We start from the raw sequence: 115,343 nt of genomic DNA, 5'->3' as shown, positions 1-115,343 counted from the left end.
ACCTAACGTATCGAATGCACTTTTTACTGCACTGATATTCTCAATATTTCCTAGTAAGCTTTGTGCTCCTTGCAAGTTTGAAAGTCCAGGAATCAAAGACTGTAATTCACTACTATTTTCTTGCGAAAGCTGGCTTTGAGCCAAAGCGAGTAGCGCACCACTACCTCCGGCTGCTTGCTCAGTGGATACTGGTAATTGGCTAGTTAGCATGTCTGTTAATGGAGAAGACTCGGTGTTCAAGCTGCTGCCGACCATGTCCATCAGGCCAATTTCTTTACTTTTTTGAGTGACTGAATCTAAGAATGCGTGCGCACTACCAATGTTGATTGATAGGAGTGCTAGAGTTAGGAGTGTTTTACGCATAGTACCTCCAAAGGTTGAGCGTTTTTAACGTGATTTTATTGTTTTAAAGGTTATCAAAATGAAAGGTTTAGAGGTGAGAAAGTCTATTCAGTTTAGACAAAAAAACGGCGCTAATGCGCCGTTTTATTTAATCATAATTGAAAATGGTTTCAATTAAAGAATATCTAGTAGTTCTACTTCGAAAACTAGTGCTGCAAATGGAGGGATAGCTGCACCAGCGCCACGCTCACCGTACGCAAGGTCTTGTGGTACGTATAGTTTCCACTTAGAACCAACAGGCATTAGTTGTAGTGCTTCTACCCAGCCTTTGATTACGCCTGTAACAGGGAATTCAGCTGGTTGACCGCGAGATACAGAGCTATCGAATACAGTACCGTCAGTTAGCTCACCGTGGTAGTGAACGCGAACTGAGCTTTCTGCTGTTGGAACTGCACCAGTACCTTCAGAAATGATTTCGTACTGAAGGCCAGAGTCTAGAACGTTAACTTCAGGGCGTAGTGCGTTGTCTTTTAGGAACGCTTCGCCTTCTGCTGCTGCAATTTTCGCTGCTTCTTGGCGAGCGGTTTCTGCACGAGTGTGAAGTTCTTGGAGTGCTTTGTTGATTTCATCAATTTCGATTGATGGCATGTCACCAGTTAGTGCTGTTGCAATACCCGCTGCGATAGCATCAACGCTAAGACCTTCAAGACCAGAACCTGCAAGTTGCTGACCCATTTGCAGACCAATGCCGTAGCTTGCTTTTTGTTCTGCAGTTTCAAATTTAATTTCAGACATGAATGTCGCTCTTGTTAGGAGTGATAAAGGCAACAGGATATCAGTTTCGAGCTTAGGTTTAAATGATTGCGACTGAATGCTTAATTGAGGCGGCCAGGGTGTGACTTATCTCTTACTCCAAGTGAAATTTCTGCTAATTTAATCCAAATTCCATTTTAGTTTAGTGAAAAACATATACTCTCCGCGTCGGTATTTTTATACTGGCAGTAGAAGTATTAAGGGACTCATTAAAATGAATCGTCGCAGAAAGAAAAAGCAGCAAGTCGACTATGTCGAATTGGTTAAACAAAAATTCGCTGCTATCGACTGGAAGCAGCCGTTCAACAAAGAGCAATGGTTGGAGCGTATACAGCCTGTTAAGCAGTTTTGGCTGCGCCTACCGAAATTCCATCAACGAGCTTTGATGGTTTTAGTACCATTGATTCTGGTACTCCTTGTTATTCCTTTGCCGAATAAAACAGAACAATCAGTTGAGCAAGCTGAGGTCGATCATCAGCGCGTAGCGATTCAGCTGAATGCACAGAGTTTAAGCCAGCAAAGAACCTCTCTGAATTCTGGGCCGAAATCCGAAGACTGGAAAGAGTACACGGTTAAAAATGGCGACACGTTAGCGCAGGTTTTCAGAAGTAATCAGCTCTCGATGGCGGATCTTAGCGCTCTAGTAAAAATCGAAGGCAGTGATAAGCCGCTGAGCCAAATTAAACAAGGACAATTGATTCGCTTTAAGCTTAGCGATGAAGGCGAGTTGGATATGCTGCAACTAGAAAAAAGCGGGCGGTCCGTCATGTTTTTCCGCTTATCGGATGGGACCTTTGGGCGCAACAAGTAGATGCTTCAAATGAACTAAAGACGCGAAGGTATCGCGTCTTTTTAGTTTATCTATAAATTAGTAACCTAGCAATGAACGCGTTATATCGCTACGGCTTCTTTTCGCATATCCACATGAGGAATACCATCCTCTAGGTAGCGATCAGAAATAACTTTGAATCCATGACTCGCATAAAACTGGATGAGATGCTCTTGAGCTCCTATATCAATCGTCTGTCCTGGCCACAATATTTCACACTGTGTTAATGCCTCTTCCAGCAACTTATGTCCCAGACCATCACCACGCGCAGTTTGTTTGGTGACGACTCGACCAATGCTCACATTGTCATACGTCGTGCCAGCGGGTAGCAATCGTGCGCAAGCAACAAGTTCATCACCGTGGTAACCTATTAGATGATAAACACCTTCCAATGTGTCTTTGCCATCCAGTTCAGGATAAGGGCAGGTTTGTTCAACGACGAATACATCCACACGTAATTTCATCATTGTATACAATTGTGTGGTTGTCAGTTGAGCAAAGGGCAAAGTAATCCAAGTGAGCATGTTGTCATCCGTCATGAGAGTAGAGTGACTGACTTTACTTTGTTTTGTACTCATACTCATTAACAAAGGTTAATTATCACTGGTTTTCCCACCAAATCTGGTGATAATGTGCCCTCTTTTCATCTCACCTGAGGATATTCCCGTGAGCAAACAAACTTTTGATCAAGTCGGGCTAAACCCAGCGTTACTCGCCACACTTGATTCCCTGAACTACACCCACATGACGCCAATTCAAGCTTTGAGTTTGCCTGCAATCCTAAAACATCGTGATGTCATCGGGCAGGGTAAAACGGGCTCAGGTAAAACCGCTGCATTTGGTTTGGGTGTTTTATCGAACCTTAACGTCAAACGCTTTCGTGTCCAGTCATTAGTATTGTGTCCAACTCGTGAGCTTGCGGATCAAGTCGCGAAGGAAATTCGTACTTTAGGTCGTGGCATTCATAATATTAAAGTGCTAACTCTCTGCGGTGGGATGCCAATGGGGCCACAAATTGGTTCTCTGGAGCATGGCGCGCACATCCTAGTCGGCACACCTGGCCGTATTTTGGATCACCTTGAGAAAGGCCGAATTAACCTTAGCGAGCTGAATACCTTGGTGTTGGATGAAGCTGATCGCATGTTGGACATGGGTTTCCAAGACGCATTAGATGCGATTATTGATGCAGCGCCAAAGCAGCGTCAAACTCTACTTTTCAGTGCTACTTTCCCAGAGAAAATTGAGCAAATTGCGCAGCGTATTATGCAGACGCCTGAAGTCATTAAGGTGGAATCGACGCACGATACCTCAAGTATTGCGCAGTACTTCTATAAAGTTGAAGGCTCGGAAGCACGTGATGAAGCATTGGCGAATTTGCTGCTGACTCACCAACCAGAGTCCGCTGTGGTTTTTTGTAATACCAAAAAAGAAGTGCAAAGTGTCGCAGATGAGTTGCATCGCAAAGGGTTCAGCGTTATCGATATCCATGGGGACTTAGAACAGCGTGAACGCGATCAAGCATTGGTGCAGTTTGCTAACAAGAGTGTTTCTATCCTTGTCGCAACAGACGTCGCGGCGCGTGGTTTGGACGTAGATAACCTTGATGCAGTCTTTAACTTTGAGCTATCGCGCGATCCTGAGGTTCATGTACACCGTATCGGTCGTACAGGCCGTGCGGGTAGTAAGGGCTTGGCGTTCAGCTTCTTTGGAGAGAAAGACGGTTTGCGTGTAGCTCGTATTGAAGAATACTTGGATATGGACGTGGTACCAGCAACATTGCCTGCCAAATCAAATCAGCAGCCATACCAAGCGAAGATGGTGACGATTAACATTGATGGCGGTAAGAAACAGAAAGTACGACCGGGTGATATCTTAGGGTGTCTGACGGGGAAAAATGGTATCCCAGGCTCTCAAGTTGGCAAGATTCACCTATTCCCTGTGCGCGCTTATGTTGCCGTCGAAAAGTCTGTGGCTAAAAAGGCTCTACAGACCATTAGTAACGGCAAGATGAAAGGGCGCCAGTTCCGGGCGCGGCTTCTTAAATAGCATAGAAAGGCTCTTCGTTTGAAGGGCCTTTTCTTTTTCGAGTTTACTTGGATGTGTGATCTTTAGTTAAGCGCGCTTTAATTCGACTCAAACTGATAGGCGTGATCCCAAGATAAGCAGCTATTTGGCTATCGGTAATACGTAGCTTTAAGTCTGGGTAATGGGCGCAAAACAATTGGTATCGTTCCTCTGGCGAGTAGAGCAGCATAAAGCGTTCTTTGTTCTCTTTATTAACCAGTTGGTTTTCGAGTAGCTTTAAGTAAATGGCGTGTTTTTCTGCTCGCCATTGATGCAACGTTTCAATTGGTAAGCAAAATAGCTGACAAGCGCTCAGCGTTTCCAATAAGTAAGGCGAAGGTTGGTTCTTAATTATGCTCTCAAAGCCGATAACCCAGTCTTTCTCCCAATAAAATTCTTTACTGAACTCTTTGCCCTGCTCAGTGAGATAGCTTGCATGGCATAACCCTTCAATAATGAAGTAAAGGTGCGAGCTAAACTCTCCTTGGTGGTTAAGAATGTGGCGCGTAGGCAGTTCGAGTAACTCACCATTTTTGATAAGTTGGTTTGCTTCTGTGTCTAAGAAGCCATGATTGACTAAGTCTGAAAAAAGATCGCTGTGCATGTGATAACTCAGAAACGGTTTTCTTTATCAAATACGTTTGCGTTGATGTAAGGGAAGTTAGCGCCCGCCAACGTCTTTTGTAGAAAATCTAAGCCATAGTTGAACTCATGATTGCCAATGTTGCCCACATCGTAGTCTAGTTGGTTCATAGCCTTGTAGACTGGGTGCACATCGCCAGCGTTAATCCCTTTCGCCGCCATGTAATCACCCATTGGGCTGCCCTGAATTAAATCGCCATTATCTACTAATACCGTGTTTTCTGCCTCGGACTTTGCCTGCTTCACTATGGTCGCTGCGCGACTTAAACCGATTTGCTGTGATGGTTGGTCTTTGTAGTAATCGTAATCCATCACGTTGGTGTGAATGTCGGTGGTTTCGATAATACGAAGCTTGATGGTATCGGCCATTACTGGGCCAGCAAGCGTTAGCATGCCACTTAATACTGCGAGGGAAATAGGATGAACTGCCACTTTCATTTGGTGCTCCAATTCAATGGGAAGGGGGGAATTGTATCGCGTAATGTATCAAACGCTGGTGCAACTTAATGATAAAGATACAGAAAACTGTGAACAGAAATCAGTTTACTGAACCTTATTCATATTAACCGCCGACTTTTTCACTCTTTTGAATGAGACCAAACAAAAACTTCTTAGCAGATTTTTGAATAAAAAATGAAATTTTAGAATTTCAGGTAATATAAACGCCCCGCCATAATGCTTGCATAATGATATCAATGGACGATGAGCAAGCACATGGCAACGAACGATTCAGTCACTTCTTTTCCTAAACCAAAGCCCCGGTTAGTTTCTGATAACCCAGTAGCTGGTGTTACTCGTTTTGCAAAGCAATCGCTACAGCCTGGTGAGGTCGCCTTAGTGGGGGCGGGGCCGGGTGATCCTGAACTTTTGACAGTGAAAGCACTGAACTGTTTGCAGCAAGCCGATGTGGTTTTGTACGACTACTTGGTGTCTGAAGAAATCATGGCCTTGATCCCTAGCGATACGATTTTAGTGTGCGTTGGGAAACGAGCTGGGCATCACAGTGTGCCGCAGGAGAAGACGAATCAGCTTTTGGTGGATTTTGCCAAGCAGGGCTACAAAGTAGTGCGCATTAAAGGTGGTGATCCGTTTGTATTTGGTCGTGGTGGTGAAGAGTTAGAAGTGCTTGCTGATGCTGGCGTTCGTTTTCAAGTTGTCCCTGGCATTACCGCAGCAGCTGGCGCAACCGCTTATGCTGGTATTCCACTGACTCATCGTGATTATGCGCAATCGGCCATCTTTGTGACTGGCCACTTGAAAGAAGAAAGTGATGAGATGGATTGGTCCACGTTGGCGCGTGGGAATCAGACTTTAGTGATCTACATGGGGCTGATGAAATCACACTATATTCAGAATCAACTCATTAAGCATGGTCGTTCAGCGTCGACTCCGATTGCCATTATTGAGCGTGGCACGCAGATTCAACAAAAAGTATTTACGGGAGAGCTCTCCCAACTCTCTGATTTATCGAAGGAAGCTCAATCGCCATCTTTGATTGTTGTCGGAGAGGTAGTGCGATTGTCTCAAAAGTTAGACTGGTTTTTGTCTAGTACTGAATTCAACAAAAGTGCTATTGCCAACTCCATATAATTTCAGACCAAAGATTAGAGACGTAATGCGCCTTCAAGCTTAAAAAGGAAATACAAAACATGGACCAACAACGTTTAACTCACCTTAAACAACTCGAAGCGGAGAGTATCCATATTATCCGCGAAGTTGCGGCTGAGTTTGATAACCCAGTCATGATGTACTCGATTGGTAAAGACTCATCAGTGATGCTGCACCTAGCGCGTAAAGCGTTTTACCCGGGCAAAATTCCATTCCCACTTTTGCATGTCGATACCGACTGGAAATTCCGCGAGATGATTGAGTTTCGCGATCGCACCGCTGCCAAATACGGCTTTGAGCTTTTGGTACATAAGAACCCAGAAGGTCTAGCAATGGGCTGCAGTCCGTTTGTTCATGGCTCGTCAAAGCATACGGACATCATGAAAACGCAAGGTCTTAAGCAGGCGCTAAACAAATATGGCTTCGATGCTGCTTTTGGTGGCGCTCGTCGTGATGAAGAAAAATCACGCGCAAAAGAACGAGTGTATTCGTTCCGTGACAAGAACCATACCTGGGACCCTAAAAATCAACGTCCAGAGCTGTGGAAGACGTACAACGGTCAGGTCAATAAAGGGGAGAGCATTCGTGTATTCCCACTTTCGAACTGGACGGAGCTTGATATCTGGCAATACATCTATTTAGAAAACATCGAGATCGTACCGCTTTATCTCGCTGACAAACGTCCAGTTGTTGAACGCGACGGCATGCTAATCATGGTTGATGATGATCGTATGGAGCTTCAACCGGGTGAAGTGATCGAAGAGAAGAGTGTGCGTTTCCGTACTCTTGGTTGTTATCCATTAACTGGGGCTATCGAGTCTGAAGCGAACACTTTGACCGGCATTATCGAAGAGATGCTGGTGGCAACGTCGAGTGAGCGCCAAGGTCGAGCGATCGACCACGATCAGTCAGGATCGATGGAGCTTAAGAAACGTCAAGGTTACTTCTAAAGGATCTAAGGAAAGATAATGAACAGTGCAGTTGAAGCTCAATTAGCCGAGCTTGGTATCGAAGGCTATTTAACACAACACCAGTACAAGTCGTTACTTAGATTCTTGACTTGTGGCTCGGTAGATGACGGTAAAAGTACACTAATCGGTCGCTTACTCCATGACTCAAAACAAATTTATGAAGATCAGCTAGCGGCAGTGCACTCAGACAGCCAACGTGTGGGCACCACGGGTGAAAAGCCTGACCTTGCGTTGTTGGTAGATGGCTTACAAGCTGAGCGCGAGCAGGGGATCACGATTGATGTGGCTTACCGCTATTTCTCGACGCAGAAACGTAAATTCATCATCGCCGATACTCCTGGGCACGAGCAGTACACGCGTAATATGGCAACAGGCGCATCGACGTGTGACTTAGCGGTGATCTTAGTCGACGCACGTAAAGGCATTCTTGATCAAACTCGTCGTCACTCTTTTATTTCCAACCTACTGGGTTTGAAGCACTTTGTTGTGGCGATCAACAAGATGGACTTAGTGGATTACTCCCAAGAGCGCTTTGAAGAGATCCGCGACGAGTATTTGAAGTTCTCTGAGAATCTGACAGGGGATATTGATATTCAAATCATCCCGATTTCGGCGCTTGAAGGTGACAATGTGGTGGATAAAGGGCAAAACCTAAGCTGGTTTAAAGGCCCATCATTGCTTGAGCTTCTTGAAACGGTCGATGTGGATCAAGAAAAAGGCGCGGGTGAATTCCGCTTCCCTGTGCAATACGTTAATCGTCCTAACCTCGATTTCCGTGGTTTTGCGGGGACCATTTCTTCTGGTTCGATCAAAGTCGGTGATGCCATTAAAGCATTGCCATCGGGTAAAACGTCAACAGTGGCACGTATTGTGACCTTTGATGGTGATATCGAAGAAGCTCGTGCCGGATTAGCTGTCACTCTGACGCTAAGCGATGAGATCGATATTAGCCGTGGCGATTTGATTGTTCTAGATAATGCTCAAGTGGAAACCACAAACCATTTGCTTGCCGATGTGGTGTGGATGACAGAGCAACCCCTGCAACCGGGTCGTGACTATGACATCAAAATCGCAGGTAAGAAAACCGTAGGTCATGTTGAAGCGATTCGTCATCAATATGACATTAATAATCTCTCGACTCATAGCTCGGCAGAGCTGCCATTGAATGGTATTGGTTTGTGTGAATGGTCTCTTAATGAGTCAGTCGCGCTGGACAATTATCAAGACTGTGCAGATACCGGTGGCTTTATCATTATCGATCGTCTGACAAACGTGACGGTTGGTGCCGGCATGGTTAAAGAGAGCCTCGCCGTGGTTGAGCGCGATTTGACGGACATCTCTGCGTTTGAAGTTGAGCTTAATGCGCTTGTCCGTAAACACTTCCCACACTGGGAAGCAAAAGACGTCAGCCAGTTTCTGAAAAAGTAACTGGCTTACCCAAGTACGATAATTTCAGACACTGTCTGCTGTTGTACTTGGGGCGTCGCTACCTAACTGAATTGCGAAATGTCGTTAGGTATTCTCCTAATACCAGAATGCTTCGGTGGAGCCCAAGAAAACCGAGCATTCTGATGTTCTTTTCGCTTGCGCTGATTTTTGTCTGTTTACTCGTTTGTCGGTGTTTCATGGATAAATGAGTCGTTGTTGTGCCCGTTGGGGCTATTTGGTAAGGAAAGGCTATGTGGGAACAAGGGTTTGTGTTAGCGATTTTGCTTGGCATTATCACTTGCTTGCTTGTCACGAAAATTAAGCCTAGTTACGTCTTTGCGGGTGCCGCTTTTATTGCATTCATGGCTGGGATGATGGATTCAGCCACTATCGCATCCAATTTTACCAACTCTTCATTGTTAACCCTGGTTCTATTGATTCTTGCATCCTGTGCTCTAGAAAAAACGTTACTAATCAGTTGGGTGAGCCGTAGTATTTCTGAAGGCCAGTTAGGCAGCGTGATTGCTAAGCTCGGTGTATCAACGGCCTTGCTCTCTTCATTCACGAATAATACTGCAGTGGTTGTCTCATTGATTGGAGCGATTAAGCGTAATCAGCAGCATGCGCCTTCGAAATTACTCATCCCGCTGTCTTACGCGGCCATTTTTGGTGGCACGTTAACTTTGATAGGTACGTCGACCAACTTAATCATCAACAGCTTTGTAGAAGATGCCGGTTTGCCGAGCCTGAGCTTTTTTACACCCACGATGATTGGCTTGGCGGTGTTGGTGGGAGGAATGCTGATTCTTATCCCGCTCAGTTACTTACTGCCGAACTACGATGATCAAAGCCAAGAAGATTTACCGTACTTTCTCGAGTCTCGCGTAGAGCCTGGTTCACCGTTAGTTGGGCGCACGGTCAGCGAGAATAATTTACGTGCGCTGCGCAAACTGTTTCTTGCGGAGGTTGTACGAGATGGCGTGACGGTTTCCTCTGTAGGACCGGATTTTGTACTCAATGCGAAAGACCGTTTGTTGTTTTGTGGTGATGTTGAGAGCGTCGCGACCCTGCAAGAAATTCCGGGCCTCAAGCTTTTTGGTCAGCAGCACTTGAATGGGCAAAATTTTATTGAAGTTGTGGTGAGCTCATCCGCGACGTTTTGCTATAAAACACTTAAAGAGAGTCGATTCCGTGACCGCTTTGATGCCGTTGTTGTCGCTATTCGTCGTGGCCATGAGCGCCTAGAGGGCGGTTTGGGTAGCATTACCTTAGCGCCAGGTGACACGTTAGTTCTGGTTCCGGGCAAGCGTTTTGAATCGGAGCGCCGAGCTCATCGTAAAGAGTTTGTTTTAGTGCATGATTTGGACTCTAGCGCTCGGCTTGATACGAATAAATCCTCCATCGTGCTACTGGGTTTTGCTGCCGTAATTGGGTGTGCGCTATTAGAGCTAGTACCGATTATTAAAGGCCTTGCCGCGTATCTTATCGCACTTATCGCGTTTGGCATTGTACAGATTTCAGAACTGCGCCGCCGTTTCCCAATTGATATCGTTGTGATTGTCGGCTCTGCTTTGTCCATCGCTCAATTGATGATCTCTTCCGGCTTGTCAGAGAGAATGGGAGCGATGTTTATTGAAGCGTTCAATGGCTGGGGCGTGTTTGGAGCCTTGGTCGCAACTTACATCATGACATTAGTTCTTACTGAACTGGTGACGAATAATGCCGCGGCTGCGCTTTCTTTTCCTATTGGCTATAGCATGGCGGTCGGTTATGGCGTTGATCCGATGCCATTCATTATGGCGGTCTTGTTTGGCGCCAGTGCGAGCTTTATTTCTCCCTACGGTTATCAAACCAACTTACTGGTGTACAGCGTAGGAAATTATAAATTGACCGACTATGTGAGAATTGGTGTGCCGATTTCGATTGTGTACTCTGTATTAGTACTTACTTTGATTCCGGTCTTCTTCCCGTTTTAATTCCGATATTTACAAGGATACGTTATGACTGCCGAAACGACGGTAAAAGATGAAAACATTGTTTGGCACCAGCATTCGGTCGATAAACAGTTTCGTGCTGAATTAAAGAAGCAAAAACCTGCCGTATTGTGGTTTACTGGCTTATCTGGAGCGGGTAAATCAACCGTAGCGGGGGCGTTGGAAAATCGCCTTGCAGCATTGGGTTACCACACTTATTTATTGGATGGTGACAATGTGCGACATGGCCTGTGTAGTGATTTGGGCTTTTCTGAACAGGATCGTCGCGAGAATATTCGTCGTATTGGTGAACTGGCTAAACTGATGGCGGATGCCGGCTTAATTGTGTTGTCGGCGTTCATTTCACCGCATCGCGCAGAGCGACAGCTAGTGCGCGACTTATTGCCAGAAGGTGAGTTTATCGAAGTGTTCGTCAATGCATCTCTAGAAGTCTGCGAAGGTCGCGATCCTAAAGGTTTGTACCGCAAAGCACGTGCGGGAGAAATTCCTAACTTCACTGGTATTGATTCTGAATATCAAGCACCGAAGAATCCGGAAGTCGATTTACCAGCGGGCGAAAAAAGCGTCGATGAGCTGGTGGACTTGTGCTTGGAAGCGCTTAAGTCGCGTGCAGTGATCCGATAAATAAGCATTTGGATCATTGGTGACCTCAAGCTCTTTGAACGGCTTAAGAAGCATTTAGATCATGGGTAGTCAAATGCTTCTCGAACTGCCTACACGGTATGATGAACCGTACTTTTAGCGTCACTATGGACACTAAATCTATGATTTAAAAGCGCAAGCATTTGGTCGTAGTAGTCGGCATGTGGTTTGTTACCGAGCAAGGTACAGAGCTCATTGCCTGTTGGCGTGAAGCGGTAATATAAAAGGCGGACGCCTTTGCTGTTCACGTTCAGCGACAAGTTTTTACCTTGGTAGGTGAGGATCAATGGCGTCTCGATACCAATTTCGCCAGATTCAAGCTCGGTACTATGCAGTAACCCTAGTTCAATCAACAGCAACAAACTTGAATAGGGCAGCTGAAAACTTCCCATGTTTAAGCTGTTGGCGATGTCTCGTTTGCCGAAGCTAAATATTCCTCCTTGCGCTTTATAACCAATTAACAGCTTGCGACTGTGATCCCCTCCAAAACTGCACGCCAGAGAGGCGGCTCTTTGCAGAGTTTGTGCTTCTTTTGGTGACATATCTTTGAGGACTTTGAGCGCTTTCATAGACGTCGAGCCTGGGTTTGTCACTTCACGCTTCATCACTTGAGCCCATAACTTTTGCATCACGCTGTTATGGATGTCTTGAGCCATTTCAAAAAAACGATACAACCAGTCTTGGTCGGGCTCTCCGGCAGTTTCATCTCGGCATGAACTGTGTGCTAGCTTTAAAATCTGCTCTAGGTTTTTTTGTCGCTGCTCTTGGCGTCTCTGTTCACGCAGTTGGGCTCTTTCAAGCGCGGATTTGGCTGGTGGATCGGTTTGCAGTAAGGCATCAAGACCGTGTATTTGGGCAATGGTTTTTACCTTGCTGGCACTGTCTTTGATGTAACCCTGCTTCTTTTCTTGTTGCGTATTTTTTTGTGCGTTTGACTGATGTTCGATGACAACAGGTTGCTTTGTCGGTTCTGCCATTAATTTTCCTACCAAGAACTGCGCTGTTCGCTTGTTTAAATTTACACCTTATCTAACCAGGCGACCAGATAGGAGTTCTCAGTTTTTGAACGAATAGGGCTATCCAAAATGATAATGAGTTGTTAAAATTGTTATCGTTATTTTGGAGGGGCAATGAAGTTCTCAGAAGCAGGTAAATTAAAAAAGCACCTGTCGATAGCGTTTATTTTGGTTATTTATGTTGGCGTATTAGCGTATTTGTCTCGTTATATCGTGTAACACAGAACTAAAAAAGGCGCCGATGTGACGCCTTAGGTGTACCGATGCATGTCAACGACTTAAACTACATATCGTCGTAGGCTTCTATTTTCGATCCCTCAATAACGTAAGCCGTTTCAGCCAGCTCGTGGCTTATCGTCTCGGTTTTCAACTCCCCAACCACATATATGACATCCCACAGTTCTTGAACGGATGCGCCTTTGGGAAACTTCACGTAAATGATTTGGTTTGGTGGAGGTGGTGGAACGTGGATACAAGCTCCAAAGTATGGCACCAACAAAAACTCGGTGACGGTATTCGCGTCACCTTCAAGCGGGATAACAAAGCCCGGGATTTTAACTTGGCTTCCATTTAGCTCTGGTCGAACGTTACCAATTTTAGACTGTTGCGCTGCGCCGCCACTGTGATCAGAAGCTGGCATGCCCACGCTGTCGAACAGTTTGCGTTCTTTCTCAGGTACTAGATCAATCCAGTCGAGCGTTAATGGCTCCTCGCTTGCGAGTACTGGTGCTATAAATGAGACGATCAGCAAGCAACTTGCGAGTATTTTTCTCCACATTTTATTAAATCCTTATTGTCATTCCGTCACTTAGTGACTGTCGGTAGGCGCGAAAAGCCGGGATGAAACCAATTACAATTCCAGCGCATTGTACGAAACCTAATAGCATCCATTCATAGGGCGATAAGAGGCTTAAAGTCAGATGTATTCCATAATGCTGTTGAATGATAGGTTGCACGATGGTGAGAATGGCATATAGCCCTGCCACTCCGGTCACAATTCCGGCGGCAGTAAGTAGACTGGCTTCGCTGATCAACAATGAGAAAACATGACGAGGTCTTGCTCCCATAGCGCGCAAAATCGCCATTTCACGGCGGCGCTCCTGCAAGCTGGTTAATAAGCTGCTTAGCATGCCGAGTAATCCTGCAATCACCACAAAACCAGACACTGCCATTAAGGCTTGCTCGGCAACAGACATCATTCCCCACAATTCATGCAACGCAACCCCGGGCATAATCGCGCTAAGCGGTTCTTTGGGATAAGTGTTGATTTGCCTTTGTAGGGCGAAAGTCTGAATACGAGATTTCAAACCGACCAGCATCGCGGTAATTTGCTTGGGCTGAAAGTCTCTGCTTTTGAGGTCTTGTGCCTTGGGTGTTGGGCCTAAACGTGCACCGCTTTCCCATCCGACGTGAATCGCTTCGATGGCTTCTAGCGAGACATGAACGGTTTTGTCGACTGGCGTGCCAGTGGGCGCAAGAATCCCGACAACTTTGAATGACAGGTTGTCATGTCGGCTAAAGCCTACATCACTAATGCCGTGGGCAATGATGATTTCACTACCGACGTGATACCCCAGCTGTTTTGCGACATCAGAACCGAGCACGGTTTCAAATAAACCATTGAATTCTAGGCCTTCTGAAAAGGTTAGTGATTGCTTACTTCCGAATTTATAGTGTTCAAAATAGCTGTGGTTGGTTCCCATGACTCGGAACCCTTTGTGCGAGTCGCCAAGTGAGATTGGAATCGCCCAATCTACTGCTCGATGATTGGCAAACTCTTGGTAGCTCTTCCAGTCAATGTTGTTGGTGGCATTGCCAATGCGAAACACAGAGTAGAGCAGCAAGTTCACTTGTCCAGAACGACCACCAATGATGAGGTCGGTGCCTGAAATTGTATTGGCGAAGCTGTCTTTTGCCTGAGTACGAATGCGTTCTACTCCTAAAAGGAGTATGACAGAAATCGCGACTGTCATGATGGTTAATATTGCCGTCGCCTTACGATTGATTAAGCTCTTCCACGCGAGCTTTGCAACAGCGCTCATGATGCGGCTCCTAGGTTAGATGCTTGGTTAATATCTGGTAGGTTAAGTGTGCGGTCAAATAAGGGCTCAAGCGTTGGATCGTGACTGACGAAGATCAGCGTAGCGTTGGCTTGATTCGTTTGCTCCATCAGGAGTTCAATAAACGCTTTACGGTTATCATGGTCTAAAGCGGAGGTTGGCTCGTCAGCAATCACTAACCCCGGATACCCAATGAGTGCTCGTGCAGCCGCAACACGTTGTTGTTGGCCAATGCTCAGTTCCGATACAGGACGCGCATGAAGCTCGCTGGGTAGGTGGAGTCTTTCAAGCAGAGCTTGAGCTTGCTCTTCTAACGTTTGAGATGGCGCTCTTGAATGAGCGCGGCCACGTCGTGTTTGACTGAATTGGCAAGGCAGTAGTACGTTTTCAAGTACGTTTAAATAAGGCAATAAATTGAACTGCTGAAAGATATAGCCAATGTGATCGGCGCGAAATTTGTCTCTTTGACTTGCACTTAAACTAACAAGGTCAGTATTCAGTACGGATAGAGAGCCTGATGTTAACGTGTTGATGCCAGTTAGTAGGGCAAGCAGCGTAGATTTACCGCAGCCACTGGGACCTTTGATAAATACGTGCTCACCTTGGGCAATATGTAACTGTGGAATATGAATGGTTGCGTGTGTTGAACCGGGCCAGACAAACTGGGCATTATTTAGCTCAACAACGTTTGACATGATTTCAGTCATACTAAATCACCAAAGCATTGGCGTGTAAGTGTGTACTTACACGCCACTCGTGTTATTTGATTACGATTTGGGAGTTATCTTTGCTCAGTTTGATGGCTGATTGCATGGTGTCAGTGAATATATTGACGTTGATTGACTCAGTCGTTGGAAATTGATTAAACCAGTCGGTTTGAATGTGACTGAGTTGGTTAACTTGGTCACAGCTGAAGCGATATTGCACCGAAAACTCACCATGTCCGCCATTTTCATGCTCCTCATGGTGAGCATCGTGACCGTCATGGTGCTCATGTTCATCATGATGTTCATTGTGGTGATCATGGTGTTCGTGCCCTTCATGATCTTGATTTGCATGGTCATCATGGTCGTGCTCGCTATGATCATGGTCTTCATGAGGGTTGCTGAGGTTATGGTTTACGTAAGCTTCTTCAATATCACAATTGGCTTGCGCGTTAATAGCAAACAGTGTGTTGCTGTCTTCTAGGGTGGCAATGGCTTGTTTAAGTGCTTGCTCTTGCTGTTCATTTTCTGGAGCATGCTCGAAACCGACCACATCGGCTCCGGGAGCAGTAATCTCCACTAACAGATCCTTTCCATCTTGGGCGATATTAAATTCGACGTGACCATGCACATGAGCACCGTGCTGACGGTATTCGTCCGCATTTGCTGCTGTCGATAAAGAGAGACCAATGACAAGCGCTAAAACATGTTTCGATGACATTTTGTGTTTCCTAATTTTGCTGGCACTAACCCGAGCAATACCGGATCAGATTTGTATTTACTAAGGTGCGACTCGCTGACACGTTAGGTGCAGGAATACGCACAAATTATGTTGAGTGTGGAATAGTTTGGAAATTAAGCAAAATAAGGCGGGGCACGAGCTGCACCACGAATGTCTTCACTATTAACAAGGCGCTGAAAGACATCATGGTATTGGATGCGCGTAAATGTTGGCGTCGATAGGGTCGGTTGAGCTTTGGCTATGCCGTGCTGAACCCCAGAAAATAGCTGGCAATGATGGTGTGTGTGGTGTTCGGGAGTCAGATCAACTTGATGAAGGATTACCGCAAAGTTCCAAGCGATCAGCAACGCGACACTGAAAAATAAAACAGTGCGATGCCAATGCTTCCGTATCTTTTGCTGGTGGTGGTACATCTGAGCTCCTCTTACTGACTGTTATAATATAACACCCATAATGAGTAAAAGTTCACTCTTTTGTTGGCTAGTGGGAAAATTTACGTCAACACATGCGATGTCGCCGAATCTGAGACAGTCTCCTTGGTGGAATCACTGAGCGTTAAACTAGGGGCAACAGAAATCTCAAGCTTTAAGTTTGGTCGCATGGCTCCTTATACTGCGTACTACGGATATTAAGGAGCCAAGCAACGAGACTAGATGTTCTGTTTAATTAGCTCGATCACCTTTGCAATTTCATCTTGCTCAAGTGCGCCTTCTTTTACAAACAGCACTTTGCCTGTTTTGTCTTGAACAATAATGGCAGAGCTTTCTTCTTTAAGATCCCAAGTGTTGGCGACTACGCCATTTTCATCCAGAACCATAGATGACCAAGGAAACTCTTTTTTGCTGTCTTGGGCTGAAGATTTCACGAACGAACCTGTCCCCCAGATTGCATCATCTTGGTTAATGATCGTAGTTGTTTGGTAGCTTTCTTGCGGGAATTGCGCGGCGGTTATTGCTGACATCAAAGGAGCGTTCATTTCTTTTGAACTGCTACGACCTGCGATTGCTTGAATAACACGAACCTTACCCTGCATATGCTGGGTTGCCCATGGTTGGTATGCCACGCCCTCACCTTGCAAAACAATCTCGCCATAAGCCGCGACCTTGGCAGAAGGAACGGTCTCACCGACAGATAGGTTGTGTGCAAACGCAAAGCTTGGCGTTATAGCCAATAGTAGAGGTAGGAGAGTCTTAGTTTTCATATTGTTATATTCCGTACGAGTTGGAAGTTTTCCAGTATATATCCAGATCTAGGAAATTTGTAGAACTGTTGATAACATTTATTTAACGTATGGGGTGGTGTAATATTGCGTTATATTTAGAATTTGCTAAAATGAACCTCGTCGCAGATTGCGCATCAAGATTGCAGAGGATAAATAAGCAATCCGTGTTTTCTCAAAGGAATTGAGGTGAGTTATGCTACGTGAGTTTGCTGTATACCGACCATTACAAGTGGCACGTTTCGTTAAAACGTTGTTCAAAGGTCAATTCTTTATTGCTGGGGTTGGATGTTTTCAGTTCGACAATGGCAAAGTTTTGCTCCCTGACGTCAACGATCAGAAAAGACTCTCCATCTTTAAAGAAGTCAACCAAGTGATTGCTTCGTTGTCTGTTTAAGAGCCCGTTGGCTTGAATTTAGTTTTCGATTTCAAAAAAGAGCGACCTATTCGGTCGCTCTTTTTGGTTTCAGTTAGTCCTAGGAACTAACTTTGTAAGCTGGGTGGAAAGCAAACACCTGTGCCACCGATACCGCAGTAACCATCAGGGTTTTTAGCCAGGTATTGCTGGTGGTAAGTTTCGGCAAAATAATACGGGCCCGCTGGCTGTATCTCAGTGGTGATATTCGCGCGTAGTTCCTCTTGCAGTGCTTGTTGATACAAGAGCTTCGATTTTTCTGCGCTTTCTTGCTGCTTCGCGGAATAAGTATAAATAGCCGAACGGTATTGTGTGCCCAAATCGTTACCTTGACGCATCCCCTGGGTTGGGTCATGTTTCTCCCAAAAAACGGCCAGTAGTTTTTCTAAGGAAATCACGCGTTCATCGAAGACGACTCGTACTACCTCTGTATGGCCTGTTTTACCCGTACACACCTCTTCATAAGTAGGATTGGGCGTATATCCACCGGCGTAGCCAACCGAAGTGGAGATAACCCCATCCAGTTGCCAAAATACGCGCTCAGCGCCCCAAAAGCAGCCCATTCCCAGCAGAATTTGTTGTTGATGCGGCTCCAATGGTGCCTTTAAGTTAGATTTATTTACAAAATGATGATCTTCAACCTGCATCGGTTGATCTCTACCTGGCAAGGCATCTTCTATACTGATCAATGTTTGTTTGTTGAGCATGGTATTTGTCCTTCAATACGTGTCTTAAATTTGCGAACTTTTTCATTTCGTCTGTATCTGATGCTGTGATGACATAGACCGCGTTAAACCTATTAATATTACAGACTTAGACTTTAATTGGCGTTATCATTATTTACGTTTACTTAACCTCATTCAGCCAAAAAAGCATGATAAAAAAAGCTCTCCTCACCATTGTTGGCCTGTTTGCCTTTTCTCATGGTGCCTATGCCGATGTTTCTTTGACTTTAAAAGGCATCGATGGCGCTTTAGAAGAGAATGTCAGTGCGTACCTGTCGTCCATTCCAGCGAAGGACTACTCCACTTCTCTGCGCTTTCAAGCGAGATTAGATCAAAGTATCACTGAAGCTCTTAATGCGCTTGGGTATTATCATGCTAAAATTTCATACTCTATTCCGGAAGGGAATGATGAGTTGATCGTCAGCATCAAGCCGGGTTTACCTGTGAAAGTGAAAGTCATGGATGTGGCCATCACCGGAGAGGCTAAAGACGATGAAGAGTTTGCAAAACTTATTGAGCGCTCTCCGCTCAAAGTTGGTCAAGTTTTGAATCAAGGCCAATACGACAGCCTTAAGTCAGGCATTCGTAACTTGGCGCTTCAGCGTGGTTACTTCAATGGTGAGTTTACGCTAAGTCGATTAGAGGTTATCCCTGATCTGAACGAAGCTAATGTCCGTTTGCACTACAGCAGTGGAATACGTTTCAATTTTGGCGACGTTTCTTTTATTGGCAACCACATCTGGGAAGACCGTGTCGCATCACTACAACCTTTTAAAGAAGGGGACCCATACAACGTTTCGAAGCTGGGCGAGTTTAACCAGAAGCTATCAAATACGGAGTGGTTTTCCTCAGTTTTTGTTGAGCCTGAATTGGATAGGCTTGATGATGGCCGAGACTTGCCAATTAAAGTGTCTTTATCTCCTGCTTCTAAGAATCAGATCGAGACGGGTATTGGTTACTCAACGGATGTCGGCGTTCGAGGAACGTTGAAGTGGAAGAAACCTTGGGTGAGCTCCCGAGGACACAGTTTCAACACCGCTTTATCCCTATCTAAGCCAGAGCAAACCGTGACTGCTTCTTACAAAATTCCTTTAGAAGATGTCGCTAACGATTATTATCAAGTTCAATATGGGCTTAAAAACCTAGACAACCGTGACACACAGAGTATCGAGTCTAACCTTGCAGTGGAACGTCATTGGTTAGCAGACGGTGGTTGGCATAATACCGTTTATGTTCGTCATTTGTACGAGAGCTTTACGCAAGGTTTACAAGATGATGAATTCAACTTCGTACTTCCAGGTGCGACATTTTCTCGGACTAGGGTTCGAGGGGGCAATATGCCAATGTGGGGAGACAAGCAAAGCATCACTATTGAGTATGGTGATACCGCTATGCTTTCTGAAACTAGAGTGCTCCGCTTAATTGGCTCGACTTCTTGGATTCGTGGTATTGGAGAGAATCATCGTGGTTTGTTCCGCTTAGAGGGTGGTGCGAATATTACCGATGAACTTGAAAAGCTATCACCGTCGCTGCGTTTCTTCGCTGGTGGTGACAATAATATTCGTGGTTACGGCTATGAATCTATTTCACCTGTGGATGAGAGTGGTGCTTTGACGGGTGGTAAATACATTGTTAGCAGTACATTAGAATACCAATATCGTGTTTATGGAAACTGGTGGGCTGCAACGTTTTACGATATTGGTGATGCGTTTAATGAAACACCAGATTGGAAATCAGGTGCTGGTGTTGGTATCCGCTGGGCGTCTCCGGTGGGCCCTGTTAGTTTTGATTTTGCATGGGGGTTGGATGCAAAACCAGAACGAGAGTTTCGTATCCACTTCTCATTGGGGCCTGAGCTATGATCAAAATGATGTTTAAGTGGACCAAATGGCTGTCGCTCAGTTTGATTGGCCTATTGCTGTTGCTCATCATTATTGTCGCGACAGTTTTGTTTACCCACCCAGGCCTCAAATTTGCCTTGTGGGGAGCTGAAAAAGCATTACCACAATTGCAGATTGAAAAAGTGCAGGGTTCATTGTTTCCTCGCTTCGAACTGCATAACGTCAGTTTTGTCGATGAGTCTTTGAATATCGACGCCAAAGTCGAGCGTTTAGCTTTGGCAGTGAACTTCCGCTGTTTCTTTGACCCTAAGGTCTGTGTCGATGAGTTAAGACTGCAGGGGCTTGACTTTAAGATGCCAGAGCTACCGCCAGCAAGCGAGGAGCAAGAGGAAACACCACCACTGCGTTCTATCAGTACGCCAGTGCCAATTTTTGTTAATAAAGTCAGCTTTAATGACATCAATGTCAATGTGCTGGGCAATCAAATTGATTGGCAAACATTCTCGACCGCTTTGTCGATGCAGGGTGATCGTTTGGTGATCGCACCTACCGCGTTGAAAGACATTAATGTGGCTTTAGCACCAAGTGAGGCTGAACCTGAAGCGGCTGCCGAGGAGCCGAAAGAAACTGACGTTACGCCGCAAGATATTGTGTTACCCGAAGTATGGATTCCACTGACGGTTGAAGCGCGTCGTCTTGATATTCACAATTTCAAACTGGCGGGTGAAACGCCAGTGATCGTCAATCATCTTGGTTTGGTTGCAAGAGCAGGCGGTGAACGTGTTGATGTCAAAACGTTAGAGCTCGACATGCCAGAAGTGGAAGGCAAGTTGAGCACACAAGTGACGCTTTCTTCTGATTACCCTATCAAAGCGCAATTGGACGCGTTAGTGAAGCAAGCGGATGCGAAGGGACAAAAACTGTCGCTTTCGGTCTCGGGTTCGGTTGGTGATTTGTCACTAAATGCTACGCTTTCTGAGCTTGTACAAGCGGAGATCAAAGGTGATATTCAACCGCTTAAAACACAGTTGCCGTTTGATGTCGCGATTAAAAATGTACAGGCGCAATGGCCGCTATTTGGACAAAGCGATTACCAGGTTTCTGTACCAAGCTTGGCGGCAAAAGGCTCACTTGATGGCTACGAAGTCGCATTAGAAACCAAAGCTTCGGGCAAAGATATTCCCGCCGTTGATGTCGCACTAAACGGCAAAGGTACGCTAGAGCAAATTGACCTCGAAAGCCTTGTAGTGAAAACCTTAGGGGGCGAACTCTCTGGGAAAGTCATGGCCAATTGGGCCGCGCCAATCAACTGGCAAGCTGACTTGAACCTGAAAAACATTCAACCAGGTTTACAATGGAAAGAAGCTGAAGGGGATATCAGCGGTAACCTTTCGACTTCGGGGTCGTTAACAGAACAAGGCGGTTGGCAAGTCAGTTTGCCTAAGTTAGACATTGACGGCATTTTGCGAGGGTATCCGCTGAATGTTGAAGGGCAACTTGAAGCGTCTGATAAAAACGGCAAAGGCGAAGACATCCAACTTACCACTCAGGGTTTAGCGCTTTCTCATGGTCCAAACCAACTCAGTGCAAAGGGTAAGATCGATAAGCAAATTCTGATGGATGTTGAGGTTAACTTCCCTGATTTTGCGAAAAGTGTTCCGGATCTTGCAGGTAAGATGCAAGGTAAAGTCGCACTACGTGGTAGCTTGAAAGAACCAGACATCAATCTTGATCTCGCTTTAAATCAGATAAACTGGCAGCAACAGGCGAACGTAGAAACGATCACCTTAAAGGGTGATGTGAAGCCTCTGCCAGCACCAAAAGCGAACATAAGCCTAATTGCGAACAACATTACCTATGACGACATAAAAGTTGATAGTGCTGACCTTGAAGTCTCTGGGGATGAAAAACTGCATCAACTGACGCTCGATGTAGTGTCTGACCTGGTGTCGACCAGTTTAGAAATTGAAGGGACATTCCAGCAGAAACCAAAAATGATTTGGGATGGGGCGCTGCGCCGCTTGACGCTGAGCTCGCAACAAGGCCCGTGGGCGTTGCAAAAATCGACCGCGGTGAAGGTCAATATCGACAAACAGATCGCGAACGTTCAAGCGCATTGTTGGTTGCAAGCGGAGTCGAGCGTATGTCTAACCGAAGACATTAGTGTCGGTAAGAGTGGCCAGGCGAAGTTAGCCATCAATGATTTTGATTTTGACCAAATCAAGCAATTCCTGCCGCCAGAAACCAAGCTGCAAGGCTCGGTTAATGCACAGGCTTTTGCTAAATGGGCACCAGAGAAAAAGCCTGAAGTAACCTTAAGTGTCAATATGCCAAAAGGCCAAGTTGAACAAGCGCTTGAGCAGCCAATTAAAGTCGGTTGGGAAAGCTTCAACTTTAAAGCGGCATTAGCGAAAGACAAGCTTGATGCCGAGTGGCTATTTGATGTGAAAGATAACGGTGACTTGTCTGGTAAGGTTTCTTTACTGAATGTCTCGTCTGAAAAGCCCACTATTGATGGTAAGGTTTCACTCTCTACGTTCCACTTGGATTTCTTGGCACCGTTGATAGGTGAGTACAGCTTGTTTAAAGCAAACATGAATACTGACCTAGCGATATCAGGTGACGTCATGCATCCGAAGGTGAATGGTCAGTTCTTGATTGACCAAATGAAGCTACAGGGTGAAGTCACACCGATAGATATAAACTCAGGGCAGGTCGTCATCAACTTTAAAGGTCATCAAGCGGACTTGGATGCCGGAATTTTAACCCCGGATGGTGAGTTGAACGTTACCGGTGATGCCGACTGGCAGGACTTACAGAACTGGCGCACTAAAGCGCGTGTATTTGCTAAAGAGCTCAATGTTGATTTGCCTCCAATGGTAAAAATCAAGGTTGAGCCTGACATGACAATAGATGTGACCCCTCAGCTTGCGAAAATTGAGGGTGATATTAATTTGCCATGGGGAAGAATTGTCGTCGAAGAGCTTCCACCAAGTGCGGTAGGTGTATCGAGTGATACCGTTATTCTCGATAAAAACTTGCAACCAGTGGACGATGTGGCTGCGATGCCGTTTGATGTGGAAACGAACATCAACATTAAAATTGGTGATGACTTCCAACTTGCCGCTTTTGGCTTAAAAGGTGGGTTGAAAGGGAACCTAAACGTGACACAAAAAGACAAAGGTCCTTTCATCGTTGGTGAAGTGAATGTTGTTGACGGTTCTTATCGTTCGTTTGGTCAGGACTTATTGATTGAAGAAGGTAAGATCCTGATGAATGGTCCACCAGATCAACCTTACTTGTCTATCAAAGCGATTCGTAATCCAGACAATACCCAAGATGATGTCATTGCGGGGGTACAAGTGTCGGGCCCAGCATCTGATCCGAGTATAGAAATTTTCTCAGAGCCCGCGATGAACCAAGCCAATGCACTTTCTTATCTACTTCGTGGTCAAGATATTGATGGTGAAGCCGGTGGTAATGCAATGACGACTACCTTAATTGGTTTAAGCTTGGCGAAGAGTGGTCGTGTGGTTGGTGAAATCGGTGAAGCCTTTGGCGTACAGGATTTACAGCTGGACACTGCTGGGTCGGGCGATGATTCGCAAGTGACGGTGAGTGGTTATATTCTGCCAGGTTTGCAGGTGAAATATGGTGTCGGCATCTTTAACTCCCTAGGTGAGTTCACTGTGCGTTACCGATTGATGCAAGACTTGTATTTAGAAGCAGTATCTGGTGTAGATAGCGCCGTTGACCTACTCTATCAGTTTGAGTTCGATTAAAGTGCTTTAACCTAAGCATATACAGTCATGACTAAGGAGTGGTTATGCAGCATTTGATTTTTGTCTACGGCACGTTACGCAAGGGAGATTACAACCATCAGTATTTGCGCTCGGCGCAGTTTCTTGGTTTACATGAAACGGATGCTCAATTTGCAATGTATGACTTAGGCCCTTATCCAGCGTTGTCTGATGGGCAACGCTCGATTCAAGGTGAAGTGTATCTGATTGATGATGAAACCTTATCCGAGCTAGATCAGTTGGAAGATGTGCCAGTGGAATATCGTCGAGAGAGTATCGTCACGCCGTTTGGCCAAGCTTGGATCTACTTGTATCAAGATACTGAACAACTGACCGAAGAAATCGCTTCCGGAGATTGGTGTCAAAAGGTGTGAGCTATACTGACATTATCAATAGCGACGAGCTGGTCACTAAGGAGTCATGATGAAGGTATTCGTAATTGGATTAATGGCGTTGATTCTTGCCGCATGTGCGCAAACAACCCTGCCGACCTCGAGTAATGTTACCGACTGGCAAGCGTTTGGTAAGCAGTCTGCCTTAGATGGATTAAGAGTTTTATCTGAAGATCGCATCGCTGCACTGGATGGTACTAATCATGCTACGCCTGAACTGATCATGGCCTATCAAACGGGTTATCAGCAAGGGAAGCAAGAGTATTGTGAACAAAGCGCGTATATGCTTGGTGTTATCGGGCGTCCGTATTTTGGTATTTGTGATGACCTAGACCCTTTCTTTCAGCATGACTATGACGCCGGCCGAATGTCTTCTGCAGGCGCGCCTATCTAGTTGACTTACACAAGATGAAAAGCAAAAGAGCTGCCCTAAAGCAGCTCTTTTTAATTTTGTATCAGCCGTGATGCTTATTTTTTCTGAGCGCGCTCGTAAGATTCTAGGATCTCAGCTTTAGCGGCAGCAACATCTGCCCAACCATCCACTTTCACCCATTTGCCCGCTTCAAGCTCTTTGTAACGCTCAAAGAATTGCGTGATCTGCGCTTTCAGTAGTTCTGGGATATCGTCCACATTTTGGATGTGATCGTACTCTTTCGAGATTTTGGTGTGGGGAACCGCAAACACTTTTGCGTCTTCACCTGACTCATCCGTCATCTTCAAAACGCCAACAGGACGGCAGCGAATCACTGAACCTGGCATGAGTGGGTATGGTGTTGGTACCAGTACGTCGACTGGGTCGCCATCAAGAGACAGCGTATTGTTCACGTAGCCATAGTTACATGGGTAGAACATTGGTGCAGACATGAAACGGTCGACAAATACCGCACCAGAATCTTTATCTACTTCGTACTTGATTGGATCTGCATTTGCAGGAATTTCGATCACGACATAGATATCTTCAGGCAGCGACTTGCCTGCTGGCACATGGTTTAAGCTCATTAGAATATTCCTTTTCATTAACGATGAGTCACACAAAAGCGGCTTCATCTGATGATAAATTCGCGTTTCACTTTAGCGACAAAAACGCGGCAGGTAAACACCTGCCGCGTTGGACAAAGGTCTGAAATTATTCTTCGTCGCGGTGCAGTTCAAGGAACTCTTCAACTTTGCGAACCATGTTCTTAGAACCCACAAAGAAAGGCACACGTTGGTGCAATTCGGTTGGTTTGATATCCATGATGCGATTGACGCCGTCTGATGCAATACCGCCCGCTTGCTCAATTAAGAACGCCATTGGGTTACATTCATAAAGTAGACGCAGTTTGCCCTGAGGATGGCTTTGCGTACTAGGGTAAAGGTAGATACCACCTTTCAGTAAGTTGCGGTGGAAATCAGCAACCAATGAGCCAATGTAGCGAGAAGTGTATGGACGACCGTCTTCTGGCACATTCTCTTGGCAGTACTTGATGTACTTCTTCACCCCTTGAGGGAAGCGAATGTAGTTACCTTCGTTGATCGAATAAATCTTGCCTTCTTCTGGGATCATCATGTTTTCATGAGAAAGGCAGAAGCTGCCGATAGATGGATCGTAAGTAAAGCCGTTTACGCCGTTACCCGTGGTGTAAACCAACATGGTTGATGAACCGTAAATCACGTAACCAGCGGCAACTTGCTTATGACCAGGCTGAAGGAAATCTTCTTCTGTCGCTGGTGTGCCAATAGGTGAAACACGGCGATAAATAGAGAAGATAGTACCGACAGAGACGTTCACATCGATGTTAGAAGAACCATCAAGTGGGTCCATCAGTACCACATATTTGGCGTTTTGGTTGAGCTCTTTGTTAAAAGCAACCGCTTCGTCTTCTTCCTCACTGGCAACGCCACACACTTGGTCACGAGCTTCAAGCGCGGCTTTGAACTTATCGTTCGCGTAAACATCGAGCTTTTGCTGGTCTTCACCTTGGACATTTTCCGTGCCTACAGCACCAGTGATATCACCGAGACCCGCTGCGTTGATTTCGCGGTTAACGATTTTTGCAGCTAAACGAATGGAGGCTAAAAGGGATGATAGATCACCGCTAGCGTGGGGGAAATCCGCTTGTTTTTCGACAATGAACTCGCCTAGGGTGCGCAGTCCTGACATGGTTAATCCTTACATTTTCATTTCATTGGGGGTAGTGCGCAAGTGAGCATCTCTTTATGGATGTTAAACGATTGCGCTGGATGTAAGTTTAAGTCGCAGATCTTTTTAATGGTAATGAAGTAACTGTTTGAGATCTCAATTTATTTGTAGACTTGCTTGAGGTATTCATCAGTAAGCAAGAGGTTGTACAGTCTGTGTTCAACCTTGTCATATTTGTGAAAGGGACTGCAAGAAGAAGGCTAAAGTCTCTCGCTTTTCTGGTTGTGATCGCGATAATGAAAGCATTAAAGAACGCATTACAAGGTTTAGTTTATGCACATTCATATCTTGGGTATCTGTGGCACATTTATGGGCGGCGCTGCGATTTTAGCGCGCCAATTAGGGCATAAAGTCACTGGTTCTGATGCCAACGTTTACCCACCGATGAGCACGTTGCTTGAGTCTCAAGGTATTGAAATTATTGAAGGCTTCGACCCGTCTCAACTCGACCCTCAACCAGACCTTGTGGTGATCGGTAATGCCATGAGCCGTGGTAACCCATGTGTTGAACATGTGCTCAATACCAACATGCGCTACACCTCTGGTCCGCAGTGGCTCAACGAGTTTTTGCTGCACGATCGCTGGGTATTGGCGGTATCGGGTACACACGGTAAAACGACCACGTCGAGCATGCTGGCTTGGATACTCGAAGACTGCGGTTATCAACCTGGTTTCCTAGTTGGTGGAGTACTTGGTAACTTTGGAGTCTCTGCTCGTTTGGGTGAAAGCATGTTTTTTGTCGTTGAAGCGGACGAATATGACAGTGCTTTTTTCGATAAGCGTTCTAAGTTTGTGCACTACCATCCTCGAACCTTAATCATGAACAACCTTGAGTTTGATCATGCTGACATCTTCGATGATCTAGAGGCGATCAAGCGCCAATTCCATCATTTAGTGCGAACGGTTCCCGGAAATGGCTTAATCTTAGCTCCGAAGCAAGACCAAGCTTTGGCGGATGTATTAGAGCGTGGTTGCTGGACAGAAAAGCAGTTTTCAGGTGTTGGTGGCGACTGGCAAGCGCACAAATTAGTGCTTGATGGCTCAAAATTTGACGTTGCGTTGCAAGGCGAGAAGGTTGGTACCGTCGAATGGAATTTGGTGGGTGACCATAACGTTGATAATGCGTTAATGGCGATTGCCGCCGCACGACACGTTGGTGTAACGCCGGAACTTGCTTGTCAGGCTCTGGGCCGTTTCATCAACACTAAGCGTCGTTTAGAGCTCAAAGGTGAAGAACAAGGCATCACGGTTTACGATGATTTTGCGCATCACCCAACGGCAATTGAACTCACCGTCGGTGGTTTGCGTAACAAGGTAGGCGAAAAACGCATTCTTGCCGTGTTGGAACCTCGTTCTGCCACTATGAAGCGCGGCGTGCACAAAAACACACTCGCGGATTCGCTACACAGCGCAGATGAAGTGTTCTTATTCCAACCAGACAACATCGAATGGTCGGTGCAAGATATCGCGGAACAATGTCAGCAACCTGCTTTTGTTGACGCTGACATCGATAACTTTGTAGCGAAAATCGTTGAACGTGCGCAGCCAGGTGACCAAATCCTCGTGATGAGTAATGGTGGCTTTGGCGGTATTCACGGCAAGCTCCTCGAGCAACTTAAACAAAAAGTCTGATTTTATGCAAAACAAACAGCAGCAAGCAGAAAAAGCCATCACTTTAGCGTTAACTGGAGCATCTGGTGCGCCTTATGGTCTGCGCCTTTTAGAATGTTTAGTCGCGGCGGATTATCATGTCTACGTTCTGATTTCTTCGGCGGCTCGCGTTGTGATGGCAACCGAACACAACCTTAAGCTGCCAAGTGGGCCAGACGCCGCAAAGCAAGCGCTGGTGGAACATCTCAACTGTGATCCAAATAACATCACTGTTTGTGGTAAAGATGACTGGTTCTCACCAGTAGCGTCTGGCTCAGCGGCACCAAAGCAAATGGTGGTTTGCCCATGTTCAGCAGGAAGTGTTGCGGCGATCGCGCATGGTATGTCGGACAACTTGATCGAACGGGCGGCTGATGTGGTAATGAAAGAACGCGGGCAGTTGTTGCTCGTGGTTCGTGAAACGCCATTTTCAACGCTGCATCTGGAGAACATGCACAAGCTATCGCAAATGGGCGTCACCATCATGCCAGCGGCTCCGGGCTTCTACCATCAGCCAAAGAGCATTGAAGACTTAGTGGATTTTATGGTGGCGAGAATTCTCGACCACTTAGGTATTGAGCAAGGTTTAGTGCCTCGTTGGGGCTATGACCAGCGCTCGTGAGCTGATTGTGTAACCACTCAAATACCTTTACAATCCATCCAACTCATCGGGGAGCAAACCCATTTTGCATTGAGTCAATCAATGCATTTGGGCGCTGAGACCTAAGTGCTTTACTAGGGACCCGTATTACCTGAACCAGATAATGCTGGCGTAGGAATTGAGTCTGGATATTGGAAATCCTTAATAGCCGCCTCAAACCCTGTGCCGCTCAACTTATTTCTCTGAAATACTCATGGAGAGCGAGCAGTGAAACCCACTCTAAATCTGATTGCCTTAGCTGCAATCACCTCTACTTCAGCGTTTGCTGCTGAAAACACATTAACTATCTATACCTACGACTCTTTTGCTGCAGATTGGGGGCCGGGTCCTAAAATCGAGCAAGCTTTTGAAGCAAAATGTGGCTGTGACGTTAACTTCGTTGCGTTGGACGATGGTGTGTCGATCCTGAATCGTCTTCGTCTTGAAGGCGGTAATAGCAAAGCCGACATCGTGTTAGGTTTGGATAACAACCTGATGGCTGAAGCGAAGAAAACCGGTTTGCTTACTGAGCACAATGTGGATACGGCCAACACAGTGTTACCAAACGGTTGGAGCGATACGACGTTTGTACCGTACGATTACGGTTACTTCGCGTTTGTGTACAACAAAGAGAAACTGGCTAATCCGCCGAAAAGCATGAAAGAGCTGGTGGAAGCGCGCGACGATTTGAAAGTGATTTATCAAGATCCGCGTACGTCAACGCCGGGCCAAGGCTTGATGCTGTGGATGAAATCCATTTATGGCGACGATGTGACGCAAGCGTGGCAGAAGCTAGCGAGCAAAACCGTAACGGTCACGAAAGGTTGGTCAGAAGCGTATTCCATGTTCCTTAACGGCGAGTCGGACTTAGTGCTTTCTTACACTACGTCACCTGCGTACCACTTAATTGCGGAAAACGATTCAAAGTTTGCGACGGCGAATTTTGCTGAAGGTCACTACATGCAAGTTGAAGTCGCCGCTAAAGTGAAAGGGGCAAAAAATTCAGAACTTGCTGATCAATTTATGAATTTCATTTTAAGTGATGAGTTCCAGTCAGCGATGCCAACGGGTAACTGGATGTACCCTGTTACTGACGTTGAGTTACCTAAAGGTTTTGAAACCTTGAGCGTTCCAAACAAGTCGTTGAGCTTTAGTGCTGATGAAGTGGCAAAAATGCGTAAGTCTTGGATTCGCGAATGGCAAAGCGCACTGATGTTTTAGCTGACGTTCCACCCCTCATCTGAATGAGATAGGTTTTACCTTTGAATTCTGTTCCAAAAATAGGTTTAGGGGTCGCGATGATCATCGCGACCTTTGTTGTTTCTGCCCTAGGTGCTTTGATTGTTCAAGCCCCTTCACTTGATGTGTCTGTGGTATGGGACGACCCGTATTATCAACATGTCACCAAGTTCAGCTTCTACCAAGCTTTTCTTTCCACATTGCTCAGTGTTGGCTTTGCCATTCCAGTTGCGCATGCGCTTTCACGTCGCCAATTTTGGGGTAAGTCATTACTGCTTAAGCTGTTTGCATCGACGCTAGTTTTGCCTGTTTTGGTTGGTGTTTTCGGGCTACTAGCGATTTATGGCAACAGCGGTTTGTTAGCGCAGTGGCTACAGAGTTTCGATAGCAAACTGCCATTTTCTATTTACGGTTTGAACGGCATTTTACTCGCCCATGTGTTCTTTAATTTACCTTACGCGGCGCGCTTGCTGTTGCAAGCATTAGAATCTATTCCTGCCGAGCAACATAAGCTGTGTGCGCATTTAGGTATGAACCATTGGAATAAGTTTCGTTGGGTGGAATGGCCGCGTTTAAGACAGCAACTTCCCCACGTTTGTGGTTTGGTATTTATGTTGTGCTTCACCAGTTTCGCCACTGTAATGGCATTGGGGGGCGGGCCAAAATCCACCACCATTGAATTGGCAATTTACCAAGCGATTAAGTTTGATTTTGATTTACAAGCTGGGGCGTTATTGGCGCTGTGGCAGATGCTGTTATGTGGACTGCTTGCGATTGGAGTGCAGAAGTTAACAAAGCCTGTTTCTATCAGTGCTGGCAGCACATCGGTACAGCAATATTTAACGAAGGATCATGGGTGGTCAAAAGCTTGGGATAGCTTTTGGGTCATAGGTGCCTTTTTACTGGTGATACCACCGTTATTGATGGTGTTACTGAGTGGCATCAACCAACAAGTTTGGACGGTGTTAACCGATGAACGTTTTTGGTCTGCGTTATTTAACTCACTCAAAGTGGCAGGGTTAGCCAGTGCGCTTGCGGTCGCTGCGGGCGTGTCCATATTGTTGACCAGTCGCCGTTGGCGGTTGCAGTACAAAAACACGCGAGCCGATCAGATTGAGCTAATCGGCACCATTATTTTGGTGACGCCAGGTTTGGTGATTAGCACCGGATTATTCTTGCTGTTGCGATCATTTACCGATGTTTTTAGCTTGGCGTTTTTTGTTGTGATTCTGGTGAACGGTTTGATGGCTTTGCCTTACGTGATCAAAACGCTGGCACAGCCAATGCTGCACATCGAGCAGCAATACCAGTATGTGTGCGCCAGTTTAGGCATGCGTGGCTGGCAACGCTTTAAAGTGGTGGAGTGGCAGGCGCTGCGCAAGCCATTCGCACATGCGTTTGCGATCAGCTTTATGTTTGCGATTGGAGATTTAAGTGCTATCGCGTTGTTTGGCGGACAAGAGTTCCGCACTTTACCTCTGTATTTATTCCAGCTGCTTGGCAGCTATCAGATGGACGCGGCTGCGGTGGTATCGGTGACCTTGTTGTTGTTGAGTGTGGGCTGCTTTGCCTTGATTGAGAAAGTATTGAAAACGAAGGAGAGAGCGTAATGTTAGTGTTGGATGATGTGCAGTACACCTACCAACGTGAGCTGTTTCGTTTTGACTTAACGATTGAGCAAGGTCAGATAGTGTCGCTGATGGGACCAAGTGGGGCTGGAAAATCGACGTTGCTAGCGTTGGTGGCTGGGTTTATCCATCCTGACCAAGGTGACATTCGGGTTGATGGTGAGTCGATTGTGCACAAAGAGCCTTATCAGCGTCCTTTCTCCATGCTGTTCCAAGAGCATAACTTGTTTTCTCACTTGTCGGTGCGTGACAACATTGGCTTAGGTTTACACCCAGGGCTAAAGCTTACGGTAGACCAAAAACGTCAGGTTGAACAAGCGGCGCAGCAAGTTGGCGTTGCAGAGTACCTCGACCGTTTGCCTGAGCACCTTTCTGGAGGGCAGCGTCAACGTGTTGCCTTGGCGCGTTGTTTTGTTCAGCCTCATCCCATGTGGCTGTTAGATGAGCCTTTCTCGGCGCTTGATCCGGTTTTACGTGAAGAGATGCTGAGCTTGGTAAAAAAACTCGCAGCAGAGCGGGGAATAACCGTATTGATGGTCACGCACCATTTAAGCGATGCCAAAGCGATTGCCAGCCACTTTGTGTTTGTGGCAGATGGTAAAGTGGAAGCCGCGGGTGATATGTCTGCATTGAGTGAACAGCATGCTAGTGAGAAGCTTGCGGCATTTATCCGAGCAGCATGCTAGTGCCTGATAGTTGCTAGGTTATGCTTCTCCGCAACACAAACCATGTCGAGGACCAAATTCAAACTGAGATCTTAGGCTCATGATATGGTCAATCATCGCTTGTACTCGTCGCGTTCGGTTTGCGCCAGGACGATAGACTAAATAAATAGGCATTGGTACCGTGTGCCATTGAGGTAAAACTCTGACTAAGGAGCCATTTTCCAGCTCTTGCGTCATGTTTTGCATAGGTAAGTTAGCGATTCCTAATCCTTTGAGTGCGCCTTTTAATACCGCTTCTACGGTGGTGCTAGAGAAGTTACTGCTTACCGAGACGTTGACGGTGCTGTCCTGCGAAATCAACGTCCAAGGGCCTATCTCTGAAACATACTGGTATCTCAAACAGTTGTGTGTTGTCAGATCTTCTGGAGTCTCAGGTACACCGCACTCAGCTAAATACTCAGGACTGGCGGCCAATACTCGGGTGGTGTAGCCCAATTTTTTAGCAATCAGTCGATCATCGACGATCTGGCCGACTCGAATTGCCATATCAAAACCGTGTGAAAACAGATCAACAAAATCGTTCGATGCTTCTAACGCAATTTGTACTTTTGGCCATTGTTTTAAAAATGGTAAAAAGATGTGCTCAGCCATATACGCATCCAAGGCTGGCGGCGCAGCAATGCGAAGCCGACCTTGGATCTGCTGTTCCATTTCCTGAACGTCTTGACCAATCGAGTGAAATTCCTCAACTAAGCTTGCAGCACGCTCTAAAACCATTTGACCAGCTTCGGTAATCACCAACTTTCGGGTCGTGCGCTCTAGGAGCTTGGCTTCAAAGTGTTGTTCGAGTTTGGTTATGGCTTTACTAACAGTAGATTTTGGTAGGTTTAACTCCGCCGCGCACTTGGTTAAGCTCAGTAGTCGACAGCTTGTGACAAAGATAGAGAGCGTCCTAAAGTCAATTGTTTCTAAATTTCGAACAATCACTTTCAATTATCCATATTGTTTCAATATTGATCTGATTATAGTCTGGCTCTTCATCCTTAGCCATCAAGTTATTGTCATTTGAGGTAAACAACATGTCCAACTCTGTAGACTTATTTTCTCCTATCGAACTCGGTCAATTAGCATTAGATAACCGTGCCATTATGGCCCCTTTAACGCGCGCTCGTGCCAGCGCAGATCATATCCCGAATGACCTTATGGTTGAGTACTATGCTCAACGCGCGAGTGCTGGACTTATCATTGCTGAATGCACCATGGTGATGGAAGGAACGTCTGCTTTTATGGCAGAACCGGGCATTTATAACGAAGAACAAATTGCAGCTTGGAAAAAGGTAACGGATGCGGTTCATGAAAGAGGCGGTAAGATCGTATTGCAAATTTGGCATGCGGGACGCGCTTGTCATCCTGAACTGAATGACGGGAAAACGCCTGTTGCAGCGAGCGCACTAGCCATTCGTGATGAGTTAGTTCATACCCCTTCAGGTAAGCAAGCATATACGGTACCACGAGCACTCGAAGTGGATGAGATAGCTTCCATTGTGGCAGCGTTTAAGCAAGGTGCGGAAAACGCCAAGAGAGCAGGCTTTGATGGTGTGGAGATACATGGCGCCAATGGTTATCTTATCGATAACTTTCTTCGTGATGGTTCGAATTTACGTACTGATGAATACGGTGGCTCAGTCGAAAATCGTGCCCGTTTTTTACTTGAGATAGTTAAAGAAGTGGTCGAGGTATGGGGACCTGGAAGAGTAGGGCTGCGCACATCACCATTAAATGGATTTAATGACATGAAAGACAGCGATCCGGTTGGCTTGGTTCGTTACTTAGCTAAGCAACTTAATGCTTTCGATCTTGCTTATTGGCACGTGATGCGTGCGGATCTAAAGGGCGTACAAAAAGCAGATGTTCTCAAGCCAGCACGCGAAAACTATCAAGGTTACCTAATGGCCAACGTGGGCTACAGTGCACAAGAAGCGACAACGGCAATTGCAGAAAATCAAGTTGATGTGGTCGCATTTGGCGTTCCATTTATCGCCAACCCAGATTTAGTTGAGCGATTTAAGAAAAATGCACCTCTTAATGAGGCAAAACCTGAGCACTTTTATTTAGGTGGAGCAGAAGGTTATACCGATTACCCAGTAATGGCATAATCCTTACTTGTTCAATATAAAAAGGACGCTAATGTTAGCGTCCTTTTTCGTTTCTTTAGTTGTTTAACCTTGCGGTTTCACGACCATCACATTGATTGGAGAATATTCCACGACCTTACTTGCGACAGAGCCAAGCATTACTTTATTGATTTTAGAACGCTTGTGACTTGGCATAATGATGAGATCAGCGCCCAAGCGCTCTGCATAATCAAGAATCGTCGCGTAGGCTTTGCCCTCAGCAACATGTACTTGGTACACCACATCTTCAGCAATATGCTTATTGGCAAAAGCTTTTAATTGCTGCTTCACGTCTTGCTTCATTTTGGCTGCTGCATCTTTTGGGAAGTATGTAGCAACCATCGACATGTGAATACCAGGTAGTACTGTTAGAAGGTGGATTTGCGCATTCGCTTGCTTTGCCTGCCAAACCGCTAGTTCAACCGCTCGGTCTGAAAAGCCTTGGTCATTTAGATCAACCGGAACAAGAATTTGTTTGTACATTCAATGTCTCTCACTAAGGCCCCTTGTCCTCGGGGCCAAATCGGTTATGCGCTCAATTGTTCCTTACGAGCACGACGTTTTTGGTTCATGGCAAGCACCAGCAAAATCATTAAGCATGGCACAAATACCCATTCTTTCATCGGACGTTCTGCATCTTGGATAACCCACTTGATCTCCCAATCAAAGTCGATACCTGCAGACTCTGCCGGGCTACCAAACTCGACCATATCGACAATCATTTTGTTGTCGCTTTCGGTCAGCATCAGACCCATAGACGAAATACGTGCTTCCGCTGTTGTCGCACTGTCTTCGAATGGAAGACGAACCGTTTTCTCGATGTAGTCGCCCTCAAGGTTTTCGCCGGCAACACGTAGCTCCAATGATTCTCCTACATTTAGCGTTTCCGTGATTTGAGCTACCTCAACGCCAGGAGAAAGAACTTTCGCTGGATACAGCATGTCCCACCAAAAACCAGGACGGAAAAACGAAAATGTCAGTACTAATAATAGAACGGTTTCCCACCACTTGTTACGCGTGAACCACCATCCTTGTGTTGCGGCGGAGAAGATCAGCATCGCAATGATCGATGAGATGACAGTGAGTGCTAAATGCCACCAAGAGTCTATCCCCATCAACAGTAGTTGGGTATTGAACACAAACATGAATGGCAAAATGGCGGTTCGAATATCGTAAGTAAAGCCTTGGATACCTGTACGAATTGGGTCTGATTTAGCAATCGCAGCCGCCGCAAATGCCGCAAGACCTACGGGTGGGGTGTCGTCGGCCAAAATACCAAAGTAGAAAACGAACAAGTGCACCGCAATGAGTGGGATGATCAAGCCATGTGCTGCACCTAGCGTGACAATAACCGGTGCCATCAACGTAGATACTACGATGTAGTTCGCCGTTGTCGGGAGACCCATCCCAAGAACCAAGCTGATTATTGCAGTAAACAGCAGCATAAGAATGATGCTACCGCCAGAGATAAACTCAACGAAGTCCGTCATGACCAGGCCGATACCCGTTAGGGTGACGACCCCAACTACGGTACCTGCCGCTGCCGTTGCAACGCCGATACCAATCATATTGCGAGCGCCAGCAACCAAGCTCTCTGCCAGATCGACGAAGCCATCTTTGGTTTGCTGAAGCATGTCACCTTGCTTTGATAACAGAGCAATCAATGGACGCTGAGTCAGCAAAATGAAAATCATGAACACCGTTGCCCAGAATGCTGAAAGACCTGGCGAGAAGCGCTCTACAGTCAGACACCAAACCAATACAACGATAGGCAGTAGATAGTGCAAACCAGATTTAACCGTTGGGCCAGGATCTGGTACTTCTGTTAACTCTGCATCAATCTCAATTGCGCCATCTTGCACATGATTTGCTGAGATCTTTACCAAGCCAACGTACGCAATTAACAGGGCAACCGTAACAATTGGCGTCGCGGCATCACCAAAGACATCTTTCGTCCAACCCACTCCGTAGTAAACCAATGCGCTGATCACACACAGTCCTAAGATTGTGCCAGTAAAGGAAAGCAAACTTTGCACTAACGTTGGGTTGTGGCGACGAGGAAGACCTGTCATACCCGCTTTACACGCCTCAAGGTGAACGATGTAAATCAAAGCGATGTAAGAGATAAGTGCCGGAAGTAGGGCAGCCTTAATCACCTCAACGTATGAGATACCGACATATTCCACCATCAAGAATGCCGCTGCGCCCATGATTGGTGGTGTTAACTGACCATTAGTTGAGGCGGCAACTTCAACGGCTCCCGCTTTAGTGCCCGGAAAACCGACACGTTTCATCAATGGGATGGTAAAGGTACCAGTGGTTACCACGTTTGCGATTGAAGAGCCAGAAACAAGCCCGGATAAACCAGATGCAACAACGGCTGCTTTTGCAGGACCACCTTTCATATGACCCAGTAAAGAAAAGGCGACTTTAATGAAGTAAGCACCTGCGCCAGCACGTTCCAGCATGGCGCCAAACAATACAAACAAGAACACAAAAGAGGTTGAAACGCCTAATGCGACACCGAATACACCTTCCGTTGTTAGCCATAAGTGAGACATGGCCTTGTTTAAGCTCGCTCCTTTATGCGCGATGACATCGGGCATGTAAGGGCCTGCAAAGGTGTAAGTAAGGAAGACAGCAGCAACCACCATCAGTGGTGGACCGAGCGCTCGGCGTGTTGCCTCTAAAAGGAGAACCATACCGATGACAGCAACGACGATATCTGCCGTTGTTGGTGCACCGGAACGTCCAGCTAGCTCGGTATAAAAAAGGTAAATATATGCCGCAGAAAAACTACCTGCTAGCGCCAATATCCAATCGACAAGAGGGATATGATCGCGAGGGGAATTTTTCATCGCTGGATAAGCAGTGAAAGCCAAGAAGATCGCGAAAGTGAGGTGGATTGATCGCGCTTCCGTGTCGTTCAGTACGCCGAAATTAAAAATAAATGGTAGCGGAGATGCGTACCATAATTGAAATAGTGACCAACACAGAGGAACAAACCAAAGGATTCGTCCTTGCATTCCCGAGGGGCTACGTGCACCTGTGTCTGCCTGAGCCACCATTTCTTGCACATCTTGTGACGGAGCTTGATTCGTCGCCATGTACTTTTTCCTTATTATTGATGGTCCTGTCGGATTTTTATCGAGAACCACACTTCGCCTTTATCAGTGTAGCGAATGGAGCGAAGTTTGCTTTCGAGTATTTTGCTGCCTGAACTCAAAGTGTTGAATTTTGGAGACTCTGCTAGGCGGCGTTTAAGTTTTTCTTGGGTATGAACTCGCAATTTTCGGAAGAAAACTGGCGAATGAAGCATGCAGTTAGCACGTGCTACAACCTGCATGCTCAAACAGGCAGAAAACCATCTTTTCCTGCCTGTGAGCTTGGAGTCTGAGGAAGTTACTTAAGTAGACCCACTTCTTTGTAGTATTTTTCTGCACCTGGGTGAAGAGGGATAGATAGACCCGCTTTCACCATGTCTTCTTTTTTCAGGTTTGCAAACGCAGGGTGTAGACGTTTGAACGTATCGAAGTTTTCAAACACGGCTTTTGCAACGTTGTAAGCGACATCGTCTGAAACGTCTGCTGTTGTAACCATCGTTGCTGCAACACCAAAGCTGTTTACGTCTTTGTCTGTGCCACGATACATGCCAGCTGGCACTGAGCTAAAGGCGTAGTATGGGTTATCAGCAACAATCTTATCGATTTTCGGGCCTGTTGCAGAAACTAGCTTAGCATCACATGATGTTGTTGCTTCTTTGATTGAACCGTTCGGGTGACCCACCATGTAAATGAATGCGTCAATTTTGTTGTCACAAAGTGCTTGAGAACGCTCAGAGCCCTTTAGCTCAGAAGCCAATTTGAAGCTGTCGTTTGTCCAGCCCATCGCTTCCATAACAACGCCCATGGTTGCACGGTCACCAGAGCCAGGGTTACCGATGTTTACGCGCTTACCTTTTAGGTCTTCAACGTTTTCGATACCTGAATCTGCACGAGCAATGATGTTGAAAGGTTCTGTATGAAGAGAGAACATTGCACGTAGCTTTTTGTACGGGCCTTGTTCCGCAAACTTACTCGTACCGTTGTAGCCGTGGTACTGCCAATCCGATTGCACGATACCAAAATCTAACTCGCCAGCACGGATAGTGTTAACGTTGTAAATAGAGCCGCCAGTCGATTCTACTGAACAACGAATGTTGTGTTCTTTACGACCTTTATTGACCAATTTACAGATAGCACCACCAGTAGGGTAGTAAACACCTGTAACAGAGCCAGTACCGATAGTAATAAACTCTTGAGCGTTAACTGCGCCTGCACCCATTACTGCTGCAGCGATAGCGCCTACTTTGAGAAGTTTGTTAAATGCCATGAATTTCCCTTCCTTATATTCATTATTTACCCGGAAATAACCATAAATCACTTCTGGAGTTTCCTATTTGGAAACGGCATCTTTTCCAATCCAATCGTTTGAAAAAGCGAGCGAATCATAACAAAAAATTGGCAGAAAATTATCCAATTGTTAAATGTTATAGTTGATAAGTCTGAATCTTGTGCAGGAGGATAGTGTTAGATTTGTGATTTAATTCTTTTTATAACAAACACTTAATAAGTATTAAGTGAACGAAGTGAAAAAGATCAATTGCGTGATGTTAATCACAAAATAGGTGGTTAAATAATGGTCTGGATAAGCAAAAAATTTACATAAATCATGGGCTACAAAATGAGATTTCTTTTATAGCCCACAAAGAGTTAGCTGATCTAAATGTGAAAGAACTTAGCCAGTGTATTCGAACAGTTCACACACTGATTTGAACAACTGTTCAGTCGTAATCGCCATCGTTGGAGTGATAAAGATAGTGTCATCACCTGCAACAACACCAAGAATACCTTCGGATTTACCCAGTGAGTCAAGCAAGCGAGCAATCAACTGCGCAGCACCAGGGCCAGTATGGATAACAACTAATGCCGCGTTATGGTCAATGTCTAGCACCAGTTCACGCAAAGAGCTGCTTACAGTCGGTACGCCTAGCTCAGCAGGAAGGCAGTAAACCATTTCCATTTTTGCATTGCGTGTGCGGACGGCGCCAAATTTAGTCAGCATGCGTGATACTTTCGATTGGTTAATGCTTTCAAATCCTTGTTGTTTGAGTGCATCAACAATCTCACCCTGTGAGCCAAAGCTCTCTTCTTTTAATAGGGCTTTAAAGGCGCGGACTAAGTTGTCTTGTTTTTCTGAATTGCGCATAGTCATTACGAATCTCTTATTACGGGTCAGCAATTTTGCATATTCTCGCATATATATTCATGCGGTGCCAAAGAGTCCCAGTATTATGTTAGTTACGTCACTGTAAACTATATACCACATGGAATTCTTTAACTATATGAAGTAGGGCTGTTTTTGTTTTCTTGAATTCCTTGTCATTTCAACAGAATAAAAGAATAATCCAAGCCCCATTTGTAGCACGGTAACAGCGAGTTGCGCGAGGTCGCAAAGCTAGCGTTAATTGATTGTAATCAAGTTGTGATTCCGATAGCTTTATTTAAGTTGGTTACAAACTACCCTACGAATACGTTTATAAGAGAAATACTCTCAAGGAGAACTACATGAAAGTAGCCGTTATTGGTGCCGCTGGTGGCATCGGTCAAGCCCTGGCCCTTCTACTTAAGAACCGTCTTCCTGCTGGTTCTGATTTAGCCCTATACGATATTGCTCCAGTAACTCCTGGTGTGGCTGCTGACCTTAGCCACATCCCGACGCCAGTTTCTATCAAAGGTTACGCGGGTGAAGATCCTACTCCAGCACTAGAAGGTGCGGATGTTGTGCTGATTTCTGCAGGTGTTGCTCGCAAGCCTGGTATGGATCGCGCGGATCTATTCAATGTAAATGCTGGTATCGTTAAGTCGCTAGCGGAGAAGATTGCGGTTGTTTGTCCGAAAGCTTGTGTTGGTATCATCACAAACCCGGTAAATACAACAGTGCCAATTGCCGCTGAAGTACTTAAGAAAGCGGGTGTTTACGATAAGCGTCGCTTGTTCGGTGTAACAACACTTGACGTTATCCGTTCAGAAACATTCGTTGCAGAGCTAAAAGACAAAGATCCAGGTGACATTCGCGTACCTGTTATAGGTGGTCACTCTGGCGTAACGATCTTACCTCTACTGTCTCAAGTGGAAGGCGTTGACTTTACAGCTGAAGAAGTAGAAGCATTAACGAAACGTATTCAAAACGCAGGTACCGAAGTTGTAGAAGCGAAAGCGGGTGGTGGTAGTGCAACACTATCAATGGGCCAAGCTGCATGTCGCTTTGGTCTGTCTCTAGTTCGTGCCCTTCAAGGTGAAGAAGGCGTAGTTGAATGTGCATACGTTGAAGGCGACGGTGAGCATGCGACTTACTTTGCACAGCCTGTGAAACTAGGTAAAGAAGGCGTAGAAGAAGTACTAAGCTACGGCAAACTCAGCGACTACGAAAAGTCTGCACTAGACGGTATGCTAGAAACACTAAATGGCGACATCAATATTGGTGTTGAATTCGCAAAGTAATCTAGAAAGCTCGAATAAGAAGAAAGCCGATCAAAATGATCGGCTTTTTTGATCTTTGGCTTCTCTGCTTCGTAAAATTACTTGATCAAAACAACGTGGTGAAGGAGAAGATGATGGAAGCAAGTCGAATCCGTAAAGGCATGGTTGTTGAATGCCAGCAGGGCGTAGGTACGATATTGGTGGTCGACCGTGAAGCAGAGACGGTACTGTTGTCGAAACAAGGTTCTGATCAGCAGATTGCGGTTAGCTTTGATGAAATAGAAGATGACCCACAACTGCATGGCGGTAGTGACAGATATTACTAGCGCTTATCACGGCATTAGGTATCAGATACAAAAAAGGAAGAGCTTGCTCTTCCTTTTTGTTTTAAGTCTTGCGTTATGGGTTGCTATGATTACTTCGTGCGTTGTACCGCGACATGAGCCAGAGTAATAAGCGCTTGCTTGTATTCAGATTCCGGCAATACTGATAGTTCTTCGATTGCTTTGTCTGCTTCTTCTAGTGCTTTTTGCGTCGTGTATTCCAGAGATCCGGCCTCTTTCATCACCGCGAGAATTTCTTCTAAGCGATCCATGCCATTGGCCTTCTCAATTGCTTCGCGAATCATGAGGGCATTGTCTGGCGTGGTATTACGCATAGTGTGAAGTAGAGGCAAAGTTGGCTTGCCTTCAGCCAAATCATCCCCCACATTTTTACCCATGTCTTCGCCATCAGAGGTGTAATCCATGACGTCATCAATAAGCTGAAACGCAGTACCCAAATACTTACCGTAATTTTGCATTGCGATTTCAACATGCTCAGGAGCATCGTTTAAGATTGCGCCAATTTGAGTTGCAGACTCAAATAAGCGTGCCGTCTTAGAGTAGATGACTTGCATGTAGCTTTCTTCTGTCGTGTCAGGATCGTTACAGTTCATCAACTGCTGAACTTCACCTTCGGCGATCACGTTTACGGCGTTGCTCATTAGCTTAAGGATCTTCATGGATCCTAGCTCCGTCATCATTTGGAATGAGCGAGTATAGATAAAGTCCCCAACTAACACGCTAGCAGCATTGCCAAATGCTGCATTCGCAGTTGCTTTACCGCGGCGCATGTCTGATTCGTCGACCACGTCATCATGCAGCAAAGTCGCTGTATGGATGAACTCAATAAACGCAGCTGCCATGGTATGACCGTTGCCTTGGTAACCAAGTGCGCGGGCTGACAGTATCGCTAAAAGCGGTCTCAGACGTTTGCCTCCACCACTCACGATATAAAAACCGAGCTGGTTGATTAAAGAGACATCAGAATTAAGTTGGGCTTGAATTGTTTCATTCACTTTTGCCATGTCATCGGCAGTAAGCGCTTGGATAGTTTTAAAATCCATCGTATATCCGGCTGAAGTTAGACCCTGCAAGGCTTATTCGATTTATATAATTGTCGAATAATACACTAAAAAACGTTGATTAATACATTACTAAAGGGCATGATTGCCGCACTTTTCTTTGGCGATTAGCTTTTCGCCAATTTTTTCAAAATATGGCTTGTCATAGGAGCATCTATTCTGTAGAATCTGCGCCCTATTGATGATTAGTTTAGCGCACACCCTCAAGAAAGGCTGTGCGGAAAAAGCGGAGTAAAATATGTACGCTGTTTTCCAATCTGGTGGTAAACAACACCGTGTAAGCGAAGGTCAAACTCTTCGTTTAGAGAAATTAGACGTTGAAACTGGTGCAACTGTAGAATTTGATAAAGTTCTTCTTGTTGCTAACGGCGAAGACATCAAAGTTGGTGCTCCTCTTGTAGAGGGCGGCAAAATTGTTGCTGAAGTTGTACAACACGGTCGTGGCGATAAAGTTAAAATCGTTAAGTTCCGTCGTCGTAAGCACTCTCGTAAGCAACAGGGTCACCGTCAGTGGTTCACTGAAGTGAAGATCACTGGTATCAACGCTTAATCTATTAGGAGAGTTTAACAATGGCACACAAAAAAGCTGGTGGTTCTACTCGTAACGGCCGCGATTCAGAAAGCAAACGTCTAGGTGTTAAGCGTTTCGGTGGTGAATCTGTACTTGCAGGTAACATCATCGTTCGTCAACGTGGTACTAAGTTCCACGCTGGTAACAACGTAGGTATCGGTAAAGACCACACTCTATTCGCTCTTACTGAAGGTAAAGTGAAGTTCGAAGTGAAAGGTCCTAAGAACCGTAAGTTTGTAAGCATCGAAGCTGAGTAATTAGGTTTTTACCAAGTTACTTAATAGCTTTAAGCTGAATTCAAAAGCCCTGCCGAATCGGCGGGGTTTTTTATTTATGGCAGTCGACATATCGAAGTTTCTCGTTTCCACCTTATTTGTGGGCTGGGAGCTTAGATCTGTCATCTGCTAAAATTGTCAGATGACAAAGTAGATTTAATCCACGCACGAAGTAGTCGGAGTAAAAGATGAAGTTCGTAGATGAAGCGGTAGTAAAAGTTCAGGCTGGCGACGGCGGTAGCGGCGTTGTGAGTTTCTGGCGTGAAAAGTTCATCACTAAAGGTGGCCCTGATGGCGGTGATGGTGGCGACGGTGGTGATGTTTATATCCAAGCCGATGAAAACCTTAACACTCTGATTGATTATCGTTTCCAGCGCTTCTACGAAGCGGAGCGTGGTGAGAATGGCCGCGGTGGTAACTGTACTGGTAAACGTGGTAAAGACATCGTTCTTCGTGTGCCTGTAGGTACGCGCGCAGTGGATATCCACACAAATGAAATCGTGGCAGAAGTTGCTGAACACGGTAAGAAAGTGATGATCGCAAAAGGCGGTTGGCACGGTCTAGGTAACACGCGTTTCAAATCTTCAGTAAACCGCGCGCCTCGTCAAAGAACATTAGGCACAAAAGGTGAAGTACGTGAAATTCGCCTTGAGCTATTGCTTCTTGCTGACGTTGGTATGCTTGGTCTACCTAATGCAGGTAAATCAACCTTTATCCGCGCAGTCTCAGCAGCAAAACCAAAAGTCGCTGATTACCCATTCACGACGTTGATCCCAAGCTTGGGCGTAGTGAGTGTCGTACCAGAGAAAAGCTTTGTTGTTGCAGACATTCCAGGTCTTATCGAAGGTGCAGCAGATGGCGCTGGTCTTGGTATTCGATTCTTGAAGCACTTAGAGCGTTGCCGAGTGTTGCTGCACATGATCGATATTATGCCAATTGATCAGTCTGATCCGGTGCAAAATGCACTGACGATCATTGATGAGCTAGAGCAATACAGTGAAAAACTGGCAAGCAAGCCACGCTGGTTAGTATTCAACAAAGTTGATTTAATGCCTGAAGAAGAAGCGAATGAGAAGATCCAAGAAATCTTAGACGCACTAGGCTGGGAAGACGAGTACTTTAAGATCTCGGCGATCAATCGTAACGGTACTAAAGAGCTTTGTTACAAATTGGCTGACTTTATGGATAACCTACCTCGCGAAGAGGAAGAAGTGGCTGAAGAAGATAAAGTTAACTTCATGTGGGATGACTACCATAAAGATGCGATGGCGGGTAAAGACGTTATCACTGAAGATGATGACGACGATTGGGATGATTGGGACGATGAAGAAGATGACGGTCACGTTGTCTACGTTCGTGACTAATCAGAACCGTCAAACAATGCCTGTTTGTCTATAATTCATTAAGCCGCAATTTATTTATTGCGGCTTTTTTTGTATCTAAATCATATTTAGATGGTGTGATTTACGGCACAATAGCCGATACGTCGTGATTTTTGAGGGCTAGTTTGGACCTCTCGCGTATGAATGAGCAACACCCTAAAAGGAATTAGACTGATTTATGACTCTAGAAACCATACCGTCTGGAGAGTTGGCGGTATCCACTCAACGATCTATTTCTCGCCTTGTTGCCCAAGCCGGGCAAATGCTACTCGCTCATGGTGCTGAAAGTACTCTGGTGAGCGATATTATGCGCCGTATTGGCCTTGCTTGTGGGGTTAATGAAGTTGCGGTTGCGCTATCAGCCAATGCACTGGTTGTAACGACGGTAATGGATGAACACTGCATCACCACCACCCGAAGTTGTGCCGATCGTGGCATTAATATGCGCGTTATTACGCAAATTCAACGTATCTGCATCATGATGGAGCGTGGGCTGCTCGATGCAACCATGGCGCAGAAAAAGCTGAACGCCATCAGTCCAGAGCGTTACAACCGCTGGTTGGTGGTGTTTATGATTGGCTTGTCATGCGCGGCATTCAGTCATCTGGCAGGTGGTGATTTGGGGGTATTTGTTATGACCTTTTTAGCATCAGCTGGTGGCATGATCGTTCGCCAAGAAATTGGTCATCGTCACTTTAATCCTTTACTGAACTTTGCAGCGACCGCCTTTGTCACGACCTTAATTTCTGCGCAAGCGGAAATCTACCAAATCGGCAATCTGCCCACAGTTGCAATGGCATCGTCGGTATTAATGCTCGTACCGGGTTTCCCATTGATTAACTCGGTGGCAGACATGCTGAAAGGGCACATTAACATGGGTATTGCCCGGTTTGTGATGGCCAGCTTACTGACGTTGGCGACGTGTTTGGGCATTGTTGCTGCGATGAGCGTTACTGGAATTTGGGGGTGGGCAATCTAATGAGTTTGTTTGAGTTGATGCTTGGCCTGCTGAATGACATGTTTTTCGCTGCGATTCCCGCTGTTGGATTTGCACTGGTTTTTAACGTACCACAAAGAGCTTTAGTGTATTGCGCTGTTGGCGGCGCGATTGGACACGGCAGCCGTTATTTGATGATGCAGTTTGGTATTCCCATTGAATGGGCGACCTTTTTTGCCGCGACGCTAGTTGGGATGATTGGTGTGTACTGGTCTCGCCGCTTTCTCGCGCACCCAAAAGTGTTCACTGTGGCAGCTTTGATCCCGATGGTACCTGGCGTGTTTGCTTACAAAGCAATGATAGCCATGGTTGAGATCAACCATATTGGTTATTCACCTGAGCTCGTTGCAACTTGTATGGAGAACTTTCTTAAGGCCATGTTTATTATTGCAGGCTTAGCGGTTGGCTTGGCAGTTCCAGGGTTACTTTTTTATCGAAGAAGACCAATTGTTTAGGCGATCGTTTGTTCTAAAGTGTTATTTAGGTATAATTTGCGCTCAAATTTCTTCAAGGTAAAGTATTTCTATGATTAGCATGATTGCGGCAATGGCACATAACGGTGCTATTGATAAAGAAAAGCCAATGATCATCGGTAACAATAACTCAATGCCTTGGCACCTTCCTGCAGACTTTGCTTGGTTCAAAGAACATACACTAGGTAAGCCTGTGGTCATGGGGCGTAAGACTTTTGAGTCAATTGGTAAAGCTCTACCAAATAGGCTCAATATAGTCATTACCAGAGACCCATCTTATGCAGCAGAAGACGTAATAGTAGTGAGCTCTACTTTAGAGGCGCTAGAAGCTGCCAAAGGTCATGATGAGGTTATGATTATCGGCGGTGGTAGTATCTATGAAGCATTTCTTGATAAAGCTGATAAGTTGTATCTAACTTTTATTGATGCTGATGTTGAGGGAGATACTCAATTTCCTCAATGGGATGATGAATTCCAAGAAACGTACACTAGAGAATATCAAGCTGATGAGAAAAACGCTTATAACATGCGTTTTACGATTTTAGAAAAATAATCAAATTGAGCCGAACAAGAAAAGCACCGCAAATGCGGTGCTTTTTGTTTTCTAGTCCGGCAATCAGAGCCGTTAACTGAGTGCTTCTTGAGTGAAGACTTGCTTATCTTCCCAACGGATCATGGTCAGGCTTCCGCCCCAAACACAGCCAGTATCTAGCCCGATGACTTCGTTGTTCATATAACCTTGCAGTGCAGCCCAGTGCCCAAAGAGCACCGCTTTGTTTAAGTGGATACGTTTAGGCACCTCAAACCATGGAATAAGTTCGTTACCGGAAACTTGTTGCGGTGGCAATTTACAATCCATATCCAAACGACCATCAGGGAAACAAAAGCGCATCCGCGTAAAAGCATTGATAATATAACGGTATCGGTCCAAACCCTGTAGAGAGTCATCCCAGGAATCAGGTTGATTGCTGTACATGTTTTTTAATAGCCAAGGCAGCTCTTCACTTTGGATGATGCGCTCAACTTCACGGGCACACTTTCTCGCTGTTTTTAGATTCCACTGCGGTGATATGCCAGCGTGACACATCACGAACTCGTCATGCTCGGCCATTAGAGGTTGCTGAGCTAGCCATGTCAGTAGTTCCTCTTTGTCAGGGGCCGTGAAAATAGGTGCGGTTCTATCTTTGTCTTTGACCTTTTTTATCCCGTGAGCCACTGCGAGAAGGTGAAGGTCGTGATTACCAAGCACCACGATTGCGCTTGCGCCAAGTGACTTCACAAAGCGTAACGTTTCTAGTGATTTAGGCCCTCTGGCGACCAAATCACCAGCAAGCCAAAGTTGGTCTTTTTTCGCAGAGAAAGATACTTTTTCTAGTAATCGCTGCAATTCATCAAAACAGCCTTGGATGTCACCAACAATATAGGTAGCCACTGAATCTCCAATTTACTAATTTAAAACATTTGGAACAGCCAAGCGAAATGGTTCGATTTCGGTGATGAACTCTTGCCCTTTCTCATCCAGCATTTTGTAGTGTCCTTGCATAACGCCGACAGGGGCTTCTAACGCGGTTCCGCTACTGTACGTGTATTCATCATTGCTTGGAATAAAGGGCTGCTGGCCTACCACTCCGTCACCTTCAACCGTCATTTGCTTGCCATTCGAGTCTGTGATTAGCCAGCGGCGGCTCACTAACTGTACGGTTTGTTGGCTAAGGTTTTTGATGGTGATGATATAAGCGAAAACGTAGCGTTGTAGCTCTGGGTTGGACTGTTCTTCGATGTATTTGGTGTGAACTTGAATTTTGATGCAAGGTTGAATGACGTCCATGTGCACTCCTCAGAAACGTAATATCCCAATAATAATAAGCCAAACCTACAAGGGTTTGGCTCATTGTTTGAGTTCTTAGTGCTGCGGGTTATCCGCAAGCCAGTTCGCCATTGCGACGAATTGTTCTAGCGTCAGGTTCTCTGGACGCATGCTTGGATTAACACCTAGCTCTTCTAGTACTTCTGTGCTTAACAACGATTTGTAGCAGTTACGAACTGTTTTACGACGTTGGTTAAAGCCTTCACGACAAACGCGATCGAGCAAACGCAGATCTTTCGCCGGGCATGGCAGCTCTTCGTAAGGCACTAAACGAACAACGGCAGAGTCCACTTTCGGTGGTGGAACGAATGCCGTTGGCGGTACTTCCAGTACTGGTACCACTTTACAGTAGTACTGAGCCATTACCGTTAAACGGCCGTAAGCTTTGCTGCCAGGGCCGGCGGCTAAGCGGTTTACCACTTCTTTTTGCAGCATAAAGTGCATGTCTTGAATGTCTTTATGGAACTCAAAAAGGTGGAACATCAATGGTGTAGAGATGTTGTATGGCAAGTTACCAAAAATGCGCAGCTTGTTGTTTGGCTTCACTAGTTGAGTGAAGTCAAAACGCATAGCGTCACCCTCATGGATGGTCAACTTATCTGCCAGTTCAGGGTGAGTACGTAGGCGTTCCGCCAGATCGCGGTCTAATTCGATAACTGTGAACTTATCTACTTCACGACCTACTGGCTCAGTGATTGCACCAAGACCAGGACCGATTTCAACCAGGTTTTGACCTGGTTTTGGGTTAATCGCTGATACGATTCCATCAATAATGTATGGATCGTTCAGGAAGTTTTGACCAAAACGTTTACGCGCTTTGTGTCCTAAATGGACATCATTTCTCATTGTTTCTTCTCTACCAAATCTATCGCATGCGTGAGCGCTGTTCGGAAACTCCCTGTATCCGCTTGACCTGTCCCTGCCAGATCTAATGCAGTACCGTGGTCCACCGATGTTCTAATAAAAGGTAGACCAAGAGTAATATTTACTGAACGACCAAAGCCTTTGTATTTTAATACTGGCAATACTTGATCATGGTACATGCCTAAAACAGCATCAGCATCATTTAAATATTTTTCATTGAAAATGGTATCAGCCGGCAGAGGGCCGATCAGGTTGATACCTTTTTCTTGTCGAATTTTTTCCAGTGTCGGAGTGATGGTCTCGATCTCTTCACGACCTAAGCAGCCATCTTCGCCAGCATGAGGGTTAAGCCCGCAAACGTAGATGTTTGGTTGTGCGATAGCAAACTTTTCTACAAGGTCTTTATGAAGAATATCGATGATTTTTTCTAATCGCTCTTCGGTGACAGCTTTGGACACATAAGCTAAAGGAATATGTGTTGTAACCAGCGCCACGCGTAGTCCTTCCGTTGCTAGCATCATTACGACTAGCGGCGTTTGTGACTTCTCGGCGAAAAATTCAGTATGACCACTGAATGCAACACCTGCGCGATTAATCACCCCCTTATGAACAGGGCCGGTGACAATAGCATCAAATTCATCATTCATACAGCCTAAAGCCGCTCTTTCTAGCGTTTTTAGTACATAGTGGCCATTCGCTTCATTGAGCTCGCCTGCGACCGCAGGTTCCGATATTTGGATATGGTCAACGATAAGCGTGCCCGCTTTTTGTGCTTTAGGTGCTTCTTCTGGATTGTAATCAGACAGTTGGACTTCGATGCCAAGCTGCTTGGCTCGCTCCGTCAGCATATTCTTATCGGCACAGACGACAATTTGGTGCGCCCAATCTTCTTTCGATAGGGCAAGCACTAAGTCTGGGCCGATACCCGCAGGTTCCCCTGCGGTTACGACAATTCTACGAATTGTATTAGTTGTCATTGTTGTCATCCACGATTTCAACAAACGCACTTGCGCGTAGCTCTTGCATCCATGCGCCCGCTTCTTCATTAAATTTACGGTTAAATAGAATACGGTAAGCTTTGTTCTTCATCGCTGAGTCAGTACGGTCAACTTGGCGAAGATCCAACACTTCAACGATATGCCAGCCGTGAACGGTTTTGAACGGTTCGCTGATTGAGCCAACTGGCAGAGTTTCTACTTGGTGCTTGAATTCTGGCACGTAAAGATCTGGTGTTTGATAACCTAGTTCACCGTCTTGTGCTGCCGAGCCAGGATCTTGACTGTATTGTGTTGCCAATTGAGCGAACGTTGCTTCACCGGCTTTGATGCGGCGTACAAATTCATTCAGTTGCTTCTTCGCCCCTTCGTCGCTCAGAATCACTGTTGGTTTAATCAAAATATGACGCGCATTTACTTCCGTTACCGCAACCGTTTCTAGGCCTTTTACATCCTCTATTTTTAGGATGTGGAAACCAACGCCACTACGGAATGGACCAATAATGCTGCCTTTGTTTTGCATCTTGATCTGATCAGCAAAGATGGTTGGCATCTCTTCTTTACGCATCCATCCCCAATCACCACCCTGTAAAGCTTTAGGACCTTTTGAGTAGGTGTAGGCCATCTCCGTAAAGTCTGCACCTTCGTTTAGCTTTTTCGCGAGCGCTTTAGCTTCTGCTTCTACAGCTGACTTTTCTTTATCGTCAGAGAAGCGCAGTTGAATGTGTCCAATTTTGTATTGAACAGTCGCATTGGTTTCTTGTGATAGTTGCTCAGCAAGGCTATCGACCTCTGCTGGAAGGATATTAATACGGCGACGAACCAGTGCATTGCGAGCTTCTGATGCGGCGATTTCCTTACGAATTTGTTCGCGGAATTCTGGGTAACTTAAACCTTCACTTTCTACAGAAGCAGCGAGTTGTTCTACCGATTGCTCATTATTACGTGCGATCTCTGCAATCGCTTGGTTTAAACGGTTGTCGTCAATACGCACACCAATACGGTCTGCTTCTTGGCCTTGCAACGTATCAATGATAAGTTTTTCAACGACTTGTTCTTTTAACACGCTGGTAGAAGGTAAGCTCTTTCCACTTTGACGAGCGTTGGCTTGCAGCGTTTTCATCGCTGTTTCGATGTCGCTTTGTAGAACTACACCGTCATTCACGATGACCGCAACCTTATCGAGCTCTACTGGTGCTGCAACCGCTCCGCAAGAGAGTAGGGTCGTGAATAAGATTGATTTCCAAATTTTCATTTAAAATTCCGTCAGTATTTTTGAATAGGCGTCTTATTCATTTAAGACGCCTATTTTGATTAATTGTTCAGATAGAATGGGCGGCCGTACTTAATCGCGTTGTCAGAACCATCCAGTTCTTTGACAGCAGTGTCTTCACGCTGGTTGGTCGCAAAGCCTTGAATACCGAAGTTAACGCTGAAGTTATTTTCGTATTCAGGTGATGCCCCGGTGCTGCCGATAGCTTGGTCTTCCCAACCAAGCAATTGGTTTGAGTAAGTGACGCCAATGTACCAACAGTCAGATTGGTAACGTAGGCTCGCTAACCATTCTAGGTCCGCATTTTCATTGAGGTCGTAGTAGTATTGACCACTCGCAGACCAGTTCGGGTTGAACTCGTAGGCCGCTACAATACCTGCTTGAGAAATACCTTTACGAGTAATTGTGTCTAGGTTTTCGAGAATGATCGTATCTTCGATGTATTCACGCGTAACGTAGCGATAGTTACCCTGAATAAAGCCGCCGTTGAATTGGTATTCCAAGGTACTGTTTGCCAACTGCATGGAGCTCAAATCAATATCGTATTGAATTCCACCGTGATAGAACAAGTAATCGTTGTAGTTGAAATCAGCTTCAATCGCCCATGATGAGTAATTGGTGGTCTCATCCGGAAGATTTGGGCTGTTGCTCAGTTTGGTCTTTTTATCGAAGTAGTAAATCTGACCAAATGAAACGTTAAGACGCTCTTTATAGTCATCATCAAAGAAGCGAGTACTCGCACCGTAGCTTAACTGGTTCGCCGAGGCGATTTTATCAATGCCACTGTACTTACGACTGCGGAATAGCCCGTAGTAGTCGGTTTGTAGCAAGGTGGTATCGTAGTTGTAGATGTTGGTTTGATCTTCTTCAGGTACGTACAAGTACTGCAGCTGAGGCTCCAGTGTTTGTGTGTAGCCCTTGATCCAGCTTGTATCTCGCTCTAAGTAAAGTTGCGCATGCGTACGGAACTCAGGAATAACACGAGAAACTTCATCATCCAACTGGTTTTGCAAGTTTACATCAGTCAAACCCGTTAAGTCTTGAGAGTAATACGTAGAGAGCACACGCGCTTCTGTTGTCCACGTTGCCCATGAGTTTGAGAGTGGTAATGTAAGCCCTGGTTCAATGTGAACACGGGTCGCATTTGGTCGCGCAGCATCGCTCGTATCGAAGCGGCTGACTTGGCTCTTCACGTCAAAGTTAAGGTAGTCTCCCCATAACGGCGTGTAGTAGTTCAAGTCTAACTGAGGAAGCAGGCGATAAGGGCGGTTCTCTTCTTTCAATAAGATTTGGAAGTCACGAACGGTTAACGAGGCATCCCAGAAGTCAGAACGATATTGTACTTGTCCTTCTTGAACCAGTTGACCATCTTCACGGTTACCAATGTCGGAGTCGAGATCGAGGAAGTAATCAATATCACTCACTTTTGAGTAATCGACTTTGACTATCCACTGTTTATTGATGATACCGTCGTGTTTAACTTGGTAGCCCCAACGAGACTCGTCCTGATATTTGCGATCACTATTGAGGTATTCGCCTTTGATTTCTCCATTTCCCCAACCATCTGTTAGGTAGCGGAAATCAGTATCGAGTTTTGTACCACGTTGCTGCATATAGAGCGTGGTGAGTGTCATGTCATATTGAGGCGCGATGTTCCAATAGAATGGCACCTCGACTTCCATACCATCACTAGAACCGTACGATAAAGAAGGGAAGAGGAAACCCGTTTTACGCGTATCTCCAATTGGCATGGTTAGATACGGCACATAGAAAACAGGCACATCTAACACTTCAAATCGAGGGTGGTGCAGCGTCGCTGTCTCTTCATCTTGGTCAACGTCAATACCTGATGCCACTAAACGCCATGAATTATCGCCTTGAGGGCACGATGTGATAGAGCCGTCTTCGAGTTCATAAACCGACTGACCTGTACGCGCGATGTATGCTGCTGTGCCTCGACCTTGTTGGCAAAGGAACTGATAATCGGTGTTCTCCAGTGAAAACGTGTCTTGGTTGATGTCATTAGTAACACGATCAGATCGAGCTTTGACTTGGCCGTCATTGAAAGTCACGTTGCCTTCGGCAACCACGACGTTGTCTTGTTGGTGCAGCGTTACTCTATCTGCGGTGATTTTCTTCTGGCCTTGGGTGACTTGTACATTACCTGAGTACTGAGCTTTGTCACCATTGATGGCTTGCAGGGTGTCAGCTTCTACCACTACTGGGGTATTAAGAGCGTCCTCCTCGCCACTGGTATCGACCAAACATTGATCTGTGGCGGGCATTTCCTGCACACTATCATGGATATTCGCTTCAGCTTGAGTGGTGGGTACAAACAAGGCGGTGCTGATAGAGGCCGCTAAACATGTGCGGGAGAAATGTTGCATTGAATTGAACTTTCCTGTGTCACTACTACTCGATGGCTATAGGGCTTGTTGTACCCTAGCGTAATAGCCAAATGAATCAACTATAGTCGCATTTATCCCAGCGTATTGATTCACTGTGGCATAATGACGACAAAATAGCTGCAAAGATAAGCAGGCGAAATGGCCTAGCCGAAATAAAACTAATTCCATTATCATAAAGGAAATCGTTGCATCCGGCACTATAAGACCGCCGTCGTCGATAAAAATTCATTGATAGAGAACACATAATGCATATTTTTGGCAAAATTCTGGGTGCCTTTTTTGGCTTGTTACTTGGCGGGCCGCTAGGTTTACTCTTTGGCTTATTTATTGGCCATCAATTCGATAAAGCACGTCGCTTGAGTCAAGCCGGGTTCTCTACTGGCGGCTTTGGAAAAGGGCCAAGTCAAGCTCAGCGCCAAGAAGAGTTTTTTAAAGCGGCGTTTGCGGTAATGGGACATGTGGCAAAAGCGAAAGGCCAAGTCACCAAAGAGGAAATCCAACTGGCTTCAGCCATGATGGACCGCATGAATTTGCATGGCGAACAGCGTCGCGCAGCGCAAGACGCGTTTCGTGAAGGTAAAGACAGCGACTTTCCGTTAGAAGATGTTCTTGTTCGTGTGAAAATATCGACAGCTGGTCGCTTTGACTTGTTGCAATTTTTCTTAGAGCTGCAAATCTCGGCGGCCTTTGCAGATGGCTCGATCCACCCGAGTGAACGAAATGTACTACACAAGATTGCACGTGGTTTGGGTTTCTCTTCTGAGCAATTAGAGCGTCGTTTGCAAATGCAAGAAGCCGCATTTCGTTTCCAAAGCCAGGGCGGTTTTCATGGTCAGCATCAAGGCCAATCTTCTGGTGGTAGCTGGCAACAAGCTTCACAAGCAGATCAACTGGCTGACGCGTACAAAATTCTGGATGTGTCTTCAGATGCCGACAGTAAAACCGTCAAGCGTGCTTATCGTAAATTGATGAACGAGCATCACCCGGACAAATTGATGGCTAAAGGTTTACCACCAGAGATGATGAACGTCGCGAAAGAGAAATCTCAAGAGATTCAAAACGCTTACGATCTTATTAAGAAGGTTAAAGGCTTTAAGTAGTCGGACGTTTTCTATCAAACATTTGGATGTAAAAAAGGGCACTCAGTGCCCTTTTTTTCATGTCTTAGTCTTTGAGTTGCCGGTGTCTTTAGCTTTTGGCCTATTATGTCCCTAATGCTAATTGACCTCACATCCCCCCAGTTTAGTTGGCTTGATTCAAGTCCCAATCGTATTCGTATTTCACTTTGCCAGAGAAATTTTTGTATTGCGGTGCGTACTTTGCGATGTGTTTGAAGATTTGTTTTTCTCCACCAAAGTCCGTTGCAAACCAATCATAAATGGAAGACAGCTGTGCCGTGTTTCCTTGGATAGATACGCCTTTGTTGCTGTTAATAAACGTTCTGGCAGCACTTTCAAGTAAGGCTTCAGTGTTTTCGGCAGTGAATGCTTGAGCTTGTAGGTTAGGGCATCCCAAACTTGCACAATTTACGGCGTAATGCGTTCTTGGGTCATTCCAAATTGGACGCAAAATTCGATGTTCAATATCGTTTAAAGTTAGATCCTTGCCGTTGACCACGACCACATCGTCTCCCCAAGGACCAAAGCTAAATAAGCCACCCAGCTTGGTGATGGATTCGACGGGATAGTTATCCAAAATAAGGTCAACCGTGATGGCGTTGTAAAGGTTCACCCAATAGGCGTATTGCTCTGCTTGGTTGTACTGCAATGGATCGAGTTTTACCAGTCGTCGGATGTACTGCTTTAACTTCGCTTTGTCGGAAGCCGTGACTTTGCTATAGCGGAACAAAGTATTCTCACCTTGTTCAACCAAGTAATTGTCTAACAGTTGTTGCCATTCCTGGTGCGAAATGTGTGTTTGGTTGGCCTGATTCGATTGTTGCCAATACGGCCACAAGTCAGATTTAGGAGCAGCGAACGCCGAGAAAGAAACCAGAGCACACAATAGCAATAACAGACGCTTCATAGAGATACCTTTGAATGAGATATTGTTGATAGTGTAGACCTGTTTAGTGCTTGTTTTCTTTCAGTAATCAGTAATCAGTAATCAGTAATCAGTAATCAGTTATCTGTTGCCTTTATTCTCCGTCATTCCGAGGAGCATAAGCGACAGCAGGAATCTAATCCCCACAAACGCTTGAGTGAAGAAAGTATGAATCTGCACAGTGCACACTCTGGCAGTCGATCCTGCATCACGCTCCTTCGCCGCTGTTCAGGATGACGAATTTCAACAGAGGCGTTCGGTATTCCGTAAGTAAAGCGCTATAAAATCAGTCACCTAAAACATTAAAAGGGCCGACAATTGCCAGCCCTTGATTTGTGTATTTACTAATGCGTTTTAACGCAAGAAGCTTGGGATATTCGCTTCGTATTCCGCAATTTTGTCCTCGTGTTGAAGCGTTAGCCCAATATTGTCTAAACCATTTAACAAACAGTGACGACGGAACTCATCAATTTCAAAGCTGTACTCTTTGCCGTTGGCACGAACCACATTCGCTTCTAGGTCGACCTCGACTTCTGCACCTTCATTTGCCTCAACAAACTGGAAGATTTCATCCACTTCTTGTTCAGTCAAACGAACTGGCACCATTTGGTTGTTGATCGAGTTGCCGTAAAAGATATCGGCAAAGCTTGGTGCGATCATCGCTTTTATGCCGTAATCCGCCAGTGCCCACGGTGCGTGCTCGCGAGATGAGCCACAGCCGAAGTTTTCACGAGCCAGCAAGATAGACGCGCCTTGGTAGCGTGGGGCGTTCATCACGAACTCTGGATTTGGTTGTTCGCCAGCATCGTCTAGGAAGCGCCAGTCATGGAACAAGTGTTTACCAAAGCCTAGGCGGGAGACCTTTTGTAGGAACTGCTTTGGAATGATGGCATCAGTATCAACGTTCGCTGCATCTAGAGGAACAACTAAGCCTGTGTGTTGTTTAAAGCCTGACATTTGTTTGCTCCTTAGTCTAGTTCACGAATATCTACAAAGTGACCAGCAATTGCTGCTGCCGCTGCCATCGCAGGGCTCACTAGGTGGGTACGGCCATCACGACCTTGACGGCCTTCAAAGTTACGGTTTGAAGTAGACGCACAACGTTCATGTGGACCCAAACGGTCGTTGTTCATTGCTAGACACATCGAGCAACCTGGTAGGCGCCACTCAAAGCCCGCCTCTTTAAAGATGACATCTAGGCCTTCTGCTTCCGCCTGCGCTTTTACTTGCTCAGAGCCAGGAACGATTAGCGCTTGAACGTGAGACGCGACTTTGCGACCTTTCGCGACTTCCGCCGCTGCGCGCATGTCTTCGATACGTGAGTTAGTACAAGAGCCAACGAAGACTTTATCGACGTTGTAATCAGACAATGACTTGCCTGCTTCTAGACCCATGTAAGCCAGAGCTTTTTCTGCCGATGCTTTTTCTACTGGGTCAGCAAAGCTTTCTGGTGCTGGGATCGGTTGGTCTACCGCGATAACCTGGCCTGGGTTAGTACCCCAAGTGACTTGTGGTTTGATATCCGCTGCGTTTAGTGTCACGACCGCATCAAACTGAGCGTCATGGTCCGTTTTTAATGTCTTCCAGTATTCTACTGCTGCATCAAAGTCGGCACCTTGAGGTGAGAATTTACGGCCTTTGATGTATTCGAACGTGGTTTCATCTGGCGCAATCAAACCGGCTTTCGCACCTAGCTCAATTGCCATGTTACATACGGTCATGCGGCCTTCCATTGAAAGGTCTGTGATCGCTTCACCACAGAATTCAACTACGTAGCCTGTACCGCCTGCTGCTGTGGTTTCACCGATGATGGCTAGCACGATATCTTTCGCCGTGATGCCCGGAGCCACTTTGCCTTTCACTTCGATCTTCATCGTTTTAGCGCGCGCTTGTTTTAGCGTTTGAGTTGCTAATACGTGCTCAACTTCAGAGGTACCAATACCAAATGCTAGAGAGCCGAATGCACCGTGTGTAGCCGTGTGCGAGTCACCACAAACAATCGTCATACCCGGTAGGGTAATGCCAAGTTCTGGACCCATAACGTGCACAATACCTTGGTATTTATGGTTGATGTCGTAAAGCGTAACGCCAAACTCTTCACAGTTTTTCGATAGCGTTTCCATCTGGATACGCGCCATCTCACCGGATGCGTTGATATCTTTAGTGGTTGTCGAAACGTTGTGGTCCATGGTGGCAAAAGTTTTGCTGACCTGACGCACTTTGCGACCTTTTTCACGCAAGCCGTCAAATGCTTGCGGAGACGTCACTTCATGTACCAAGTGACGGTCGATGTACAAGATAGGGTTTTCCCCTTCTGCTGCGACGGCAACGTGTGCGTCGTAGACTTTTTCGTATAGTGTTTTGCCCATTGTTTGCTTCCTTTCCTCGTTATCCTTGTTGCTTTGTTTTAGCACCAATGACTTAGAGGTAAGTCATTGGTGGATAGAGGATTTAGTATTTATTATGAATCTGTTCTGTATTACGAGTTTAAGATGTACTCAGCGATCTTATCGCCCATCTCTGATGTTGTAAGTGCCGGGTTGTTGCCTGCAAGGTCGCCTGTTAGCTCGCCAGCTGAAAGTGCTTTCGACACCGCTGCTTCGATGTCTTGTGCTGCGGCTTCTTCGCCAAGGCTATAACGTAACATCAGTGCCGCAGATAGGATTTGCGCCACTGGGTTAGCGATGTTCTTACCTGCGATATCTGGTGCACTGCCGCCTGCTGGCTCGTACAGACCGAATTTGCTTTCGTTTAGGCTCGCTGAAGGCAACATACCCATAGAGCCAGTGATCATTGCGCACTCATCAGAAATGATGTCGCCGAAGATGTTTGAACACAGCATTACGTCGAACTGAGCTGGGTCTTTGATAAGCTGCATGGTTGCGTTGTCGATGTACATGTGTGATAGCTCGACATCTGGGTAATCTTTTGCGATTTCTTCGACTACTTCACGCCATAGAATAGAGCTTTGTAGAACGTTCGCTTTGTCGATAGAGCACACTTTCTTGCGACGTAGACGAGCAGACTCAAAAGCGATTTTTGCAATACGTTCGATCTCAAAGCGGTGGTACACCTCAGTATCAAACGCTTTTTCTGTCGCGCCTTCGCCTTCACGGCCTTTTGGTTGACCGAAATAGATACCACCAGTCAGTTCACGGACCACAACGATGTCAAAACCACGGCCTGAGATGTCAGCACGAAGTGGTGAGAAAGCTTCCAGGCCTGCGTGGATTTGCGCTGGGCGTAGGTTACAAAACAGTTGGAAGTGTTTGCGTAGTGGTAGTAGGGCACCGCGTTCAGGTTGGTCATTTGGTGGCAAGTGTTCCCACTTCGGACCGCCAACTGAACCGAATAGGACTGCATCAGACTCTTCACACGCTTTTACTGTGCTTTCTGGAAGTGGAGAGCCGTGATTATCGATCGCGATGCCGCCTACATCATGCTCGTCACGCTCAAACGCAATACCATGCTTCTTTTCGATAGCATCCAATACTTTGTGTGCTTGCGCCATTACTTCCGGGCCGATGCCGTCACCGGGTAGGACGGCAATTTTGTATGATTTGTCTGTCATGTTAATCCTTTAAGTTTTCTAATTTTGAGCTTAATTATTTCAACGAGCGTGTTCTTTCCTGAGCCATGCAGCCCGGTTGTTATTACACAGTCGCAATCTTTTTCTGCTTCATTTCTTCTATTTTGTCTGCACGGTGGATGCTATTAATAACGTGCAATAGTGCTTGACCGGAAGCTTCAACGATATCGGTGGAAACGCCCGTGCCGTGGTATTTACGACCTTTGTAGTTGGCAATGATGTCAGCTTGACCCAAACCATCTTCACCTTCGCCTTTCGCTGTTAGGTCGAATTTATCCAGTACGATGTCGTAGCCTGTCACGCGGTAGATACATTGGTATAGCGCATCAACTGGGCCATTACCGACTGCCGCTTCACACATTTCTTCATCGCCACATTGCATTTTGATGCTGGTGGTGGCCATTACGCTGCCCGATTGCACGCTTAGGTAGTTCAGTTTGTAGAAGTCATCTTCTTCACGCAGGTTCGAGAAGTGCATTAGGGCCTCTAGATCGTAATCGAACACTTGGCCTTTGCGGTCGGCAAGTTTCAAGAAGTCCGCGTATAGAGCGTCTAGGTTGTACTCGTCCTCGTTGTATCCCATGGTGTCCATGTGGCTCTTCACGGCTGCGCGACCACTACGGCTGGTTAGGTTTAGTGCTTGGTTTTTAAGGCCAATCGACTCAGGGGTCATGATTTCGTAGGTATTCTTATTCTTTAACATGCCATCCTGGTGGATACCTGAAGAGTGGCTAAAGGCATTCGCGCCCACAATCGCTTTGTTGCTCTGAATTGGCATGTTGCATAACTGGCTCACCAATTTACTGGTGCGGTGAATTTCATCATGTTTAATGCCAGTGTGAACGCCCAAGAACTCTTGACGCGTCTTGATGATCATTGCGATCTCTTCAAGTGAACAGTTACCCGCTCGCTCACCAATGCCATTGATGGTGCCTTCTATCTGACGCGCGCCGGCTTGAACTGCGGCAATAGAGTTGGCAACTGACATCCCCAAGTCGTCGTGACAGTGAACGGAGATGATCGCTTTATCAATGTTTGGAACGCGGTTGAAAAGGGTTTGAATAATGCCACCAAACTCGCTTGGTACTGTGTAGCCAACGGTATCTGGAATGTTGATTGTGCTCGCACCTGCATTGATGGCAGCTTCTACCATGCGACATAGGTTATCGATAGGAGTACGCCCTGCATCTTCACAAGAAAACTCGACATCATCGGTGTAGTTACGCGCATGTTTAACGGCGTTGACTGCCATTTCTAGTACATCGTCGTAGCTGCGGCGTAGTTTGTCTTCTACGTGAATGGTGGAAGTGGCTAAAAACGTGTGAATACGGAATTGGTCGGCCACTTTTAATGCTTCAGCGGCGACATCAATATCTTTCGCAACGGCACGCGAAAGGGCACAAACTCGACTGTTTTTGATGTTTTTTGCAATGGTTTGTACCGACTCGAAATCACCAGGTGAAGAGATTGGGAAGCCAGCTTCGATAACATCAACGCCGAGTCTTTCCAGCGCATAGGCAATTTGCAGTTTTTCTTTAACCGTCAAGCTTGCTGACAACGCTTGCTCGCCATCACGCAATGTGGTGTCGAATATAATGACCTGATCGTTCATGTTTGCTTCCTTCCTGATTTCTGCACTTTCGTGCAAGTTAATCGTTTACTTCCAGTATTTAGATATAAAAAAACCCGCATTCTCATGCGGGTTCTTAGAAATTGGTGTGGTTATTTTTCTTCCACAGCCTACCCGCGCGAACTGGCCACGATCAGGAGGAGGCTAAGCAGAATAGAAAAATGAGCTGACATAGGTTGTTAAGCTTTCCACATAATTAAGTTAACAAATTAGTACCGCACTCCATGAAGCGCGTCAACCCTAAAGTCGATTTTTTATTCATATCGGATGAGTCTTTTCGTTTGCTTGAGAAAAATGATGCACTAAGTGAAACGGCATGGTGCGATAGAAACGTGCTAGAAGAGGCAAGTTCTCATCAAGTTTGCAACGTTTCATTACCAAAACAAACATTGGGATTGCGACTTGTCACACAAAGGCCCGAATTGTTTGGCAAAAGTTTTGAATGACCATTTATAGTAGTGCAGTTGCACTAGGTAAAAAGAAGGGTTAAGGAATAATGAGGTTAGCAAAACAATTTGGACGTTCAGCCGCAGTAATTACTCTGGTCAGCTTATCGGGTTGTCAGCTGTTTCAATCTCAAACCTATATGGCAGAGGTTTCCCCTGTTGCTATTAATGATCACTCTCAGAGTGTCATGGTGATTAATGATCAAATGGATCGATTCTTGAGCTACGAGGGACGTGAGTCGTTTTTGAATCAAATGCTCGTTGCTCTTGAGTCGGACAGTCGAGATAAATTTAAAGGCAAAGATCCGGAAACCTTTTCGTGGTGGAAGATCCGAGTGCAACCTAGTGAGAAACTACAAGCGGAAGTCTTCCGACCAACAGCTGACGGTGTGGATACCTCAAACCCCGTTGAGTTTATGGATGTCTCCTATCGCTCTAAGACCACATTAAACCTGCGATCCAAGCCGAGCCTAGAAGGAGAAAAGCTTGGCGTGTTATCGAAAGGGGAAGTTTTTAATGTGTTGGCAAAAGTGGTGGATCAACCTTGGTTTCTCGTTGAACAGAAAGGCGTGATAAAAGGTTATGTCCATAAGGATTATGCGCGCAGCAATGTGGTAAATCGTGACATTCTATCGACACAGCCTAATCCTCTTTTAGAGTCTGCTTCGAGCACAACTGAGCAAACGGGCATCGAGCATGAACTGTCAGGAAATTACACTTGCCGCTCCCTTAGCTACGAGCTAACAAAAGATGGCGACATGACGATGGGCTCTTTGCGCGCCTGTCGTAAGAAGAGAAAGGTCTGGTACATCGATACGCCTCAACCGCAGCAAGCAAACCCTTCTTAATCGTTCTCTCCTACGATTGTGCTCAATAGATCATTGGGCACACTCTAATTTGGCATTTGTCATTAATTGTCCAAACTCCCGTCATGCAGTTGTCACCTAAACCTCCTACTTTTCACACAACGGCGTTGTCAAAGTAAGGAAAGGCCACATGCGAACCATAGAGACAATTACACAGCCAATTGCAACCATTGCTAAGTTTGATTTAGCGCTCTCTAGTGTTTGTCTTAAGCACCGTTTTAATCAGCAAGTTGCCAACATCAGTAAAGGAGTCTCCCACAGTGGTGACGGACATCTGTACTTGGTGCTAGGTTTATTAGCTTGGTATTTAGATAAAGAGCAGGGAGTTTGGTTTTTACTGGCGGGTTTACTTGCTTTTGCCATCGAGTTGCCAATTTATTGGACGCTGAAAAACAGTTTTAAGCGTCGTCGCCCTGAAGAACTCAGTGCACTCCTTCCTGCTTTTATTACCCCCTCTGATCGCTATAGCCTGCCTTCAGGACACACTGCCGCTGCGTTTGTCATGGCGACGCTGATTGATCATTTCTATCCGAGCCTAGGCGTTGCTGCATTCTTTTGGGCAAGTTTAATCGGAACTGCGCGAATCTTATTGGGGGTGCACTTTTTTACCGATGTCATCATTGGTGCACTGCTAGGTAGCCTTTGTGGTGGGTTAGCGATTGCGATGCTGGGAGGCTAATTGATGAAAATCTTATACGGTGTTCAAGGTACAGGAAACGGACATATTGCGCGTGCGAGGGCGATGAGTCATGCGTTTAAAGAGCACGATGTTGAGGTCGACTTTTTGTTTTCTGGACGAGCGCCTGAAAAGTACTTTTCAATGGAAGCGTTTGGCGATTATCAGACTCGCCGAGGCTTCACCTTTATCACTGAAAAAGGTTCGGTGAACTATGCGAAAACAGCATTGAGTAACAATTTGGTGCAATTTTGCAAAGAAGTTAAACAGCTTGATTTGTCGTCCTACGATCTCGTGCTCAATGATTTCGAGCCTGTTACGGCATGGGCGGCAAAACAACAAAATAAGCCGTCGATTGGTATCAGTCATCAAAATGCTTTCCGTTATCCAGTGCCGTTAAAGGGAGCGAGTTGGTTAGACAAATCCGTCATTGAATACTTTGCGCCTTCTCAACACCACCTTGGTTTGCATTGGCATCATTTTGACCAGCCTTTGTTGCCGCCAATTGTACATACCGTCGATAGCCAAGCAGAAAATGACGATTTTGTTTTGGTGTATCTACCGTTCGAATCTATTGAAGACATCTCTGATTTATTGTTCCACTTTAATCAACAAGCGTTTATCTGTTATCACCCCGATGTGATCGAATGTGAGCAAGTGGAAAACATAGAATTACGCCCTTTATGCCACAGCAACTTTCAGCATCATTTACATCGCTGTAGTGGTGTCATTGCCAATGGTGGATTCGAGCTCCCTTCGGAAGCTCTGTCTCTAGGAAAAAAATTATTGCTTAAGCCACTCGCAGGTCAGTTTGAGCAACAAAGCAATGTCGCGACCTTAGAAGACTTAGGACTTGCGATGTCGATGGAGAGCTTAGATATTTCCGCAGTACGCCAGTGGCTAAAGGAGCAACAAGCCGAAAGTGTGAAATACCCAGATGTTGCTCAGGCCATTGTCCATTGGGTATTGCAAGGAGCGTGGGATTCACAAGCGGAGTTATCCAAACAGTTGTGGGAGCAAGTTGATTTCCCAAGTTACGTGTCGAACATTTAAGTACGTTGTTCTAAGTACATTGTTCCTTCCTATTTTTGACACGATTTTGTTGTAGCCTTTCAATCTAGAAGGCTGCATTTTTATTCTCTCTCTTTCATTTCTATTCAATGTGTATTTGCTGATAATTTGACTGATAAGTGCAAATTTAACTCAGAGATATAGTCGTCATCTGTTGGTTTGCTCTCGACTAATAATTGAGGTAAATGCATGCGTGTGGTGACCATCCGTCTCATCAATTTGCTAAATACTTCCTCAAAGAATGCGTTTTTACGTGTTTTATAGTTTTTTATGTTTTTGTCAAGCTATTGTTATTTAAAGAGTAAATGCCTAATCGGCTAAAATTTACTGATTAAATATCAATCTAGTTGCGAAACCGCAATCGATTAGTTAATAATACAGTTCGAGCCGGAAGTATCCGGACAGCAAATATAATAAAAAGTTAGGTTATCTATTCGTAAAATGATTCGAATCCAGCCGCCGTCTTTTGTGCGAGATGGGATTCTATTCGTTATGAATTTAATGAACAAAGTTGACGATTACAAAAGAGGCGCACTCAATGTTAGAGAAGAAAGATGCGATGAGCGCAATTGCTAGCTACCGTATGGAAAGCACTTTGCGTGGTGTAGATTTAAACCTACTGACTGTATTTGATGCTGTGATGCAAGAGCAAAATATTACTCGTGCAGCACATAACTTAGGCATGTCTCAGCCGGCAGTAAGTAATGCCGTGGCACGCCTAAAAGTGATGTTTAACGACGAGCTGTTTATGCGCCAAGGCCGTGGTATTCAGCCAACGCAACGTGCTCGTCAATTGTTTGGTCCAATTCGCCAAGCATTACAGCTGATTCGTAATGAACTTCCTAGCTCTGTATTCCAACCAGAATCTTCGACTCGCTTATTTAAGCTGGCGATTTGCAGTCCTTGTGACATGCGTTTTGCTCCGAAGATCATGGCAAAAGTGAATCAACAAGCACCAAACGTTCAGCTTCACCTAGATGCAGAATTTGACCGTCTGTTGTCTGAGCGTATGCGCTATCAAGAAATTGATTTCGTGATCGATTATGCTCGCTTTGATGAGCAAGGTTTCTCAAGTACTGAAATCTTCAAAGATGAATTAGTGGTTATCGCGTCAAAAACACACCCACGCATTCAAGGTGGTGTAACGGCCGAGCAACTGCTTAACGAAAAACATGCGAAGTTATCGAAAGTGCACGGTCAACGCAGCTTCTCAGAACAAGCATATCGTGAACTGGATTGCCAAGCCGCGTACGAAGGCTCTAGTCTAAGCAACCTACTATATGTGGTAGGTCAATCTGAGCTTGTGACTATCGCGCCACGTTGGATGGCAGAAAATGCGGTAAACAGCGATCAGCTGCAAATTCTAGACTTCCCATTTGCAAACAAGGAAATCAGCGGCTTCTTAAGCTGGCATGAATCAAGTGAAAAAGATAAAGGCCACATTTGGCTGCGCGATCAACTGATGATCACTTGTGGTGAAGTGGTTGCCGCAAAATAAGATGACGTTTGGTCTTATCGGTTAAGACCATATTGGTAATCATCAATTTTTACAATTCATTGGTCCCCGAGAGATTTTTGTCTCTCGGGGCTTTTTGTTTTAGCAATCAACAATCGAAACAGTAAGTTAAATAGAGTAATCATTCAGCAGTTTTGGGTATGTTCGCGACGTATAAGTGATAGTTGTCTCTTATTAGTGATAAGTTTGATACTGGTCAGTTGCGTTTTAGCAAGCCGTGAGTACACTTGTTCGCTCAATTAGCTTACGCCTGTAAGCCAAAAGGTAAGTAAAAGAATGGCCAAGTTAGATTTTCATATCGTTAAACGTATTCGTGAACAAATTGCGAACGGTGGTACACGCGTTGCACTCAAGCATAAAGTGGGTGAGGAATGGCAAGGTATTACGTGGACGCAATTTGGTCAGCAAGTTGATGCTTTATCACTTGCACTTTTGGCTCAGGGATTAGGAGTCCAAGATAAAATCGGCATTTTCTCGAACAACATGCCGCAATGGACGATTGCTGATATTGCAGCGCTACAACTACGCGGCGTAACAGTACCTATTTACCCAACCAATACCGCCGCTCAGTCGGCGTACATCATTGACAACGCAGACGTTAAAGTGCTGTTTGTTGGTGAGCAGCCACAATTTGACGCAGCAGTGAGCATTTTCGACCAGTGCGAGCAGTTAGAGCTCATTGTTGCCATGTCTGATGATATCGAACTTGGCGAGCATGATTTCGTTATCTCTTGGCAAGCATTTGTCGCCAAAGGCGATACCACATACCAAGTTGAATTGGACGCACGTTTAGAGCAAGCAAAGGAAGATGATCTACTCACGTTGATCTACACCTCGGGCACAACAGGACAACCAAAGGGTGTCATGTTGGACTACGCAAACATTGCGGCGCAATTGGAAGGGCACGATCAACGTTTGAGCCTTTCTCAAAGTGATGTGTCACTGTGTTTCCTTCCGTTGTCACACGTATTTGAACGCGCTTGGACCTTTTATGTGTTGTACAAAGGAGCGACCAACTGCTATTTGCAAGACACCATGCAGGTACGTGATGCACTGAGCCAAGTACGACCTACCGTGATGTGTGCCGTACCGCGTTTCTATGAGAAGATCTTCTCTGCGATTCATGAGAAAGTGTCTCGCGCGCCAATTCATCGCAAGATCATGTTTACTTGGGCTGTGAACATGGGCGCAAAAATGGCCGCTTGTCATCAAGAAAAACGTCAGCCATCGCTCATGCTGCGCAAGTCATATGCCCTGGCGGATAAATTGGTTCTGAGCAAGCTGCGAGCGTTACTTGGTGGACAAATCAACTTTATGCCGTGTGGCGGTGCAAAGTTAGATGAAACCATAGGCCGATTCTTCCACGCGATTGGTATCAATGTGAAGTTAGGTTACGGCATGACTGAAACCACGGCGACAGTATCGTGTTGGGATGATAAGTGCTTTAACCCAGACTCTATTGGTATGTCGATGCCTGGCGCGCAAGTGAAGATCGGTGAGAACAACGAGATTCTGGTGCGTGGTCCAATGGTGATGCGTGGCTATTACAAAATGCCAGAAGAGACCGAAAAGACCTTTGATGAGCACGGTTTCCTAAAAACTGGCGATGCGGGTTACATTGATGAAAATGGCAACCTGTTCATCACTGATCGTATCAAAGAGTTGATGAAAACTTCAGGTGGTAAATACATCGCTCCACAAATGATTGAAGGTGCGATTGGTAAAGACCACTTCATCGAGCAAATCGCGGTTATCGCGGACACGCGTAAGTTTGTCTCGGCACTGATTGTGCCGTGTTTTGATTCTCTTGAAGAGTATGCGAAAGAGCTGAATATCAAGTATCACGATCGTGTTGAATTGATTAAGCACCACCAAGTGGTCGAAATGCTTGAGAAGCGTGTTAACGATCTCCAAAAAGAGTTGGCAAAGTTTGAACAGGTGAAGAAGTTTAAACTGTTACCAAGAGCTTTCTCTATGGATGATGGTGAGTTAACGCCAACTCAAAAACTGCGTCGTAAAGTCATCAATGACAAATACCAAGATGAAATTGAAGAAATGTATAAGGAAAAGTCAGAGAAAAAGTAACTTAAGCTGACTTAGATTTTATATTGATGAAAAATCCCCAGTGATGTGATTGCGCATTACTGGGGATTTTTGTTTGTGTTGATTCTTTCTATTTTGCTCACCAAATACAGCTATTTAGCACCCGATACTTAAAAGGTTCTGAAATAATGTTCTTTTTTTGAACGTTAAATTTTTAGGTTGTACTGTGAAATAAGGTATGTGTGGCTGCTATTCCTACTAACATTCTAATTACTAGAATCTTGTTTAAAAAGTAGACCAACCTCTCATTAGACCCGTTGATAATAAAACGTTACATTTGTTGGGTAACCTTGCGGGATGTTATGACGAACGCAAGACATAGCCGAAAACGTGGAAGTATTTCGATTAGGCTACGAATAAGACCTAGACTATGTAAAACCAGACCAATCCGTTGACCTTACGGTGAGGGAACTGGCTAAGGAGAGCAATTATGACAGCAATGTTGTCAGGCGCAGAGATGGTGGTTCAATCTCTGATAGAAGAGCACGTAGAGCAGATCTTTGGCTACCCAGGTGGCTCTGTTTTGGATATCTACGATGCACTGCATGCCAAAACCGATCAAATCAAACACGTACTTGTAAGGCATGAGCAAGCCGCCACTCATATGGCAGATGGTTACGCTCGCGCTACCGGTAAACCGGGTGTCGTACTGGTATGTTCAGGTCCGGGCGCGACCAATACCATTACTGGTATTGCCACGGCTTATATGGACTCCATCCCAATGATCGTTATCTCGGGTAACGTACCTAATAGCCTAATTGGTAATGATGCTTTCCAAGAATGTGACATCGTTGGTGTCTCTCGCCCAGTGGTCAAACACAGCTTTTTAGTGAAAAAAGCGGAAGATATTCCTGAAACGATCAAGAAAGCGTTTTATATCGCGACCACAGGTCGACCTGGTCCAGTAGTGATTGACTTGCCGAAAGATGTAATGAATCCGCAAATCAAACTGCCTTACCAATACCCAGAAACGCTTTCAATGCGTTCTTACAAGCCGACGACGTCGGGTCATAAAGGCCAGATTAAAAAAGCGCTTAAATCGCTGTTAGAAGCGAAAAAACCAGTGCTTTATATCGGTGGTGGTGCTGTGATTTCTGGCGCTCATGAACATATTTTAGAGCTCTCCGACAAGCTGAACCTTCCAGTAGTCAGTACGTTGATGGGACTAGGCGCATTCCCTGGAACGCACAAAAACTCACTGGGCATGCTGGGTATGCACGGTACTTACGAAGCCAATATGGCGATGCATGAAGCGGATCTTATTTTTGGTATCGGTGTGCGTTTTGATGATCGCACGACGAACAACCTTGAAAAATACTGCCCAAACGCAAAAGTCATGCATATTGATATCGATCCATCATCGATCTCGAAAAACGTGAAGGTGGATTTACCTATCGTCGGCTCTGCGGAAAAAGTGCTTACAACCATGCTTGGCCTGCTGGCAGAGCAAGAAGGTGGGAACGATGAAGATGCCATCACCGCATGGTGGGATGACATTCAGGTGTGGCGTGACCGCAACTGTTTGGCTTATGAGAAGTCACCAGAGCGAATTAAGCCACAGCAAGTGATTGAAACCTTGCACAAGCTGACCAATGGTGATGCGTATGTTGCTTCTGATGTGGGTCAGCACCAGATGTTTGCAGCACTTTACTACCCATTTAACAAACCACGCCGTTGGATCAACTCGGGTGGATTGGGCACTATGGGATTTGGCCTTCCGGCTGGTATGGGTGTTAAGTTTGCCATGCCACAAGAAGAAGTCGTGGTTGTTACGGGCGATGGCAGTATTCAAATGAATATCCAAGAGCTTTCGACAGCCATGCAATACGACATTCCAGTGAAGATCATCAACCTAAACAACCGCTTCTTAGGCATGGTAAAACAGTGGCAAGACATTATTTATCAAGGTCGTCACTCTAATTCTTACATGAGTTCTGTTCCTGATTTTGCAGCGATTGCAGAAGCTTATGGTCACGTCGGTATTCGTATCGAAACGCCTGATCAGCTCGAAGAAGGGCTACAAAAAGCGTTGGATATGAAAGATCGTCTGGTGTTTGTGGACATCAACGTAGACGAAACCGAACACGTATACCCGATGCAAATCAAAGGTGAGGGTATGGATAAAATGTGGCTAAGCAAAACGGAGAGAACTTAATATGAGACACATTATTTCACTGCTATTGGAAAACCAACCGGGTGCGTTGTCTCGTGTTGTTGGTTTGTTCTCTCAACGTGGTTACAACATTGAATCTTTGACGGTATCACCGACAGATGATGAAACGCTGTCGCGAATGAACATTACCACGACGTCTGATGAGATGCAGTTGGAGCAAATTCAGAAGCAGTTACACAAATTGATTGATGTGCTGAAAGTACAAGAAGTCACCGAGTATGAGCACATCGAACGTGAACTGATGATGGTGAAAGTGAAAGCCAGCGGTTTTGCGCGAGCAGAAGTGAAACGGACGGCAGACATCTTCCGTGGCCAGATCGTGGATGTCACTGCTGCTCAATACACGGTACAACTCGCGGGCACGAGTGAAAAGTTGGATGCCTTCATTCAAGCGATATCTGAAGTAACTGAAGTCGTCGAAGTTGCTCGTAGTGGGGTAGTGGGCATTGCCCGAGGTGAGCGCGCACTCAAACCATAATTGTCTAATTGCATATAGAAAAGCCACTTAATCTAAGTGGCTTTTTGTTTAGAAAATAACAATTAATGATATAATTGTCGTTTTAGTAAGCATTATAGGCAGTAGACGCGTGAAAATACCTAAGCGAGTCGGCACATTGTTGGCGACAGCACTATTTTTTAGTGCGCTCACTGCAGTTTACTATTATCAGAAATATCTGACGTTATTAGAGAGTAACGTTGAGAATACCGCTCAAGAAGCATTACACCAACTGGCTTATACTGGTCGCGAATACAACAATATTCAGGATCAAATTGAGACGATCAGCGATCTTCTCGGTCACAGCCAAAGTCTTTACGACTATCTACGTCAGCCGAACCGAGTCAACCTTTCTATCTTAGAAGATATGTGGATCTCGGTTGCGATCAACCAAAAGCTATATAAACAAATTCGTTTTCTTGATATTACCGGTCAGGAAAAAGCACGGATTAATTACGATTTCAAAACGGGTATCGCTGCACCCGCCCTCAAATTACATGACAAGTCAGAGCGGGATTATTTTCATTACGCGCAAGGTTTAGGTAATGATGAAATTGCGTCGTGGGGGATTGAGCTGGAGCGAGAAAATGGTGAGCTTGTTTACCCTTATAGCCCTTCATTGCGTATTCTGATGCCGATTTCTCTCAATGGGAAACGCGAAGGGTATCTTGTTCTTAATGTTGATATTGAGTATTTATCTTCTCGACTCAACTACTCACCGGTGCGGGATTTTCATATTGAGTTAATTAAAAGTGATGGTTTTTATATCGCGAGTCCTAAGTCATCACGCTTGTACGGCAATATTATCCCAGCTCGTTCTCAATTTAATTTTGGCCGGATGTACCCCAACATTTGGCGCACGATGATCTCAGAAGTTTCGGGCTATGAGTACAACGGCTCGAATTTGATTGCGTATAGCACGATCCAATTTGTTTCTAGTGAACCACTTCATCTGGTGATTGATCTCACGAATGAGCAATTACTATCTCGATCTCAGCGAGATATTGATGACTTAATCCAAGAAGCGTTTTTTGTATTAAGTTTGGTGTTTGGTTTTACTTTACCAACGACCGCGCTAGCCCTGCACTATCGACGTCATAGTATGGAATCGAAGTTAGCTCGGGCTGCACTTGATGGCATGACTGCGGTGATGATCTCAGATGCGTCGCATCGAATCATTATGGTGAACCAAGAATTTGAAAACATGATGGGCTATTCCACCAAGCATACTCAAGGCTGGAATGCGCATAATCTAATTTTCTTACCGGAAGATCTCGAGTCGACCCTCAATATTTGGAATAAGCTTGCGAACGAGCACGTTTGGGAAGGTGAGGTTCGTTGTCGAACCAAGTTTAATCACGTATTTACCGCCATTATGCGCATTCAGGCAAACTTAACCAAGTCAGGTAAAGTAAGCTATTACATCACGTCGCTGGTGGATATATCCGAGCAAAAAGAGCTGGAAGAAAAGCTACGCAACCTCAGTGAAAAAGATGGTTTGACGGGCTTGTGGAACCGCCGAAAATTTGAAGAGCAATTAGCGCAATATGCCGGGATTATTGAGCGTTATCCTGACAGTCCCCCAGCGTGTTTGGCGTTGTTTGATATTGACCACTTTAAGCGCATTAACGATGAACTTGGGCACGATGAAGGGGACAAAGTGATTTGCAGTGTCGCTGAGACTCTTCTTAAAGAGGTGCGCAGTACTGACTTTGTGTCTCGTGTCGGTGGTGAGGAATTTGCGGTGATCATGCCGCATACCACACTCGAAGAAGCAGAAGTTGTATTGAACCGGTTACGTGTGGCGGTTCAACTGCGCAGTGATAGAGCGATTACCGTTAGCGCCGGGTATAGTGATTTAACCTCCGATCGCACGCGTACTTATAAATGTGCTGATATTGCCTTGTATGAATCCAAAAGTGCAGGGCGTAACTGCGTATCGCTATGCCATAGTTTCGATGATATTGCTTAGCTCTTTTTCAAAAACAAAAAATCGGGGATAGACCCCGATTTTTATGCTTATTTTAGCCTCAGCGTTATTCGCTAGCCAGTATGCGATATTGGTTGTCGATGGCCGCTTCGATACACTGCATTGACTGTCTCAAATAACGCTCTAGATAACCTAAAGCATCCTGGCTCTTTTTATCTAACGACGTCTTCATCAGCATTTCTTGCTCATCGATATTACAGTGCCCTGGGTTTCCAGTACCTAACATTTGCATAGCAAAATATTGGTAACGCTTAATTTGCGTGAGTAGATCGCGGAAAAAACCAAACATATTGGCAGAGCCAGCGCCTTCAAACAGCGCAGTAAGAAACTGATTATGGCGTTCTTCCCATTCCTTCCAGCAAAAGCTTTCGCCAGATTTAGAGCGGGATAACTTGTGATAAGCGGTTAGGACGTCCAGTTCCCAATTTTCATCGCCAATCACAATTGCTTTATTTAGTAGGCATGCAGAGACCATTTGTAGGCTCTCGTACAAGTCATTCAACTCATCTTTACATACAGGTGCAACCCAGCAGCCTTTTTGCGGCTCAAGTTTGACGTATTTGCTCCACGATAACAGCACCAAAGCTTCGCGAATGGGTGACGCTCCTACGTTGTACTTCTCTTTGAGTTCCGCAACCACGAGTTTTTGACCCGGTTTAAGCACGCCATCGAGAATATCCTGACGGATCATTTTTGATACTTTGTCGGTAAGAGTGGGACTGGACACATACACCTCATAGAAATTTTAATCGTGACGACAAAATTAAACAGTACGCAATTCTGCGCATGGTGAATGATACAGTTAGGCTATTATTAGAGCAAGAAAGCCATATAAAAAAAGAGGGCATAAGCCCTCTTTATCAATCAACTGAAGTATGAGAAGTTCAGTCTTATAGTACGTGTACAGAAGCTGTGTTCGTAGTACCTGAAGCGACTAGAGCACCAGAAACCATCACTACGATGTCGCCTTTGTTACCTAGACCAGATTCTAGAGCAAGCTCTTTACCTGCTACGTAGAATGCGTCAGTGCTTTCGATAGAATCAACAACAACTGGCGTCACACCTTTAGTTAGAACAAGTTGTGCTGCTGTTTTCTTGTTTGTTGTTAGTGCTAGGATGTTTGCAGTTGGGAAGTATTTACGTACTGAACGTGCAGATTTACCACCTTCAGTTGCAACAACGATAAGTGGAGCAGCCAGTTTCTCAGCTGTGTCTACTGCGCCTTTACATACTGCTTCAGTGATACGTAGACGTGGGCTGTCTAGACGAGAACCTAGCTCAGCTTTTAGCGCTGAATCAGTACGGTTCGCGATTTGAGCCATGATAGTTACCGCTTCAACTGGGTACTTACCTTTCGCTGTTTCACCAGAAAGCATTACTGCGTCAGTACCGTCCATTACCGCGTTAGCAACGTCGCCTGCTTCCGCACGAGTAGGACGTGGGTTGTTGATCATAGAATCAAGCATTTGAGTTGCAGTGATAACCATCTTACGTGCACGGTTACACTTCTCGATCATCATTTTCTGAGCGAAGATTACTTCTTCAGCTGGGATTTCAACACCTAGGTCACCACGAGCAACCATGATGCCGTCAGAAAGCTCTAGGATCTCGTCGAAGTTATCAACACCTTCTTGGTTTTCGATCTTAGAGATGATGTGGATGTTCTCGCCGCCGTTTGCCGCTAGAACTTCACGGATTTCTTGAACGTCAGAAGCTTTACGGATGAAAGAAGCAGCTACGAAGTCAACGCCTTGCTCACAACCGAATTTAAGGTCGTTCTTATCTTTTTCAGATAGAGCAGGTAGGTTTACAGAAACGCCAGGAAGGTTAACACCTTTGTTCTCGCCTAGTGCACCATTGTTAAGTACTTTACATTTAACTTCTGTTTCAGTCTTAGAGATAACTTCCATCTCGATTAGACCGTCGTCGACTAGGATAGTGTTACCTACGTTTAGGTCTGCTGCGAAACCTGCGTAAGTTACTGCAACTTTATCTTTGTTACCTACAACTGAAGTGTCAGTTGTGAAAGTGAATTCTTGACCAGCTACTAGATCAACGTCGTTACCGCCTTCTAGCTTAATAGTGCGGATTTCTGGACCTTTAGTATCTAGAAGAATTGCTAGTGGTTTGCCAGTAGCTTCCATTACTTTACGGAAGTTCGCGATACGAGTGCCGTGTTCTTCGTAGTCACCGTGAGAGAAGTTAAGACGCATTACGTTCATGCCTGCGTTCACTAGCTCAGTTAGCTTCTCTACAGATTCAGTTTTAGGGCCAATCGTACATACGATTTTGGTCTTTTTCATGGAAGATACTCTCCGGTAAGTATAGTTACAATTTGAAAGTCGGTTGTTTACTCTGAAGTTAGGGCGTTATTGATGACATTTAGTGCCTGTCACCCACCGATTTTTCGCCTCATTATCAGTACTTCAGATTCTGAAAGTCTTTCACCAAGTTTAGTCATTTTATGACTAAAAGATCGGCGATTTTGGTTACCTTTTTGTGACTAATCCCACTTTATATGCAGAAAGTTGCAAAAAAATAGCCTTCAATTCTGTAATTTTTTTTCTTTTCGGTGGCGAATTCTACCACTGAATGAATCCAATATCACTGTTTAAGAATTGTCTTAGGACAAGGTTTTATCGAGAAATATTAATTTTTTGGATCGAAATAAATGGACTTAAAAGTTTCGGTTTGACTATAATAAGTTTCACATCGAAACTTAAATTCAAAACATAAATGTCGAAACGAAACACTCAACTAAGAAGACACGCCATTTCTAACTTGGTTTCTGAGCTAGGAGAAGTCAGCGTTGACGAACTCGCTCAGAAATTCGAAACCTCAGAGGTCACGATTAGAAAGGATTTAGCTTCTTTAGAGAAAAATGGCCAACTTCTACGCCGCTACGGCGGTGCGATTGCTATCCCAACAGAAGTCATTCACGAAGAATTGAGCGCTAATGTTTCGACTCGAAAGCTAAACTTGGCAAAAGCAGCGGCATCACTGATTCGAGACCATAATCGCATCGTGATCGACAGTGGCAGTACGACGGCTGCGTTGATTCAACAGTTGAATGACAAACGTGGCTTAGTTGTCATGACCAACTCGTTGCATGTTGCTAACGCCCTTAATGAATTAGAGAGCGAACCAACACTGCTGATGACTGGTGGGACTTGGGATACGCACTCAGAATCTTTTCAAGGCAAAGTAGCCGAATCTGTATTACGAGCTTACGATTTTGACCAGCTATTTATCGGTGCGGATGGCATCGATCTCGAACGCGGAACCACAACATTTAATGAATTGGTTGGTTTGAGTAAGGTAATGGCGGAAGTGTCGCGCGAAGTGATCGTCATGATCGAATCGGAAAAAATCGGCCGTAAGATCCCGAATTTAGAGCTCGCTTGGCATCAAATTGATGTGCTAGTGACGGATGCTGATATTCAGCAAAAACACAAAATACAGATTGAACAACATGGCGTGAAAGTTATTTGCGCCTAATCTAACAATGTAATCAGTTTCATATTTCACTTCCCTCTGAATACAGGCCTTTGCTTGCTGCCTCTATCTGAAACATGGCTAGGGAAGAACAAAACTACAAACGGAGATAAACACATGTGTGGAATCGTAGGTGCAGTAGCACAACGAGATGTTGCAGAAATTTTGGTTGAAGGTCTACGCCGCTTAGAGTACCGCGGTTACGACTCGGCTGGCGTTGCTGTTGTTGATGGCGAGTCAAACCTAACGCGCGTTCGTCGCTTGGGTAAAGTGCAAGAACTGGCTGATGCAGTAGAAGAAGCAAAAGTGATCGGCGGAACGGGTATTGCGCACACTCGTTGGGCGACGCACGGTGAACCATCTGAAGTTAATGCACACCCACATATGTCTGGCGATATTGCTGTTGTACATAACGGTATTATCGAAAACCACGAAGAGCTTCGTGAATTGCTTCAATCTCGTGGTTACGTGTTTGAATCTCAAACGGATACAGAAGTTATCGCACACATGGTTGAGTGGGAACTTCGCACTTCAGAAACGCTACTAGAAGCAGTACAAAAAACAGCAAAACAACTTGAAGGCGCATACGGCACGGTAGCGTTGGATCGCAAAGATCCTTCACGCATCGTAGTTGCACGTTCAGGCAGCCCGATCGTAATTGGTTTTGGTGTGGGTGAAAACTTCCTGGCTTCTGACCAACTTGCGCTACTGAATGTAACGCGCCGTTTCATGTACCTAGAAGAAGGTGATGTGGCAGAAATCACTCGCCGTGAAGTTACTGTCTTTGACGCAACGGGCGAGCTGGTTGAGCGTGAAATCGTAGAATCCAACGCAGAACATGATGCCGGCGATAAAGGCCAATACCGCCACTTCATGCAAAAAGAAATCTATGAGCAACCTAAAGCGTTGATCAACACAATGGAAGGCCGTATCACGGCAGACTCCGTTGTAACTGATGCGATCGGTGTGCATGCGGCTGACATTCTAAGCAAAGTAGAACACGTACAAATCGTTGCGTGTGGTACGTCTTACAACGCGGGCATGACAGCACGTTACTGGTTTGAAGACATTGCTGGCGTGAGCTGTGATGTAGAAATTGCGTCTGAATTCCGTTACCGCAAGTTTGTGACGCGTCCAAACAGCCTTCTTATTACGTTGTCTCAGTCTGGTGAAACCGCCGATACGCTAGCAGCACTTCGTCTTGCGAAAGAAAAAGGTTACATGGCGGCGATGACCATTTGTAACGTAGCAGGTTCTTCTTTGGTTCGTGAATCAGATTTTGCGTTCATGACTCGCGCTGGTGTTGAAATCGGTGTCGCTTCAACCAAAGCGTTCACGACTCAGCTTTCTGCACTATTGATGCTGGTAACGGCGTTAGGTAAAGAGCAAGGTCGCGTCAGCAAAGAGAAAGAAAAAGAGATTGTTGAAGCGCTACACGCACTTCCTAAGCAAATCAACGCGGCACTTTCTTTCGAGAAAGACATTGAAGCACTAGCGACGGATTTCGCAGACAAGCACCACACATTGTTCCTAGGCCGTGGTGAGTTCTACCCAATCGCGATGGAAGCGTCTCTTAAATTGAAAGAGATCTCTTACATTCACGCAGAAGCGTACGCGGCGGGTGAACTGAAACATGGTCCTCTAGCGCTGATTGATGCTGACATGCCTGTTGTTGTGGTTGCACCAAGTAACGACCTACTTGAAAAGCTAAAATCAAACGTTGAAGAAGTACGTGCACGTGGAGGCCTTCTATACGTATTCGCAGATGCAGACGCAGGCTTCGAAGGCGATGAAACAATGAAGATCATCACGATGCCTCACGTTAGTGAAATCACGGCGGCGATCTACTACACCATCCCAATGCAGTTGCTGTCATACTACGTAGCGCTGATCAAAGGTACGGACGTAGACCAACCACGTAACCTAGCGAAAGCGGTAACGGTTGAGTAATTACGCTTAACAGCAAAAACCCCAAGCGGCACATGCGAGAGTATGTGCCGCTTTTTTTGTCTTATTCTAAGCGTAATGGAACGCTCAAGCGCCTTCGCCAGTAGGTTGCTTTCATGACAAAAATGTCATGTTGGTGAAAGGGTGGTGTCAGAGGCGGTGTTCAATAATGACCTCATTGAAAACAAGCACTCAAAGGTTAACAACATGAACGCAATCAAAACTGCTCTTTTTGTAACGGTAATGGCAATCACTAGCGCATCTGCATTCGCTCAACCACTTTTCACTGGTGGCAACTACGTGAGCCGCGAAGAGATGAAAACCATCTCAGTTACGCCGACAGCAACGTCAGATGAGGCTTATCAACAGGCACTGTCTGAACTCAATTCACTTAAAACCATGACGGCTCGTGAACTGAATAAAGAGCTCAATATCCTGATGTTTAATGTGAAGTCTCGCAGTACGCATTTAAAAGATGGTGGCTTCGTGACCGTGCAAGAACGCATGAATGAAGATGGTCAGTTGGAATATTTGGGCAAAGTGAATGTCAAAGTGCATTATGCCGAACGCGATAACAATCGATAATGGTTTGCCAATGGGGAAGAGTATGGTGTGGTTCACATCATGCTCTTTTTCGAGCTTTATACTGGGTTCTCATCCTCCCGTTAACACACTAGGTAAGTAAAGTTGAAAATATTGATCGTCGAAGATGAGCACAAAGCCGGAGAATATCTGCAAAAAGGTTTGATTGAATCTGGGTATGTGGTGGATTTAGTGCATGATGGGGTCGATGGGCTTTATCACGCTACCAGTGAAGAATATGACTTAATCCTCCTCGACATTATGTTGCCTAAACTCGATGGTTGGCAGGTGCTTAATACATTGCGCAGTAGTGGGATTCACACCCCAGTGATCATGCTGACAGCGAAGGAGCAAGTGGAAGATCGCGTGCGCGGTTTTGAGCTGGGTGCCAATGACTATGTCGTAAAACCTTACGCGTTTGCGGAGCTACTGGCGCGTGTTCAAAACGTATTTCGTCATCATATTGCCGCGCAAGTGGTCGCATCGCCGCAAACATTACGTGTGGCAGATTTAGAACTTGATATGATCAAACGCGTTGCCACGCGCGCGGAGCAGTCGATATCGCTTACCGCCAAAGAATATGCCCTGCTTGAGTTGTTGATGCGCAAAACTGGCCAAGTGCTTTCACGTACCACTATTGCGTCGTTAGTGTGGGATATGAACTTTGACAGCGATACCAATGTGATTGATGTGGCGGTCAAACGTCTGCGTAGCAAAGTGGACAAACCGTTCGATAAACCACTGATTCACACAGTCAGAGGGATGGGCTACAAACTCGAAGAGAGTTGTGATGCCTAAGTTTTCGCTCCCTTTTTCCATGAAAAATAAGCTCGTGCTGATGTTTGTTAGCATGACGTTCGTGACCTATTTTTCTTTGGCTTTCATCCTACAGTACGCCATTGAGCGCCACTTTTATTCGCAAGATTTCAGCTATATTTCCAGTAAGTTCAATGCCATTGAGAAAGCGTTAAAACGCTCGCCAGAGGACGTGTTCAAGCAAGCGAATAGCAGCACGCTCTACATGTGGGTGTTTGAAGGCAAGCAGAACGTGTATCAGAATTCGAGCCTGACGATTCCTCAGAACCGAGCCTATAGCATTAGCTCACCTCAGGTTTTAAATCACGAGCGCGCCATCGAATGGAGTGAGGACTCGCTGAACATCCGCGCGTTTGCGTTTCAAGCTGGGGAGTATCAGGTGGTGCTCGGTATGAGTATCAACCACCATATTTTGTTTTTGGATAAACTCGACTGGATTTTGTTTTGGGCGCTCGGTTTGGCGTTTGTGATTTCTTCAGCGTTGAGCGGTTGGATGGTAAAACGTGGGTTGAAGCCGATTGTGGGATTGAATCAGCACATTCAACAGATATCCCCAGAGCAAATGGGCATTCGTCTCGACCCCGATTCGTTGCCATTAGAACTGCGCGAGTTAGCTAACAAACACAACGCGATGCTCGATAGGTTGCAAACTGGTTTTCGCCGCTTGAGCGAGTTTTCTTCTGATATAGCACATGAGTTAAAAACGCCACTCACCAACATTACTACGCAAAATCAGGTCATTTTAGGTGCGTGTCGAACGTCTGAAGAGTATCAGGATGCGATTGCCTCAACGTTGGAAGAACTCAACCGCATCACGAAAACCATCAACGATTTGCTCTACATTGCCAAGGCTGAAAACAAGCTCATTCATCGCCATGACGAAGTGTTTGCGGTGCAGGAGGAAATTGACCGCTTGGTCGCGTATTTTGAAATATTGGCCGAAGATGCCGAGGTGCGAATCGTGAGCTCAGGCGACGGTCAGCTCTATATGGACAAAAACATGTTTGAGCGTGCAGTGGGCAATTTGCTCTCCAACGCGATTCGTCATGCGTATGCTGATTCAACCATTGTGATTGACGTTCAAGAGGTTGATGAACAGGTTACGATATCGGTCAGCAACCAAGGTGACACCATTGCCGAGCAAAACTTACCGTACCTTTTCGACCGGTTTTATCGCGCAGATAAATCTCGCCAACATGTAGGTAGCGTAGGTGCAGGGCTAGGTTTGTCGATTACCCAATCTATCGTGCAAGCGTATGAAGGACAGATAAAAGTAACATCAGATAAAGACAAGACGCGGTTTGTTATGATGTTGCCATCGGCAGGTGTCAATGGAAGTGATAAGTCAGTTGAAGCATAAAAGGCAAACCTTGGCTTGCCTTTTGAGACTCAAACTCGTTTGAAGTTATTTGGGTTATTGGCCCAGTTGATGAGCGGTTAGAATAGCAGAGTAGACATTTTCTGCCGTCACTGGGAATGGCATATTGTGGATGGTTTCTCCCTCGGCCGTTGAGGCTTCGGCGACCTCGCGCAACTTATCGTGATTAAGCTCTTTAACGCCCATATCAAATAAGTTGGTTGGTAGACCTACCGATCGGCAGAAGGCGAGAACCGTATTAATCTCTTCCATCGCTGCGTTTTCTAGCACCAATTGAACAAGTGTGCCGAACGCGACTTTCTCACCATGATAGAGATGATGACACTCTTCAAGCTTAGTTAGGCCGTTATGAATAGCGTGAGCGCCTGCTAGGCCACTGCTTTCAAAACCGATACCGCTTAGGTATGTATTGGCTTCAATAATATTTTCTACCGCTTTGGTGCTCACACCATTTTCTACCGCAGCTTTTGCTTTTACACCATCTTCAAGCAAGGTTTCATAACAGAGCTTCGCAAGAGCTTGCGCTGAACGTGTCGCTAAACCACCAGCCATTGTTGCCTTACCAGAGGTCATGTTGGCTCTGGCTTCAAAGTAGGTGGAAAGCGCATCACCCATCCCCGATACCAGTAGGCGAACTGGGGCTTTTGCGATGACTGATGTATCCATGATGACCATGTCTGGGTTTTTAGGGATCATCAAGTATTCCGCAAACTCACCTTCAGGTGTGTATATCACCGCAAGAGCAGAGGTTGGCGCATCAGTCGAGGCAATCGTAGGAACCACCACGACAGGAATTTTGGTGTAAAACGCAACGGCCTTTGCTGTATCTAACGTTTTACCGCCGCCAATACCGACAATTACATCGTGTTTTTGAGTCGCACAAATGTCCGTGATGCGTTCAATCTCAACGCGCGAACATTCGCCACCAAAAATGTTCATAGTGAGTGGAAGCTTTTCGTCAGCAAAACTTTGTTTGACGTCATCACCAACCAGGTTAGTCACGAACTCATCGGCAATGACTAACGGACGTTCACCCAATGTTTTCACATAGTGAGCGATAGATGTAAGTACTTGTTCACCTTGGACGTATTTGCTTGGGCTGATAATAATTTTGTCCATAATTCAAACCTTTAACCTTTTTTATGTGTGTTTTGGACTGTAATGAATATCCATTGTAGGGATAAGGTTTATATTAGGTTTGGTGTGGTAGGTGGTGAAGGATATCTCTGGTTTTGTTCCATGCTTTTATGACCTCTGTGTCAAACCGACTGTCAGAAGTAATAAGCATCAGCATGCTTTATGGCGCCGATCACTATTCAAGCGAATCTGTCGTTTTTCGTTTCATATTGAAACGAAAATGCCGAAGTCGTTGTTTCAATATGAAACGGATTGATTTTTGTTGAGCACGTTTTTTCTCTGTTTAAGATGAATTCATACCCTACATAAAAATATAAATGGAATGAGATAGAACGATGAAAAAGTTAATTAACCAAGTCGATGATGTTGTATTGCAGCAAATGGAGGGCCTGGCATTGTCCCGCCCTGAACTAAAAGCCAACTACGAACCTCGTTACATGTGGCATGAGGAAACGCCGGGGCAAGTGGCATTGGTTTCTGGTGGTGGCTGTGGTCATGAACCTTTGCACGCAGGTTTTATTGGTAAAGGTATGCTGACAGGCGCCTGCCCAGGAGAGGTATTTACTTCACCTACGCCAGATCAAATGTACGAATGTGGTAACCAAGTGAATACTGGTGAAGGCGTGTTGTTTATCATTAAAAACTACACCGGCGACGTGTTGAACTTTGAAACGGCCGTGGAGCTCCTTCATACCGATGGCATTAAAGTTGGGTCGGTGTTGGTGGATGACGATGTTGCAGTCAAAGACAGCCTGTATACCGCTGGTCGCCGTGGCGTCGCTGGAACGGTATTGGTTGAGAAGTTAGTTGGTGCTGCCGCGAACAAAGGTTATTCGCTGGAGCAATGTGAAGCACTGGCTCGTCGCGTTAATAATCACTGTCGCTCATTTGGCGTGGCGCTTAATGCTTGTGTTGTGCCAGCGGCGGGTAAACCATCTTTTGTTCTGGAAGATGATGAAGTGGAGTTTGGTGTTGGTATCCATGGTGAACCAGGTATCAAGCGAGTGAAGTACACCGACGTCGATACGTTAGTGGATGAAATGTTTGCTGAAGTTGCTGAAAACACACCTTATCAGCGCACTTTGCGTATTTGGAATCGTGACGAAGGTGAATGGGATGAAGTGGAATCCAGCATTGAGCCTTTCGCCTCTGAACACGACTACATTGTGATGGTGAATGGTATGGGTGGTACGCCAACTTCAGAGCTTTACGGGGTGTACCGCCGTCTTGCTCATAACTGCGAGCAAGCGGGGTTCCGTATCGTGCGTAATATGGTTGGTAACTTCTGTACGTCACTCGATATGGAAGGCGTTTCAATTACGTTGCTGAAAGCAGATAAAGAGATGTTGGAGCTGTTTGATGCTCCTGTCGATACGGCCGCGATCAAGTGGTAACAGGGGGGAGCAAACATGCAAATTGAAAAACAACATATCGTTCACTGGTTAGAGCTATGTGCAAAAACGTATCAAGAAAATCAAGATTTTCTGACCGACCTTGATCGTGATATTGGTGACGCAGACCATGGTCTCAATATGAACCGAGGCTTTAAAAAAGTTGCTGAAAAACTGCCGCAATTTGCGGACCAAAATATCGGCAGCATTCTCAAGAATACGGGCATGACCTTGCTTTCTAGTGTCGGTGGGGCAAGTGGCCCGCTTTATGGCACGCTGTTTATTCGCACGGCTGCCGCTGTCGGAACTCGAGAGCAATTAACGTTTGAAGAGTTGGTGGATGCACTAAAAAGCGGTGTGGATGGCGTGGTGTCTCGTGGTAAAGCGGAGCTGGGTGATAAAACCATGTGTGATGTTTGGTTACCCGTTTTAGTTAGCGTGAAGGCGTCGTTAGAAAATGGCATGAGCGCTGACCATTTATTGAATGAAATGGTTGAGCTAGCAGAAACGAATGCGGTTGCCACGATTGAAATGTTGGCGAAAAAAGGGCGAGCAAGTTATTTAGGTGAACGCAGTATTGGTCATCAAGACCCTGGCGCAACCTCTTCTTTGTTAATGATTAAAGCGCTACAGCAGGCAATAGCAGGTAATTAAGATGGTGGGAATTGTTGTTGTATCTCATAGTCGTCGCCTTGCTGAAGGGGTGGCCGAACTTGCCACCCAAATGACGCAAGGCAAAGCCAAGCTTGCGATTGCCGCGGGGATTGATGATCCAGAGAACCCGATCGGAACCGATGCCATAGCCGTGATGGAAGCGATTGAGCAGGTACAAGATCAACAAGGGGTTGTTGTATTGATGGATCTTGGCAGCGCGTTGCTTAGCACGGAAATGGCTCTGGATCTGATTGATGATCATGTGAGGGAAAATGTCACCCTTATCTCGGCCCCCATTGTTGAAGGGACCATGGCGGCGTCGGTGGCTGCTGCCGCCGGACTACCTTTATCGACGGTAGTCGAAGAGGCACAGAATGCGTTAAGCGTAAAACGAGAGCACCTTGGCGATCAGCCACTAACATCCGCTGAGATAGCGCCAGTATTAGAGAACTTTGAACACGAGCGGACATTTGATTGGGTAGTGCAAAATCCGCATGGATTACATGCTCGTCCCGCAGCGGCCATTGTTGGTGCACTCGCGCCTTTTGACTGCCAATTATGGTTGAAAAAAGGCGAGCGCCGTGTGAACGCGAAAAGCTTAAACAGCATTGCGAAACTTGGCGTTCGTAGTCAAGAGACGATCACCTTATGCGCACACGGACCTCAATCTAGTGAAGCAATTAAGGCATTTGAAGCCTTAGCTCATGAGCACTTCGGAGAAAAAGAGGCGGTTGAGCAAGGCATTGTCGAACCTGAAGAAAGCTCGGATACTTTGCTCGATGACATGGCCCCAAGTCAGATTGAAGGTGCTGTTGTTGGTATTCGAGTCAATGACGGTATCGCTACTGCTCCTGCTGTCCTTTTTACTCATGAAATGCCAGCTGTGCCTGAACGTGATTTCCAAAGTGAACAAGATGAAATTGAACGGGTTAAGCGTGCGATAGGCGTGGTTGTTCAACATTTGCAGGAGCAAGCGAAGCAGCTGAAAGGGGAAATATTTTCCGCTCATAGCATGATGCTCAGTGACCCAGAATTATGGGCATCGGTCGAGTCGCGAATTCAAACGGGCATGATAGCCGAGCAAGCTTGGGTAGAATCACTGCAAACGTTGGCCGAAGAGTTTCGCCAGGCAGAAAGTCAGTACATGCGGGAACGCGAAGCTGATGTGCATGATATCGCACGCCAAGTTATGGTTGAAATGACAGGCGTAACGCCTAATGCCATCGACATTCAGGAACCGAGTATTTTGTTGGCCCGTGACCTGATGCCTTCTGATGTGGCCGGGCTTGATAAATCGAAAGTGCTTGGTATCTGTTTGAGTGAAGGAGGGAAAACCTCTCACAGTGCGATTCTTGCTCGTGCGATGGGGATTCCTGCCATCGTTAAAGCTCAGGGCTGTCTTGATGCTGTGCGTGCTGGTCAAGTGGTGACTATTGATGGCTTCCGAGGGCATTTATGGTTCTCTCCTTCAGATGCCATACAAAAGGAATTAGAAGCGCAACAAATTGAGTGGCAAAGCACCCGACAAAGTGCACTAGCGAGTGCTCAGCAAGCCGCAGTCACCTGTGATGGTGTCCATATTCCAGTATTCGCCAATATTGGTGGACCGAAAGATATTGATGATGCACTAACATCAGGAGCAGAGGGCGTTGGTCTATTCCGGACTGAGTTTCTATTTCAAAATAGTGATGAGTTGCCGACTGAGGAAGCGCAATACCAAGTGTATCGTGATATTGCCGCCGCACTTGGCGATAAGCCACTTACGATTCGTAGTCTAGATGTTGGCGGTGATAAGCCTTTAGTCGCTTACCCTATGCCAGCGGAAGATAATCCATTTTTAGGTCTGAGAGGGGTGCGGTTGTGCCTTCAACATGAGTCATTGTTTACCGCCCAACTTCGAGCCATTCTGAGAGCCTTTCACGAGCAACCGAATATTCAATTGATGATACCGATGGTGGCTCAGGTTGAAGAAGTGAGAAAAGTAAAAGCGCTGTTGGCACATCAAGCAACCCAACTCGGCTTGGATGCGACTCATTTGCCTGTTGGTATTATGATTGAGGTACCCGCCGCGGTATTAAATGCAGATGCGTTAGCCCAAGAAGTCGACTTTTTCTCTATTGGCACCAATGATTTGACTCAATATGTTATGGCAGCTGATCGAGGCAACGCCGCCGTTGCCGAATTGGTGAACTACTTTGAACCATCGGTACTAAAAGCCATTGAACTCACTTGTGCAGCAGGCGATCGCGCGGGCATACCGGTCAGTATGTGCGGTGAGATGGCTGGTGATCCAAATGCCACAGAAACATTGCTTCGTGTGGGGTTACGAAAATTCAGCGCCAGTGCGAGTCTACTACCGGGACTAAAAGCGCAGATTCGTCAGTTGTCTGTTGATGTTTAATCGATACCTTATCGTTAGTACATCTATACCGGCGTGCTTACGCCGGTTTTACTTTTGTTATAGGAACGCCACTTCTTGGCTTAATACAGCTTCATTTGCTCCTGCAGCCCAAACTTATTAATTTTTCTCCATAAGGTCGTGCGGCCAATTTGCAATGCTTTCGCCATATCATGCATTTTGCCATCACACTGATTCCAAGCCTGAACGATAGCTCTTCTCTCGGCTTCTTCTAACGTGATTACTGGCGTATTTTCTGCGGTATGGCGGGAATTCAGTTTAATGTCTTCTGGAATATCGTTCAGCTTGATTAAGTTCGAACTGCGGTTAAGCAAAATTCGCTCAGTTCGGTTTCTTAATTCGGAGTTATTGCCTGACCAACGAAAATTCATCAACGCTTCCAGTGCGACAGGCTCTATCGAGATCGTCACATTGTGGCGGCGCTCATAATGGCTGATAAGCTGCTGGACGAGAAATTCAATATCTTCTTTACGCTTTCGTAGTGGTGGAATATGCAGCTCGTTCGAGGAGATTTCATAATAAAGTTGCCGACCAAATGAGCGCTGAGTGACATACTCGCTGATCTCTGAAGAGGTGCTGGTAATAAGTTGAAAGTCTACGGGGATCAATCGCAAACTGTCGCTGCGGCTGACGAGCCCAGTTTTTAACAACTTAAGTAGCACGGCTTGTAAATCGGGCGACAGATATTCCACCTTTTCTAGAAAGAGCGTACCGCCATGGGCGAGTTCAAACTTAGAAGGCATGCCTTGTCCTTCGTCGTAGCCTAGGGTTTCTTTGACCAGTTGCTCTGTATTGATAGAGCGACAGTTGAGCGTAATGAACGGCCCTTCTTTGTAGGTGCTTTCATTATGAATCGCCATGGCGAGAGTAGCTTTTCCTACGCCTTCTTCACCCGTAATTAGAATCGGTGATTTGGACTTTATGGCCCGCTTTGCCACGGTAATGACGTGCTTCATTTTTCGTGAAATGACAGGCAAAGTGCTGAATGTATAGCGCGCACTGCCACCTATTTGTTGTTGAGCAAGTTCGCGAATTTTATCGATAGGGTGCAAGAACAATAAGTGTGTGCCGTCGTTGAGTGGACGCAAGGTAATGATCGCTTCAACAAACTCTCCACGAACTTCTACCGTTGTGAGCTTGCGGTTGATGCTTGCACCCGACTCAATACTATTGAGGACATTCGGCGGGAAACGTAAAACAGAAAAGACTTCTTTATCCAAGACCTGACTGGCTTCGATGTTTAACAAGCGCTCTGATTGATGATTTACCATGGTGATACGGCTTTCTTCATCCCAGGCCAGAAGGCCGTCATCCATGCATTCTAACGTTGCGTTGTGCGCACAAGTGAGGCGGTTAATGTTTTCTTGTTCCGACTGAATATGGATTTGCAAACTGACTTCTTTCGCGCTCGACGCGATGATGACCAAGTTTTCTTTCTTATAGCTCTCTGCTTTTTTGAGAAGGCATGTTGTGCCGCGTAACTTGCCAAATTGGTCGAAAACAGGCGCTGCTACAGAGGCATAAGAATGTAAGTGGCGATTGAAATGTTCTGCTGCGAAAACTTCACATGGGATGTGAGTGTTGATACAGAGATTGACTGCATTTGTGCCAATTTTCCCTTCAGACAGAAAGCAGCCTTGTTTAATACCGAGTGCTTGCATCTCTTGTCGCATAGAGTCGTGCCCGACGGTGGAGAGAATACAGCCGTTGCCATCAGTCACCATCAATAGCAGGTCTTCGTCTCCTAGCATGTCGTAAGTGTCTTCAAGTACGGTCGTGGCGCATTCGATGAGGTGCTCGTTGCGTTTCATCAGAGATGAGAAGGTAAAGCCAGAGGCAATATGTGGTTTTGACCAGGTATAAGGGCTGCATTGCTTTATGCAACGCTCCCACGACTCAAGTACGGAAGTGCGGGAAAATTCTGGAGATACCCAATGGTGTTTCTGGAAAAACGCCCATTTGGTTTTAGTGTCTTCGATTGAAAGCATGCCATACCGTTTCAATGCCAGCGATAGATTGGTCTGATATTACAGAGACATACGAATATGGACTGTGATGGCTTTCACGCACGTTATACAGAAAGGATACGCAAAGAAAAGAGGCTAGTAGAGAAGGCGTTCCTTGCCGGAGGTTGGGTTAAAAAGGGCTGTCCTTGCCCAGTTCATTGCAAATTTCGACAATCGCGAGTGACAGGCCGGACTTAATGATTTGTTGTTGGCGCTGAAGCTGGAGTTGGTAAAACTCAAGATCGATGTCGTCATCGGGTTCGTTGACTTCCAATTGCACCATGCCCATTTTCTTCACCAGATGCAGTTTTTTGATCGGTTCTAGGATATTCGGGTCAGTGAACTCGTAGTCCGATGCATCGCTGTTCAGTTGGTTTTTCAGCTTAATGATGTCTTCGATATCGTGGTAGATGTCGTCGGGCAATACACCTAGACCAAACAATAACTTCAAACGAACCGATAAGTCGCCAAGTGGTCCTGAATCTTGCAGTAATGGGCCGACGACCGATTGCACAGCAAAGTTATCTTTACGGAAGATTCTTTGGATGAGTCCGTCGATGGATTCGTTAAAAACATCGACGGTCGCAATAAAGAAGCCACGTACCGATGGTGCGCTGTTGAGTCGTTCAATGATCTCGGTTTCGTTGATGTTATCTGCCATATACTGATTAGTTGTTTCATTATTATATTAAGGGGAGCAGAGCTCCCCCTGAGTCAATCAAAGCTGGTTGTAAAGCGACTCGATTTGAGCCACTTCAACACTGTCTTCAGCCAGACCTGTGTATTTCGCTAGCGTTTTTGTCACGCCAACCTCTTTTAATGAGGTCTGTAGCTCAACCGCTTGCGGATCGGTGTCGTTGGTGTATTTCAACGCCGCCGCGATCCCTTTCAAAAGTGTTTGATTTTCAGTGCCATACTCGATTGTACCGAGTAATGGCTTCACTAATCTATCATTTGCACCCAATTTACGAATTGGTTGTCGTCCAACGCGATCCACTTCATCCACTAAATATGGGTTGGCGAAGCGACCTAAAATCTTTTCGATGTAGGCATTGTGCATGTCGCGGTCGAAGCCGTAACGTTTGATCAGCACTTCACCACTTTCGTGCATTGCTTGTTTTACTTCGGCATGAATGCTTGGGTCTTCAATTGCTTCACGAATGGTACGGTGCCCTTTCAAACAACCTAAATAAGCGGTAATGCAGTGACCTGTGTTTAGGGTGAACAGCTTACGTTCGACAAAGGCCATTAGGTTGTTGGTCTTTTCCATGCCTGAGATGTCAGGGATTTCGCCCTTGAATTGCTGTTCATCCACAATCCATTCACTAAAGCTTTCTACCGTGACTTCTAGTGGGTCATCGTTGGCAGCTTCTGCTGGTGGCACGATGCGATCGACTGCTGAATCAACAAAGCCAACCAACTCGTCTGCCTTTGTGTGCAGCGATTCATCCAGATGTTTGTATACTTCGCCTTTTAGGTGTGTGGTACCACGCACCATATTTTCACAGGCGATGATGTTAAGTGGCGCGTCATTACCAGCTTCAAAACGTTTGGCGATACCTTTCGCGATGGTTTTCGCGATGATATCTAATACGTTTGGACCGACCGCTGTGGTAACCAAATCGGTTTTGACGATGCGATCAATCACGTCATCACTGGCTGAGTTTACCGCTGTGACGTGGGTAACAGTGTCGATTTGGCACTCGGTGCCCACGACTTTCACTTTGTATTCTTGTTTGTGGCTGAGCTGGTCTACCAACGGCGCATCAACGTCAGCGAAAGTGACCTCGACTTCTGCGTCTGCTAAGAGTTTACCGATGAAACCACGACCGATGTTACCTGCACCAAAATGAACTGCGTTTTTCATAATTCTTACCTACCAATATCTGAAAATGTTGACTTACGAAACTAGGGTGAGGCCAACCGCATAGGGGGTGACAGCTGACCTCATTTGCCTCAGGAGCAAATTAAAGGAGTAATTAAGCCGCTTGTTGACCGCCAAGGATGTTAAGAATTTCTTCTACATCGTTGGTGCTGGTTAGCTTCTCAATTGCTTCCGGCTCATCGAGCGCGTTCGTTATGGTGGTGATTACCTGGATGTGCTCATCGTTCTTAGCGGCAATGCCGATAACCAGTTTCGCGACATCGTCGTCATCTTCAGTAAATTGGATACCCGATGGGTATTGGCAGATTACAATGCCAGTTTTCTTCACGCGGTCTTTTGCTTCTACGGTGCCATGAGGAACCGCGATAGACTCGCCAAGGTAAGTTGGAACCAACGCTTCACGCTCAAACATCGCGTCTACGTATTCTGGTTCTGCGTAGCCAAGTTCAACCAATTTGTTGCCTGCAAAGCGAATGGCTTCTTCTTTGTTGGCTGCTTTCAAACCTAGGTGAATGTTCTCACGCTGGATTTGGAATACCGATGGCTGCTGTGGCTCAAAGCTGTCGTCGTTCGCCGCCATGACTGACACTTTCACCATTTGGTCGTCATTGGCTGCGGATTGGTTTTGTGCCGCCAGTAATTTGGTGACTAGCTGGTTGTACATTTCACTGTCTAGGAAGTTAGTCAATGAAATGTGGTTTGCGTTTGGAGCATGCTTACGTGCACGATCCGTTAAGTCTTTATGAGTAATCACGATATCTGCACTCTCTGGTAAGCTGTTAATGGCAAGGTTGGTTACGTGGATGTTCAGACCTGCGTCTTGAACCTTTTTGCGTAGCATGCTCGCGCCCATTGCACTCGAGCCCATGCCCGCATCACAAGCGACAATAATGCTTTGTACTGTCGCTAGGTCTACGTCACCTTTGCTTTGGCTGTTTACCACCGCATCGTTTTTAGATGCAGATTTCATGTCTTTCATTTGTGATGTTGCTTTCTCTAGTGCTGCTTCATCACCGTCTTCTTCTGTTGACGTTTGTGTCTTCATTAGCAGTGCTGCTACGGCGAATGACACGCCTGTTGCCGCTGCGATAGACGCTAGTACACCAACGATTGAACCTTTCTGAGTCATCAACAAGATTGCAAAGATTGAACCTGGTGATGCTGGAGAAACGATACCTGCGTTAAACAAAGTTAGAACAAATACGCCAGTCATACCGCCTGCGATAGCCGCAAGGATTAGGCGAGGGTTCATTAGGATGTATGGGAAGTAAATCTCGTGGATACCGCCGAAGAAATGGATGATTGATGCACCACCTGCAGTTTGACGAGCCGTACCTTTACCAAACACCATGTAAGCCAGCAGGATACCCAAGCCCGGACCTGGGTTCGCTTCGATCAAGAAGAAGATCGATTGACCAGTTTCAGACGCTTGCTGAATACCCAGTGGAGAGAAGATGCCGTGGTTGATCGCGTTGTTTAGGAACAGGATCTTCGCTGGCTCAACAAAAATAGAAGTCAGTGGCAGAAGGTGCGCTGAAACAAGGAAGTTTACGCCTGCTGCCAATGCGCCTGAAAGCACTTTGACAAATGGACCGATAAGGAAGAAAGCCAAAATGGCGCACAGCATACCAATGATGCCCGCAGAGAAGTTGTTCACCAACATCTCGAAGCCGCTTTTTACTTTACCGTCGATGTAGTTATCGAATTTTTTGATTGCCCAGCCGCCCATTGGGCCGACCATCATTGCACCCATAAACATTGGGATGTCGGTACCGACAATCACACCCATGGTAGTGATTGCACCAACGACCGCGCCGCGATCGCCGCCCACTAATTTACCACCGGTGTAACCGATCAGTAGTGGCAGCAAGTAAGTGATCATAGGACCAACCATGGAAGCTAACGTCTCATTTGGTAGCCATCCGGTTGGGATAAATAGAGCAGTGATAAAGCCCCACGCGATAAACGCGCCGATGTTAGGCATTACCATGTTTGACAGAAAACGACCAAAATTTTGTATCTTGATCTTGGCATCTGGTGATATCATAACAATTCCCCGTTCGATGTTCTGATGAATATGTTGTCGTAAAACGGTTCGCCAAAACCGCTTGTTTGATTGCTTAGTACCCAATCAATTTACCACACATTTTCCAATTGGAACTGACGACGGGTTTTTCGTGATCAACCCCCGCATTTCTTCGGATGAAAAGCATTTTTTAAGTGATGATGATCAATTAATTGATATGTAACTTAATAACAAAAAATGACTTTCAAATCTGTCAATAAAAATATTAGTGATCAATTCGATCTTCTGACAAATATAAAATAAAAATTCATTGTGATTAAGATCACCTTTAATTTCTTTTTCAATTCAAATTAAATACTCGAAATGATCAATGTCACATTTTGTTTGAAGTCAGGTTTGATTGAAAATGTGATCTATGACCATTTTGAAGTTTTGTGAAAGTTTATAACGTGAACGTTTGTGCGATGTTGGCGTTTTGTGGATTAAAGCTTGAGATGACTGGCCTTTTTGCGATGAGTTTAACTAAACACTTTGTTTTTAATGTCTTATGGGTAAATAACGCATCACGCTGCTCGCGTTGTGTTGTTTAGAGCGATTTTGAACAGCGCGATACCTCCTACGTTTGTAGACGACGGTTAATTATTCAGAGCTAAATACTCGCGCGCGTTTTCACTGCCCATGTAACGTGCAAGCGTTTTCTCAGGCACATCGCGTAAATCCACCATAATCAATCCATCCAGTGCGTTGTTAAACGCCGGATCGACGTTAAAACACACCAACTTACCATTCAAACTCAAATATTGGCGCAGTAATACCGGAACGCCTTTGCCTTCGTCAATCCGAGCGATCACGCGAGATAGCAACTGTAAATCTCCCAATGCGGTTAGCATGCTGGTATTCCAGTTTAAGTTGGTTTCTGGCAGTGGATTTGACGGAGTGACGTATTCGGCGCAGTCGTTGTCGTAGTGGTGTAGGGTCATCGATTGTGCCAATAATTGACGCGCGGTATGGCTGTAATCGTTGCTGATGCTCACTGGGCCAAACAAGTGCGTGTATTCGGGATGTTGATGGACAAAAGTAGCTATGCCTTTCCAGAGTAAGAGTAGGGCACTCATGCTTTTTTGATATTGCTCGGCAATCACAGAACGACCCATTTCAATCGACTTGCCCATTTGATCGAGAAAGCCTTGGTCATAGTTGAACAAGGTGCGCGAATACAATCCCTCGACGCCATATTTCGCCAATAATTGATCAACTAATCCAAGACGGTAAGCACCTACCATGCATTGGTTCTCACGATCCCACACAAATAGGTGCAGGTAATCATGATCGAAATGATCGATGTCTATCGCTTGTCCCGTTCCTTCGCCAACTTGACGGAAATTATGTTCTCGCAAGCGGCCAATTTCATGCAGGAGAGATGGGATCTGCTGCGCGCTGGCGCAATATACGTCGAACTCGCCACTTTGAAGCAATTGGGTTTCTGACGGTAAGCTGTGCAGCTCTTCAAGCAATTGGCCTATGGGTAACCCTGCCGCAATAGGTAAGAGAGCATTGTCTGAGACCGTTTGCTGAGTGGCACTTACATCGCGGTTAAGCAGGTAGGTGTTAAGCCTCAGATAATTGACGATCTGATCATCATTGAGGTTATTGAGTTCTTTAAACTTGATTGCTTGCCCAAAGGACAACTCAATGGTTTTTGCGCTCTTGTTGAGCAGCTCTCTTCCTAACATCAAGGTGCGTAAAAGAGGGTGGATTTTACCTGCCATGTAGAAGCGTTTTGAGTTCTGCCCACGAATGAAGACGGGAACAGTGACTGCTTTGTTCTTACGAATTAATGCACTGACACTGCGGCTCCATTCTTTGTCTTCTAAACGCTGTTGTTTGGCATCCACCAACTTTGACACTTCACCCGCAGGGAAAACCAATAACAAGCCGCCATTCGCAAGGTGTTTGTTGGCTGCTCTAAGTGCCTTCATGTTCGACTTGACCGCATCTTTGCCCACGAATACGTCGACACCAATAAAAAGTTGGTCGAGCTCTGGCACGGTTTTTAGGTACTGATTCGCTAAAATTTGGATATCGTCTCGTACCATCAATAGTAGCTCGGCGAGAATCACGCCTTCAACACAACCGAGAGGGTGATTCGCCACAATGACGGTTGCGCCTTGCTTTGGCACTGCGTCGAGCGAACCATGGGCAATGCGATAGTCGATCCCCAAAATATCCAGCGTAAATCGCAAGAAAGTTTTGATATCCGCATTCACGGGGCGTTGGGCGTAGAATTTATCGAGCTGACTTAAACCCGTTGCCCATTCTGCAACGTTTTCACCAATGCCGAACGGCGTTTTACGAGGGAGACGAAAAGGGGTTGAACTATCCATATTTACCTCAGCATACAAGTGGCTGATCGGATAGTAGAAATTACAGATGACAGTTCAGAGGCAAATCCATGAGCCTTTGGTGACAAACTGGTGAAGCTTTGTTGACCAAAGGCGAGGGGATAGGGACGTATTAGCGTTACGTTTTGTCGCCAGCAAACATCAGGATACTCAGAGAGTTGAGCGTTTCACCGAGACTTTCTAGTGAGCTCAAGGCCTGTTTGGTCGGCTCATTGTCTAGAAGAATACGACCATCAAAGCGTTTCCCTTCGCATTGATCTTCATCGCACATACCCGCTTGGGGGGGGCTTGTGTTGAGTTGTCATCCATTACTAAGTCGTCAGTACTCAAACAAGCCGTTGAGACAAATAATCCGCTCAGAACTACCAGCCATTTTATTTTCAACATAATCTTAAAACTCACAATAAAACACCGTTCAATTGTAATTTATTCTATTCACCATTTCGAACGACATGACAAAAACTTGGCTTTAGGTCGCCATTTTCTGGCCATAGTTGAGCTATGTTATCGATACGACGAATTGTTACTTTTGGCGAAATTAGGAGGATGAATGGAGAAGATTTCCAATAAAGCGTCAATATGGCTCGGGCTGTGTCTGATAATTGGTTTAGGAGTATTGGGCTTTTTTATTCAGCAAACAGCAGTCAAATACAAAGCCTATGAGCGAGTGGTAACGGTGAAGGGATTGTCTGAACGAGAGTACTCTGCCGATACAGTGATCTGGCCAATTCAGTTCACCTTAGCGAGTAATGATATGGGGGCTATGTTTGATGACATCGATCAGCAAACGCGTTTGATTCTGGATTTCTTAAGTGCTAAAGGGCTCCCTGAAACGAGCGTTTCCCTTTCTTCTCCTGCTGTCATTGACCGAAAAGCACAGCAATACGGGAGTGAGCAAGATATCGAGTTTCGTTATTTAGCCTCGCGGACGGTTACGGTTTATAGTCAAAGTGTCGATGTGGTTCGAGCGGCAATTAATGAGATTGGTGAGCTAGGAAAACAAGGTGTACTGCTGAATCAGGACCCGTACGCGAACCGCATTGAGTACAGCTTTACTAAGCTAAATGATGTAAAGCCAGACATGATCGAAGAGGCGACGAAAAACGCCCGCGAAGTGGCGCAAAAGTTTGCGAAAGACTCACAGAGTTCATTGGGTAAGATCAAACGTGCCACGCAAGGGCAGTTCTCGATTTATGACCGAGATAGCAACACGCCTTACATTAAGAAAGTACGAGTGGTCTCAACCGTTCAGTATTACTTATCGGATTAAAATAATAGTCAAAAAGCCGCTCATCGTGTGAGCGGCTTTCGATAAGACGAGAGCTATAGGATAGGATTGATATCTTGCTCTGTATGCTCACCTTCGACCACATCAACAGGTGTATAATGTTGATAAATCAGGAAGCCATCTTCTGATGTTTCATGGTTATCTGGTGTGTCAACATACGCGGTACAGGTGTACCCAATACTGTAGGTGCCTGGGCCAATGTAACCAAACTCGTAGCTGTAGGTTGTATTACCTTCTTCGTCTTGCGATTCATTTACGTTAGCTACTGCAACTGGCGCTTGGAGTGGTTCCATCGCGCCCATATCGCCCATGGTTGAGCGATCCATCGAACCTGCGTAAAGATAGACTGAGTGAACGGCAGGAACGTCATTTATTGCATTTGATGCTGCACTGTCTGCTTCACACGCTTGATACTGAATTTCACTGACTTCACCACCGATATGACCTGATTCTGATGCGTTTACTAAGCTTACCGCATTAGAGTTCATGTTCATGTAATCTTTGCCCGTTGGATCTGCCAGACCTTTACGCAAATCAAACTCGACAACATAGCTATTATGACCAGTATGAACTTTTACATACTGACCTTTTTGTGAAAACTTCAAGCGACCTTGATCGCTCGTATCTGGTTTAAAACCAAAACAGCTGCCTCGGCTAGGCACAACTAAGCCTTTGATGTTGCCGTCTGTCTTCTCTACGTATGACAGCGTTGTATCGTTTAATTGTTTGCCGTCTTTAGCGTACACACACATAGCATAATCACCAGGAGCGATGTCTTGCTCGCTAATGATCGTTTTAGCGTTACTTCCCTGATATTCCATTAGATCAACTTGGTGTAGTGTTCCATTGTCACTAACATCTAACAGAATATGTTCTCCAGTCTGTTCGCCAGTTTCTGGGTCAAATGGTACAAGGACAACATCTTTAAACGCTAAGACGACTTTGTTGGCATCGTCGACAGGCGCATCGGAAACGCTGAGAGAAAAAGTGGCTGCTTCTGTATCGGATGAAGAGTCGTCGCTACCGCAGCCCGTCAATAAAAGACCACCTGAGATAGCAAGTAAAGGATAAGTATATTTTTTCATTATGACCTCTTGTTTACACTGCTGATAAATGTAAAAGGCTAGTCTCAAAGTCGAGAAATGATGTCATTGTATTGTGATAGAGAGGTCAATCTTCAATGGTGCTATATACAAGTCCTTTTTTATAAAACTAAGTTCTTAACTGTGATGAGGGGAGTTTGATAATAGTCAAGCTGGCTTCTTTCTTATGAGCGTAAGTTAGTATGACTTATTGCTAGAAGGAATTAGTATCATGGCATACAAGCATTTTATTAGAGAACTACTGGGTTTAGCGATTGTTGTCTCTGTCGTCTTTGGCGTATTAGGCGTGATGTTAGAGCTCTTTGCACTGACGGCACTTTGGGAGCATCAGCAAACGATAGCCGATGTTTTCTTCCATGAATCTCTCTACTTCATCGTATTTTTAATTCCACCATATTTCCTCTGGAAGTTGATTAACCGTCCTGAATTGGTTTCTGCTGACCAAGCTTATTTGGCAATGAAGTTAAAGGCTGAAAGTCGACAATGAGTCGATTTAGTGAGTAATGAAAAGAAGAGGCTATGAGAAAACATTAGCCTCTTTTCTATCTGATTCGTGGGCAAAGTATTCGTTGCTTTATTGATTAAAAAGCTGCTTCTATTGTGCCTTTGAACGTACGATCGAGATAATCACGAATTGCTTGAGATTGGTAAATAGAAACGAATTTTTTATACGCTTCATTATTTTTGTCTGCGTCACGAGTAGCGATGACCATGACGGCCAGCGGTGCGTCTTTTGCTTCAAGATAGATACTTTGTTTCTTCGGGTCTAAACCAGAAGACATTACGTAGTTCATTGTGATCGCAGCCGCGTCTACATCATCCAATGTTCGTGGTAACTGGGCGGCATCTACCTCGACAAATTCAAACGACTTTGCATTTTTTGTAATATCAGTTAGGGCGGCTTTGTGGCCAACACCTTGTTTAAGCTCAATTAAACCTGCATCGGCGAGTAGCAATAGGCCACGACCACCATTAGTTGGATCGTTTGGAATTGCTATGCGTGCATTGCTTGGAAGCTCTTGTAATGAGCGATACTTGTTAGAATAAAGCCCCATGCGCATCAGAATGGATTGACCAATCGACACTAATTGGGCGTCATGACTATTGTTGAAGTTGTCTAAAAATGGTTGGTGCTGATAGCTGTTAATGTCGATGCTACCATCGCTAAGCGCGGCATTGGGTGTCACGTAATCAGAAAACTCGATGACTTCTACATTCAAGCCTTGCTTCGCTGCTTCCTTCGCTACTGCTTCAACTACTTGAGCATGAGGCCCTACGGTTGCTCCCACTTTTATGATAGAGCCATCTTTTTCTCCACAAGCACTTAAGCCAACTACTGCCGTGAGAACCAAAGCTAGTTTCTTTAGGTGACGAATACTTTTCATTGTAGCTCCATTTTTGTTTTAGACGTCCATACGTTTACATGTCCATCCTATCAGAAGTCGAAAAAGGGTCAATGGTTTAAATCATGAGTGGACATTTTGTTTCAATTGCTACAAAAATTGTGCATGATGTTTTGAGTCTTAACTTTTGACCAAACTGAGTGGAAGGTCAAAAAATGTTACTGACGGGAAGTGTAGAGCCTCGAGAAGCAGCATTAGGCGTAGATACTATTACTCATTAGATAGTTGCTGCAGAGCTGAGATTTTCGAATGTCATGTCACCAACGCAGAAGTTCTCCTTAACTTGTTTAAGTAACCTAACAAGTGAAATTACACCGACTCATCAATGGAATCTAAACCTGTTAGATCCTCTGAAAAACCAACACCTGTCAGCTTATGTTCGGTCACTAATTCTCGAAATATGTCTGTACAGAATAGGTTTACGGGGCCTTCCTCTAGTGACTTGAAGATATATTTATCTTGAGTATCTTCTTCGTCGAAAGCTAGTGTCTCGAATCCTATCAATTCACCGTATTCAACTTTGGGAATCGTTAACTGTTTGTTCTCTCTTGCGAATGTCAGTGCTGTATAGAAATACCAAGTTTCACTACCTACATTTATTGGTAAAAACTCTCCATATGTCGACAACTTGTTATGTAAGTAATTGAATGCTTTGGGTGAAAATATGAGGAATGTATTACACCAAATACTTATATCTGGGGTTTCCGAATCTTTCTTGAGAACATCTGCAAACTCCGAATTAACCTTACCCCATATCGGTTGGAGTGATGAATTGTGCGAAGGTTGATGAAGTATGTCTCTTACAAGCTCAAAGTCACCTAATTGTTCAGCTAGGTCACTAGGCAATAATGAAAGAGTTTTAAACTTAGTAGGATCTTCTGTGATTCTATAAACGGTCATGAGCCATTCCAACTTACATCTTTTTTCTGAGTAATCTTTGAAGGGTATTCTCCATCCTTCAAGCTCATTTTAATCCTATTTAATCGAGCTATTACCATCTGTTTTGTCATACCACCAGTCACAAATATTCTTGCGATCCAGCTCTCATAGTTAAATCGATGTATTGAACGGTGTGCCGGTGATTTTGGGTCAACCCAATTCAAATCTTTGCTCTTTTTGAAGTTAATCATCCAGCCCCATTTCTTGGATCATTTATACCTATTTGGTGCATGTGCAGCTCAAGTCGAGCTCCCTGAATTGCTGCTTGTTTGAACCGAACTTTACCTGGAATAATGTGGTGAGCTTCGTGATTGGTAGTAGGTTTTGGTTCTGCTGCGGTTAGGTTTCTAGCGAGTTTTTGTGTTGGCTTATGTTCTTCTTACCCAATTCTCGACATCGTGTTTGAGGCGAAAAGTTTTGGATGTAGTCGGCCAGCCTGTTTTTCTAATAACAGCTTTCCATGTGCCTGAAGGGGTTTTAACTAAGGTTGCCATAAAAGTACTCCCGAATACTCACTGTACTGATTTTGTACCTCGGGACGTATAGAAAGGCAAGATTCAAAAGAGGATAAGCGGTAAGTGCTTGATTTGAATGGTGGCCCCTCGCAGACTTGAACTGCGGACCAATCGATTATGAGTCCTACCAGGTTCATTTTTACGAGTATGCAATGCTTGGTAATTTCTATTAAATTCAAATGTTTATCCGTTTGTCTTTGTTGCGTTAGTTTGCATTGATTTTCATGTCACTTTTCTCTTGTCTGACCCATTACCTGACCTAGCTTTGCTTAGGCAGGAAATCTGTCAATATCATTTTTGGCTGCTTTTAGGTTATGTCTATTGGCCTAGAAAGTTAACTTCGCCAAAAAAGACAAGAGAAAATCAGAATGTTAACTGTTACTAAAATTCAATCCGCGACCAGTAGTAAAAATTCCTATTATCTCTGGGATCAATCAGGTCAACGAGGTACAGGGCGTTTGGGAGTTAAAATTTTCACTAGTGGGAAAAAGCAGTTCGTGTTTCGCTACTACCAGCAACAGAAAGAAAAATTTATCTCAATCGGTTTATTCAGTACACGTGCTGGCAGTATGACTCTTACAGAAGCTCGCGAGAAAGCCCAGGTCTTCTCACAACTGTTGCTCGGCGGAAAAGATCCTAAATTGCATCTTGAACAACAAGAGAGCGAGCAGAAAAAAATTGATGCAGAGAGTAAAAGCTTAGGAACCATTGATGAGCTATTTCATAGCTATACGGAGCGCATGAAAATAGATGGAAAGAGAACGTATGAAGACGTGCGAAATGCGCTGGTACGAGAATTCTATCCATATATAGACAGAAACACCAAAGCGTGTGATGTAACGACTGATGATATTAAATACGTTATTAGTAAGATGATCCAGCGCGGAGCTATCACCCAAAGTAACCGAGTACGTAGCTATGTGATGGCGGCGTTTAACCATGGGATGCGCTTTGATAACGATCCTCGCTATTTCTCTTTAGAGTCGAAATTTGGCATAAAATACAATCCAGTAGCACCAATTCCTAAGCAAAAAGACGGAGAGCGCATTGGTGAAAGGTTCTTAGAATGGCGAGAGTTACGGCGTCTGCTAAAAGATCTTCGTGAAAACTATGATCTTGTACCCATCGGACAAGATTTGAGGCACTTACTTCAACTGTGCATCTATCTAGGGGGGCAACGACCGTATGAGGTGATTACACTTGAATGGTGGAATGTTGATTGGGAAGAAAGATTTGTCTGCATTACCAAAGAACGTTCCAAGAACAAAAAAGATCATATCGTACCGTTGAACGGATTGGCTTTTGAAATACTTCAGAAACAATATGAGCTTTCTGGTGGTGGACGATATGTTTTTCCAAATCCTAAAGATGCAGAAGAACCCATGAGGACTAGCTCAATTTGTCGTGCAGTGACTCGTTATCGCGATGCCGTGGGGTTCGATAAGTTTGTGCCTAAGGATTTGCGTCGAACGTGTAAAACTTTGATGGGGGCATGCCGAATCAGCAAAGAAGTCAGGGATCGTATTCAAAATCACGCGTTACAAGATGTGAGTACACGTCACTATGATCGCTATGACTATTTTGACGATAAGTTAGGTGGGCTTGAAATTTGGAGCAGTAAATTGAAAGAGTTGATTGGGTATGTTCCACCAGCGTTGTCAGTTGTACCTTCCGCTGAAACGTTACCTTTTCCAGACATTAAAAGTACTCAGTCGCTAAGAGCTAATCTTAAATAAAGATTGTTTTTGAAAGCCCCACTGGGGCTTTCTGTTAATTTTGTTACTACCTAGTTCTTGTCTAGATCATTCAGGTGATCAAGTAAGTATTCGGTGTAGTAAAGCGGCATCACGATGTGCTCCTTCTCTGTTGCTGGAGAGCCTTGAGTACCTGTAAGTTTGATTGTCTTGTGGGGTTTGCACTTCTCGATGTAGGATTGCAATGATTTCGCACGGGTTCGCTTACCACTCTTTACTTCTACAGGCACAATTCGACCTAGGTCATCAGCGATAATGAACTCTATCTCTGCTCTTGCGTCTCCCCAAGAGAAACTTGGTTCAATACCTAGCGCAGCGATTTCCTGTTGAACATAGTTTTCGGCGACATATCCCTTGTATTCATAGCCTTGCTGTTTGATTTCACGGTAACCAGTACCGAGCATATGGTTCAATAGCCCGACATCAAAGAGAAATAGTTTAACTGTATTTTCCTTCTGATAAGCAGCTAAAGGAGAACGAGGCTGTCCTTCAATAGGATGGTTTTTTAAAGCAAGCCGACACTTGTGAAGCCATGTAATCGCACTTTCATATTCAGCATAGCGAGACTTGCGTTCGTGAACTCCCTTGAACTTAAACCGTTTAACGGAGTCGTCGAATACCGAAGATAGTTGAGCGGGAATGCTTCGAAATACAGATTCGATTAGCTGTGCGTCCACTTTTCCAGAGTACTTTCCGAAATCACGCATGTAGCCCTCAATTAAGTTCCTATGGACTTCAGATACGGCTTCAATGCGTTCAATAATACTGAGTTCTGAGTTTTCGAACCATGAGTTTACGGCTTCAGGCATGCCGCCAACAAAATAATAATCGGTCAGTAGTTCGATTAATTTTGTATGAGCAGCTGAAGAGTTCAGCTTTTGGTCAAATGCTTTGTGAAGTGCTTTTTCTCCAGATGCCCACAAGAATTCCCTGAAAGTCAGTGGCCTTAAGTTGTGCTGCTCAACTTTTCCAACGGGAAAGGACGTGAGCAATCCGATATTTGAACCACTGGCCGCAACATAAGCTTTGGGAGCCTTTTCTGCAAAGTACTTAAGAGAGGTGACCGCTCTTGGACATTCACCAATTTCATCTAAAATAAGGAGATCTGTCGATGGTTCGAAGATTTCTCCTGTTAAGAGTTCAATGTTGGTGATGATGTCATCAGGGTTTAGAGAGCCTGAAAAGGCTTCCATTAACTCAGGGCTTTCTAGAAAATCGATTCTTAGGACATTTTCGAATGTACTTCCTAATAGTTCCTGCAATAGGAATGTTTTACCAGTTTGTCTAGCACCGTCAATCAGCAAAGGCTTCCTTGTCGGCTTGTCTTTCCAGGTGAGTAGGTTTTCAAGTAGTGTTCGTTTCATCTAGCCACCTCAGTTAAAGTGCTTATCTGGTCAATTGTTTATTACATAAAAATGCGCAATAAAATGCAAGCATTAACATTTAAATGCGCATAAAAATGTATTAAATAACACTTTTATGCGCGTAAAAGTGTTATGTGTGTATTTGTGAGAATGATAGTGTTGGGATTGTGAAGGGAGGTGATGAATCTATGCATCATTTCTGATTGGTTGCTTGGCAAGGTGATCAATTATCGCAGCGAGAAAGCCCTAACGGACTTTCAGATGCCGAAGTTTCTTGCTGTCTAGCTCTTATAGGTAATAAGCTTTATTAGTAAGTAATCCACTAGTTAATAAGCTGACAGAACCCTTGGGGTTAGAAATGAATGTGGTACTACCGTCAGCGATCACTTTCTCTACAGCATCATGTTGATGCCCTGCAACCCAATACCTAGCTCTTGAGATCAACTCATTACTCAACCCTGCATGATAATACGGAGCATAATCGCTGCTGGCATTTTGCTCGAAAGCAAAAGCTTCTTTAGATGGAAGGTGGTGAGATATTGCTATATCAACTTTCTCTGGAAAGTTGTTAATGAATGCTTTGTGCTGCTCTTCAATCATTTGATGGCTGATGTACTTTGTATCATTCATCAGTTCTGAGTACGCATCAATCAGTGTAGACGAGTATGTGTGAATAGGAAACCAAAGAGTTCCCCCATAAATGCTATATCCATCTAAATCAATTGACTCATTATTCAAAAAGAACAGGTTTTCAGTTGTATCACTATGAGCCTTAAGCTTGGCTAGTACGGAACCCCTAGAATCTTTGAGAACGTCAGAGTTAGCACTAGATTTGCACCCAACGGACGTACTTCTATGGCGGTAGGATTTACTCTTATTGCTATACCATTCATGGTTTCCTGCAATCATTATCACAGTCTTAAAGTGGCGGCAAAGTACATTCTTCACATACGCCATGCCTAAGAGGCCGTTCGCTGTGTCACCTGCAACGACTAAAGTGGCTTCGTTATCGAAGCTATACCAGAAATCACGGCGTATTCCGTGAATGTCGAGATGCAGATCGGAAACAACGTAAAACTTCAAACTATCATGACCTTGGAGTTGATTGACTTCTCCATGGTACAGGGGTTTTTTAGATTAGAGAAGTGAGCACATACGCTAAGTGCTTTAACATCAGTAGCTTAAAGTGAAACCTCCATGGAAGACAATGATTGGACGCTTTGTTTGATTTTTCGGCACTAAGATTTAGACACTAACTTTTAGTGTCTAAATCTTAGTGGTTTATAACTGTCTGAAATTAATCGTTTTTATTGTAAACAGTTAAGATTTTTTGCTGAGGAAACTTCTCAGAGGCTGGCGAGAGTGTAATTGTGCTACAGCCGTGTGTACGGCAGGCATTTTTATGAGCGAGGCTGATATGAAGAACGAGGCTAAGGCTACAAGAAGTGATAACGAGCAAGCCGAATCAAAGGATAGTAAGGTTACGCTAAATGGACTTCTTGACTTGCTTGATCACGCTATCTTTACCAATACTGATAAGCTAGTTGAAGTAACTGAAGCCCTCAAAATAGAACTGGAAGAGATCATCGATGGCTATCAAGTTGGCCTAGACGGAAAGTATCAAGAACAATCACCATTCGAGTCTGCACTGCATGAAGCTGTGCTACCCAAGCGGCATGCGCCGCAGTAACGAGTGTTCGGTATCATGCAAGATAGCCTTCTTGCAGTGTATTCTCTAATTCTTTGCCGAGAATAATCTCAAAGTCAGTAAATACAGCAATAGGGCGGCAAGCGTTGCCTTTTTCCTCTAACTGGATGAATCCTTTTGATGATAAGTCGTCGAGAGTTCGTGAGAGTTCGCGGATATGATGACCGCTAATCTCCGCAAGCTCAGCTAGACTTTCAGGCTTTTCTCTATTGATCAGCAGCATTAGTTCGATATTCTCATTACACAGTAGCTTTGAGGCTTCATTTAGTGACGTGAACCAAAGCGTCGGTAGATGCTTGTTATGGCTAATGTTGCCTGCGGCCACACTAATCATATGCCTACGAATGAGATCTTCCGATGCAACCCCAATGCGAGCTTTCATGGGTATCCTTCTCAGAATGAAGTAACGGAACCCTAGTGTATACGACGCTGTTCTGAAAGAAAAAGTGGATAGTTATATTCGCTATGCGAATGGACGCCATTTTCATGACAGAGAGGTCAAGAGAAACAACGATATCTGAATAGCCACCGACTTTATAGACATGCTTCGGTTAGACTCGTTTACTTGGTTTTATACAATTCAACTTATCCGAAGTGCACGATTTTGATCACAGATTTTGAGCACCAACTATAACTCGTTTGTGCCCGTGCGACCTGAAGTCGTATGAAGCGTTGTTCACCGCTTTATGAGTGAACCCTCTGTATCACCAGATGAACCTATGAGCCTGAATAAAGCAGCGGCTCAGACAATGTAACGAAGAGCGGGAATATCCCGTTCGGGATTTGAATCGTGAGAAGAAGATCCTCCTGATAACCACAAATCGGGTGAGTGCTAGGTAGTCAGTATGATGAACGTAAGTGAATCCATTTAAGGTGCGTTATACGATGAAGCAGCGGAAGTGGTTATTACGCTGTAGCCAAAAAGACAATGGGAGTCGGAAAGAGATTGGGCAATGCTCTTTCGTGATCGATACGCTCCCCGCACTAGAGTGGGCATCTAACCTGACATTTTACGTAACGTACGGAACAGGGTAAGCCTGTATCACTCCCTAAGGGAAAGCCTTTGTGGCCGATAGTGATGCAGGTAGAGGAGGTCGGAAAAAGCGAAAGTTGCATTGTAATGATGCAGATACAGGCTCATGCCTGATCACGAAAGTGAGCCCACTTCCGACTGGTCTCCCTTTGCGAGAGAATTTGAAGAACTTTATTTAAGGAGAAAAGCAAATGATGATCTCGAAAGAGATTAGTGCATCTTCTGACGGTGCTCAGTGGCAGTCTATTGACTGGAAATCCGCTGAAGCGCACGTATTAAAGCTTCAAATGCGTATCGCAAAAGCAACGAGAGAAAAGAAATACGGTAAGGTGAAATCCTTACAGTGGCTCTTGACTCATTCTCGCTCTGCTAAATTTTTGGCAGTTAAGCGAGTCTCTCAAAACAAAGGCAGTAAAACGCCTGGAATAGATGGTGTCATCTGGAACACAGATGCACGCCGTATGAAAGCGGTTAATCAACTGAGTCGCAAGACTTACAAAGCAAAACCACTCAAACGGATCTACATCCCTAAAAAGAATGGCAAACTCAGACCTCTAGGTATTCCGTGTATGATAGATAGAGCGCAACAAGCGCTCCACCTGCTTGCACTAGAGCCTGTTTCTGAAACACTAGCCGACCTCAATAGTTATGGTTTCAGACCAAACCGCAGCACCGCTGATGCCATTAGTCAGTGCTTTATATGTTTGGCACAGAAGAAATCAGCAAAATGGGTTCTTGAGGGCGATATTAAAGCTTGCTTCGATAAAATCGGGCATCAATGGCTTATGGAAAATATCACCGTAGATAAACGTATGTTAGAGCAATGGCTGAAGTCTGGCTTTGTGGATAAAGGCCTGTTCTACGACACCGATGAGGGTACACCACAAGGAGGGATAATATCTCCAACCTTGATGCTAATGACCCTTGCAGGACTAGAGCAACGCGTAAAATCCACAGCACTGACAAAAGGAGCTAAAGCCAATTTCATTGGTTACGCTGATGATTTCGTGGTCACTTGCTCTTCAAAGGAAGTGCTAGTGAGCGATATCAAACCGTTGATTGCTGACTTTCTGGCTGAAAGAGGGTTAACCCTATCCGAAGAGAAAACGAAGATTACTCATATTGATGATGGTTTTGACTTTCTGGGCTTCAACCATAGGAAGTACAAAGGGAAATTGCTCATTAAACCGAGCAAGTTCAACACACTGTTATTTTTGAGAAATTTACGTGAGCTTATCAAAAAGCACGCAACTATCCCCGTTAATGATCTTATCAAACTGATAAATCCAAAACTCAGAGGATGGGCGAATTACTACCGCCACTGCGTTGCTAAACAAGTATTCGGGTATGTAGACCACAAACTATTCCAAGCACTATGGCACTGGGCAGTTAGACGTCATCCAACCAAGTCTAAAGACTGGGTTGTTCATAAGTATTTTCTCAATCGAAAAGGCCAATGGCAATTTCATGGTTGGCAGAAAATCATGAACATGGATTGTCAGTTCAATCTGTTCCAAATTGCGAAAGTGCCAATAGAACGACACGTGAAAATCCGAAGTGCCGCAATCCCTTATGACCCCGACTATCAAGAATACTTGGCTAAGCGGAAGTCAAAAAGACAAGCACGTAACTCTTGGATTGAACCTGTTCCAACTGCTTTGTGAGTTGCTGGGTATCAAACGATGCCTTAGTGGAGGCTTGAGCCCAGTGCAGTGAAAGTTGCACGCTGGGTTCTTAGGGAGACGGCACTTGGTAACAAGTGTCGTCCACCCGACCTTTCCTTGCCAGCCGCGCTTAACCTCACAAATCATAATGAGGTGATTTGACCTACTTTTTCTTATCTATGTAATGTCTAGGGAAGTGGGTGCTTACAATAACGACTATAGGAAAGCTATGGCTAATGAAAGAATTAAATACATTTCAGAGTGTTAACGAGCGAGATGTTGACCTATTAGTGCTAGAGGAGCTTAATGTTTCCGACTCATTTGCTCAATGGTTTGTTTGTCGTGTTCGAGAAGAAATAACCTCAGTGAAAACGCTCGGTGCTTGGCACTCTGTCGTAGATACTAACCTAGGCGAGTCAGACTTAGTTTATATCTATCAATCAGATGACTTATCTTCACAAGCAATACTTATTGAAAATAAGATTGATGCTTCAGCTCAGGCTCAACAAGGAGAGAGATACAGGCTTAGGGGTAACAGAGGTTTAGAAGATGGTCTTTGGCAAGATTTTAGAACATGTATCATTGCCCCAAAGGCATATATTGCTCGAAATGCGGAGCCGTACGACGCTGCCATTTCATATGAAGAAATAATGGTTTACCTTGCTGCCCAAGGTGATAAGCGAGGACTCTATAAGGCGCAGACATTAAGAGATGCTATTGAGAAAAACAGAAGGGGTTACGTTGCGACGGTTTGCCCCAAAACAACAGAATTTGCACAAAAATACTTAGCTTATGTCTCAGAACATTTTCCTCAATTGAATCCCGAGCAATCAAAACCCCGAGCTAATGGGCACGACTGGATTCATTTCTACCCCGATCCAATAAATAAAAAAATACGAATCATTCACCAGATCTACGGCAAAGTCATCAAGTTGCAGTTTCTAGGCCAAGCAGACAGTTTTGATGATATCAAAAGTCAATTTGAAGGTTTGGAACGTAGTGGATATCGAATCATAAAGTCGGGAAAATCAGTAAACATAGAAACACCATTACCTCAAATATCAATCGCAGAACAGAGTTTTGACTCAGTATTGGAAGAAATTAGTATCGCACTAAATAAAGCCCAGCAGTTGCATTCGTGGATGGTAAATCACCCTTCTGTGTGACGTTAAAGAAACGATGCTCAGGAAAACTTATATCTAGAGGCTTGCTGATGGGGCATGAAACACAGAAATGCCCCATTCCGTGCTGAAACCTATTGTTTACGTCAAGCCTAATATGCATCATTTGACTTAGTTTTCATTATGATTCTATAGTGCTGATTGTCGAATACTTGTTTAAGAAAAGGTCAACCTATGAGAGTACCGATAAAAGTAACCGAGCAAGGCGAGCACTACTTCGAGATCTCTGACGATTATCTAAAGGATCTCAATTGGTAGCAAGGTGACGAAATCATATGGACCGAAAATAAGGATGGTAGTTTTTCACTTATAAAGTCGAGCGATACCCCGCAGTAAACATCATTCTAGACAACGTGGGGTAATAATACATAGCTGCCGCCCAAATCGATTCAGATCAAATGTTTAGTTGATATATTCTAGCCAACCATGACTTCCCGCAAGAATCATTTATGATTGGGGCAGGGTCTAGGGCACACATTTGTCCAAGGCGATATCCTCCCTAAACGTACCGGCATAGTCGAGAAAGGAATTCGATGGCTCTTAAACCTAAACACACATTCAATAGTGCCCCAATTAAGGCTCAACGCATCTTCACCGACCGAGAGCTTCCGAGGGAGACATTCAGAAAGGCAATCCATAACTTTGACTCCACTGAGCATAGCGTCATTAATTTTTATGGTTTTGGCGGTATTGGCAAATCTCGATTGCTTAAAGAGCTCTCGAAAAGTGAATCTCTAACCAGTGACTGGTGCCATGTACGTATCGACATGGAAGACCCCGCTTATCAAGATTGCGCTTTTTGCCTCCGCTCATTGCGCCAAACCTTAGCCCAACAGTTTAAGCCCAAGCCGAGCTTTCGCTCCTTTGATTTTGCCTACCTGATCTATCTGCAAAAGGTAAACCCCGATATCACCATCAACGACCCTAGCCTAGAATATCTGCAAACCTCTGATCTGATGACAGACATCGCTCAAGCCATGGTCGAGACGCTAGAGGCACTACCAGTTGCTAGCGTAGTGACTAAGCTAGCCGTATTGGGCAAAAAAAGCGTGAACGTCCTAGAGCGCTGGTGGAGTTCGGCGGGCAGCCGTATCTTCACAGAGCTACCAAATCTAACTCCACAGCAAATCGCAGAGCGCCTGCCTATGATGCTGGCTGAAGACTTGAATGCTGCGTTAGATAAGGATGATGCACAAAAGCTGTGTGTCTTTATCGACTCATACGAGGCAATGTGGGACAACGCTTATCGTGAGGGGCACTTTTTTTCAGTCGATGAGTGGGTGCGTGAGTGGATTACCCATCATCCCAACGTGCTGTTTGTGATTGCTGGTCGAGACAAGCTGAGATGGTCAGAGTACCAGTCCGATTGGGCAGAGGTGTTGGATTCGCACATCCTCGAGTCACTCTCTGAAAACGATGCGCGCTATTTTTTGGAAAGCTGTGATATCCAAGATTCTGAAATCGTTGATGTTATCGTCGAGAACAGCAAGGGGGTTCCCTTTTACCTTGATGTCTCTGTTGATACCTATCAAAAAATTAAGTTCACTATATTACGAACCCCAACGCCGGATGATTTTCAGGGCAAGACTCAGAGAGAGATCTTAGATAGATTTATCCGCTACCTAGACCGAGCGGAGAGTGCAACCCTGAAAGTGCTGGCAAACTGTCGGCACTTCGATAGCCAACTTTTTCAATATATGATCCGGCAATACAATACCGGATACCCAGCTACCGAACTGGATAGGTTGACTCAGCACTCGTTTATCCAGACCTTGCCCGGACAGGCATTTTCGATCAATCCATTGATGAAGCGAGCCTTGCTCGACCATCAGTCTGATGAATCAAAAAACACCGCACTGACGTGCCTATTTTACTATTATGCCGACCAGATCAACGGCATCAATGGTGAGGCTCAGCTAGGCTACAAAAACTTCATCGAAGCCCAGCACTACCTTGAAAGTGCGCAGATCTCGGAGAAAGACCGAGAGGACTTCCTGCACCTGAGCGGTAAGCTGTACCAACAGCAGTGTCGTATGGATGAGGCGCTATCCGTGTTTGAAGACCTTGCCGCTATCGGCAGCTCTCCAGAGGCAATTGGGGAGGCGAAGGTGCAGATTGCTATGACGCTAAGGCAACATGGCCAGACGTCAAAAGCCCTTACCATCATCGATCCCCTCATTGAAGAGGCGCACCGTTCTCACCTTGAAATGATCCGCTGCCGCGCCATGACGCAACGTGGGCTTTGCTACCTTTCGTTAGGGTTAGAAACTCAAGACAGCGAGTATTTCCAAAAGAGCTATCAAGATTATCAAGAAGCACTGGTAATCGCCAAAGCGTTGGATAATACCGCTGAAACCATCTACATCAATCTATCAATGAGTACAGCGATGGAGTACCTAGGCCAGATCGATGAGTCGATTGAATTGCTACGCCAAACCAAGGCAATCGCAGCGCAAAATGATCTGCACCACTCCTACACCGATTGTCTAAATGGCCTTGCCCGTAAGCACTTGCTTAAGTGTGAGTATCAACAAGCCATTGAGCGAGCGGAGGAGGGGTTAGCATTGTGGCAGCGCAGTGGGTTCTACCGCGGCCAATTGGTAATGTATTGCCATATCTTAAATGCCCATGCGCAGCAACGTAGCGATATGAAGCACATCGAGAAAACACTCGCAAAGGCCGAGGAGGTATCTCTCCTCGTTACCGAGCAGGTGATCTGTGATATGTACGAGCAAGCTCGAAGCCATTGGGTAGATTCATTAGTTGCATCAGAGCTAACCCCCAGCTCTGATTAGAATGCCCATAAATTAGGTTTATAGAGTCAGAAGATAATACAGTTTGCAACGTTTCCTCTATCAGAGCGTTTGTCAGGGGTTATTTAACTGGCTATGGCAAACACACCTCTGCCCCAAAGCTAGCTAGATGCTATTGCATGTCTTATTAGTATATCTAACTTGAAATGTCATAATTACTATTTGAGCCACTTGTAGCACCATCCATCACTCATGAGCAATTTCCTGATTTTTGCTCTGTCATTAGCTTTAGCTCGCATATATATAGAGCGTATTTCTTGCTCATAAGAATCAGATTCAAAACCACGGTTAATCGCTTTTTGATACCACTCATGACCTTGGGAGATATCTCCACTCAACATTTTGCACGCACCAATCAAAGTGCATGGGCGGTAGTCCTGTAGAGTCAATTCATGAGCCTGTATGCCAAATTCGATAGCTTGTTCTAGCATATTTAAATCACGTTTAACACCGCCAGCCGTAGCAAGCAAAGCAGATTTTAACTTCTTATTTCCATTCGCAAATTTGAATGGAAAGTGCTTATTCACCAAGGTTAGGGCTGTTTTTGCCTTATCTGCTTTACGATAATCAGCAAGAGCATTAACCAAGTTCCACGGCTTATTGGTCGTATTCCATATTCGCTTGGAGTTCTCTGCGCGACGAAGGTAATACATGCTATTCACCTGATCATTCTCAAAGCCCTTCTGCTTAAGCCACAAGTAGTCGGCATCAGTGATCATACCTTTGTTGAGAGTCGTGAGAATATAAGCTGCTTTAGAGTGCCTACGAATCGAACTAATATTGAGTGAGGGGAAGTCGATGAATTGCTTATCATACTTAGCTCTAAGATCTGCAAACATCTTGTCAGACGCTATTTGCCGCTGTTTTAGCTTTTGTTCCTGTGCTTTTTGTTGCTCGATTCTTTGCTCTTGAGGAGTTTTTGTCGTGTTATATTTAGCGAGTTTTGACTCGATAAACTCTATATTCGTTGAAAACTCAGCACCTTCAACTGACTTACGTTTTTTCACACAAACCTTCAGGCTCAAGAACTCACTAAACACATCAGGGTGATCTTCAAGCAATGAATTCAAGATCGCTACATACTCTAAACCCATTGCACTTGTTATACAGTTGGCTTCATCGAGTAATGGTTTATCGAGCACGCTGCCATCTATAGCTTCAGATAAAAGCTTCAACCAAGCATGGTGAAGTGGGAATTGAACTCGATCAAACAGCCTAATTACTTTAGTGACCAACATAACGATTTAATCTCCATCCTCGTTTAAAGCACTGTCCATCATAAAGGGGCCATGCTAAACCGCACCACCAATTATAGCGGCTGAGTTTTTCGAATTTTCTATACTTGAAGTTATCCATACTCTACTAATTTAGTAAAGTCACTGAAACGAAATTGTCCAAATCTGAGCTAGCTCAAACGCCATTGAGGTAAGCTATTACACCTTGGTGTTGACAAATTACAAGTCTTGCCAGTTTTGAAATTTCATACGATCTTGTGAGGTTTTTGTTACCAGTACAAGTAGCTTGGTTCTAATTCCGACACATGCGTTGACGGTACCTCAAGAAAGTCGTCAATGCCATCAGAGGCTTCCAGAACAGGATTAGCATTTAACAACCCAGCTATGGAACAAAAGCAAGTTGTGGAGGCTACTGTAAGGCCATTGACACACTTATTATCCACCTGATACCTTACAGGCTAGGTTTGACGCCACCTAGACCTGACTCGTGGTCAAGGCGCTTTCTACTTAACTAATGAATCAGTGCTCATTGGGAATAGTGCGTGAGAGTCACATTGCATGTCTTTAGCCCAATAAACGAGGATTGATGTATGTCTAAAAAAAACAAGTATCCAGTTTACCCTTCACAGCTTAAACAGCTTAAAGAATCAGCTAAACAGTTCGCAGTTCTGATTTCTGATGAATCAGAAACTTCTCTAATTTCAGCTTTCAAGAGAAATGATTGGCTTTCTCACGCTTTAGGCCATAAAGGCCATAGTGGCCTCACCTTTTTCGCAAAGTCTTGTCATGCCTCCGATACTGCTGAAGAGCTATATTTGTTCTGTGATGATGATCAACTTCAAACTACGATTATTGACATTTTTTCTTCAAAGCTTCCTGATGTACCTAGAGAGGTTATCGAAAGTGCAGCATTTCAAATGAAAATGGGTGAGTATTTCAGAATGTTAAATACCCCGCATACAGAAGAAGAAAGCGAAGCTCTATCAAAACTTGGTGGTTACAGTATGGACGATACGTACTATGGATAGGCTTAGAGGGGATGGAGACGTCCCCTCTTTTCAATTAATCGGTGTATAGTATTACTCAGGGACAAAGCGCCATAGAACACCCGCTCTAAAATTCGCTCATCGCCCGTTAATGGCTGTACCTGTAGTGTGGTACAGCAATGTTAGAAGGGAGGTGCGTCCATCACATCAAAGCCACCATCATACACACCAAAGCCTACCTTCTAAAGGTAGTTTGGAAACACAAAGCAGTTTGGATTTAAAGAAATCTCTGTCTTAATCCATCGTTACTGAATTCTAAGAAGGAGCCTAAAGTGGAGGAATTTGTTCGGTATATTGATAAGCTAAACTCTGAAGACAGAATGAACTTGTTTCATGTAGTAAATGCCAGCCTTGGTAAAAAAGAGTGTGAGCTAACTCTATCTATCAAATCGTCAGAACCAGAGTTATCTAGCGATTGGTTGATTTCGCGCAGGGACAGCCTGAAGGTGAACATAGATAGAACGAAGCTGCCAGCCCATGAGATCACAATCAAATATGGGATAATACTAATCGGAAGCTCTTATATAACAGGCTCTTATTTTAAAGCTGTAAAGCTACACAGATCCCACATGTGATTGGTCAGCTCTCACACCGCTTGCAATGAGAGAAAATACTCGGATAGCCCTATCCGAAACTGTCGAGTCGAATTCGCCGCATTTTTGTAAATACTGCCTTTAGCGTCCAACTCCATAGCACTGCACTTTTTCCAGTAAGTTAGTTCCAGTTATTTAGTTAGCTGAAGCAGCTTTGTATTGGTCGTTAAGCTCTTTCATTATCTCTATGTCACCGCCTCTGTCAGGGTGATACGCAAGAGATAAGCTCTTGTATGCTTTTTTGAGTTGTTCTTCTGTCTTGAATGGAGTGAAGAAGTTGAAACCTTTGCTTGGTTCAGTAACCGTAACAGTTGTAGTAGGTCTATCCTTTAGCTCTTGCTTCAGGTCTACGACACTGGGTGATTTAGTCCACTCGGGGACAAAAGCGAGTTAGAACTACAAACTTAGAATGTGAAACATCTTAGACGATATAGCAGCACTTGAACCAGTGCCGCTAACAAAACAAGCGTAAGCTGAGACTACGCCAGGAACGTTATCCCCATCTACGCTCTGCAACAGTGGCTAAATCATATTCTGATTCATTATCTAAAAATCTCAATCTGCCAAAGTCTTTACACAATGTATCTATAAAAACACCACTTTCTAACACAGTCTCTAGAGGCACAGGAACTATTTTATCGTTGGGAACATTACTTAGGGCCAACTTATAACGTTCATAAGAATGACGTTCCTCGTCGCTCAAAGATGACTTCGATTTATGCTCAAAAACTCGGCCATACAGCCAGAATTTGATATTGCCGAGAGAAAACTCGATAAGTGGTTCTCCGAAGCTTGTTCCATCTTTTCTATCATCAGCCTTAAGCATCGAATGAACCGTTAGTACCAAAGCTACACTGTACGATTTACCAGTCACCTCAATTTCGGGATATCCAATCTCACATTTATGATCAGTATCAGATAATTCATACAACTTGTCTTTTCTAATTCTTGCGGCATCGATGCTTTCTTCCCGCAAATAAGGGTGAGAATGAGCGGTTCCTATATATTGGTACTGGTCTCCGAACACTTTCGCGATGTCTTTCTTAATCAAAAGAGATTCAGAGCTAAATTCAACTGAAGAGCGCTTTCGCTTTGCAGACGTCTCTACAGAGACATGATTTATCGTACATTTAAATGGATGTGTTTTGTTCACGTACCCCCAAAGGTGAGCGGCGGTTTCTACAGAAATACTCTTGCTGCCCTGATGTTTTACAGCATAAGCTTCTAAACTAGCCATGATTAGCTCAAATATCGCACTTTTGCTGACTGAAATTGTCGCGGTCATTTTTTCTTTGTTCCTTTTATTGACAATTATTTGCTTAATTTTGATTAGAGGTAAGACACACAAGAGTTATTGGGCGAACTCGGCATGTTCTTTCAGTTTGTTTTTATAGCGCTCATAAAGCGAATCCCATACATCTTCACTTACCATGCCTAGTGGTACGTATTCTTCAAAAATGACACCACTGTCGTCAGGGTAGGCAAGCTCGGTATAAGCATAACGTGGGCCA

99 protein-coding genes, 2 pseudogenes and 1 riboswitch (1 of these 102 running past the window's edge) are annotated in these 115,343 nt (G+C 45.1%); of the genes and pseudogenes, 51 read left to right on the top strand and 50 right to left on the bottom strand.

Annotated features, from left to right (window positions below):
- Both ACWYVB_RS17890 and ACWYVB_RS17885 read right to left on the bottom strand, forming a co-directional pair.
- Positions 1-363, bottom strand: the 5' portion of a protein-coding gene (locus ACWYVB_RS17890; protein ID WP_005392373.1) for a DUF2780 domain-containing protein. 117 nt of this gene lie to the left of the window's left edge; only the first 363 of its 480 coding nucleotides appear in the window; it begins with the start codon at positions 361-363; its stop codon lies off the left edge, out of view.
- A 153-nt stretch (positions 364-516) separates the two neighbouring features.
- Entirely contained in the window at positions 517-1,137 is a 621-nt protein-coding gene (locus tag ACWYVB_RS17885) for an FKBP-type peptidyl-prolyl cis-trans isomerase (RefSeq protein WP_005392370.1), read from the bottom strand.
- 232 nt (positions 1,138-1,369) lie between these two features.
- Between ACWYVB_RS17885 and ACWYVB_RS17880 the strand changes: the two genes are divergently transcribed.
- Complete coding sequence (locus ACWYVB_RS17880; RefSeq protein WP_005392368.1) at positions 1,370-1,966, top strand: LysM-like peptidoglycan-binding domain-containing protein; 597 nt, start codon at positions 1,370-1,372, stop codon at positions 1,964-1,966.
- Positions 1,967-2,046: 80 nt separating this feature from the next.
- On the opposite strand, the gene ACWYVB_RS17875 is transcribed toward ACWYVB_RS17880, so the two are convergent.
- Complete coding sequence (locus tag ACWYVB_RS17875; RefSeq protein WP_031780248.1) at positions 2,047-2,508, bottom strand: GNAT family N-acetyltransferase; 462 nt, start codon at positions 2,506-2,508, stop codon at positions 2,047-2,049.
- Positions 2,509-2,650: 142 nt separating this feature from the next.
- Between ACWYVB_RS17875 and dbpA the strand changes: the two genes are divergently transcribed.
- Positions 2,651-4,030, top strand: a complete 1,380-nt coding sequence (gene dbpA, locus ACWYVB_RS17870) for an ATP-dependent RNA helicase DbpA (protein WP_005392361.1) — start codon at positions 2,651-2,653, stop codon at positions 4,028-4,030.
- Positions 4,031-4,073: 43 nt separating this feature from the next.
- Here the strand turns inward: dbpA and ACWYVB_RS17865 are convergent, their stop codons facing one another.
- Positions 4,074-4,652 carry a Crp/Fnr family transcriptional regulator gene (locus ACWYVB_RS17865; protein ID WP_005392358.1) on the bottom strand — a complete coding sequence of 193 codons (579 nt, stop codon included), beginning with the start codon at positions 4,650-4,652 and terminating at the stop codon, positions 4,074-4,076.
- Positions 4,653-4,672: 20 nt separating this feature from the next.
- Positions 4,673-5,128, bottom strand: a pseudogene (locus ACWYVB_RS17860) (metallophosphoesterase); the annotation flags it as partial.
- A 276-nt stretch (positions 5,129-5,404) separates the two neighbouring features.
- On the opposite strand from ACWYVB_RS17860, the gene cobA reads away from it, so the two are divergent.
- The 5 genes from cobA (at position 5,405) to cysC (ending at position 11,315) form a co-directional block, all read left to right on the top strand.
- Positions 5,405-6,280, top strand: a complete 876-nt coding sequence (cobA, locus tag ACWYVB_RS17855) for a uroporphyrinogen-III C-methyltransferase (protein ID WP_031780800.1) — start codon at positions 5,405-5,407, stop codon at positions 6,278-6,280.
- 59 nt (positions 6,281-6,339) lie between these two features.
- A complete protein-coding gene (gene cysD, locus ACWYVB_RS17850) occupies positions 6,340-7,248 on the top strand; it encodes a sulfate adenylyltransferase subunit CysD (protein WP_005379592.1) in 909 nt (302 codons plus the stop codon).
- Positions 7,249-7,266: 18 nt separating this feature from the next.
- Positions 7,267-8,697 carry a sulfate adenylyltransferase subunit CysN gene (gene cysN / locus ACWYVB_RS17845; protein WP_005392352.1) on the top strand — a complete coding sequence of 477 codons (1,431 nt, stop codon included), beginning with the start codon at positions 7,267-7,269 and terminating at the stop codon, positions 8,695-8,697.
- A 251-nt stretch (positions 8,698-8,948) separates the two neighbouring features.
- Positions 8,949-10,673, top strand: a complete 1,725-nt coding sequence (locus ACWYVB_RS17840) for an SLC13 family permease (protein WP_005392351.1) — start codon at positions 8,949-8,951, stop codon at positions 10,671-10,673.
- 24 nt (positions 10,674-10,697) lie between these two features.
- Positions 10,698-11,315 carry an adenylyl-sulfate kinase gene (gene cysC / locus ACWYVB_RS17835; protein ID WP_005392350.1) on the top strand — a complete coding sequence of 206 codons (618 nt, stop codon included), beginning with the start codon at positions 10,698-10,700 and terminating at the stop codon, positions 11,313-11,315.
- Between the two features lie 89 nt (positions 11,316-11,404).
- Here cysC and ACWYVB_RS17830 read toward each other — a convergent pair whose 3' ends face one another.
- The 7 genes from ACWYVB_RS17830 to ACWYVB_RS17800 all read right to left on the bottom strand — a co-directional run bounded on the left by ACWYVB_RS17830 (position 11,405) and on the right by ACWYVB_RS17800 (position 17,056).
- The gene (locus ACWYVB_RS17830) at positions 11,405-12,310 is read right to left on the bottom strand and encodes a TIGR03899 family protein (protein WP_005392349.1); all 906 of its coding nucleotides are present in this window, start codon (positions 12,308-12,310) and stop codon (positions 11,405-11,407) included.
- A 322-nt stretch (positions 12,311-12,632) separates the two neighbouring features.
- Entirely contained in the window at positions 12,633-13,127 is a 495-nt protein-coding gene (locus ACWYVB_RS17825) for a DUF3299 domain-containing protein (protein WP_005392348.1), read from the bottom strand.
- A gap of 4 nt (positions 13,128-13,131) precedes the next feature.
- Entirely contained in the window at positions 13,132-14,391 is a 1,260-nt protein-coding gene (locus ACWYVB_RS17820; RefSeq protein WP_457529611.1) for an ABC transporter permease, read from the bottom strand.
- Positions 14,388-15,116 carry an ABC transporter ATP-binding protein gene (locus tag ACWYVB_RS17815; RefSeq protein WP_005392341.1) on the bottom strand — a complete coding sequence of 243 codons (729 nt, stop codon included), beginning with the start codon at positions 15,114-15,116 and terminating at the stop codon, positions 14,388-14,390. Before ACWYVB_RS17815 ends, ACWYVB_RS17820 begins: the two co-directional genes overlap by 4 nt.
- 52 nt (positions 15,117-15,168) lie before the next feature.
- Entirely contained in the window at positions 15,169-15,834 is a 666-nt protein-coding gene (gene zrgA, locus ACWYVB_RS17810) for a zinc uptake protein ZrgA (protein ID WP_005392339.1), read from the bottom strand.
- 134 nt (positions 15,835-15,968) lie between these two features.
- Positions 15,969-16,268, bottom strand: coding sequence for a DUF2607 family protein (locus tag ACWYVB_RS17805; protein ID WP_005392338.1), 300 nt, complete (start codon positions 16,266-16,268; stop codon positions 15,969-15,971).
- A gap of 236 nt (positions 16,269-16,504) precedes the next feature.
- Positions 16,505-17,056, bottom strand: coding sequence for a YtfJ family protein (locus ACWYVB_RS17800; protein ID WP_005392336.1), 552 nt, complete (start codon positions 17,054-17,056; stop codon positions 16,505-16,507).
- Positions 17,057-17,270: 214 nt separating this feature from the next.
- Here ACWYVB_RS17800 and ACWYVB_RS17795 point away from each other — a divergent pair, with 214 nt between their 5' ends.
- Positions 17,271-17,471 (top strand): DUF1107 domain-containing protein, encoded by a 201-nt coding sequence (locus ACWYVB_RS17795; protein WP_005392334.1) that lies wholly within the window; start codon positions 17,271-17,273, stop codon positions 17,469-17,471.
- A gap of 86 nt (positions 17,472-17,557) precedes the next feature.
- On the opposite strand, the gene msrA is transcribed toward ACWYVB_RS17795, so the two are convergent.
- A complete protein-coding gene (gene msrA / locus ACWYVB_RS17790) occupies positions 17,558-18,196 on the bottom strand; it encodes a peptide-methionine (S)-S-oxide reductase MsrA (RefSeq protein ID WP_005392333.1) in 639 nt (212 codons plus the stop codon).
- A 167-nt stretch (positions 18,197-18,363) separates the two neighbouring features.
- On the opposite strand from msrA, the gene tamA reads away from it, so the two are divergent.
- Genes tamA through ACWYVB_RS17770 form a run of 4 tightly spaced genes read left to right on the top strand, consistent with a single transcriptional unit; the run spans position 18,364 to position 24,641 of the window.
- On the top strand, positions 18,364-20,076 hold the full coding sequence (gene tamA / locus ACWYVB_RS17785; RefSeq protein WP_005392331.1) for an autotransporter assembly complex protein TamA: 1,713 nt from the start codon (positions 18,364-18,366) through the stop codon (positions 20,074-20,076).
- Positions 20,073-23,837, top strand: a complete 3,765-nt coding sequence (gene tamB / locus ACWYVB_RS17780) for an autotransporter assembly complex protein TamB (protein WP_457529608.1) — start codon at positions 20,073-20,075, stop codon at positions 23,835-23,837. The genes tamA and tamB overlap by 4 nt, the downstream gene beginning before the upstream one ends.
- Before the next feature lie 44 nt (positions 23,838-23,881).
- Entirely contained in the window at positions 23,882-24,229 is a 348-nt protein-coding gene (locus ACWYVB_RS17775; RefSeq protein WP_457529606.1) for a gamma-glutamylcyclotransferase family protein, read from the top strand.
- A gap of 49 nt (positions 24,230-24,278) precedes the next feature.
- Complete coding sequence (locus ACWYVB_RS17770; protein WP_005392323.1) at positions 24,279-24,641, top strand: DUF2799 domain-containing protein; 363 nt, start codon at positions 24,279-24,281, stop codon at positions 24,639-24,641.
- 74 nt (positions 24,642-24,715) lie between these two features.
- On the opposite strand, the gene ppa is transcribed toward ACWYVB_RS17770, so the two are convergent.
- Positions 24,716-25,246: an inorganic diphosphatase gene (ppa, locus tag ACWYVB_RS17765; protein WP_046874044.1), complete on the bottom strand. Its 531-nt coding sequence runs from the start codon at positions 25,244-25,246 to the stop codon at positions 24,716-24,718.
- 127 nt (positions 25,247-25,373) lie between these two features.
- Positions 25,374-26,390 carry a class 1 fructose-bisphosphatase gene (gene fbp / locus ACWYVB_RS17760; RefSeq protein WP_005392321.1) on the bottom strand — a complete coding sequence of 339 codons (1,017 nt, stop codon included), beginning with the start codon at positions 26,388-26,390 and terminating at the stop codon, positions 25,374-25,376.
- A 312-nt stretch (positions 26,391-26,702) separates the two neighbouring features.
- On the opposite strand from fbp, the gene mpl reads away from it, so the two are divergent.
- The 5 genes from mpl to thiQ all read left to right on the top strand — a co-directional run bounded on the left by mpl (position 26,703) and on the right by thiQ (position 32,272).
- The gene (gene mpl, locus ACWYVB_RS17755; protein ID WP_005392320.1) at positions 26,703-28,061 is read left to right on the top strand and encodes a UDP-N-acetylmuramate:L-alanyl-gamma-D-glutamyl-meso-diaminopimelate ligase; all 1,359 of its coding nucleotides are present in this window, start codon (positions 26,703-26,705) and stop codon (positions 28,059-28,061) included.
- 4 nt (positions 28,062-28,065) lie between these two features.
- Positions 28,066-28,701, top strand: a complete 636-nt coding sequence (locus ACWYVB_RS17750; protein ID WP_005392319.1) for a flavin prenyltransferase UbiX — start codon at positions 28,066-28,068, stop codon at positions 28,699-28,701.
- 37 nt (positions 28,702-28,738) lie between these two features.
- Positions 28,739-28,875: riboswitch (TPP riboswitch) on the top strand.
- A 72-nt stretch (positions 28,876-28,947) separates the two neighbouring features.
- A complete protein-coding gene (thiB, locus tag ACWYVB_RS17745) occupies positions 28,948-29,940 on the top strand; it encodes a thiamine ABC transporter substrate binding subunit (protein WP_005392316.1) in 993 nt (330 codons plus the stop codon).
- 41 nt (positions 29,941-29,981) lie between these two features.
- Positions 29,982-31,568, top strand: a complete 1,587-nt coding sequence (gene thiP / locus ACWYVB_RS17740; RefSeq protein ID WP_080619246.1) for a thiamine/thiamine pyrophosphate ABC transporter permease ThiP — start codon at positions 29,982-29,984, stop codon at positions 31,566-31,568.
- Complete coding sequence (gene thiQ, locus ACWYVB_RS17735; RefSeq protein WP_005392312.1) at positions 31,568-32,272, top strand: thiamine ABC transporter ATP-binding protein; 705 nt, start codon at positions 31,568-31,570, stop codon at positions 32,270-32,272. The genes thiP and thiQ overlap by 1 nt, the downstream gene beginning before the upstream one ends.
- 18 nt (positions 32,273-32,290) lie before the next feature.
- Here thiQ and ACWYVB_RS17730 read toward each other — a convergent pair whose 3' ends face one another.
- A complete protein-coding gene (locus ACWYVB_RS17730; RefSeq protein ID WP_005392310.1) occupies positions 32,291-33,238 on the bottom strand; it encodes a LysR family transcriptional regulator in 948 nt (315 codons plus the stop codon).
- Positions 33,239-33,330: 92 nt separating this feature from the next.
- Here ACWYVB_RS17730 and ACWYVB_RS17725 point away from each other — a divergent pair, with 92 nt between their 5' ends.
- The gene (locus tag ACWYVB_RS17725) at positions 33,331-34,407 is read left to right on the top strand and encodes an alkene reductase (RefSeq protein ID WP_046874038.1); all 1,077 of its coding nucleotides are present in this window, start codon (positions 33,331-33,333) and stop codon (positions 34,405-34,407) included.
- A gap of 63 nt (positions 34,408-34,470) precedes the next feature.
- Here the strand turns inward: ACWYVB_RS17725 and ACWYVB_RS17720 are convergent, their stop codons facing one another.
- The 4 genes from ACWYVB_RS17720 to argR form a co-directional block, all read right to left on the bottom strand.
- Entirely contained in the window at positions 34,471-34,908 is a 438-nt protein-coding gene (locus ACWYVB_RS17720; protein ID WP_005392306.1) for a universal stress protein, read from the bottom strand.
- A gap of 44 nt (positions 34,909-34,952) precedes the next feature.
- Positions 34,953-37,532 (bottom strand): TRAP transporter permease, encoded by a 2,580-nt coding sequence (locus ACWYVB_RS17715; protein ID WP_005392305.1) that lies wholly within the window; start codon positions 37,530-37,532, stop codon positions 34,953-34,955.
- 295 nt (positions 37,533-37,827) lie between these two features.
- A complete protein-coding gene (locus ACWYVB_RS17710) occupies positions 37,828-38,796 on the bottom strand; it encodes a TAXI family TRAP transporter solute-binding subunit (RefSeq protein ID WP_005392302.1) in 969 nt (322 codons plus the stop codon).
- 405 nt (positions 38,797-39,201) lie between these two features.
- On the bottom strand, positions 39,202-39,672 hold the full coding sequence (gene argR / locus ACWYVB_RS17705) for a transcriptional regulator ArgR (RefSeq protein ID WP_031780246.1): 471 nt from the start codon (positions 39,670-39,672) through the stop codon (positions 39,202-39,204).
- Positions 39,673-40,031: 359 nt separating this feature from the next.
- Here argR and mdh point away from each other — a divergent pair, with 359 nt between their 5' ends.
- Complete coding sequence (gene mdh, locus ACWYVB_RS17700; RefSeq protein ID WP_046874036.1) at positions 40,032-40,967, top strand: malate dehydrogenase; 936 nt, start codon at positions 40,032-40,034, stop codon at positions 40,965-40,967.
- Between the two features lie 113 nt (positions 40,968-41,080).
- Entirely contained in the window at positions 41,081-41,272 is a 192-nt protein-coding gene (locus ACWYVB_RS17695) for a hypothetical protein (protein ID WP_005392299.1), read from the top strand.
- A gap of 89 nt (positions 41,273-41,361) precedes the next feature.
- On the opposite strand, the gene ispB is transcribed toward ACWYVB_RS17695, so the two are convergent.
- The gene (gene ispB / locus ACWYVB_RS17690; protein WP_203346697.1) at positions 41,362-42,333 is read right to left on the bottom strand and encodes an octaprenyl diphosphate synthase; all 972 of its coding nucleotides are present in this window, start codon (positions 42,331-42,333) and stop codon (positions 41,362-41,364) included.
- Between the two features lie 256 nt (positions 42,334-42,589).
- On the opposite strand from ispB, the gene rplU reads away from it, so the two are divergent.
- The 6 genes from rplU to folA all read left to right on the top strand — a co-directional run bounded on the left by rplU (position 42,590) and on the right by folA (position 46,602).
- On the top strand, positions 42,590-42,901 hold the full coding sequence (gene rplU / locus ACWYVB_RS17685; RefSeq protein ID WP_005383096.1) for a 50S ribosomal protein L21: 312 nt from the start codon (positions 42,590-42,592) through the stop codon (positions 42,899-42,901).
- A gap of 20 nt (positions 42,902-42,921) precedes the next feature.
- Positions 42,922-43,179: a 50S ribosomal protein L27 gene (rpmA, locus tag ACWYVB_RS17680; RefSeq protein WP_005383095.1), complete on the top strand. Its 258-nt coding sequence runs from the start codon at positions 42,922-42,924 to the stop codon at positions 43,177-43,179.
- A 206-nt stretch (positions 43,180-43,385) separates the two neighbouring features.
- Complete coding sequence (gene cgtA / locus ACWYVB_RS17675) at positions 43,386-44,561, top strand: Obg family GTPase CgtA (protein ID WP_005383091.1); 1,176 nt, start codon at positions 43,386-43,388, stop codon at positions 44,559-44,561.
- Positions 44,562-44,757: 196 nt separating this feature from the next.
- A complete protein-coding gene (locus tag ACWYVB_RS17670; protein WP_203346696.1) occupies positions 44,758-45,558 on the top strand; it encodes a threonine/serine exporter family protein in 801 nt (266 codons plus the stop codon).
- Complete coding sequence (locus ACWYVB_RS17665) at positions 45,558-46,031, top strand: threonine/serine exporter family protein (protein WP_203346695.1); 474 nt, start codon at positions 45,558-45,560, stop codon at positions 46,029-46,031. The genes ACWYVB_RS17670 and ACWYVB_RS17665 overlap by 1 nt, the downstream gene beginning before the upstream one ends.
- 70 nt (positions 46,032-46,101) lie before the next feature.
- Positions 46,102-46,602, top strand: a complete 501-nt coding sequence (gene folA, locus ACWYVB_RS17660; RefSeq protein WP_167426958.1) for a type 3 dihydrofolate reductase — start codon at positions 46,102-46,104, stop codon at positions 46,600-46,602.
- Between the two features lie 72 nt (positions 46,603-46,674).
- Here folA and apaH read toward each other — a convergent pair whose 3' ends face one another.
- The 6 genes from apaH to lptD all read right to left on the bottom strand — a co-directional run bounded on the left by apaH (position 46,675) and on the right by lptD (position 53,435).
- A complete protein-coding gene (apaH, locus tag ACWYVB_RS17655) occupies positions 46,675-47,481 on the bottom strand; it encodes a bis(5'-nucleosyl)-tetraphosphatase (symmetrical) ApaH (RefSeq protein ID WP_203346694.1) in 807 nt (268 codons plus the stop codon).
- Between the two features lie 15 nt (positions 47,482-47,496).
- Complete coding sequence (apaG, locus tag ACWYVB_RS17650; protein ID WP_203346693.1) at positions 47,497-47,877, bottom strand: Co2+/Mg2+ efflux protein ApaG; 381 nt, start codon at positions 47,875-47,877, stop codon at positions 47,497-47,499.
- A 75-nt stretch (positions 47,878-47,952) separates the two neighbouring features.
- Positions 47,953-48,762 carry a 16S rRNA (adenine(1518)-N(6)/adenine(1519)-N(6))-dimethyltransferase RsmA gene (gene rsmA / locus ACWYVB_RS17645; protein WP_005379669.1) on the bottom strand — a complete coding sequence of 270 codons (810 nt, stop codon included), beginning with the start codon at positions 48,760-48,762 and terminating at the stop codon, positions 47,953-47,955.
- Positions 48,759-49,757, bottom strand: coding sequence for a 4-hydroxythreonine-4-phosphate dehydrogenase PdxA (gene pdxA, locus ACWYVB_RS17640; RefSeq protein ID WP_005383085.1), 999 nt, complete (start codon positions 49,755-49,757; stop codon positions 48,759-48,761). Before pdxA ends, rsmA begins: the two co-directional genes overlap by 4 nt.
- Positions 49,747-51,030, bottom strand: coding sequence for a peptidylprolyl isomerase SurA (surA, locus tag ACWYVB_RS17635; protein ID WP_257887236.1), 1,284 nt, complete (start codon positions 51,028-51,030; stop codon positions 49,747-49,749). The genes pdxA and surA overlap by 11 nt, the downstream gene beginning before the upstream one ends.
- Before the next feature lie 59 nt (positions 51,031-51,089).
- Positions 51,090-53,435, bottom strand: a complete 2,346-nt coding sequence (gene lptD, locus ACWYVB_RS17630) for an LPS assembly protein LptD (RefSeq protein WP_203346691.1) — start codon at positions 53,433-53,435, stop codon at positions 51,090-51,092.
- Positions 53,436-53,701: 266 nt separating this feature from the next.
- Between lptD and djlA the strand changes: the two genes are divergently transcribed.
- The gene (djlA, locus tag ACWYVB_RS17625; protein WP_005383076.1) at positions 53,702-54,556 is read left to right on the top strand and encodes a co-chaperone DjlA; all 855 of its coding nucleotides are present in this window, start codon (positions 53,702-53,704) and stop codon (positions 54,554-54,556) included.
- Positions 54,557-54,698: 142 nt separating this feature from the next.
- Here the strand turns inward: djlA and ACWYVB_RS17620 are convergent, their stop codons facing one another.
- The 5 genes from ACWYVB_RS17620 to leuA all read right to left on the bottom strand — a co-directional run bounded on the left by ACWYVB_RS17620 (position 54,699) and on the right by leuA (position 60,700).
- Positions 54,699-55,481 (bottom strand): DUF547 domain-containing protein, encoded by a 783-nt coding sequence (locus ACWYVB_RS17620; protein WP_203346690.1) that lies wholly within the window; start codon positions 55,479-55,481, stop codon positions 54,699-54,701.
- 372 nt (positions 55,482-55,853) lie between these two features.
- Positions 55,854-56,456: a 3-isopropylmalate dehydratase small subunit gene (leuD, locus tag ACWYVB_RS17615; RefSeq protein ID WP_104971226.1), complete on the bottom strand. Its 603-nt coding sequence runs from the start codon at positions 56,454-56,456 to the stop codon at positions 55,854-55,856.
- An 11-nt stretch (positions 56,457-56,467) separates the two neighbouring features.
- On the bottom strand, positions 56,468-57,868 hold the full coding sequence (leuC, locus tag ACWYVB_RS17610) for a 3-isopropylmalate dehydratase large subunit (protein ID WP_109168754.1): 1,401 nt from the start codon (positions 57,866-57,868) through the stop codon (positions 56,468-56,470).
- A gap of 110 nt (positions 57,869-57,978) precedes the next feature.
- A complete protein-coding gene (gene leuB, locus ACWYVB_RS17605) occupies positions 57,979-59,070 on the bottom strand; it encodes a 3-isopropylmalate dehydrogenase (RefSeq protein ID WP_006742732.1) in 1,092 nt (363 codons plus the stop codon).
- 82 nt (positions 59,071-59,152) lie between these two features.
- Entirely contained in the window at positions 59,153-60,700 is a 1,548-nt protein-coding gene (leuA, locus tag ACWYVB_RS17600) for a 2-isopropylmalate synthase (protein WP_203346689.1), read from the bottom strand.
- Positions 60,701-61,214: 514 nt separating this feature from the next.
- On the opposite strand from leuA, the gene ACWYVB_RS17595 reads away from it, so the two are divergent.
- The 8 genes from ACWYVB_RS17595 to ACWYVB_RS17560 all read left to right on the top strand — a co-directional run bounded on the left by ACWYVB_RS17595 (position 61,215) and on the right by ACWYVB_RS17560 (position 72,037).
- On the top strand, positions 61,215-62,012 hold the full coding sequence (locus ACWYVB_RS17595) for an SH3 domain-containing protein (RefSeq protein WP_203346688.1): 798 nt from the start codon (positions 61,215-61,217) through the stop codon (positions 62,010-62,012).
- 148 nt (positions 62,013-62,160) lie between these two features.
- On the top strand, positions 62,161-62,709 hold the full coding sequence (locus tag ACWYVB_RS17590; RefSeq protein ID WP_005379690.1) for a phosphatase PAP2 family protein: 549 nt from the start codon (positions 62,161-62,163) through the stop codon (positions 62,707-62,709).
- Between the two features lie 3 nt (positions 62,710-62,712).
- Positions 62,713-63,759, top strand: coding sequence for an MJ1255/VC2487 family glycosyltransferase (locus ACWYVB_RS17585; RefSeq protein WP_005392259.1), 1,047 nt, complete (start codon positions 62,713-62,715; stop codon positions 63,757-63,759).
- 556 nt (positions 63,760-64,315) lie between these two features.
- Entirely contained in the window at positions 64,316-65,275 is a 960-nt protein-coding gene (gene calR, locus ACWYVB_RS17580) for a LysR family transcriptional regulator CalR (RefSeq protein WP_005379693.1), read from the top strand.
- 294 nt (positions 65,276-65,569) lie between these two features.
- Positions 65,570-67,378 (top strand): AMP-dependent synthetase/ligase, encoded by a 1,809-nt coding sequence (locus tag ACWYVB_RS17575; RefSeq protein ID WP_109168758.1) that lies wholly within the window; start codon positions 65,570-65,572, stop codon positions 67,376-67,378.
- 448 nt (positions 67,379-67,826) lie between these two features.
- The gene (locus tag ACWYVB_RS17570) at positions 67,827-69,551 is read left to right on the top strand and encodes an acetolactate synthase 3 large subunit (protein WP_005392255.1); all 1,725 of its coding nucleotides are present in this window, start codon (positions 67,827-67,829) and stop codon (positions 69,549-69,551) included.
- Between the two features lies 1 nt (position 69,552).
- Positions 69,553-70,047: an acetolactate synthase small subunit gene (gene ilvN, locus ACWYVB_RS17565; RefSeq protein WP_005392253.1), complete on the top strand. Its 495-nt coding sequence runs from the start codon at positions 69,553-69,555 to the stop codon at positions 70,045-70,047.
- 109 nt (positions 70,048-70,156) lie between these two features.
- Positions 70,157-72,037, top strand: coding sequence for a sensor domain-containing diguanylate cyclase (locus tag ACWYVB_RS17560; protein ID WP_005392251.1), 1,881 nt, complete (start codon positions 70,157-70,159; stop codon positions 72,035-72,037).
- Positions 72,038-72,101: 64 nt separating this feature from the next.
- Here ACWYVB_RS17560 and ACWYVB_RS17555 read toward each other — a convergent pair whose 3' ends face one another.
- Positions 72,102-72,788, bottom strand: coding sequence for a GntR family transcriptional regulator (locus ACWYVB_RS17555; RefSeq protein WP_082240136.1), 687 nt, complete (start codon positions 72,786-72,788; stop codon positions 72,102-72,104).
- A 157-nt stretch (positions 72,789-72,945) separates the two neighbouring features.
- The gene (gene pykF, locus ACWYVB_RS17550; RefSeq protein WP_005392243.1) at positions 72,946-74,358 is read right to left on the bottom strand and encodes a pyruvate kinase PykF; all 1,413 of its coding nucleotides are present in this window, start codon (positions 74,356-74,358) and stop codon (positions 72,946-72,948) included.
- Positions 74,359-74,791: 433 nt separating this feature from the next.
- Between pykF and ACWYVB_RS17545 the strand changes: the two genes are divergently transcribed.
- The 5 genes from ACWYVB_RS17545 to ACWYVB_RS17525 all read left to right on the top strand — a co-directional run bounded on the left by ACWYVB_RS17545 (position 74,792) and on the right by ACWYVB_RS17525 (position 80,255).
- The gene (locus ACWYVB_RS17545) at positions 74,792-75,553 is read left to right on the top strand and encodes a DeoR/GlpR family DNA-binding transcription regulator (protein ID WP_457529591.1); all 762 of its coding nucleotides are present in this window, start codon (positions 74,792-74,794) and stop codon (positions 75,551-75,553) included.
- 114 nt (positions 75,554-75,667) lie between these two features.
- Positions 75,668-77,500 carry a glutamine--fructose-6-phosphate transaminase (isomerizing) gene (gene glmS, locus ACWYVB_RS17540; protein ID WP_005392238.1) on the top strand — a complete coding sequence of 611 codons (1,833 nt, stop codon included), beginning with the start codon at positions 75,668-75,670 and terminating at the stop codon, positions 77,498-77,500.
- A gap of 204 nt (positions 77,501-77,704) precedes the next feature.
- Entirely contained in the window at positions 77,705-78,082 is a 378-nt protein-coding gene (locus ACWYVB_RS17535) for a DUF3316 domain-containing protein (RefSeq protein ID WP_457529589.1), read from the top strand.
- A gap of 102 nt (positions 78,083-78,184) precedes the next feature.
- On the top strand, positions 78,185-78,877 hold the full coding sequence (locus tag ACWYVB_RS17530; RefSeq protein WP_053808759.1) for a heavy metal response regulator transcription factor: 693 nt from the start codon (positions 78,185-78,187) through the stop codon (positions 78,875-78,877).
- Positions 78,870-80,255 carry a heavy metal sensor histidine kinase gene (locus ACWYVB_RS17525; protein WP_457529587.1) on the top strand — a complete coding sequence of 462 codons (1,386 nt, stop codon included), beginning with the start codon at positions 78,870-78,872 and terminating at the stop codon, positions 80,253-80,255. The genes ACWYVB_RS17530 and ACWYVB_RS17525 overlap by 8 nt, the downstream gene beginning before the upstream one ends.
- A gap of 54 nt (positions 80,256-80,309) precedes the next feature.
- Here ACWYVB_RS17525 and ACWYVB_RS17520 read toward each other — a convergent pair whose 3' ends face one another.
- Positions 80,310-81,392, bottom strand: coding sequence for a glycerol dehydrogenase (locus tag ACWYVB_RS17520; RefSeq protein WP_006742744.1), 1,083 nt, complete (start codon positions 81,390-81,392; stop codon positions 80,310-80,312).
- 353 nt (positions 81,393-81,745) lie between these two features.
- On the opposite strand from ACWYVB_RS17520, the gene dhaK reads away from it, so the two are divergent.
- The 3 genes from dhaK to ptsP are packed head-to-tail and all read left to right on the top strand — an operon-like array spanning position 81,746 to position 85,856.
- Positions 81,746-82,804 carry a dihydroxyacetone kinase subunit DhaK gene (dhaK, locus tag ACWYVB_RS17515; RefSeq protein WP_005392233.1) on the top strand — a complete coding sequence of 353 codons (1,059 nt, stop codon included), beginning with the start codon at positions 81,746-81,748 and terminating at the stop codon, positions 82,802-82,804.
- Positions 82,805-82,819: 15 nt separating this feature from the next.
- On the top strand, positions 82,820-83,455 hold the full coding sequence (gene dhaL / locus ACWYVB_RS17510; RefSeq protein ID WP_005379705.1) for a dihydroxyacetone kinase subunit DhaL: 636 nt from the start codon (positions 82,820-82,822) through the stop codon (positions 83,453-83,455).
- Position 83,456: 1 nt separating this feature from the next.
- Positions 83,457-85,856, top strand: coding sequence for a phosphoenolpyruvate--protein phosphotransferase (gene ptsP / locus ACWYVB_RS17505; RefSeq protein ID WP_203346681.1), 2,400 nt, complete (start codon positions 83,457-83,459; stop codon positions 85,854-85,856).
- A gap of 80 nt (positions 85,857-85,936) precedes the next feature.
- On the opposite strand, the gene dhaR is transcribed toward ptsP, so the two are convergent.
- The 6 genes from dhaR to ACWYVB_RS17475 all read right to left on the bottom strand — a co-directional run bounded on the left by dhaR (position 85,937) and on the right by ACWYVB_RS17475 (position 94,464).
- The gene (dhaR, locus tag ACWYVB_RS17500; protein ID WP_203346680.1) at positions 85,937-87,862 is read right to left on the bottom strand and encodes a dihydroxyacetone kinase operon transcriptional regulator DhaR; all 1,926 of its coding nucleotides are present in this window, start codon (positions 87,860-87,862) and stop codon (positions 85,937-85,939) included.
- 148 nt (positions 87,863-88,010) lie between these two features.
- Positions 88,011-88,541, bottom strand: a complete 531-nt coding sequence (locus ACWYVB_RS17495) for an MltR family transcriptional regulator (protein ID WP_005392227.1) — start codon at positions 88,539-88,541, stop codon at positions 88,011-88,013.
- Positions 88,542-88,598: 57 nt separating this feature from the next.
- Positions 88,599-89,747, bottom strand: coding sequence for a mannitol-1-phosphate 5-dehydrogenase (locus ACWYVB_RS17490; RefSeq protein ID WP_005392225.1), 1,149 nt, complete (start codon positions 89,745-89,747; stop codon positions 88,599-88,601).
- A 112-nt stretch (positions 89,748-89,859) separates the two neighbouring features.
- The gene (locus ACWYVB_RS17485) at positions 89,860-91,812 is read right to left on the bottom strand and encodes a PTS mannitol transporter subunit IICBA (protein WP_457529582.1); all 1,953 of its coding nucleotides are present in this window, start codon (positions 91,810-91,812) and stop codon (positions 89,860-89,862) included.
- A gap of 614 nt (positions 91,813-92,426) precedes the next feature.
- Positions 92,427-94,175, bottom strand: a complete 1,749-nt coding sequence (locus ACWYVB_RS17480; protein ID WP_457529580.1) for a lysophospholipid acyltransferase family protein — start codon at positions 94,173-94,175, stop codon at positions 92,427-92,429.
- Between the two features lie 136 nt (positions 94,176-94,311).
- The gene (locus ACWYVB_RS17475) at positions 94,312-94,464 is read right to left on the bottom strand and encodes a hypothetical protein (RefSeq protein ID WP_457529578.1); all 153 of its coding nucleotides are present in this window, start codon (positions 94,462-94,464) and stop codon (positions 94,312-94,314) included.
- Positions 94,465-94,743: 279 nt separating this feature from the next.
- Here ACWYVB_RS17475 and ACWYVB_RS17470 point away from each other — a divergent pair, with 279 nt between their 5' ends.
- A complete protein-coding gene (locus tag ACWYVB_RS17470) occupies positions 94,744-95,463 on the top strand; it encodes an SIMPL domain-containing protein (RefSeq protein ID WP_005392213.1) in 720 nt (239 codons plus the stop codon).
- Positions 95,464-95,516: 53 nt separating this feature from the next.
- On the opposite strand, the gene ACWYVB_RS17465 is transcribed toward ACWYVB_RS17470, so the two are convergent.
- Entirely contained in the window at positions 95,517-96,566 is a 1,050-nt protein-coding gene (locus ACWYVB_RS17465) for a DUF4382 domain-containing protein (protein WP_005392211.1), read from the bottom strand.
- Positions 96,567-96,795: 229 nt separating this feature from the next.
- Here ACWYVB_RS17465 and ACWYVB_RS17460 point away from each other — a divergent pair, with 229 nt between their 5' ends.
- Positions 96,796-97,071, top strand: a complete 276-nt coding sequence (locus ACWYVB_RS17460) for a hypothetical protein (RefSeq protein WP_005392208.1) — start codon at positions 96,796-96,798, stop codon at positions 97,069-97,071.
- A 94-nt stretch (positions 97,072-97,165) separates the two neighbouring features.
- Here ACWYVB_RS17460 and ACWYVB_RS17455 read toward each other — a convergent pair whose 3' ends face one another.
- The 3 genes and pseudogenes from ACWYVB_RS17455 to ACWYVB_RS17445 form a co-directional block, all read right to left on the bottom strand.
- On the bottom strand, positions 97,166-97,969 hold the full coding sequence (locus tag ACWYVB_RS17455) for a MetQ/NlpA family ABC transporter substrate-binding protein (protein ID WP_005392206.1): 804 nt from the start codon (positions 97,967-97,969) through the stop codon (positions 97,166-97,168).
- 327 nt (positions 97,970-98,296) lie between these two features.
- Complete coding sequence (locus tag ACWYVB_RS17450; RefSeq protein ID WP_005392203.1) at positions 98,297-98,887, bottom strand: hypothetical protein; 591 nt, start codon at positions 98,885-98,887, stop codon at positions 98,297-98,299.
- Positions 98,888-99,113: 226 nt separating this feature from the next.
- Positions 99,114-99,260 (bottom strand): annotated as a pseudogene (locus ACWYVB_RS17445) (AHH domain-containing protein); the annotation flags it as partial.
- 549 nt (positions 99,261-99,809) lie between these two features.
- Here ACWYVB_RS17445 and ACWYVB_RS17440 point away from each other — a divergent pair.
- Positions 99,810-101,177, top strand: coding sequence for a tyrosine-type recombinase/integrase (locus ACWYVB_RS17440; RefSeq protein WP_005392199.1), 1,368 nt, complete (start codon positions 99,810-99,812; stop codon positions 101,175-101,177).
- 50 nt (positions 101,178-101,227) lie between these two features.
- On the opposite strand, the gene ACWYVB_RS17435 is transcribed toward ACWYVB_RS17440, so the two are convergent.
- Together ACWYVB_RS17435 and ACWYVB_RS17430 are read right to left on the bottom strand one after the other, a co-directional pair.
- Positions 101,228-102,559, bottom strand: a complete 1,332-nt coding sequence (locus ACWYVB_RS17435) for an ATP-binding protein (RefSeq protein ID WP_005392198.1) — start codon at positions 102,557-102,559, stop codon at positions 101,228-101,230.
- Positions 102,560-102,847: 288 nt separating this feature from the next.
- Positions 102,848-103,642, bottom strand: a complete 795-nt coding sequence (locus ACWYVB_RS17430; protein WP_005392197.1) for a metallophosphoesterase — start codon at positions 103,640-103,642, stop codon at positions 102,848-102,850.
- Positions 103,643-103,961: 319 nt separating this feature from the next.
- On the opposite strand from ACWYVB_RS17430, the gene ACWYVB_RS17425 reads away from it, so the two are divergent.
- Positions 103,962-104,249 (top strand): hypothetical protein, encoded by a 288-nt coding sequence (locus ACWYVB_RS17425; RefSeq protein WP_234702564.1) that lies wholly within the window; start codon positions 103,962-103,964, stop codon positions 104,247-104,249.
- Between the two features lie 13 nt (positions 104,250-104,262).
- Here the strand turns inward: ACWYVB_RS17425 and ACWYVB_RS17420 are convergent, their stop codons facing one another.
- Complete coding sequence (locus tag ACWYVB_RS17420) at positions 104,263-104,649, bottom strand: HVO_A0114 family putative DNA-binding protein (protein WP_005392195.1); 387 nt, start codon at positions 104,647-104,649, stop codon at positions 104,263-104,265.
- 842 nt (positions 104,650-105,491) lie between these two features.
- Between ACWYVB_RS17420 and ltrA the strand changes: the two genes are divergently transcribed.
- The 3 genes from ltrA (at position 105,492) to ACWYVB_RS17405 (ending at position 110,940) form a co-directional block, all read left to right on the top strand.
- Positions 105,492-106,964: a group II intron reverse transcriptase/maturase gene (ltrA, locus tag ACWYVB_RS17415; protein WP_457529573.1), complete on the top strand. Its 1,473-nt coding sequence runs from the start codon at positions 105,492-105,494 to the stop codon at positions 106,962-106,964.
- A gap of 236 nt (positions 106,965-107,200) precedes the next feature.
- Positions 107,201-108,130, top strand: coding sequence for a PD-(D/E)XK nuclease superfamily protein (locus ACWYVB_RS17410; RefSeq protein WP_065274219.1), 930 nt, complete (start codon positions 107,201-107,203; stop codon positions 108,128-108,130).
- Between the two features lie 548 nt (positions 108,131-108,678).
- On the top strand, positions 108,679-110,940 hold the full coding sequence (locus ACWYVB_RS17405) for a tetratricopeptide repeat protein (RefSeq protein WP_258512553.1): 2,262 nt from the start codon (positions 108,679-108,681) through the stop codon (positions 110,938-110,940).
- Positions 110,941-111,116: 176 nt separating this feature from the next.
- On the opposite strand, the gene ACWYVB_RS17400 is transcribed toward ACWYVB_RS17405, so the two are convergent.
- Positions 111,117-112,196, bottom strand: coding sequence for a hypothetical protein (locus tag ACWYVB_RS17400; RefSeq protein WP_457529571.1), 1,080 nt, complete (start codon positions 112,194-112,196; stop codon positions 111,117-111,119).
- 587 nt (positions 112,197-112,783) lie between these two features.
- On the opposite strand from ACWYVB_RS17400, the gene ACWYVB_RS17395 reads away from it, so the two are divergent.
- Entirely contained in the window at positions 112,784-113,221 is a 438-nt protein-coding gene (locus ACWYVB_RS17395) for a hypothetical protein (protein WP_046225200.1), read from the top strand.
- Positions 113,222-114,325: 1,104 nt separating this feature from the next.
- On the opposite strand, the gene ACWYVB_RS17390 is transcribed toward ACWYVB_RS17395, so the two are convergent.
- Positions 114,326-115,117, bottom strand: coding sequence for a hypothetical protein (locus ACWYVB_RS17390; protein ID WP_457529568.1), 792 nt, complete (start codon positions 115,115-115,117; stop codon positions 114,326-114,328).
- Positions 115,118-115,343 lie beyond the last annotated feature (226 nt).

Source organism: Vibrio sp. JZG10 (genome assembly GCF_054064075.1).
This window is presented reverse-complemented; position numbering and strand designations above follow the sequence as displayed.

Bases quoted from the DNA above. Each gene is read 5' to 3' on its own strand.
- ACWYVB_RS17885 (WP_005392370.1), bottom strand. From the start codon at position 1,137: ATGTCTGAAATTAAATTTGAAACTGCAGAACAAAAAGCAAGCTACGGC.
- ACWYVB_RS17880 (WP_005392368.1), top strand. From the start codon at position 1,370: ATGAATCGTCGCAGAAAGAAAAAGCAGCAAGTCGACTATGTCGAATTG.
- ACWYVB_RS17875 (WP_031780248.1), bottom strand. From the start codon at position 2,508: ATGCTCACTTGGATTACTTTGCCCTTTGCTCAACTGACAACCACACAA.
- ACWYVB_RS17865 (WP_005392358.1), bottom strand. From the start codon at position 4,652: ATGCACAGCGATCTTTTTTCAGACTTAGTCAATCATGGCTTCTTAGAC.
- cobA (WP_031780800.1), top strand. From the start codon at position 5,405: ATGGCAACGAACGATTCAGTCACTTCTTTTCCTAAACCAAAGCCCCGG.
- cysD (WP_005379592.1), top strand. From the start codon at position 6,340: ATGGACCAACAACGTTTAACTCACCTTAAACAACTCGAAGCGGAGAGT.
- cysN (WP_005392352.1), top strand. From the start codon at position 7,267: ATGAACAGTGCAGTTGAAGCTCAATTAGCCGAGCTTGGTATCGAAGGC.
- ACWYVB_RS17840 (WP_005392351.1), top strand. From the start codon at position 8,949: ATGTGGGAACAAGGGTTTGTGTTAGCGATTTTGCTTGGCATTATCACT.
- cysC (WP_005392350.1), top strand. From the start codon at position 10,698: ATGACTGCCGAAACGACGGTAAAAGATGAAAACATTGTTTGGCACCAG.
- ACWYVB_RS17830 (WP_005392349.1), bottom strand. From the start codon at position 12,310: ATGGCAGAACCGACAAAGCAACCTGTTGTCATCGAACATCAGTCAAAC.
- ACWYVB_RS17825 (WP_005392348.1), bottom strand. From the start codon at position 13,127: ATGTGGAGAAAAATACTCGCAAGTTGCTTGCTGATCGTCTCATTTATA.
- ACWYVB_RS17820 (WP_457529611.1), bottom strand. From the start codon at position 14,391: ATGAGCGCTGTTGCAAAGCTCGCGTGGAAGAGCTTAATCAATCGTAAG.
- ACWYVB_RS17815 (WP_005392341.1), bottom strand. From the start codon at position 15,116: ATGACTGAAATCATGTCAAACGTTGTTGAGCTAAATAATGCCCAGTTT.
- zrgA (WP_005392339.1), bottom strand. From the start codon at position 15,834: ATGTCATCGAAACATGTTTTAGCGCTTGTCATTGGTCTCTCTTTATCG.
- ACWYVB_RS17805 (WP_005392338.1), bottom strand. From the start codon at position 16,268: ATGTACCACCACCAGCAAAAGATACGGAAGCATTGGCATCGCACTGTT.
- ACWYVB_RS17800 (WP_005392336.1), bottom strand. From the start codon at position 17,056: ATGAAAACTAAGACTCTCCTACCTCTACTATTGGCTATAACGCCAAGC.
- ACWYVB_RS17795 (WP_005392334.1), top strand. From the start codon at position 17,271: ATGCTACGTGAGTTTGCTGTATACCGACCATTACAAGTGGCACGTTTC.
- msrA (WP_005392333.1), bottom strand. From the start codon at position 18,196: ATGCTCAACAAACAAACATTGATCAGTATAGAAGATGCCTTGCCAGGT.
- tamA (WP_005392331.1), top strand. From the start codon at position 18,364: ATGATAAAAAAAGCTCTCCTCACCATTGTTGGCCTGTTTGCCTTTTCT.
- tamB (WP_457529608.1), top strand. From the start codon at position 20,073: ATGATCAAAATGATGTTTAAGTGGACCAAATGGCTGTCGCTCAGTTTG.
- ACWYVB_RS17775 (WP_457529606.1), top strand. From the start codon at position 23,882: ATGCAGCATTTGATTTTTGTCTACGGCACGTTACGCAAGGGAGATTAC.
- ACWYVB_RS17770 (WP_005392323.1), top strand. From the start codon at position 24,279: ATGAAGGTATTCGTAATTGGATTAATGGCGTTGATTCTTGCCGCATGT.
- ppa (WP_046874044.1), bottom strand. From the start codon at position 25,246: ATGAGCTTAAACCATGTGCCAGCAGGCAAGTCGCTGCCTGAAGATATC.
- fbp (WP_005392321.1), bottom strand. From the start codon at position 26,390: ATGTCAGGACTGCGCACCCTAGGCGAGTTCATTGTCGAAAAACAAGCG.
- mpl (WP_005392320.1), top strand. From the start codon at position 26,703: ATGCACATTCATATCTTGGGTATCTGTGGCACATTTATGGGCGGCGCT.
- ACWYVB_RS17750 (WP_005392319.1), top strand. From the start codon at position 28,066: ATGCAAAACAAACAGCAGCAAGCAGAAAAAGCCATCACTTTAGCGTTA.
- thiQ (WP_005392312.1), top strand. From the start codon at position 31,568: ATGTTAGTGTTGGATGATGTGCAGTACACCTACCAACGTGAGCTGTTT.
- ACWYVB_RS17725 (WP_046874038.1), top strand. From the start codon at position 33,331: ATGTCCAACTCTGTAGACTTATTTTCTCCTATCGAACTCGGTCAATTA.
- ACWYVB_RS17720 (WP_005392306.1), bottom strand. From the start codon at position 34,908: ATGTACAAACAAATTCTTGTTCCGGTTGATCTAAATGACCAAGGCTTT.
- ACWYVB_RS17715 (WP_005392305.1), bottom strand. From the start codon at position 37,532: ATGGCGACGAATCAAGCTCCGTCACAAGATGTGCAAGAAATGGTGGCT.
- ACWYVB_RS17710 (WP_005392302.1), bottom strand. From the start codon at position 38,796: ATGGCATTTAACAAACTTCTCAAAGTAGGCGCTATCGCTGCAGCAGTA.
- argR (WP_031780246.1), bottom strand. From the start codon at position 39,672: ATGCGCAATTCAGAAAAACAAGACAACTTAGTCCGCGCCTTTAAAGCC.
- mdh (WP_046874036.1), top strand. From the start codon at position 40,032: ATGAAAGTAGCCGTTATTGGTGCCGCTGGTGGCATCGGTCAAGCCCTG.
- ACWYVB_RS17695 (WP_005392299.1), top strand. From the start codon at position 41,081: ATGGAAGCAAGTCGAATCCGTAAAGGCATGGTTGTTGAATGCCAGCAG.
- ispB (WP_203346697.1), bottom strand. From the start codon at position 42,333: ATGGATTTTAAAACTATCCAAGCGCTTACTGCCGATGACATGGCAAAA.
- rplU (WP_005383096.1), top strand. From the start codon at position 42,590: ATGTACGCTGTTTTCCAATCTGGTGGTAAACAACACCGTGTAAGCGAA.
- rpmA (WP_005383095.1), top strand. From the start codon at position 42,922: ATGGCACACAAAAAAGCTGGTGGTTCTACTCGTAACGGCCGCGATTCA.
- cgtA (WP_005383091.1), top strand. From the start codon at position 43,386: ATGAAGTTCGTAGATGAAGCGGTAGTAAAAGTTCAGGCTGGCGACGGC.
- ACWYVB_RS17670 (WP_203346696.1), top strand. From the start codon at position 44,758: ATGACTCTAGAAACCATACCGTCTGGAGAGTTGGCGGTATCCACTCAA.
- ACWYVB_RS17665 (WP_203346695.1), top strand. From the start codon at position 45,558: ATGAGTTTGTTTGAGTTGATGCTTGGCCTGCTGAATGACATGTTTTTC.
- folA (WP_167426958.1), top strand. From the start codon at position 46,102: ATGATTAGCATGATTGCGGCAATGGCACATAACGGTGCTATTGATAAA.
- apaG (WP_203346693.1), bottom strand. From the start codon at position 47,877: ATGGACGTCATTCAACCTTGCATCAAAATTCAAGTTCACACCAAATAC.
- rsmA (WP_005379669.1), bottom strand. From the start codon at position 48,762: ATGAGAAATGATGTCCATTTAGGACACAAAGCGCGTAAACGTTTTGGT.
- pdxA (WP_005383085.1), bottom strand. From the start codon at position 49,757: ATGACAACTAATACAATTCGTAGAATTGTCGTAACCGCAGGGGAACCT.
- surA (WP_257887236.1), bottom strand. From the start codon at position 51,030: ATGAAAATTTGGAAATCAATCTTATTCACGACCCTACTCTCTTGCGGA.
- lptD (WP_203346691.1), bottom strand. From the start codon at position 53,435: ATGCAACATTTCTCCCGCACATGTTTAGCGGCCTCTATCAGCACCGCC.
- djlA (WP_005383076.1), top strand. From the start codon at position 53,702: ATGCATATTTTTGGCAAAATTCTGGGTGCCTTTTTTGGCTTGTTACTT.
- ACWYVB_RS17620 (WP_203346690.1), bottom strand. From the start codon at position 55,481: ATGAAGCGTCTGTTATTGCTATTGTGTGCTCTGGTTTCTTTCTCGGCG.
- leuD (WP_104971226.1), bottom strand. From the start codon at position 56,456: ATGTCAGGCTTTAAACAACACACAGGCTTAGTTGTTCCTCTAGATGCA.
- leuC (WP_109168754.1), bottom strand. From the start codon at position 57,868: ATGGGCAAAACACTATACGAAAAAGTCTACGACGCACACGTTGCCGTC.
- leuB (WP_006742732.1), bottom strand. From the start codon at position 59,070: ATGACAGACAAATCATACAAAATTGCCGTCCTACCCGGTGACGGCATC.
- leuA (WP_203346689.1), bottom strand. From the start codon at position 60,700: ATGAACGATCAGGTCATTATATTCGACACCACATTGCGTGATGGCGAG.
- ACWYVB_RS17595 (WP_203346688.1), top strand. From the start codon at position 61,215: ATGAGGTTAGCAAAACAATTTGGACGTTCAGCCGCAGTAATTACTCTG.
- ACWYVB_RS17590 (WP_005379690.1), top strand. From the start codon at position 62,161: ATGCGAACCATAGAGACAATTACACAGCCAATTGCAACCATTGCTAAG.
- ACWYVB_RS17585 (WP_005392259.1), top strand. From the start codon at position 62,713: ATGAAAATCTTATACGGTGTTCAAGGTACAGGAAACGGACATATTGCG.
- calR (WP_005379693.1), top strand. From the start codon at position 64,316: ATGTTAGAGAAGAAAGATGCGATGAGCGCAATTGCTAGCTACCGTATG.
- ACWYVB_RS17575 (WP_109168758.1), top strand. From the start codon at position 65,570: ATGGCCAAGTTAGATTTTCATATCGTTAAACGTATTCGTGAACAAATT.
- ACWYVB_RS17570 (WP_005392255.1), top strand. From the start codon at position 67,827: ATGACAGCAATGTTGTCAGGCGCAGAGATGGTGGTTCAATCTCTGATA.
- ilvN (WP_005392253.1), top strand. From the start codon at position 69,553: ATGAGACACATTATTTCACTGCTATTGGAAAACCAACCGGGTGCGTTG.
- pykF (WP_005392243.1), bottom strand. From the start codon at position 74,358: ATGAAAAAGACCAAAATCGTATGTACGATTGGCCCTAAAACTGAATCT.
- ACWYVB_RS17545 (WP_457529591.1), top strand. From the start codon at position 74,792: ATGTCGAAACGAAACACTCAACTAAGAAGACACGCCATTTCTAACTTG.
- glmS (WP_005392238.1), top strand. From the start codon at position 75,668: ATGTGTGGAATCGTAGGTGCAGTAGCACAACGAGATGTTGCAGAAATT.
- ACWYVB_RS17535 (WP_457529589.1), top strand. From the start codon at position 77,705: ATGAACGCAATCAAAACTGCTCTTTTTGTAACGGTAATGGCAATCACT.
- ACWYVB_RS17525 (WP_457529587.1), top strand. From the start codon at position 78,870: ATGCCTAAGTTTTCGCTCCCTTTTTCCATGAAAAATAAGCTCGTGCTG.
- ACWYVB_RS17520 (WP_006742744.1), bottom strand. From the start codon at position 81,392: ATGGACAAAATTATTATCAGCCCAAGCAAATACGTCCAAGGTGAACAA.
- dhaK (WP_005392233.1), top strand. From the start codon at position 81,746: ATGAAAAAGTTAATTAACCAAGTCGATGATGTTGTATTGCAGCAAATG.
- dhaL (WP_005379705.1), top strand. From the start codon at position 82,820: ATGCAAATTGAAAAACAACATATCGTTCACTGGTTAGAGCTATGTGCA.
- ptsP (WP_203346681.1), top strand. From the start codon at position 83,457: ATGGTGGGAATTGTTGTTGTATCTCATAGTCGTCGCCTTGCTGAAGGG.
- dhaR (WP_203346680.1), bottom strand. From the start codon at position 87,862: ATGCTTTCAATCGAAGACACTAAAACCAAATGGGCGTTTTTCCAGAAA.
- ACWYVB_RS17495 (WP_005392227.1), bottom strand. From the start codon at position 88,541: ATGGCAGATAACATCAACGAAACCGAGATCATTGAACGACTCAACAGC.
- ACWYVB_RS17490 (WP_005392225.1), bottom strand. From the start codon at position 89,747: ATGAAAAACGCAGTTCATTTTGGTGCAGGTAACATCGGTCGTGGTTTC.
- ACWYVB_RS17485 (WP_457529582.1), bottom strand. From the start codon at position 91,812: ATGATATCACCAGATGCCAAGATCAAGATACAAAATTTTGGTCGTTTT.
- ACWYVB_RS17480 (WP_457529580.1), bottom strand. From the start codon at position 94,175: ATGGATAGTTCAACCCCTTTTCGTCTCCCTCGTAAAACGCCGTTCGGC.
- ACWYVB_RS17475 (WP_457529578.1), bottom strand. From the start codon at position 94,464: ATGTGCGATGAAGATCAATGCGAAGGGAAACGCTTTGATGGTCGTATT.
- ACWYVB_RS17470 (WP_005392213.1), top strand. From the start codon at position 94,744: ATGGAGAAGATTTCCAATAAAGCGTCAATATGGCTCGGGCTGTGTCTG.
- ACWYVB_RS17465 (WP_005392211.1), bottom strand. From the start codon at position 96,566: ATGAAAAAATATACTTATCCTTTACTTGCTATCTCAGGTGGTCTTTTA.
- ACWYVB_RS17460 (WP_005392208.1), top strand. From the start codon at position 96,796: ATGGCATACAAGCATTTTATTAGAGAACTACTGGGTTTAGCGATTGTT.
- ACWYVB_RS17455 (WP_005392206.1), bottom strand. From the start codon at position 97,969: ATGAAAAGTATTCGTCACCTAAAGAAACTAGCTTTGGTTCTCACGGCA.
- ACWYVB_RS17450 (WP_005392203.1), bottom strand. From the start codon at position 98,887: ATGACCGTTTATAGAATCACAGAAGATCCTACTAAGTTTAAAACTCTT.
- ACWYVB_RS17440 (WP_005392199.1), top strand. From the start codon at position 99,810: ATGTTAACTGTTACTAAAATTCAATCCGCGACCAGTAGTAAAAATTCC.
- ACWYVB_RS17435 (WP_005392198.1), bottom strand. From the start codon at position 102,559: ATGAAACGAACACTACTTGAAAACCTACTCACCTGGAAAGACAAGCCG.
- ACWYVB_RS17425 (WP_234702564.1), top strand. From the start codon at position 103,962: ATGAGCGAGGCTGATATGAAGAACGAGGCTAAGGCTACAAGAAGTGAT.
- ACWYVB_RS17420 (WP_005392195.1), bottom strand. From the start codon at position 104,649: ATGAAAGCTCGCATTGGGGTTGCATCGGAAGATCTCATTCGTAGGCAT.
- ltrA (WP_457529573.1), top strand. From the start codon at position 105,492: ATGATGATCTCGAAAGAGATTAGTGCATCTTCTGACGGTGCTCAGTGG.
- ACWYVB_RS17410 (WP_065274219.1), top strand. From the start codon at position 107,201: ATGAAAGAATTAAATACATTTCAGAGTGTTAACGAGCGAGATGTTGAC.
- ACWYVB_RS17405 (WP_258512553.1), top strand. From the start codon at position 108,679: ATGGCTCTTAAACCTAAACACACATTCAATAGTGCCCCAATTAAGGCT.
- ACWYVB_RS17400 (WP_457529571.1), bottom strand. From the start codon at position 112,196: ATGTTGGTCACTAAAGTAATTAGGCTGTTTGATCGAGTTCAATTCCCA.
- ACWYVB_RS17395 (WP_046225200.1), top strand. From the start codon at position 112,784: ATGTCTAAAAAAAACAAGTATCCAGTTTACCCTTCACAGCTTAAACAG.
- ACWYVB_RS17390 (WP_457529568.1), bottom strand. From the start codon at position 115,117: ATGACCGCGACAATTTCAGTCAGCAAAAGTGCGATATTTGAGCTAATC.